Raw genomic sequence first — 110,933 nt, 5'->3', positions numbered from 1 at the left:
GCACCAGATCGCCGCCGGCCGGGCGATAGATGTCGCCGATGCGCGACATGCCGGTCATCGCCGCGATCACATCGGGATATTTTTGCGCCGCCACCGCCGCCAATATGGACGAGCCGAGCAGCACCGGTTCGGGCGAGGTCGAACCGGCGACGGTCAGGCCTGTGGTGTCGGCCAAAAGCTGACGTACCAGCGCGCTTTGCGCGGCACCGCCGCTGACGACGATGGTGTCGATGGCAATGCCTTTGTTGGCCATCGCCGCAAGGATCTGGCGCACGCCGTAGCCGATGCCCAGCAGGCCGGCGACATAGAGCGCGACCAGACTGTCGAGGGACGTGTCCATGCCAAGCCCGGCGATCAAGGCCTTGGACTCGGGATCGGCGAAGGGCGAGCGGTTGCCGAGGAATTCCGGCACGACATGCAGTCCATCGGCCAGGTGCGCTACGGCGGACAGGTCGGCGGACTGCTTCGCCGCCTGCTGACCAAGCCAAGCGGTCAGGCCGAGACCTTCCGCCTTGGCTTTTGCGGATGCCTCAGCCGTGGCCGGATGGAAAGCGACGAGGTGGTCGATTGCAGCACCCGCCGCCGATTGCCCGCCTTCATTGAGCCAAAGCCCCGGCACCATCGAGGAAAAATACGGGCCCCAGACGCCGGGCACGAAGGCCGGCTCGCTGGTGCTGGCCATGGTGCAGGCCGAAGTGCCGAACACATAGGCCATGCGCGACTGCAAGGTGCCGACCGAGCCCTGCCCGCCAACCGTGCCGACGCCGCCGGCATGGGCATCGATCAGGCCGGCCGCAACCGGCGTTCCCGGCAGCAGGCCGAGATCGGCCGCGGCGGCCTCAGTCAGGCCTTGGGCAAGTGCCGTGCCGCCTTCGACGATTTCGGTGCCGATGCGGGCAAAGCCTTCATCGGCGAGCGCGCCGAGGCCGATGGCACGGAAATAGGCATCGTCCCAGCGCCGCTCATGACCGAGATAGGTCCATTTGCAGGTCAGCGTGCAGATCGAGCGCGCCAGGCTGCCGGTTGAGCGCCAGGTCAGATAGTCCGTCAGGTCGAAGAAATGCTCGGCCGCATCGAAGGTGGCGGGCAGGTTCTCGCGCAGCCACAGCAGCTTCGGCGTTTCCATTTCCGGCGAGATGGTGCCGCCGACATAGTCGAGCACGGCGTGCTTGCCGGCATTGATGCGCTGCGCCTGGTCGAGCGCGCGGTGATCCATCCAGACGATGATGTTGCGCTGACTGTCGCCGGAACTGCCGACCTGCAACGGCGCGCCGTCCTTGCCGACCACGACCAGCGAACAGGTGGCGTCGAAGCCGATGCCAGCAATGTCGCGCCCAGCGAGCCCCGACTTGGTCACCGCCTCGCGCACGCTGGCGCAAACCGCACGCCAGATGTCCTCGCTCGACTGTTCGGCGATTTCGCCGGGCTCGATGAACAGAGCGATGTCGCGCTTCGCCGAGGCAAGCATGGTGCCCTTGCTGTCGAATACCCCCGCCCTGGCACTGCCAGTGCCGACATCGATGCCGAGGAAGTGGGACATGGGAACCTCAGAAGTTAGGCAGTAGGCGAGATGGTCAGCAGTGAACGGCCAGTTGCAAGAGCCTCTCCCCATTCCCTACTGCCTAATGCCTACTGCCTCACAAATCATTGCTCTGCGGCAGGATCACCAGATCCCGGATAGTGACATTTCTCGGCCTAGTCAGCATGAACAGCACGGCTTCGGCGACCTCGACCGGTTGAATCAGGCCGCCCTTGGCCAGTTCATCCTCAAGCTTGTCCTTCGGCCAGTCGCTGATCAGCGCTGTCACCACCGGCCCCGGCTGCACCGCGCCGAGGCGCAGGCCGTGCGGGGCGACCTGCCGGCGCACCGTGTGGACGAAGGCCTGCACGGCATGCTTGGAGGCGGTGTAGATCGGCTCCCAGACCACCGGCACCAGTCCGGCGATCGAGGACGTCACGATGATGTCGCCGGTCTTTCGTTCGACCATATGCGGAAGCACGGCGTGTATGGAACGGAACACCGCGTTGATGTTGAGGTTCAGCATGCGGTCCCACACATCGGGGTCGCCTTCGAGCACCGGGCCTCCGACATAGGCGCCGGCATTGGCGTGGAAGATATCGAGCTGGCCGGCCTTGTCCAGGATTTGCGGCATCATCGTCGCGACGCTGGCCGGCTCCATCAGATCGATCACCAGCGGGATCGCGTTGGGACCGAGTTCGGTGCAGACGCTTTTCAGCGCGTCGGCGGCGCGGTCGACGAGCACAACGCGAACGCCGGCGGCAATCAGCGCTCTCGCGCATTCCAGGCCTATGCCCGACGCGGCGCCGGTGATCGCCGCGACCTTTCCACTCAAATCCTGAGCCATTCTATCCTCGTATCGATTGCGGTTGCGTTCAGGCGCGGCCGTGGGAAACCCGCGAGCGGCGTGCCAGGGAGTCGACGATGACCGCAATTGCCAGAACGGCGCCGGTGATCATGTAGCGAAGCGACGATGACAGATCGAGCAAGGTCAGCCCGCTGGCGATCGACTGGATGACGATGATCCCGAGCAGCGCGGAATAGGCGCTGCCACGGCCGCCAAACAGGCTGGTGCCGCCTATGACCGCCGCCGCAATGGCGTTGAGGTTGACGTCGCCGGTGCCGGCCTGCTGGCTGGCAGAGGCCAGCCGCGCCGCCGACAGCACGCCGCCAAGGGCGGCGAACATCGAGCACATGACGAAGGCGCTGAGGTAGATCGAGCGCACCTTGATGCCGGCGCGGCGCGCCGCTTCGCGGTTGCCGCCGACGGCGGTCATCGAGCGGCCCCATTGGGTGCGGGTCAGCGCATAGTTCATCGCCACCACCAGGCCGACGAACAGGCCGAACATCCACGGTATGCCGCGCGCCTGGTTGAGATAACCGACGATCAGTTCGAGCAGGATGGTCAGGGCGGCGACGCGCACGATGAGGCCGCCGACAGACGGCGCCGACAAATTGACGGCCCGGCGGCGGCTGACGGTGCGCAGGCCGGCGATCAGCATGACAATGCCGGGCAATGCCGCCAGTGCATAGGACAGCCAGTCCGGCATGACCAGCAACTGACCGAAATTCACCAGGTTCGAGCCATAGGGCAGATTGATCGAGCCGGTGGAGCCCAGAATGTAAAGCTGCAGGCCGAGCACGGCGAGCAGGCCGGCGAGTGTCGAGACGAAGCTTGGCATGCCGAGCCGGTTGAACAGCAAGGCATAGAGCGCGCCGATGAAACCGCCGACGGCAACCGCGGCGAGAATGGCGAGCGCCACCGGCCAGCCCTGGTTGACCCACAGCGTGCCCACCATGGCCGAGGCAAAGCCGCTGATCGAGCCGACCGACAGGTCGACCTCGCCGACCATCAGCACGCAGACTATGCCGAGCGCGATGACGCCGACGGTCGAGCAGTCGAACAGGAGATTGACCAGATTGCTTGACGAAACGAACACCGGGTTGAGCGCGGTGAACACGCTCCAGATGATGACCAGGCCGACGATGACCGGCAACGAGCCGAGGTCGCCGGAGCGGACGCGGTCGAAGAAGGCGCTGGTGGCGCCACCAACGCCGGCCTGATGCTTGACGCGCACGTCGCTGCGGTCGAGCGCCGTCGACGAGGAGGTGTCCTGCTTGGGCTCCGCGCTCATGGCCGCTGCTCCTGGTTGTGCGCTTGTTCGGCGGCCTTGCGCCGTTCGGCGCGGCGCGACACTGCATTGTTGGCGGCGCCGGTGATGGCGCTGACCAGTTCCTGGTTCGAGGCGTCGGGTTCGAAGACGCCGTTGTTGCGGCCGAGCCTGAGCACCACGATGCGGTCGGCGACGGCGCGCACGTCCTCCATATTGTGACTGATCATCAGCACGCCGAGCCCACGCTCGCGCACCCGGTCGATGAGGTTCAGCACTTCCGCCGTCTGGGCGACGCCAAGAGCGGCGGTCGGCTCGTCGAGCAGGATGACCTTGGGGTCGAGCAGCAGCGAGCGGGCGATCGCCACGGTCTGGCGCTGGCCGCCGGACAGCGAGGCGACCGCCTCGCGGACGCTTGGAATACGCGCCGACAATTCGTTGAGCAGCGTCCAGGCGCGAATTTCCATCGCCACCTCGTCCAGCCGCAGCGGGTTGAGCTCCTTGCCTAGAAAGATGTTGGCGACGACGTCGAGGTTTTCGCACAGTGCGAGATCCTGGAAGACGGTGGCGATGCCGAGCGTCAGCGCGGCGCTCGGGTCGGGCATCGTCACTTGCCTGCCGCGGAAATTGATGGTGCCCGAGCTCGGCTGGTGGACGCCGGCCAGAATCTTGACCAGCGTCGACTTGCCGGCGCCATTGTCGCCGACCAGCGCCACCACCTCGCCGGCATGGACATCGAGATCGATATCGGTGAGCGCCGAAACGGCGCCGAAATTCTTCGAGATGCCGCGCAGGCTGAGCACCAGCTCGCCTGCCGAAACCGGTCCGTCAGAGATGTCAGACATGGTGGCAAACCTTTCCGGATGGGCGGTCAAGAGTGACTGCGAACTTCCGGCCGCCGCAAGGGCGGCCGGAAAGCAGGATCAGGATTCTAGGTCATCCTTTTATGCATGTCTTATCCCAAAACCGCTGCGCGATTTTGGGCGACCTGCATTGTCACTTTGTGATGCCGAGCTTCTTGCAGCCTTCGGCATAGCGGTCGACGCAGAGCTCTTCGGCGGTGTTGATCTTCTTGTCGATGATCTCGGCCTTGAGGTTTTCCTGCGTCACCACCGCCGGCGTGAACAGCTGCGATGGGGTGTCGTAAAGGGTCATTTCGGCCTTCGGCGTCTCGCCCGACAGAAGCTGGACGGCGACGTTGGCGGCAGCCGCCGCAACGATCTCGCTCGGCTTGGAGATGGTGTTGTACTGATCGCCGGCGATGATCAGCTGCAGTGCGGCGATCGTCGCGTCGTTGCCGGTCACCGGCGGCACCGGATCGACACCGGCGGCCTTGAAGGCGGCGATGGCGCCACCACCGGTGCCGTCATTGGCCGCAACGACTCCGACGATCTGCGTGGAGAAGCGGGTGATCTGGCCGCTTGCCCATTGCTGCGCCTTCGGCGGCGCCCATTCCGGCGTGTCGTATTCGGCAAGGATCTTGTAGCCGCTGTTGTCGAGGCTGGAATGGATGCCCTTCTTGATCAGCCCGGCGGCCGCGTCGGTCGGCGATCCGTTGATCTGCAGCAGGCCGCCGCTGGCGGGGTCGACCTTCAGCGCCTTGAGGTGTTCGACGAGCGAGTCGGCAATGGCCTTGCCGATGCCTTCATTGTTGAACGAGACGTAGAAGTCGGCAGGTGCAGTCGGGATCGGGCGATCATAGGCGATGACCTTGACGCCCTGGCTCTGCGCCAGCTTGACCAGCGAGGCGGCGGCAGTCGAGTCGACAGGGTCGAGCACGATCGCCTTGGCGCCTTGCGAGATCACCGAGTTGAACTGCTGCTGCTGGCGCGAGGCGTCGGCATCGGCGTTCTGGTAGATCACCTTGCAGCCGGGGCAGAGTTTTTTCATCTCGGCGACGAAGCCGGGATAGTCGTGCTGCTCGTAGCGCGTCGAGGCCTGGTCGGGCATCAAGAAGGCGACCGTGGCGTCGGTAACCGGGGCGGCAAAGGCAGCGGTGCCGCCAAGAAGAGAAAGAGTGAGCGCGATGGCTCCCGTCGATTTCCAGGCAAATCTGGTCATTTCGATAGCTCCGTTTCAAGGAATGGTTTCATGAAGCCCTGGACACCACATGGCGCCGGGCCTTGACTGCAGTCGGGCTGTTGCGAGGAACAACGGAGCACTTGATCCGTGCTGCGCATCCTCTTGATATCTCTGGATTTCGGGACAAGCGATCTCCAGCACGGGACGCCTCCAACGCACCCCGCGTTCTTACCTCAGTAAATGTCTAGGCTCCTCCCGGTCCTCCCTGTTAGGCGGCAATCTCCGCGCTGACGTTTTCCGCCAGCAGGGCCCTGAAGCGCGAAGGCGACATGCCTTTCTGGGTCAGGAACTGGCGGTTGAAATTCGAGATGTTGTTGTAGCCGGCGGCATAGCAGATCTCGGTGATCGGCATGTCGGCCTCGCTCATCAGCAGCTGGCAGGCAAGGTTGATGCGCAGCCGGTTGACATACTGCACCAGCGCCATGCCGGTGTGACGGCGGAAGCTGCGCGAAAACGCGCTCGGGCTGCGCCCGGCGATCGCCGCCAGATCGCTTTCGCTGAACGGCTCGGTCAGGTTGGCGTTGATATAGGCAAGCGCCTTGTTGACGCCGGCCGACATGAAGCCTGAGGGATCTGGCAGATAGCTGGCGCTGGTCAGCGTCCGCACATCGGCGGCGCGGCTCAGAATATCGATCAGCTCCATGAACAGCGCGATGCGGCGAACGCCTTGCGCTTCGACCAGTTCGGCCAGCACAGGTGCGGCGAGCTTGGCGGTAGCGGTGGAGAACAGCGCGCCGCGGCGGCTGAGCTCGAGAATGTTTTCACAACCGGCAAGTTCCGGCAACGCGGCGGTGGCGTCGGCAATGAACTCTTGCGAGAACTGCACGACGCGGCCGCGCAGCGGCACGCTGGCGCCTGCCGGCACGTCGCTGACCCAGTTGTGCGGCAGGTTCGGGCCGGTGAGCACGAGATTGCCGGGCTCGAACTCGCCGATGAAGTCACCGACGAAATAATGGCCCGTGGTGGCGACGACGTGATGGATTTCGTATTCGGGGTGGAAGTGCCAGCGCACCGTGTGGAAGGGGTAGCCGTGGGCCCAGGCCTTGAACGACTCGCCGCGTCTGATCTGGACGACTTCCAAGTCCGGATTCATGTCAGTTCCTCCCGGCGCCGGTCCGGTCATGCGACCAGTTGCAGTGCCATCTCCCGCAGGCCGCGTTTGCCGCTCTCTGCAGTGATCGAAGCTTAGGCGGCAATTCATGCAGCCGCCACCACGGTGTGTCCACCTCACTGATACTTTTTTGACGTTTTTGTGGTCAAGGCGATACGTTTGCGAGTACGCGGGAGAGATCAGGCCCCGCTTGCGAGACGGTAACGACGCAAACGTGTCGCCGGCGACGAGAGCTGGTCGTTCGATTTCGGCTCCGTCACAGTGATAGTATGCAAAGGGAGCGGATCGGCATGACAAGGACGTTCACCTACTCCGGCAGCCCTGCGCATATTGTCTTCGGCAATGGCGCGTCGTCCGAGGTGGGCACCTGGATCGAAAAGCTCGGCTGCAAGCGCGCGCTGGTGCTGTCGACGCCGCATCGGGCTGCCGACGGCGAGGCGCTTGCCAAGTCCCTCGGCGCGCTGGCGGCCGGCATCTTTTCGGGCGCCGCCATGCACACGCCGGTCGAGGTAACCCAAACGGCAATGGCCAAGGCAACCGAGGTCAAGGCTGACTGCGTTGTCGCGCTTGGCGGCGGCTCTACCACCGGTCTCGGCAAGGCGATCGCCTGGCGCACCGACCTGCCGCAGATCGTCATCCCGACCACCTATGCCGGCTCGGAGGTGACGCCGATCCTCGGTCAGACCGAGAACGGCGAAAAAACCACAATGCGTGACGCAAGGATCCTGCCGGAAGTGGTGATCTACGATCCAGAGCTGACCGTCGGCCTGCCGATAGCGATGAGCGTCGCGTCAGGACTCAACGCCATGGCGCACGCGGCCGAAGCGCTTTACGCGCAGGATCGCAATCCGATTTCCACCCTGATGGCGAAAGAAGGATTGCGCGCCATGAAGGCGGCGCTGCCGGTGTTGACCAAGGAGCCTGGAAATATCGATGCACGCGGCGATGCGCTTTACGGCGCCTGGCTGTGCGGTACGGTGCTCGGCGCCGTCGGCATGGCGCTGCATCACAAGATCTGTCACACGCTCGGCGGCTCTTTCGACATGCCGCATGCCGAGACGCATGCGGTGATGTTGCCGCACACGATCGGTTTCAACGCCGTCGCGGTGCCCGACTTGTTGAAGCCGGTCGCCGACTTGTTTGACGGCAGCGCCGGTAGCGGTCTCCACGATTTCGCCAAGGCGGTCGGCGCGCCCCTTACATTGAAAGAACTCGGCCTCAAGCAGGCCGATCTCGACCGCGCCGCCGAGATTGCGACCAGGAACCCATACTGGAATCCGCGGCCTTTCGACCGCGCCGCAATCCGCGCCCTGTTGCAGGACGCGTGGGAGGGAAGGCGTCCGCAAAACTGACGTCAACAAGCAAGGAACTTACCCGCCGCGAATTCATCAGGATACCGCCATGAGTGGCTCCGCCTGATCGGCGCAGGCCGCTCACGGTTTTGTGCGCGTGAAAAACTGCGCGGCTCGAAAAGCCCATTGACATCAGCCGTATTTTCGACGCAAACGTTATATTGTTACTGTTATACAGTTACACAGCCCGCCTCTCCGGCGACATACATTTCAGACTGCAAGGAGACCACGGATGCGTCGCATTCCCTTTCTCGCCGCGCTGCTCGTCGCGGTGCCGCTTTTGACCGGCACGGCTGCCCGCGCCGAAGACAAGCTGACCATCGTGGCGGCCGAGAATTTCTATGGCGACCTTGCCCGCCAGATCGGCGGCAGCAACGTCACCGTCACCAGCATCCTGGCCAATCCCGACGACGATCCGCATCTGTTCGAGACCAGCCCGTCGACGGCGCGCACCATCGCCGATGCCAAGATCGTCATCTATAACGGCGCCGATTACGATCCGTGGATGGACAAGCTGCTGTCGGCCTCGACAGCCAAGGATCGCACGACCATCGTCGCCGCCGACCTGATCGGCAAGAAGTCGGGCGACAACCCGCATCTGTGGTACGACCCGGCGACGCTGCCGGCCATCGCCAAGGCGCTGAGCGCCGACCTTGCCAAGCGCGATCCGGCCAATGCCGTGTATTATGAGGCGAACCTGAAGGCATTCCAGACCTCGCTCGAGGCCATTGACAAGGAAATCACCGACGTCAAGAACACCTATGCCGGCACCGAAGTGACGGCTACCGAGCCGGTCTTCGGCTACATGGCGGAAGCGCTCGGTCTCAAGATGCTGAACTACGATTTCCAGGTGGCCTTGATGAACGATGCGGAGCCGAGCGCCACGCAGGTGGCGGCGTTCGAAAACAGCCTGAAGGACGGCTCGGCCAAGATCCTGTTCTACAATTCGCAGGTGACCGACGAGGCAACGACAAGGCTGCTCGACATCGCCAAGCAGAACAAGGTCACGGTCATCGGCGTCACCGAGACGGAACCGGCGGGTCAGACGATCCAGACTTGGTTCGGCGGCCAGATCGACGCGGTCCAGAAGGCGCTCGCCGCCCGCACACAATGAATGTGACTGCGAATGAATGTGACTAAATGAACGCAATCGAATTCGACAAGGTCACGCTGACCTATGGGGGACGCCGGGTTTTATCCGACGTCTCCTTTTCTCTACCGCAAGGCGCCTTTGTCGGCCTGCTCGGCGCCAATGGCGCCGGCAAGACGACGATGCTGCGCGCCATTCTCGGCCTGATCAAACCGGCCGGCGGCGCCATTTCGGTGCTTGGCAAATCGCCGACGCGCGGCAACGCCGACATCGGCTATATGCCGCAGGCGCGGCGCGCGCTTGGCGATGTCGGCGTCAGCGGCCTCGACTTCGTGCTGAGTGCCGCCGGCGGGCATCGCTGGGGCTGGCCCGTCGCATCGGCTGCCGAGAAGGAGGCGGCGTGGAAGGCACTTGAAGAGGTGGGCGCCGGCAGCCTCGCGCGCCGTCCCTTGGGCGAGCTTTCCGGTGGCGAGCGCCAGCGCATCCTGATCGCGCAATCGTTGATCGGCAATCCGCAACTGCTTTTGCTCGACGAGCCGCTGATCAGCCTCGATGCGGGCCATCAGCGCGCGATCATCGACCTGGTGCACGACATCGGCGAGCGGCTCGGCATTGCCGTGCTGTTCTGCTCGCACGAGATCAACCCGCTGCTGCGCGCCGTCGACCGCGTGCTCTATCTCGGCAACCGCAAGGCGGCGATCGGTTCCGTCGACGAGGTCATCAGCGGTCCGGTGCTGTCGAAACTCTATGGCACGCATATCAATGTGGTGCGGGTTGCCGGCCGCATCTTCGTCATGGCCGACGATGTCGAACTGGAGAGCGGGGCGCATGTCCACGATCTTTGACTATGAATTCATGCGCAACGCCTTCTATGCCTGCACCATCGTCGGCATCGTTTCGGGCGCGGTCGGCTATTTCCTCGTGCTCCGGGGCCAGACCTTCGCCGGCCATGCGCTCTCCCATGTCGGCTTTCCCGGGGCCACCGGCGCCGGCCTGATCGGGCTGTCGCCGTTTCTCGGCCTCACCGTGTTCACCGTCGCCGCCGGCATCGGCATCGGCCTGCTCGGCGAACGCGCGCATCGCGACGTCGCCATCGGCATCGTTTTGACGCTGTCGCTCGGCTTGGGCTTGCTGTTTCTGCATTTCTACACCGCCTTCGCCTCGCAGGCGACCAACGTGCTGTTCGGCAATGTGCTGGGCATCAGCCTGCGCACCGTTATCGTGCTTGCGGTGCTGGCGGTGGCGATCCTTGTCGCGCTTTTGCTGATCGCGCGGCCGCTGCTGTTCGCCAGCCTGCAGCCGGAACTCGCCGAAGCGCGCGGCGTGCCGCTCACTCTTGTCTCGACCCTGTTCATGGTGCTGGTCGCCGTCGCCACGTCCGAGGCGGTGCAGATCGTCGGCGTGCTGCTCGTCTTCGCGCTGATGGTGGCGCCTGCAGCCACCGCGCTCAGGCTTACCAGCGGCGTCGGAGCCGGCGTGCTGACGTCCATCGCGCTTGCCGTGATCATCGCCTGGATCAGCCTGACGCTCGCCTTCCTGACCGACTGGCCGACGAGCTTCTGGATCACGGCGCTGGGCGCGGCGGCCTATGTCGTCAGCGGCATGGTCCGGCGCCCGTCGGTCCGAGAGACTCAGAGCGCCGACGCCGGCCCCTGAGGCTTGCCCTCCGGCGGGTCGATCGGGCCGGCTGGAGTGCAAAACTGACGTGAGGGAAATACACCCAAAAAAAGTCAGGTCTACAAATCGGCTCCTGAAACGTTTCAGCCGCGAAAGACAAATTCATCCAATCGCCTAGATCGCGACCTCTGTCGCGCCAAAGGGCCGCTCCGGAGCGGCCGGAACACCCGGAAAACCGCCATTTCAAGCGCATTTTGTAGCGGCGAATGGCGTCCGCGCGGCCGGTTGGAAGCTGGCCGGGAGGTGCAAAGGCGACCCCCCGCGGCCATCGCGGGCGGCGTTGACAGACCGCGGTGCTGCATGCGTATAGCAAGCCATGGGTCACGCCATGGCCGTGGCGGTTGAGACGGGGCTGGGGGGTTTCGTAACAACAGCATTGACGGCCCGGCGCCGGACGGGCGGCATGCACTCTCGAAGTGCGCCGCTCGCTCTTGGCTGACGCGCCGGCGACCCGGCAGCAGTCCTGGCCTGCGTTCTCTCGACCAGGCTCCGCAGAACGCCATCGTCTCAGCTTTTCGATCCGCATCGGTTCGAAGCGAACGAGGTGACGCCCTCTTAACCGATATTCGCTTCGCTACGTCCCCCTCCCCTGCTGGGCGAGGGGGACGCTGGCGATGAACCGCGCCGGCCGAGGTGTATCGGCACCGATCAGGCAAGCCTGACGACGTCGATCAAGCAAGCTTGACGACGAAGTGCTTGGTTACCGGCTCGATGATCTGCCAGGTGCCCTTGAAATCGGCTTCGACCACGAACGCATCGCCCGGACCGACCTCGACCGGCGTGCCGCCATCGGGCGTGATGATGATGCGGCCGGCGATCATGTGCACGAACTCATAGTCGGTGTAGGTGGCGTGATAAGTGCCGGGCGAGGCCCGCCAGGTGCCCGACAGCACCTTGCCGTCGGCGGTGGTGTGCTGCACGGCGGTCTGCATGGTCGGCCGGCCCGCCACAACGATCCAGCCCGGTAAGTCGCCGCCCTCGGCATGCTCGACAGCGCCGAATTTGAAAATGGTGGTGTTGGTCATGGGAGGCTCCGTTTGAATTGCATGGCTGCCGGTTGGATAGCCGATGCGTGTGACGGGAGCAACGCAAGGGCCGACCCCGGATGTCGGAGATTTGGCGAAGGAGGCGGGGAGCTAATCTCCCCCATCGAGGGGGAGATGTCGCCGAAGGCGACAGAGGGGTCGCCGCGCGTGGAGCGCCTGCCTTCACTTGCAGGATTGGGCCAGTCCGGTCGAACCGACCCCCTCTGGCCTGCCGGCCATCTCCCCCTCAAAGGGGGAGATCAGCGGCGTCGCCTCCTCCAATGTTGCACTGCGTTAGATTTGTTGCATTGCGATATCGACCCATAGGGCGGAGTCTTGGTCCGACTGTCAACGGTTGCAGCGCCGTGTCCCGTTGGGCGCAAAGCTGCCGCACGTATGATCCCGGCGCGATCGTTACTCGCCGAGGCGGGGTCATGCACCAGCACGAGGTGGCAAATCGTGTCAGCATCGTTCCGGCCCGATATCGAAGGACTGCGTGCCTTGGCGGTGGCAGGCGTGATCGCCTTTCATTTCGGCTTCACCGGCCTGCCCGGCGGCTTGACCGGCGTCGACATCTTCTTCGTCATCTCGGGCTATCTGATCACAAAACACCTGCTTGCCGAAATCACCGAGACCGGGCGGCTCAACCTGTGGCGCTTCTATGCCAGGCGCGCTCGGCGGCTGTTGCCGGCGTCGCTGTTCGTCATCCTCGCCACACTGGTGGCCGGCGCCTTCATCCTGTCGCCGGAGGAACAATCGCTCTATTCCAAAGGCGCCATGTTCGCCTCGGCCTACATGATCAATCTGTGGCTGATCCGCTGGTCGTTCGATTATCTCGCCGCCGATACGGCCAGCAACCCGTTTGTCCATTTCTGGTCGCTGTCGGTGGAGGAGCAGTTCTATGTCGCCTGGCCGGCGCTGCTTGTGCTGGCGGCATGGCTGCGCCCCGGCAAGCGCGGCGCGATCCTGGTGATCGGCATTGCCGGCCTCGTCTCGTTCGCCGTCTGCGCGTGGCTCACCACGGTCTCGCAGCCCTGGGCCTTCTATTTCTCGCCGCTACGCGCCTGGGAGTTCGCCGCCGGCGGGCTGGCCAGCATGGTGCCGCAGCAAGTCTGGCAAAACCGCCCGCGGCTCGCCACGCCGCTGGCGTGGCTCGGCCTAGCGCTGATTGCCGGCGCCTATCTTTCCTTCAGCGACGAAACGCCCTTCCCGGGTTTCCTCGCCCTGGTGCCGGTGGCCGGCACCGTGCTGTTGCTGCTGGCAGGAGCGGCGCACGCGCAGCAGGAGAGCGCTAAGAAAAGCCCGATCGAGGCACTGGCGCTGGCGCCGCTGCAATGGGTCGGCAAACTCTCCTACTCGATCTATCTCTGGCACTGGCCGGTGATCGTGTATGCCACGATGCTGACGCCGGAACTTTCGCCGCTGCAGCGGCTCGGCTGCTTGGCGCTGACGCTGGCGCTGTCGGGGTTCACCTATCATGTCATCGAGAACCCGATCCGTCGCAATGGCTGGCTGATGGCCAGTGCGGCGCGGGCGCTGGTGCCGGCCGTCCTCCTGACCGGCACCAGCGTCGCAGCCGCATATGCCAATGCCAGGCTGGCCGTCCACGATCTGGACCCTGAGCAGCGCAGCATTGCCGCCAGCGCCGCGCAGCCTTCCACGGCGCGCGCGGCCGGCTGTATTCTTTCCTTCGAGACGGTGACGCCGAAGGCCTGCGTGTTCGGCAACAAGGACGCCCCGCGCTCGATTGCGCTGTTCGGCGATTCGCATGCCGACCACTGGTCGACGCCGCTGATCGAGGCGGCGGCCAAGAACAACTATCGCCTCGTCACCTATCTCAAATCGTCCTGCCGTGCCTCGCGGGTGACGACCTGGAACTGGCGGCTGAAGCGCGACTACACCGAATGCGACCAGTGGCGGGAGCAATCGGTCAAGGACATTATCGCGTTGCACCCGCACATGGTGGTGATCTCGGAATTTTCGATCGGCAATGTGATGAAGGAATCGCCCGAGGAACTGAAGCACGCCGATGGGAACGAGGAGTGGAAGACCGGCCTGCGCTGGACGCTGGCGGCATTCAGCCGGGCCGGGATCAAGGTCGCGGTAATCCGGGACGTTCCCTACAATGGAAGCTATGCCGACAAATGCGTGGCGCGGGCGCTGTGGCGCGGGCAGGTGCCTGAAGTCTGCGACACGCCGAGGGACGCGGCGGCGAACGACGACATCGCCGCGGCCGAGCGCGACGTCGTGCGCAGCGTGCCCGGCGCCACCTATGTCGACCTGACCAGCCAGTTCTGCGACGCCCAAACCTGCCACGTGTTCATCAACGGCCAACTCGCCTTCCGCGACCGGCACCACCTGGCGACGCCATTTGCTGAATCACTGGAGCCGCTCTTGGAGAAGGCGGTGTTTTAGGGGGCGGCGAGGTAGGGGGACCTGACGGCTGACGCTCAGTTGATGCGAGCTATGCCACAAACACATCCTCTCGATGGTGAGCGAGGTAAGCCTGCTGCGGCGGGGTGAAGGTGCTAGTGCGCCAGACGGCGGGGGCTTCGGCAAAGCCGAAACTCTGCATCACCAATTGCTCGAATCCGAGCCGCCGCAAATCAGTCTTGTCGCTGGGATATGAGGACCTGCCCGCTATCTTCAAAACTGATGAAGCCACGGTCAAAGAGGTGGTCGGCATCAGGCGTGAGGAGCAGCCCGTTCATGCCGTCCAAGCGCTCCTGCGCGGAAGCGCATAGGCGCCAAGGCTTGATGTGGCTTGCAATCAGCAACGAGGGATTGGTGACCCCTGTGAGTCGGCACGAGCGCTCCATGGCTTCGACATTGGAACGAAATTTACCTTGGCCGCGACGAGCTTGAATGACGCTCGTCTTTACAGTGTCCTCGAGTTGGAGGTCGTCTCGGATACGGCGCTCAACGACGTCCTCTAAAATTTCATTGACGACTTCGAAAGTGAGACTGTTTGCGCCACCACGCCTCAAAGCTTCGCGGTCGAAAGCTGTACCCGCGACAATTGTGTGAAACACCTCTTGCGATACGCTCGCGAGATAGGCGTTTTGACGGCCTGATCCGGAGTTTGGGTCGATGGGCGAGTATCGGGCAGGCAGAAGCGGACCCAATTCGCCAATTATGTCCGACGGGCGCACCGTCGGCAGGAGCGGCGCCCAATACACCGGGAGAAGCCAACCTTCCTCGTTCCAATTGGCTCCAGTGTTCTTGAACTCCGGTGGTTTCGGTGCTGTGAATGCAAACTCCGCTACCCGACCAATATAGCGCACGGCTTGACCGAAAAAAGACAACACGAGGTCACCAGGTGTCGCCCGACGCATATTTTTGTAGAACTCGCTGCGTGCCCCATTCTTCTGAGTTTTGGGCGACCAGAGATATTGCCCGTCGATCTCTTGGCAGGCGGTCTGACTGTGATTTACCCACCAGAATTGCGACATCGTTTTTGATTTTAATAGTTGCCGTCGGCTGGGTAAGCTCTATTCGAGACCTGTCTCGCCTACAAGCATGGAGCCGACCTTATTGCCAGGTGCGACAGGCGGCGTAACTGCATCTTTCGGCGAGACGCCAAGAAGAGCGTAGGGCGACGATAGTCGCCGCCCCCACCCCGCTTGCAAATCGCCCCCCAAATGCCATCTACATCACAGGCGCACCGCCGGTGCGCGGCATCCACGGAGCATTCACTTGACGCAGCGAAGCGGCAGTGCGGACTTGCCGCTGCATGGCGGGCGGGTTCCGAAATGGCTGGGCGATCGTATGACGCGACTGGGCGCGGTGTTGTGCGAGGCGATCATCCATCACTATGGCCGCGACGAGCTGTTGCGGCGGCTGGCGCATCCGTTCTGGTTCCAGTCCTTCGGCGCCGTCATGGGCATGGACTGGCACTCCTCAGGCATCACCACCTCGGTCGTCGGCGCGCTGAAGCGCGGGCTGAACCCGATGTCGCGGGAGCTCGGCATCCATGTCTGCGGCGGGCGCGGCGCGCATTCGCGCAAGACGCCGCAGGAGCTGATGGCGATCGGCGAGCGCGTCGGCATCGATGGTGCGGCGCTTGCCACCGCCAGCCGCCTGGTCGCCAAGGTGGACAGTGCGGCCGTGCAGGACGGTTTCGACCTCTATCTGCACGGCTTCATCGTCACCGACGACAGCCGCTGGGTGGTGGTGCAGCAAGGCATGAACGGCGACAGCCGCCAGGCGCGGCGCTATCACTGGCTGTCGGAAGGGCTGACAAGCTTCGTCGACCAGCCGCATGCGGCGATCGAGGGCGAGCGGCAGGGCGAGATCGTCAACCTCACCGACCATCGCGCCGAGCCGTCGCGGACCGGACAGCTCGATTTGTTGAAGACCATGAGCCCGGAGCGGATCCTTGACGAGCTTGCCCTGCTGGAGCCGCCGCCGAAAGCGGAGCCTGCGAAGCCCCCGGCGCAGCCGATGCTGCCCAATCTGGTGCTGCCGGCACATCATGACGTGCGCGAGAGCGACATCGTCATGCACCGGCTGCACGGCAACATTTCCGCGGCAATAGAAAGCGGGCCGGCCGATTTTCCCGAACTGCTGCTGGTGCCCGGCGTCGGCGCGCGCACGGTGCGGGCGCTGGCCATGGTGGCGGAAGTGGTGCATGGCGCGCCCTGCCGCTTCTCCGATCCGGCGCGCTTTTCGCTTGCCCATGGCGGCAAGGACCGGCATCCCTTCCCGGTGCCGCTGAAAGTCTATGACGAGACGATCGCGGTGCTGAAATCGGCCGTCGGCAAGGCCAAGCTCGGCCGCGAGGAAGAGCTCGGCGCGCTGCAGCGCCTGGATGGCGAGGCGCGGCGGCTGGAGCGCTACGTCACCGGGCCGAGCCTTAAGGAGATCGTCGCCGGCGAGTTCGACCAGTCGCACCTGCTTGGCGGGCGCAGTGTGTTTGGGTGGGAGACGGCGGCGGAAAGCGACGACGGTTCAGACAGGGGCCGCCAGTAGCGGCCTGTCCATCATGCAGAGATAGTGCGCGGCCGATAGAAACACGTGCTCGGCTTGTTTTGATAATGCTTGCAAAGACCCATTTCTCAAGTGATGCTCTGCCAGGCGAGGCTCGGCATGAAGACATTCGCATGGACGTTGGTTTTCGTGCTGCTGGCGATTGGCGGCGCGATCGCCCAAACGACGCCTGAGCCTGCCATACTGGCATATACACCGCCGATGCACTTCGTCGTTGTGCGCAACAGCACGCCAGGATGCGAGCCGACATGCCCGGAATGGATTTCGGCGGAAGGTCACATCGTGGCCGGCACGCCAGCTTTGCTGAAGGCCTTGCTGAAAAAACTCGGCCCCCGCAAATTGCCTTTGGCGTTGAATTCCCCCGGCGGCGAGACCGATGCGGCGATGGCGCTTGGCCATATGATCCGCGCCAGCGGGCTCGACACGATGGTTGGCAAGACGGAGTTCTCCGAATGCGCGCCAGACACAAAAGCCTGCGGGCCGGGCGACCTCCGCTTCGGCGTCGCCAACCCCGTCGGCGCAGTCTGTTCGTCAGCTTGTACGATGGTTCTTGCGGGCGGCGTACGGCGCCTGGCAGACAGCCGCGCCTTTGTCGGCATTCACCGGATCATGCTGCCGACCGCCAAGAAAATCCACGGCAAGAAGACCATCGTCCTCGTTCCGATACCCAAATGGTATGAACGCAAGGTCGACAGCTATTTCACCGAGATGAAAGCAGGTTCGTGGATCGTATCGGCCATGCAAAAAATACCCGACGACAGCATACGATACCTCGTGACATACGAACTTTTGGACCTGAATCTGATAACCGAAACCGGTCACGGCGACACGCGCACCTCCATCGATATCTGCAAGACCACGCCGCCGGCGGGCAACTGCCGAACGGTCAGGCAATAGGAATAGCGGGCCACGTAGGTCGTCGAAGCGCCTGTTTCTCAACAGCAACCCTTCACTTTACGCGGCACCCTTCAACAGGTCTTCCGGCCGCCCCTCGACGAGCGCAGCAATATAGCTTTCCAGGCTGGTCGTGCCGCGCTCCGGGTTTTCCGGCTGCATCGGCTTGTCCAGCGTGGCCCCGGTCATGCGGGCATAGGACTCGGCCGCCGCTTTGGAGAAGCCTAGTTTTTCGTAGGTTTCTGTCCAGCGCTCCCGCGGCACCGTGACCACGCGCACGTTTTTGCGCAACGCCGCACTGAAGGCTGCGGCGACATCGGCGGCGGAGTAGCGCCGAGGACCCTCGATATAGTGCGTGCCGGTCTTGTCCGCCGGCTCCAGCAGACGTCTCGCCGCAGCCTCGCCGAGATCCTGCGGCGCCACCATCGGCAGCTCGAAATCCGCCGGGAAGAAGGAGGTGATGACGCCGTCGCGCCGCGCCGTCTCCAGGGCCTGATCCCAGTTGCTCATGTAATAGGCGGCGCGGTTGATGCTTGCCGGAATGGCCTGGGCCTTCAGCTTCTGCTCGAGGCCGTAAAGGACGGTGAGATCGCCGACACCCTCGCCGGCCTGCGCGCCATAGGTCGATTCCGCTACCACTTTTTCGAGGCCGGACCCCTCCAGTGCCGTCGCAATGGCGCCAACCGTCTTGCGCTCCTCGGCGTCGGTGTCGGTCGATGGATCGGCCGGCGGGTTGAGCAGAAACGCCCGCTTGCCGCGCCGCAAGACTTCACGCAGCGCCTCGACATCGAGCACATCGGCAACCGCGGCCTCCGCGCCCTGTTCAACCAACCATGCGGCCTTCGACTCGTCGCGCGTCACCACCGTGACATCCTCGCCCTGCCGCAACAGCGCCATTGCCGCCGCCGAGCCGACATGGCCGGTACCTCCAAGAATGACATGCATGGTCTCGTCCTTCCCTTGCTGATTCATGCCGGATTAATGGCTGGGGCGGCGAAGGGTTCAAAAATCGGGGGATGATGCTGACAGGGGCTGACGCCGGCTTTCCCCGCAATGCACAGCGCAGGGGTCGTTCGCATCTTGCAAAATTATGGAACGAGGTCGTGCCCAGCGAGTTATATTAGCGCAACCTTGAATAGGAGGCAGCTATGAGAAAGCTCCTGCTTGCTTCGGCTATCGCTATCACTGCGGCGGCGGCGATGATCGCCCCGGCGAATGCCGGCGGGCGCGTCGTGATCGGCATCGGCAACGGCAACTATGACGATGACTACAATGACAGCTATGGCGACTATTACGATCGCTACGCTCCTCGCCCCTACTACCAGTATGATGCCTACGATAACGGCTTCAGGTACCACAGGTATCACAGGCACCATCGCCATTGCCGCATAGAGTTGGTCAAGCATTGGCGCCATCATCACAGGATCGTCGAGGAAATTCGCGTTTGCGAACGGTGATCCGATAGGGTGAAACCGGTTCGGCCGGCATCTGCCGGCCGGCCACTTCCTGCGTGGCTGCCGGCCTTATCGCGGCTTCCGCATCAGTATCATCCCGTAATCCACGGCCAAAAGGTCGAGCCCGACCTTCAACAGCTTCACCACCACATCTCGTCCCTCGCCGGTGCGTTCGGCGAGCGCCTTCACCGACTGGCCTTCGAGACAGATCTGGCGGACCACTTCCGCCACTTCCCAGTGGGCCAGGGCGGCGACGGCGTGAGCATGAGCGCGGCCGGCGTTGAGCACGCGGTCGGGGATGCCGCCATTGATGCGGCCGCCGTCAATGCGCTCTTCCCACGGCATCGGCCGCAGCCCGTCACGCGAGGCGCGCTCGAAATCGTCGCGAAACCGCTGGCCGGCCTCACGCTGCTGGCGGGTCAGTGAGGTGATGCCGACCAGCGGATCGACATTGCGCACCCGCACGATGCCGCCGGTCGCGGTGTAGCCGTCATTGGAGACCTCGTAGACGCGCCGCGCCTCTTCGGTGCCGACGCTCAGCCGCTTGCGGCCGAAGCGATCGTCCTTCAGCGCGAAATCATGGCCGATCTCGCGGCGGATGCGCACCTGCTCGGCTTCGCCCGCAGGCAATTTCGGCGGTTTGGCTTTCTGCGCGGTTTTTTTGCTCATCGGGGGATCCTTGTGGGATTGGGTTGTTGAGCCGGAAGGTTGGCGTTCCTTCGCGCCCCCCTCTTCCCTGCCGGGCATCTCCCCCACGAGGGGGGAGATTGGCAGTGTCGGCGGCTGCGCCTCTGCAACGTTGGCAATTGGCGAAATCGGCGGCGATATCCGATCGCCCCCCTCGTGGGGGTTGAGGAGTGGTCCGCGAAGCGGACGGAAAGCCAATTGCTTGGCTTTCCGAGCGACGAACGTCCGGCAGGACAGAGGGGGGCGCTGTCCCGCCGGCTTTCGATCATTGGTGGGGTCGTCCGAAGGCGAGGAACGGAGCCCAGCCGCTCACACCACCTCCGCCACAGGCCGGTGGAAGCGCGCCTGGTGGTATTCGCAGTAGCTTTTCAGCGCCCTTGTGCGCAGGCCGCAGCACAGCATCTCCAATCCCGGCCGGCTGCCGGGAGGGTCTTTGTCGGGGTCTTCCTCCAGCGTCAGGTCGAGCGGCGCGCGGCAGCGGTCGAACAGGCAGTCGATGAAGCGCATGGCGGCGACATGCGGCTGACGCCCGAGCGAGGCAGGGAGCGGCGCCGGCACATTGAAGCGGTAGATTTCGCCGTCCACCACCAGCCGTCCTTCGCCCGGGATCGAGGGCGCCGGACGGGCTGGCAACAGAGGCCTGGCCGATGGCTGACGGGTCGGTTTGGCGGCCGGTTTGACCGGCGCGGCCTGCTTCGAAACTCCTACTTCCGTTACGGGCTTGCTTGGCTGCGCCGGCGGATTCCTCTTGGCGGTATTCTCGTTTGCCGCAGTCTTCCCCGTCGCATTCTTCCTCGGTCGGCCGCCGGACCTGCCGCCTCTGGGGTTGGCGAAGCCGATGGTCTTCAACGCGCTGTTGCGGTGGACGATGCCGATGATGGCATTGCGCGAGACCGGACTGCCGCGCAGCGCCGTGAAGCGCACGGCGATCCCTGTGGCCGACAGGCCATCCCTCAGCCAGACGGCGATCTCCTGCAATTCGGTGTCGGTATAGGCAGTCATGTCGGTATCCATTGATTGCGCGCGCAAAGGCCGAGCGCCGGCCCCGAGGGCCCACGGGAAAAAATCAGAGCGGATGGTCGGTGCGGTCAGCCGATACTGGCGGCCGGCAGCGAGCCGGCGAGATGCCGCAAGGCGGCTTCGGCGGCCGCTTTGGTGAGGGCGGAAACCGCCCTGCCCGTCAGCCGGTCGAACAGGATGACGGTGCCATCTTCCGTGCGGATGCAGGAAATACCCTGCCCGCCGGAGACAGCCCTTGGCGCACCGGCGGCGCCATGGGCTGAAGAGGTGGCCGGAGCCGGGAGAGGAGCGGCTCCGGCCGTTCCGGTCGATCGGGGGGACGACGGTTCGACCGGATCCGGGGCAAGAGCCCCGGTTTGCGTCCGGACCGGGGAGGAGGACAGCCCGGACGATGGGAGAAAGCTGACGATGTCTGCGGAAACGCTTGCGGTTTGTTCGATCATGCGCTAAGCGTACGATATGTACGAAACGTACGCAAGCGAAATCGTACATATTGGACGATAAATTTCAGGCAATTTGTACGATGCAGGAACCGAGGCACAGATTGCAGCAGGCACGGGCGGAGGCGGGTTATGCCTCGCCGAGCGACGCGGCGCGGGCATTGCGCGACATCAACAAGAACACGCTGATCAGTCACGAGAACGGTAACCGGCCGCTGTCGCGCAAAGCGGCGGAGAAATACGGCCGCTTGTTCGGCGTCGATCCCGGCTGGCTCTTGTTCAACGGCGACGGCGGCAGCCTTGCGGGGGGCCATTTCGGCTTTGACGAGTCGGGCCGGCAGATCCCGATGCCGTCGCTGGCCACCGTCGATGTGCCCATCGTCTCGTGGATCAGCGCCGGCGAACTCGGCAGCCAGGATACGGTGGTCAATCTCAGCGACTATCCGACCATCCCCACCACCGATCTGGAGCAGGGCCAATGGATTGCGCTGCGCGTCGACGGCCCGTCGATGAACAAGATCTCGCCACCGGATTCGATCATCTTCGTCAACCTCAGGGACAAGCGGCTGGTGACCAATGGCTGCTATGTCATTTCGGACGAAAGCGGCCAGGCCACCTACAAGCGCTATCGCCCCAACGAGAACCCGCCCTTCCAGCCGGCCTCCTACATGGACATCCCGCCGCCGGCGCTCGAAGGCGCCATCACCATCATCGGCCGGGTGAAGCGCTCGATGATCGATATGTGAGGGAGAAGGCGGTGAGGCGCAATCTCCCGCCTCGAGGGGGAGATGGCCGGCAGGCCAGAGGGGGTCGCCGCGCGTAAGGCGCTGACATCCTCTGTCCGCGATAGGAAGTCGCGTCAGGACGTACCGACCCCCTCTGTCGCCTTCGGCGACATCTCCCCCTCGAGGGGGGAGATTACGCGCCCAAAAACTCGTTCGTGAAATACCCCCCGAAATCCGGCTTCTCCTTCAGAACCTTGCCATCGCCATCGAGCAATATGCCGGCCCTGAAGAGGTAGGTTCCGATCGCCTCGATCTTGGCCCTGGCGATGGTGCCGATGACGCCGTCCTGGCTGCGCAAGAAGTGTCCGTCGACCAACATTTTCAGCGAAGCGTGGATCAGCGCCGGGTCGGTCAGCGCATCCCTGTTGGAAGCGATCAGCAGATCGCCGGCTTCCTGCGGGTGATCGCAGGCAAATTGGTAGCCGCGCCGCGTTGCCTCGACGAAGGCCGATACGGCCTTCGGGTTTGCCTGGAGATATGCATTGCTGGAGGCGATCAAGGTGGTGTGCTCGTCGGGCACGCCGTAGTCGGCGTAGCGGAAGCCGCGCTGCCTGACGCCTTTCAGCTCGGCAGCGACGCCTTCCCAGGTCGAGACCTCCAGCGTGAAGTCGACCGAGCCGTTGGCCAGCGCCTCATAGGCCGAGGTGCCTAATGTCACCGTCTCGAAAACGCCCTTGCCGCCATCGTGGCGGATGATGGTCGAGATCAGCGTGTTTTCCCAGGCGCTGCCGAAGCCGCCATAGGTCAGACCGTCGAGATTCCTGGGACTCTTGATCTCGCCGCGATCCGCGTTGAAGACCAACCGGCCGGTCTCCTGCTGGACCACGGCGTAGACCGCCTTGAGATCGGCGCCGGCAGCCCGCTGGGTGAACAGGCCGACGCCGGCAATGCCGAAATCGGCGATGCGGTTGGCGACCAGCGTGCCGCCGCCAGTATCGCCATAGGGCAGGATCTCAACATCGAGCCCGACCTCGTGGTAGAACCCTTTGTCGCGGGCAACGAACAGGCCGACATGGTTGGTGTTGACCGTCCAGTCGAGCGCGACGGTGATTTTTTGCGTAGCCGCATGAGCGCGAGAGGCAAGCGGCAGTCCGGCAGCCAGCGTCAGCAGCAAAGCCTGCCGGCGTGTGAATTCGGTCATGAAAAACTCCTTTGAGCGGTCTGCGGGAACGAGGGCCGGTCAGTCCCGGGATTGAGCAGCGTGTCGAGGATGTCGGCTTCGAGCGCGGCGGCCTGGCGCGCGGCATCGCTGCCGGTGGTGCGCGGGCGCGGCAGCGGCACGGCAATCTCGCCGATGATGCGGGCCGGCCGCGCCGACATCAGATAGATGCGATCGGAGAGGTAGACGGCTTCGCGCACGTCATGGGTGATCAGCAGCGCCGTCCAGCGTTGGCGCTGCCACATGCCTTCCAGCCAGCGCTGCATACCCGCGCGGGTCAGTGCATCCAGCGCGCCAAAGGGCTCGTCGAGCAGCAGCATGTCGCGCTGCTGCACCACGGTGCGCAAAAGGGCGGCGCGCTGGCGCATGCCGCCGGAAAGCTCGGCCGGCCAGGCGCGCTCGAAACCGGCAAGGCCGAACTCAGCGAACAACGGCGCGACGCGTTCGCGCGCCGCCTTGCGGCCAAGACCCTGCACTTCCAGCCCCAGCGTCACATTGTCGATGACGCGCCGCCACGGCATCAGCGCGTCGCGCTGCGGCATGAAGGCGAAGGGGCTGCCCTGCAATGGCGCGCCGTCGAAGCGCATGTCGCCCTCGCCTTTCAGCGCGCCGGTCAGCAACTGGAACAGCGTCGACTTGCCGGCGCCGGAAGGGCCGAGGATGGAGACGAACTCGCCGGCCGCGACATGAAGCGAAATGCCGGCGAGCACCTCAAGCGCGCCGAAGTTCTTCCTGATGTCCCGGAGTTCGAGCCGCGTCATTGACGGTTCTCTTCTGCAGCTTCAACCTTGCCGTCGCGGCTTTCGCTCCCTGCATTCTCCCAAGGCATGGCGAAGCGCTGGACGAGCACCGCAATGGCGAACAAGACAAGCGTGAGCGCGGCGCTGACGGCGACCGCGGCGAGCACCAGATCGGGCCGAAAGTTGTTCTTGGCATTGAGCATGTAGATGCCCAGCCCCTTCGCCGCCCCCGCATATTCGGCGAAGATCGCGCCGACGACGGCGTAGGTGATGGAGATGCGCAGCCCGGCGAAGAAATAGGGCAGCGCCGAAGGCAGGCGCGCCAGCCAGAAGATGCGCCAGCGCCCTGCCCCCATGGTGGCGAGCATCTGCGAAATCGCCTTGCTGGTCGCGGCAAAACCCTCGACCAGCGCCACCATCATCGGGAAGAAGGTAACGAGCGCCACAAGCAAGATTTTTGGCATCAGCCCGAAGCCGAACCACAGTACGATGAGCGGCGCAATCGCGACCAGCGGCAAGGTCTGGCTGACAATCAGCAGCGGAAACAGCGCGCGGCGCAGCGGGGCCAAGAAATCGACCACCGCCGAAAGCACGAAGGCAGCGACCAACGAGCAGGCGAAGCCGGCTGATGTGGCGCGGATGGTGGGCAGCGTGTTGTCGGCAAGGGCAGCGCGATGCTCCCAGGCCTGCTGCAGCACGCGCGACGGCGCCGGCAGCATGGTGGGCGCAGCGCCACCATAGCGGGCGTAGAGCTCCCACGCCGCGAGGAGCAGGGCGGAGGCGCAGGCGGCGGGGATGGTCTTGGCGATGGCTGCGGCTAATCTCCCCCCTCGAGGGGGAGATGTCGCCGAAGGCGACAGAGGGGGTCGTCTCGCATAGAGCGCCCACGCCTTGCCGATGCGAAAAGGACGTCGGCGCTCCACGCGCTGGGACCCCCTCTGGCCTGCCGGCCATCTCCTGCTCGAGGGGGGAGATTCGTGGGCATCGCGGTCTTCGCCAATCGCCAATGGCTCCCCTCCTCTCTGTGCTGAGGGGTCAGAGGCATCTCCTCCACGCAATGGGTCAGATAAACCAGCCACGGCAATATCCTCAAGGAACGACGCTTGAGCCGCGGCTCAGACGGCGCTCGGGCTGTTCGCCGAGATCGTGATGTCGAGGGTGACGTGGCCGGCGCCGGGGCCGAAGCGGCAGAAGGCCTCGTTGAGCGTGGCAAACACCGCACCGGCATCGCCACGCAATTTGGTGCAGAAGTTCTTTGAGCGCTCAAAGACGCCGGACTGTTTCAGGAAATCGATGCAGCCGTAGATCTCGTCCATATGGTCGCCCGTGCCCATAACGTAGAGCGAGAACTGCGCCGCCACCGGCTGGCCGGTCGACGGCGTGGCCTGGACAGCGCGGATCGCGGCGATCTTGCGCTCGTCCAGCGGAATGGCGGGGCCGCCGGTCTCGTCGGAGCGGCAGATCGGATCGTCGGGCTCGCCCGGACAGCCGCGCGAGACCGCCGCCGAAAGCACGCAGTGCTTGCCGCTTTTGGCCGCCGCGACGAACAGGTCGCGCATGGCGGGAAACAGCACCTCGGGCGGCCCGACCATAAGGGTCGAGATGTCATCGGTTTCGATCCGCAGCCGGTCGCGCCAGGGATCGAGCGCGCCGAGCGCGCCGAGGATGACGCCGACGAAATCGTCGGTCATGGGATAAAGGGAAATCTGTGCGCCTGAAAACATCGCCCGCCTCGCTCCGCTGGTATTATCCAGATCAGCTTTAGGGTCCGAAGGCTTGCCGCCCTCATCTCAGCCCCGACGATACGGAGCACCCCTGTGGATGGGCGGGTTAAAGCACCGTTCGCGGCATTGGGGAAGCCGTTTGTTGAGGCACTGCGGGAAAGTGTTTTGGGCCAGACGTGCCGGGCGCCCGGGCGTTAACAGACGACTCGTCAGTTCGTTGCGTTATAACGTATCCACGAACTTCTTATAACTGCGTTGAAATTCAAGCTGATAAACGTAATTATAAGAAAACGGCAGAGACTCCGCGCAGCCCTTACGGTTTCTGGATTTCCTTATCCGCGACCCCATCCGGACTGTGCTCCTGCATCGCTCGGGCTTGCCTGTGCTGGTCCCCTCGCCCCAGCGCTACGCCATCCACAAGCTGATCGTCGCCTCGCGACGCGGGCCGAGCGCTGGCGCCAAGCGGGAGAAGGATCTCCATCAAGCGCGCCTGCTGACCCAAGCGCTCGAAGCCACGCGTCGCCAGGACGACCTTGCCTTCGCCTTCATGGAAGCGTGGGAGAAGGGCGAAAACTGGCGCGAGACGATCCGGGGCGGCTTGAACCTGTTCGACGCCGCCACGAGGGAAAACAGTCACACCATCCTGGGGAAATCCCTCCGCGAAATTGGTGCGACTCCTGAAGGATTCACGATGCGGGATTAGCTGAAGCGACCGCTGCTATATTCATTTCCATCGTCCCAACCGTACGAAATTGGCTTGACGCTTATTCGTACATAAAGTACGATATCTCTTTTCGCAGAGAGGAATGTCCTTGAGCACAGCGAACCATGTTGCCTTCGCCGATCTCTCTCGGCCTTTGCTGTCACCCCCGTCGTTGCCGCCGCCTTTGTTGCCGCCGCCTTTATTGCCGCCCCCTTTGTTGCCCTTGTCATTCGATCAGTGCGAACGCCTCGCCGGGGCTTGGCGAATGGCCAGCCAAGACATCGCCGACGACATCCGCTTCATCCGCCAATATCTGAAAGTCGTTGCCGAGAAGGACGAGAGGCTGTCGACCGGCACCCTTGTTCACAGCCGCGCCTATGTCGAGGCCTGCGCCGGCTGGCTGCCACAGACTGTAACGCGCTATCTGCGCCACCTGCGCCAGATCACCGAATGCGAACTGACCATGACAGCTGCCGGCATTCGCTTTGCGCTGTCGAGTTATGCCTGGGAGGCATGAGGGCGCCTGTCGCCAAACACAAGGAATTGCGCTGCCCGTCGCAGGCGCAATTCGTCAGGTTGAGAGGCTCGGGCGCGCCTGAACGGCGGGCGCCAAGGATGGCCCCGGCCAGCGAATTCCGGCCTTGCTTTATTTCGACTGGCCTTATTTCTGGCCTTATTTCGATTTGGCTTTGCCGGACTTTGCGGCGGCAGGCTTCGCCGCCTTTGGCTTGGCGGCTGCCTTGGCGGGCTTGGCGTCAGCTTTCTTCGCCGCCTTTTTGGGCTTGGCGACCGCGCCATCGACTTCAGCCGTGGCCTGCTCCCAGTGTTCCTGATGCGCGCCTTCAGGCCGGCCGGCCTTTTCCCAGATCTCGTGCGCGCGCTGGCGAATGCGGTCCTGTTTGTCGTCCGTCACTTAAGCCTCCGTGGTTGGGTCCGGTCGGTTGGTCCAGATTCCACGAAAACATTAGCCGAAAATTCGACCGGCGTCTTGAGTGACGAGACATCTCAGCGCGGGTCGGAAATCACCGCAACGCCGAGCAGCGCCGCTTTCTTGACGATCAGCCCGGCGAGGTCGGCATCCGAACGATCGGTGCCGGTGCGCTCCCGCAGGAGCGCGATCGCTTCCTTCATCGATAACAGCGCCGTGTTGCGCTCGGCCAGCAACTTGTCGCAACACGCCGCAACATTGGCGGAGTTCGGGGTCTCGACATGCGGCAACATGGCAATTCTCCTTTCATCATGTTCGTCATTCGGCCCTGCCGCCCTTTTGGGAAGAACGACAGGGCCGTATCACCGATGAATGGTTAGGTTGTCGAGCGTTACTCGACCACCTCGACAATCCTGCGCGTGCTGGGGTCGACCAACACGGTATGGTTGTCGACGACGGCGTATCTGTACTGAACGTCGGGAACCTCCTGCAGCTCGACAGTGTCAGGCAAGGCAGTGCCGACATTCAATTCGACGCCGAGCAGATTGACCGAGGCAAGCGGATGTTTCTTTACGTATTGGTGCACGACCGTGCGCTGTTCCGGGGTGATGATCACCTGCTGCTGTGCCGGCTGCGTGACGATGACCTCGTCGGCGGCGGCAATGCCGATACCAGCGATCATGGCGAGCCCGGCGACGGCGGGAATAAGGATGGTTTTCATCTTCGTCTCCTGTCGTTGTTGGCGAGCTCCGCCGTGTTCCCGCATGAGGCGAAAACAGCGCAGATCGAGGTGGCGGGCTCCTGGAGGCAAACGCAGCCGGTACGGTCTTGTTCCGCAAGCGGAGACTAAATTGATCGGCTTCCGGTCATGCCAGCAGAACCCGCACCCGCAAGATTCGCATTGAAGCACAATCCCTCAGGAGACCTTCGACATGGACGATGCACGGCTCCAATTCCGGTGGCGATCGCGGCCGGCGCCGGCATTGATCCGGTGACCGCGTCGCGCCCGGCCAAGACCGGAACCGACCGCCTTCGTGCCACGCCGTGAAGTTTCAAGCAAAGGTCATTGCTTCGGCGGCTGCGCAGGCACCTCGCCAGGCTTGATCACCGGCGTCTTGCCCTGATCCGGCGGCGGCTGCGTCATACCCTGGTCACCACTGGGCGGCGGCTGCAGCACGCCGCCGCAGGGACCGAGCGTGCTGGACGATTCGCCACCGCCATTGGCGGCCGGCGGCTTCTGACCATCGTCCTGAGGCTGCGCCTGGCAAGGCGCGGCAGGGCCGTGCTGGTCGCTATTGTCCTGCGCGGCCGCCGGGTCGACCAGCGCCAAGAGCAGCACGCATGGGATGAGGGGGAAAGTCTTCATGGTCCAGCTCCTCTGGATTCATCACCTTGGCAAAGCAGACTAGTCCTTGGCAAAGCAGACTGGCGGCAATTGGTTCCACTGAAGCTGGAGTGGTTGCTGGAACCTGGCAGCCGGAAGTGAGTTCCACCTTCTCGACGCTAAGCCGCCCAGAGGAGGCAATCATGGAACGAAACAGAAAACCCAATGACGAGGTCGAGGCGCCACCGAGCAAAAACGATGCCCGCGACAGGATCGCCAATGATGAAGTGGAAGCGCCGACGCCGCGCCGGCAGGATTGGGATGCGCTGCGTGGCGCAACGGTCCTGCCCGACGGAGCAGATGAGGAAAGCCTGCCGGACACCACCGGTGTCGAGAAGGAAGGCGAACTGCCCGAGGAGGATGACGACAACCCCTACCAAGACAGTGACGATGCCTTGCCCGACGACGCCGAGGAAGCCGCCATTGGTCACGACCTGGCGAGGCGCGGCGGCCCGTTCGACGACGTGTAAGGCAGCGACCGCGGACTTTCGAGAGGTTTCCCGGGACGTCCACGCCGTCACCAGTTGGACCAAGTATGAGCTGAAGGCGATGCCGGAGCATCGCGATATTTCGAAGGATCCGGCTGGCCGGATCCTTCGTTTAAGGCGCCTTGGCGGTTTGGCTTAGCCCTTGTGGTCAAGGGCTGGACGGCGACAATCTCGGCACCTTCGACAGCCGAGAAGCAGCCGAGAAGCACGAACGCGAAGCCCAATATTTCAAGCGCCGTCGAGGCCGCTCGCCTGAAATCTTCAAAGTGCGCAAGAAATCCCCGCCGCGGGCGGTGCAGACACGCTCCGGCATCGCGGCGCTGCGAACCGGGCCATCGACCGCCGGCACTTGAGTGCCGACGGGCTCTGACCTTCAATTCGACCCGGGATCGCCGAGCGCCTCGGTGACGAAGGACGCCGCGATCAGGTCGTCGGCGTCGAGGCGTAGGGAGCCTTCGACACCTCCCATGATGGCTGCGACCTTCTGGAAGGTCTGCATCTCGTGTTCAGTAACGCTGGCGTCTCGCATCCTGGCTTTCAGATCGGCGATGCGTCGGCCCAGTGAGGCCGACGTTCCGATTTCTCTTTTCGACATGGTGGCCTGCTCCTCCCCCAACCCATGCTGTGGACGTACTCAAGTCTGCCTATATATAAGGCAGCGCGAATACAGTCGCCGCAACGCGCGATATCTGGGAAGGTTCCGGCGCCAAATAGTCACGAAATAATACGTGGTGGGACTCGGGTATGTTAAGCGCCGACGCGGCGATAGACACCGCAGCCAGCGGCTGCGGCCATCGGCCTGGCCAACCCGTGTCGCGGGTCGCGAATGCGGGTCGGACTTTGATCGCCGCGCGCGAACAGTCAGCGAGAGGCCGGAACCACGCCGGACACCGAGCGCGCCGTTTCGGGCGAAAACACCACGAAAGCAAAAACCAGAACGGCAGCGGCGATAATGAGCGAGCCGCCGGCGACGATCGGTTCAAGCGCCGGGTTTCCCTGCAGCATCACGTACAGCGCCGGCAGCATGATCACCAAGCCGAGAGTGTAGAGCCCGTAGTGGATCATGGCGACGCGACGCGCCGCCTTTTGCGGATTGAGCGCGTAGTAGCCGCCGAAGATGGCGCTCGTCACCCAACCGAGCAGATTGATATGCGCGTGCGCCGGAAAAGCGGCGTGGTCGCCCGAGATCGCCATCTGCAGGCCGGCCGCAATCCCCAACATCAGGAACAAGATGGCAGTTTTGAAAAAGAGTTCCGAAATCCTCGGCATGTCATTTCTCCCCCTATGCGGTCTGCGACCGCTTGCGTCCTGGAGAATACACCCACGCGCAGAAATTTTCCACGCCGCGCTTATGGGCCATGCCTGCACAGCTTTTTGCACGCTGTTCGACTTTTCTGGTTGCCGCAACCCGGCGCCGCCCCGCTACGGCGTCAGCAAGATGTCGGCGCCCGCTCGCTCGTCGAAAACCACCGCGCAGCCGCGCCCCAGCGCCACTGCCGACAGCGCGTTGGCCACCGTCTCGTCCGGCGATACGAAATCACCGGTCAGCACTCGCAACTCCTCCACCGCCCTGGCCATTGACACGCAGTGCCCGGCAACGCGATCGCTCGTGCAGGCGTCAATGACGCTGACGAGGTCGATCATCTCGAACTGGCCCATACCTGCCTCCACAAAAACAGCGTCCCGTCGCGGATATGAACGCCGAGGCGAGAGACAATGTTCCGCAGGTCCGATGCCCAGGCGGAGCACTCGACAGCCCGACCTGGAACGGGCCGGCCGGCGACAACCGCTTCGCTTGACAATAGGCCCTGTTTGTTCTCTATTTGTTCGGCAAAAACGCCTCTCACAACAGACGCGGCTAATGCTGCAACGCCGCAAAGGGAACGGTCGGGATGGAGCCCACCATCCTGCATGCGGATCTCGACGCCTTCTACGCCTCGGTCGAGCAGCTGCTCGACCCGGCGCTCAGGGGCAAGCCGATCGCCGTCGGCGGCGGCGTCGTGCTTGCCGCTTCCTACGAAGCCAGGGCTTTCGGCGTGCGCGGCGGCATGCCCGGACGACGCGCGCGCGAGCTTTGCCCCGGACTGATCTTCGTCGGCGGCCATTTCGCCGACTATCAGCGGCTGGGCCACGCCGCCATCAAGGTGCTCGACGATTTCACGCCGCTGGTCGAGCGGATTTCCATCGATGAAGCCTTTGCCGACGTCGCCGGCTGCACGCATCTGTTCGGGTCGCCGGCCGAGATCGCCGCCACGGTGCGTCGGCGCGTCCGGGCAGAGCTCGGCCTGCCGATCTCGATCGGCGTGGCGCGCACCAAGCATCTGGCCAAGATCGCCTCGCAGGTGGCCAAGCCCGACGGGCTGGTGGTGGTCGATCCGGACACCGAACTTGCCTTCCTGCATGATCTGCCGGTCGGGCTGATGTGGGGCGTCGGCCCGGCGACCAGAGCGCGGCTGGCCGAGATCGGCATCGAGACCATCGGCCAGTTGGCAAAGACGCATGGTGGGGCGCTGCGAAGGTTGCTCGGGCCCGCCGCCGGCGAAAAGCTGGCGTCGCTGGCATGGAACCGCGACCCGCGAAAGCTCGAAACCCACAGGCGGTCGCATTCCGCCGGCGCGCAGTCGGCGCTTGGCAGACGGCCGGCCGAGGCGCGTATCTTCGGACCCGTCCTGCTGCATCTGGCAGACGGGGTCGCCAGCCGGCTCAGGGCGAAATCACGGCCCGGGCGCACGGTGACGGTGCGCGTGCGTTTCGCCGATCTGCACGCGGTCACACGCTCGCTGACGCTCGAGCAACCGATTTCGGCAACCGCGATGCTGGCCGAAATCGCCGGGGAGCTGGTGCGCGGCGTGCTGGCCGCCAACCCTCGGGAGAAGACCATCTCGCTGCTGGCGATCTCGGTGTCGCAGCTGGAAGAAAGTGCCGAGCTGCAGTTGGAGCTGCCGCTCGGGCTTGCCGATGAAAAGCAGCGACCCGGCAGCAGGCAAGGCCTGGCGCGCTTTGGCGCCGACCGCGCCATCGACAAGATCCGCCAGCGCTTTGGCAGAGAGGCTGTCGGCTATGGCGCCGTGGCGCTGGAAGCCCGGCGCTCGGTTCCCGATGCCTTCCGCGAACTGGCGGAAAGGGAACTGTGAGTGCGGCGCGACGGCAAGGCCAATGTTTAGGCTGGGCCAGTCCGCGCTGCATTGCCGCTCTGTTTGAGCAGGCCGACCAACCAGGCCAGACCCGCCGCAGTTTCGGACATTTTTCGCACCGCAACCCGGCCACGCCATGCACGCCCAAGAACAACGCTTTATCGATGAAGGTGGACTTGCAGTTAGTGCATCGGGACCAAGAAAACCCGGGACGGGACGACGGCGCCGCGAAGGTTGACAGTGCCGATCCGTCTGGCATTATCGCGTAAGCTTGGAGGATTCACTATGAAGAAAACCTATTCGAAGCCTGTTCTGGTCAAAAAAGGCAAGCTTTCGCAGGTTACGGCGCTCGCCAATGGAGCGGGTTCCGGCCCGATCGAGTGAGGTCGTTGAGTCGGACTGTCGCCTGATCTGGCGGCCTCGCCTGACACTGGAGATGCGGCATGAAGAAGACCTATTCGAAGCCGGTGCTGGTCAAGAAGGGCAAGCTCTCGCAGGTTACAGCCGACAATGGTAACGGCTCCGGGCCGGTCGCAGTCTAGCAGCCGATTATCCGACGCCTCGTGCCGTCTGGCCGGGAACAGGGCTTTGGGTGCCCGACGTGGAGAGTGGAAAATGAAGAAAACCTATCTGAAACCGGTGCTGGTCAAAAAAGGCAAGCTCTCGCAGGTCACCGCGAACGGTGCTTCCAATCCGCGATAAACCCTTTCACCCCGATTAATCGCGACACGCTTCAGCGCACAACCATCAGATCGTCGAGCACGAGCTGCCAATAGTGGCTCGTGGAGAGGCGCACGCGCGTCACTGCCGCCAGCATCGGCGCATAGTGGACGGGCGCCAGTGCCGACAGGACGATCGTGTCGCTGGCGATCAGCCGGTCGCCAAGCCAGCTCTCGACCAGTGCGGTTTCGCCTTCGGACTTCAACCATGCCGCTGTCAGCATCACGGAATGGAACCCGAACGGTTTGTCGCTCGAGAATTCGGCCGGGTGTCCGCTGCTCGTATAGCAGACATGGTCTCCCGAGATATTGCCGTTGACGTAGCCTTCGCTGCCTTCGGTATGATCGCGCGCCAGTGCGTTCAGGTTGAACCAGGTCAACCCGGCATAACCGGACGGCACCTTGCGCAGGCCGCGCGTCGTGACATCGTCGAAACCGATGGCCTGCAAGGACGCGGCGCTGTCGACAGCCGCGTTCTCGGGCGACAGCAGGCCGAGCTCGGTCGGGTAGGCCGACAAGGCCAGTCGTCGTTCCATGCCATCGCCGGTGACTTCGATCGCGTCGGCGTCATCGGGCAGATCGAGACGGAAGCCAGCCCCAGCACTTAGCGGATGCACTGCCACCTCTTGCCCTTTCGCCATCACCGAGATGCTCGCCGAAGCACCGTCCGCTACGCGGCCGCTGAGCCGGCGTATCGCAAACAGGCCGACCGGCTGCAGCATTGCTTCCGAGGCCAGCCCGGTGGGCGAGCCCGGCAGCGGCCGGAGGTGCTGCGACTGGACCTCGTTGGCGCTGCTGGAGCGCCAGCCGGGCGGAACCGACACGGTGAAGCGGTAGCTGCCCGGCACATGGATGGGCGCGGCCCGACGTTTCGCCGACGCCAGGAAATTGGCAAAGCCGCCGCGATTGCTCCGCGCCGCGGCGACGAAGCGGCCGTGGCCATCATGCAGTCTGACCATGATGCCGGCCATCGGGCGGTCGCCGAGCCCGTAGCGGCCGTCGCGATCGGCATCGAAATAGACAAAGGACGAATGATTGAGCTTGCCGTGGTTGCCCGACCAGTCGCGGCGCACGGCGTAGTCGTTGGCCGGATCTTCACGAAGCCGGGCTCTGCGACGAGACCGCGCCAGCCGCCAGGCCAAAGCCGCAACGACAGCGGCGAGCCCGACAAGGAGTATTGCCTTGATCACGGACGGCTCAAGCAATGCTGTCGGCATCTGGATCTCCTGCGCATGCATCGATCATATATCGATGCTGCAGGCGCTTGAGCAACCGGACACGGGACCGGCGGACCACGGCATCGGCGTCACATACCCATTTCAGGCACCTATTCCGGCGACGGCACCGGCGGCCTGGTGGTCAGCGCGGCTCCGAAGGCGGCGACGACCACGGCGGCGATGCCCGCGCATTGCAACGGGCTCAGGATCTCGTGCAGGAACAGGAAGCCGGCCAGCGCGCCCAGCGCCGGCTCCAGACAAGTCAGCGTGCCGTAGAGCCTGGCCGGCATCCGGGTCAGCGCCACCATCTCCAGCCAGAACGGCAAGGCGCTGGAGAACAGCCCGACCAGCAGCGCGCTGACCAGGATCGCGGGTGCGATCAGGCCGGTACCCGCCTCGGCGAGGCCGAACGGCAGGGCGACGGCAGCGGCTATGACCAGCCCGTAAGCCGTGGTCTGGCTGCCGAGCTCGGCGCCCGCCTTTTGCGCAAAGACGATGTAGAGCGCCCAGCAGCAGCCGGCTGCCAGCGCCAGCATCACGCCGAGCGGGTCGAGTGCACTGCCGGAGTGGATGAAGGGCGACAACAGCAATATGCCGGAAACGGCCAGGACCACCCAGACGAAGTCGGTGGCGCGCCGCGACGACAGCGTCGCCACAAGCAGCGGGCCGGAGAATTCGAGCGCCACCGCGACGCCGAGCGGGATTCTGGCGAGCGCTGCGTAAAACAAAAGGTTCAGCGCCGCGAGGTTGACGCCGTAGGCGATGAGCCAGGGCAGCACGGCGCGCGACGGCCGCACCCGCCACGGCCTCAGCACCGCCGCCAGCATCAGCGCGCCCACGACCAGCCGCAGCGCCGTGGTGCCATTGGCGCCGATCAGCGGAAACAGGCCCTTGGCGAAGGTGGCACCGATCTGGATCGACACCATGGCGCCAAGCAACGCGCCGATCGGCAAGGCCTTCGCTTCAGCTGAGGCAATCGGCGTCGACGTCAATTCCAGTCCCTCCCCGCGCGACCAGCAGGCCGTAGCGCAGGCCGGAGATAGGGATAAAGGGCCTGGCTGTCGTGTGGCACGAGCGGGCTGTTGATAGGGCAAGGGTGGGAGGCGAACGCCGACGCCCTTCCTCTCCCCCGTCGATCGGGGGAGAGGTGTCGAGCAAAGCTCGACAGAGTGGGGTCGACCGTCCATCACATCCGCCCGATTGCCTGCTTGCCGGAGGCGGCGACCGTGGGTTTCATGAGCGCCTTCCCCCACTCCGTCGCCGCTTCGCGGCGCCACCTCTCCCCCCTCCGGAGGGAGAGGAAAATGCCAGCTCGCATAAGCTCGCGCCCTTCCTCTCCCCCGTCGATCGGGGGAGAGGTGTCGAGCGAAGCTCGACGAAGTGGGGGTCGACCGTTCATCCGCCTGATTGCCTGCCTGCAGGCGTTTCGCCTCGCTTCCGTCGCTCCTGTCTTGCGGCGACCGTGGGTTTCATGAGCGCCTTCCCCCACTCCGTCGCGGCTTCGCGGCGCCACCCCTCCCCCCTCCGGAGGGAGAGGAAAATGCCAGCTCGCATAAGCTTGCGCCCTTCCTCGGGGGAGAGGAAAAGAAGCTAGCTCGCCAGCCCATACACCAGGCTCACACGTCCATCCGACAGCGCCTCGGCCTTGCGCAGCTCCAGTCCGTGCCGGGCGTGCACCGTGCCGAACAGCGCCTTGCCGTCGCCGGCGAGCAGCGGGTAGACGATGAGCCGCATTTCATCCACTAGCCCCGCCCCGATCAGGCTGGCGGTGATGCTCGCGCCGCCCATGAGGTAGATGTTCTTGCCGGGCTCGCGCTTCAGCGCGGCGATGTCGTCGAGGCTGCGCAGGAAGCGCGTCGATGCCCAGGCGGCCGAAGTCATGGTGTTCGACAGCACATAGTGCGGTGTCTTGGCGGCAAAGCGCGCCCATTCGAGTTCGGCCGGGTCGACCAGCCTGCCGGTCATTGGCAATGGCTGGTCCGGCTCGTTCTGTTGGATCGCGCTCCAGTAGCGCTCATAGCCGGCATACATGACGCCGCCGAGCAGGCAGGCGTCGATCCCGGGCATCAGGCCGTATTCCTCCGACCAGTTGTCGACCCAGTCGGCGAAGCCTTCGGGGCCTTCCATCTTGCCGTCGATGGAGATCTTCATTCCGGTGATCAATTTACGCATGACTTCCTCCTTCGGGCTTGCGGGATGCAAGCACGTTGCCTGGTTTCACTTCCGATGACGCGCCGCGGTGTCTGGCGAAGGCGCGTGTTTCGCCGGCCCTTGCGCCGGCATCCGGCGCAAGGGATCGATGGTGCCCGGTTGGACCGGGCGATGCGTTAGGTCAGGTCAGGCCGGCAGGCGCCGGTCGTATTCCGCCACGATACGGCTAAAGCTGTCCCAGAACGGTTCGGGCTTCTCGGCCGCCACGCGGGCAACCAGGAGGTCGAGATGCACGTGCCAGCCGGCGGCATGCATCATCAGGCTCGAGCGGTCCGGCAGGCGGCGGTGGACCAGGGTGAGCAGGACGTCGTCGCCGCGCTGCGCCAATTCGAAGGTGACATTGCCGCTGCCGTTCCAGGTGATGGTGAGCTTGCGCGGCGGATCGCACTCGACGATCTGGTTGTGCATCCGCTGCTCGCCGCCACTGAAGCTGGCCGGCCTGTCGCCGGGCGGGTCGGTCAGTTCGTCATTGCGCCAGACCAGCTCGAAGGAAGAGCCTTCCTCCATCTCCATGTCGCCGGCCGCCAGCCATTTGCGGCGCAGATCGCTCTGCGTCAGATATTCCCAGACGCGCTCCCTGGTTCCGGGCAAAAGCCGTTCGACCCTCAACGTGGCCGGCTGGATCAGCTGGGCGTAGCCGTCGAAGCTGTTCATCTGGTTCATCGGTCGTCTCCCTTGGAAGGTGTTGGCCTGGGTGATTCCGGCTTCGATGGTTCTGGATTTGCCGGTGCCGGCGTTGACGGCGTTGTCGACGTTTTGCGCCCCGCCTCCTCGCGCAAAAGCTGTTCGAGGACATCGAGGCGGCTGTTCCAGAAACGCGCGTATTGGCCGAGCCACTGATAGGCGGTGGCCAGCGGGCGGGCCTCGAGGCGGCAGACATGGGTGCGCCCGCGCACTTCGCGCCGGATCAGCCCGGCATGCTCCAGCGCCTTGATGTGCTTGGAGGCGGCGGCCAGCGACATGGCAAAGGGTTGAGCCAACTCGCTCACCGTACGCTCGCCGCCGGCGAGGTGGTTAAGCATGTTCCGGCGCGTGGCGTCGCCGAGGGCGTGAAAAACCTGGTCCATCTGGGGCGCCTCTAATTCAACCATGTAGTTGAATATAGAGGCGAGATTTTAGATAGTCAACTAGTTGGTTGAATGTTTTTTGGGGAGAGGCGCTGGCCCCCTACCTCCCCCTTGTGGGGAGGTCGGACCGTAGGTCCGGGCGGGGGTACTAGCGCTGACCGTGGGGGATGTGGATTTCCTCTTCCCTCACGAAAGTCTGGGAGAGGAACCCAAGATGGCGGAGGTCCGCGCAGACCCCCACCCCGATCCGCTTTGCGGATCGACCCTCCCCACAAGGGGGAGGGTAAAGTGCCCTCACCCCGCCATCGCCAGCGGCACCGCGCTCTTGTTGGGGATCTGGATGTCGATCTCCAGCGTCGACATGGTCTCGCCGCGGTCCATCGAAACTTGCAGATAATCCTGGTCGATCTGCACATGCTTGGCGATCACCGCCATGATCTCCTCGCGCAGGATGGAGACGAGATCGGGCTGGCTGCGGTTGCGGCGCTCATAGGCGAGAAGCACTTGCAGCCGTTCGCGCGCCACCGGCGCGCTGGTGCGCCGCTTGAAGATGTCGAGCAGGTTCATGCCGCCCTCCTTCCCAAAAGACGATCGAGGAAGCCCTTGCGTTCGAAGGGCACGATGACCGGCAGCTGTTCGCCCTCGAGGCGCTTGGCCGCGTCGATGTAAGCCTTGGCAGCGGCGTTCAGCGGCTCCGACAGCGTCACCGGCGAACCGAGGTTGGAGGCGCGCAGCACATCCTGGCTCTCGGGGATAATGCCGAGCAGCGGCACCGACAGGATCTCCAGCACATCGTCGATCGACAGCATTTCGCCCCGCGCGGCGCGTCCCGCATCATAGCGCGTGACCAGCACATGCTTGGCGATCTGCTCGCCCTCCTCGGCCCGCAAGGTGCGGGAATCGAGCAGGCCGATGATGCGGTCGGAATCGCGCACCGACGACACTTCCGGATTGGTGACGATGACCGCCTCGTCGGCAAAGCGCATGGCGAGCTGCGCGCCGCGCTCGATGCCGGCCGGGCTGTCGCAGAAGACGTAGTCGAACACCGAGCGCAGCTTGCCGATGACCTCGGCGACGCCCTCCTCGGTCAGCGCATCCTTGTCGCGCGTCTGCGAGGCCGGCAGCAGGAACAGCGTCTCGACCCGCTTGTCGCGGATCAGCGCCTGCGACAGCTTTGCCGAGCCCTGGATGACGTTGACGAGGTCGAACACCACGCGGCGTTCGGCGCCCATGATCAAATCGAGGTTGCGCAGGCCGACATCGAAATCCACCAGCGCCACCTTCTTGCCGGTCTTGGCGACCGCCGCCCCCAGAGCCGCGGTAGAGGTCGTCTTGCCGACGCCCCCCTTGCCCGAGGTGACCACCACTACCTTGCCCATCAATAAAGCCTCCGTTGTTGTTCGTTATGTCGTTGTCGGGCGAGACGCATTAGCTGAAAGGGGCGATGCGCAGCATGCCGTTTTCGAGAAATGCCTGCACAGGCTTGCCCCGGACTGACGGGTCCATCTCCTCGGCCGTGCAATACCAGCCATCGACCGAGAGAAGTTCGGCTTCGTTCCTGCGGCAGAAGACACGCGCCGCCGTGTTCCCTTGAGCGCCTGCCGAAGCGCGGCCGCGCAGCGTGCCATAGACGTGGATGGAACCAGTGGCGACGATCTCGGAGCCGGACGCGACGGAGCCCAGCACGATGACATCGCCATGCGGATGGAAGATCAGCTGCCCTGAACGGATCGGCGAGCGGATCATCAGCGTGCCAGCGTCGGGTGCGGCAATTTTGGCGTCTTTCGGCTGTGCCTTGGCATCGCTCGCCGGTTTCAAATCGCCCGCCTTCAAATCGCCGGCCTCTGCCTTGATGTCACCGGCCGCCTTCATGTCGCTTACCGCAGTGTCCTCCTCCGCCCTGCCCGCCTTGCGGCTCGGCTGCAGCAGCCCGTCGGTGGTCGCCTCCTTGGCGCCGACCAGCACCGGCGGCAGATGCGTGCCAAGCTCGGCGCCACCATCGAGTTCCATGGCATAGATGCGGATTCCGCGCTGGCCGAGCAGATCGACCAGCGCTTCGATGGCCACGACATCGGGCTTGAGCACGTTCAGGTCGAGCACCACCGGGCGCCCCGCAAAATATCCCGGCGAATTGCCGACCCAGCGATCGAGGCTCTCCAGCCAAACGTCCAAAGGCGCCTCGGGCGTCAGCGTGAAAGCCACGAAGGAGCGGGCGCGAAAGCGAATGGATTTGGCCTCGAGGGGAGCGGCAAAGGTCACGGCGGGCGATTCCTTACTGAGAGGTAAACGCTAGCGGTGGTATGGTTAATGAAAGGTTAATGGACTGAATAACCGCATGGCAGATCGCAAGAAATTTGAAGATCGGGGTAGACGCCGGTTGCGGACGCCAATTGGCCACACAGACCGCGACATTCACGAACCTAAGCGCGATTGCTAAGGAACAACGCTGGCGTTGCAAGGGCTTTCTAAAGTATCACCACTGGGTGAAATCTGGGGCTTGGCGAGATGAAGTTCTTTCGTGTGGCGTTGGCGGCAATCACCGCCGCGGCAATCTACCTGCCGTCCGCGGCAAGCGGCGGCGAGATCGCTTGCGCAACCACCTACGCCGGCCGGCGAATCACCCTCGTTGTCCCCAACGCTGCCGGCGGCGGCTATGATACCTATGCCCGTGCATTTGCGCCGGCCCTTGCCAGCACGACCGAGCTCAATGTCAGGGTCGTCAATATGCCTGCGGCAGGCGGATTTGCGGCGCTAAAGCGTGTAACCAATGCCCCGTCCGACGAACTGGTCCTTATGATTGAAAGCGTCTCAGACATAATTTCGCAAGGTGACATTCCGGCTGGCGTCGACAACTGGATGAATCGGCTAAATCCGATAGGACTGATTCACATCGATCCCGAAGCGTGGATTGTTCGGAACGATGTCGATTTGCAAAGCGCCAAACATCTGGTCGCGTCGGTTTCATCGCTTGAAGCCGGCATCCTGCCGATAGTGCTCACCGCGCACCTCCTCGATATCAAGGTCGACGTGGTCTCGGGCTATGAAGGCAGCGGCGCACTCATGTCCGCGCTCCTGCGTGGCGAAGGCGATATGACATCCAATTCATTGACGACAGGCTTGCGCTCGACCGCCGCAGGCGAAGCCAAAGTCGGTCTGGTTCTCACGGAGGGACCTGACCCGAACGCGCCAGGCGTGGCTTTCCTGGCGGGTGAAGGAGGGTTGGTGTGGCAGCGCAGCCAAGGCCTTTCCAAGGAGAAGCAGGAAGAACGATTGCGGTTGGCCATCGCCGTCGCGAAAGCTTCGGCGACAGCGCGGGGATTTTTTGCCCCTGCCGACATGGAGCAGAAATCGCTAGGTTGTCTTCGTGACGCCGTCTCCGCCGCGGTCAAGAGCGATGGGTTCAAGGTGGCGCTTGAAGCTCAGAAACGTCCAATCGAGCCGCGCGACGCTGACCAGACCGTCATCGTGATCAACGATATGCTCAGTGCCTTCCATGAGGCGGAAGCGTATCTGAAAAAACACCCGGAACTCGAGCGGGATGCGCGAGCAACGCGCTGATGACCGGATATTGGGCTGCCCTCGGCACTGGACTGGGCAATGTATTCTCCTGGCCGAACATACTGATCCCGGTGCTTGGCACCTTGGTTGCCATGGCTACGTCCTTTCTTCCAGGGATTGGCGGCGCCAGCCTTGCAACCCTTCTGCTGGTCGCAACCGTGCATTGGGATCCGGTATCGGTGTTGTTGCTGTTTGGCGCCCTGACCGGCGGCGCGACCTTCATGGGATCTATAACGGCTATCCTCTTCAACATACCGGGCAACGCGCCAAGCGCGGCAACCCTGCTCGACGGCCATCCGATGTCCAGGGCCGGCCTGCCTCGCACCGCGATAGCCGCCGCGGCAACGGCCTCGGCCGTCGGATCGGTTTTTGGCGTCCTCGTCCTCATAGCGCTCATGCCGATCATTCGGCCGTTCATCCTGCAATTCGGACCGTTTGAATACGTGCTGCTCGGCGTGTGGGGCCTGTCGACGATCATTGCGGTTCCAAGCGCGTCCCGTCTGAAAGCGCTGGCGATGGCGCTGCTGGGGCTTTTGGTCGGTCTTGTCGGAACTGATCCGACCTATGGCCAACCACGCTGGACGTTTGGGAGCATCGCTCTCTTCGACGGCGTCGACATGGTCGCGCTGCTGCTTGGCTTTTTCACCGTTTCTGAAATCATCTCGTGGCGAAAAAGATTGCAGCTTGAAAAAGCGGCTGGCCTGGAAAACCCGAACGACTCGATCTGGACCGGTATGCTTGCTGTCTTTCGTCATTGGGGACTAACAATGCGATCGTCGGCCATCGGCGTGTTGGTCGGCATCATTCCAGGTGTTGGAGGAACGGTCGCCAGCTTCGTTGCCTACGGGCAGGCGATCCAGACAACCCCCAGGGACCAGCGCTCAAGGTTCGGATCTGGTGACATCAGGGGCATCATTGCGCCGGAAGCGGCCGTCGATTCGAAGGACGGAGGCTCGCTTCTGCCGACCGTTGCCTTCGGCCTTCCCGGCAGCGAGGGCGGCTTGATCCTGCTGACAGTCCTGACGGTACACGGCATCGTTCCGGGCATACCGATGCTGACGACCGGCTTGCCCCTGACGTTCACGTTGATTACCGCGCTGCTGCTGTCGAACCTGCTGACGTCCGCAGTGGGATTGGCGTTGACACCATATTTTGCGCGCCTGACTGCTCTCAGGATCGACCGCATCGCGCTCCCGATCATTGTCGTCAGCTTCGTGACGATCGTGCAGCTAAACGGGCTGCTGATCGATCTGTACGTAGCCGTCGCTTTCGGGCTGGCCGGCTACATGCTGAAGCGCCTCGCCTGGCCGCAAATTCCTTTTGTCATATCATTCGTCCTGGGCGGCTTCATCGAGCGAAACCTGGCGCTCAGTGTGGAGTTGGCCCGTGTCGGCAGGCTGAACCCTCTACAACGGCCGGCGTCGTTGACGATCATGGTCATAATCGCGCTTTCCCTCGCATGGATCGTGCGCGGTGGTGTTTTGCCGCCGCGACGTGTCAAGCCAAAGCGTGCCGATGCCGCAGTCGCATGGCTGTTGACCGGTGGATGCGCTGTGATGGCAGCGATATCGCTCCAAGGGCAGCCAGGCTATTCGATCTTCGCGCAGGCCGTGGCCTGGTGTTGTCTGTTTGCGATGCTCGCGGTCGCCCTTGTGCAAACGATCTCGCTTGTTGGCCACGAGAAACAGGGAGGCGGACGGACCCATACGATCCCGGAAAGCCATCGTGTGCCGTTGATGATGATGCTCCTGTTGCCGGCCGCTGTCTGGCTGGCGGGCCTCCCGGCGGCGCTATCCCTGTTTACCCTGATATGGATTGCAGCCGGTCAGAAGCTGACCTTGAAGTCGGCGGCACTGGCATCTTGCACCTCGGTTGCGGTCGCAGTGGCGACCTGGTTTTATCTAGATCGGATAGCGGCTATCGACCTTCCCGCTTCTGCGATGTCGCACTTGTTCTAGTGGTCGGGCTACATCCTGACGGCGACGATTTCGTATCTTGGAATTGTCTGGACGCTGTCGGCAGCGGCAAGCGGGGAAACGCTTTTCCCGGTATGATGCTGCTCCGAGCCGACAATCGTCAGGTTGGATTGCTTCAGCATATCCGCAAGGTCTGAATATGTAGTGCGATCTTCATGCAGCGGTTCACCCCAGAGCGCTTCGACGGCCGTCTTCAGCTCCGCCACGGCAGCGGCAGGAAAATGCGCCGCGACGGCGGCCTTCTCGATGGTCGAAAGCCTTCGGCCGATTTCAGCGATGCCGCGAGGCCCCCTCGGCTGGTCTTTTTCCGATAGCAACCTCTGGGAGAGAAGCAGGCGTCCGCCAGGCTTGAGACTACGCGCCCAACTGTCGACCACCTGCTGGCGTGCGCTGCGGTCGAAGAAATTAAGAACGCTATGCGCGACAACTGCCTGCACCGGCGCACAGTCGCAACCGCGAATGTCGGCGCGGTGGGTCTCGAGCGCAAAACCGGCGGAGCGGGCAAACAGCCTGTTCTGTTCGACCGTCGTTTCACAGCGATCGATCAGCACAAATTCGGGCTCGATGCCGACCGGCCTCGTTTGGCCCAGAACCATTGCCGCCAGGCCGGTGTCGGCCGCGCCCGACAGGAGAATGCGACAGCGGCCCTCCTGGGCCACGGCAGCCAATTCACGTCCAAAGAACCCCCCGCCGGCCGGCTTGGCACCTTTCGATTCCAGCAGGCGGATCATGCTCCACGTGCGATGGTAGGGCATACACCCATGGCTCGGGTCACACAGCACCTCAGCCCAATCAAACGAAAAACGGGCAAGTTGCGTGAGTGGTTCGTCGGTGTAAATCGAGAGCCGTTGTCCTGCCGGTGGGCTTTCTCGCGGGCCGTTCATTGCGATTGCATCTTCCTTCGCCGGGCCATTCTTGTTCTCCAAAGCCATCTCACCGGCCATATCCAGCGGCCCGACTGAATGAATTGGTAAGATCCGGCTGAAGGCAGGAAGTCGATTCTCCCGGTGCCGGAACTGTCGATTGCCTCGAATGCAACTTTCAACGCCGCGATAATGTGGCCACGTCGTTCCTCACGGGCGGCTGCGCCACCTTTGAACTTCGGAAAAGTCGGATTGGGGTTGACCTCGAATATCACCAATGCGCCGTCTCGCAACGTGTAGTCCACGCGGCCGAACTGGATATGGCCCGTATTGCAGGCGCGAAGCAGGTCCTCAGCGTGCGGATTGTCCTTTACGAAGGCGAGTTCCTCGCGCACGAAATCCGGGTCGGTGCTGCTTGCCGATGACTTAACGTTCCAGTCGACGGACCTAAGTATGTGCTGGGACACAATCGCGTCCCCAATGCGGAATGCGCCATACTTTCGATAGTAGCCGTTCGAATCGCGATCGGCTTCAAAGGAGACGGCGATGCGCCGCTTCATCGGCTTGGCGTTGCCCTGGAGAACGGCGATCGCCTCTTCAAGTTGGCGTGGGTTTTCCAGAAGCTTGGTTTCCGGCCCCCAGAAGCCATCTTCCATCCGGATAAAAACAGGGTAACGGGTTGGTCGCTCATCCTGCTCCAGACGCGATACTTCGACCGGGTTGATTCCTCTAATACGAAGCCGGCGGAGCAGGGCGAACCGCTCCAGGACAGTCGCGGGATGGTTTAGAATTCGAGCATCAGGGTCGGCGCGCTTTGCGGCTTCGGCAATATCCGCCGCCGCCATCATTTCCATGCCATTCAGATACTCAAAATCAGTAAAAACCAAGGTACCCGCGGGAAAGTTCAGTCGGCGGAAGACTGACTGATAGGTTTCCATGCGCAAAAGCGGCAACAAGTGCCCTGCCGACGAAATCAGCCGCCGCATCGGCGTCTGATTCAACTCGTGCACCAACACTGTGATCATCGTTGCTCGCCACCCCGTCTCGACGTCGTATAGAGAAAGTGGCGAGAGTGTCTACAGGCACGCTGGTGCCGCGAAGTGGTTGGCACTTCGTATCGCAGCATCTGGGCTGCTTCGCCGGCATCGGCACCGTCCGCTTACGGATGTTGCTATGGCCAGCACGGATCAATTTAGGCGCAAAGCTGTCAGAGAATGACGGCCTCTGTCGCGACTGCCAAAGTGATAAGTGTCAACAAGACCACTCTGAAAGATCGTCCTGGGCCTCTGATCAGGACGTCGCCCGCCTCTTCCCCTCAATCCCCCGCGCAGCCTGCTCAACCACCGCCCGGTCCGTGCCCAGCCTGTCGATCAGCTCCTGCGCCTCGTCGCCCGATATGCCGGTGCGCACGGCGAGTTCCTCGACGGTCAGGACGTCGGTGCTGGCGATCTCGCGCGGCAGGGCGTCGTCGGCCGTCAGCGGCAGGGCTGCTTCGCGGTCGATTTCGGCCTCGGCCCGGTGCCAGTGGTGCTCGGGGTCGCCAGTGCCTTCGCGCTCCCAGATCTGGTAGGCGCGCTGCTGTATCTTATGATGCCTGTCGTCGTTCATAGTGGTTCCTCCCCTGGGCTTTGAGGACGATCCGAACGATCCCAGAAATCGCGCGGTCGCAATCGTTCGCGGCGCCCTTCGCGCTGGCTACTCGCATTGCCGTCTCGGCCCGCCGGAATATGGCTGGTAGCTGTTGTCTTCCGGACGGTAGGAGCGATAGCGGCTGAAGCAGGAGGCGACATGGTCCGGTTCGCCGCCGGCAGCCGCGTAGGCGCCCGCGCCCTCGACATAGCTTGCCTCTCGCGGCGCGACGCGGTCGGCGGCGAGATAGGGCGATACGCAGGTGCGCTGCTGTCCGCTATAGGACATGTAGCTGTTGTCGTCGGGATCGTAGGAGCGGTATCGGCTGGCGCACCAGGCGAGATGCGGCGGCGGCAGTTCGGCCGGCGCGATGGCGCCGGTGACTGTGGGATCGGGCTGCTGCCTGGCCGGGTCCTGGGCTGGCTCCCTGGCGGCGATGTCGGCAGGCGCGGACTGCTCGGGCGGCACACGTTCGAAGTCCTGCGCCGTGTTGTCCACCGGCCGCGCTTTCCGGGTCCACAGTTCCGCCACGCTGACGGTGGGCCTTGCTTCCCGCACAGGCTTGGCGGCAAGCAGCCAGGCTGCGAAAACCAGCCCGCTGCCGAACACCGCAAGGGTCAGCACGAAGCCGCCGACCAGTCCCAAAATCGCTTTCACTCGACACTCCTTGTGTCCCTGCCAATAAAATGCGGGACATCACGGCTTGTTCCAGAAAAGCAGGCGCGAGGGACCTAAGTCTGACCGACCCACAACCGGCAGCTCGCCGAGAACCGGGTGCGGCGCGATTTTTTTCGACGGTGAAAATCAAGGGAGCGGTCGAGCCATTGGGCAAGATCACGTCCCGGCTATTCCGCCGCCTCGGCATAATCCACGGGCACATAGTTGAGGATCGGCCCAAGCCAGCGCTCGGCATCGGCCAGCGGCATGGCTTTACGCCGCGCATAGTCCTCGACCTGGTCGCGTTCGACCTTGGCGACACCGAAATAATAGCTTTCGGGATGGGCGAGATAGATGCCGGAGACCGATGAACCCGGCCACATCGCATAGCTTTCGGTGAGGCTCACGCCGGCACTGCGCTCACCATCCAGCAGTTGGAACAAGGTCGCCTTCTCGGTATGGTCGGGCTGCGCGGGATAGCCGGGCGCGGGGCGGATGCCGCGATAGGGCTCGCCGATCAGTTCATCCGGCGCCAGCGTCTCGTCGGCGGCGTAACCCCAGAATTCCTTGCGCACCTTCTCGTGCATGCGCTCGGCGAAAGCTTCGGCGAAACGGTCGGCCAGCGCCTTGACCATGATCGAGGAATAATCGTCATTGGCGCGCTCGAAGCGCTCTGATATCGCCACCTCCTCGATCCCCGCGGTGACGATGAAGCCGCCGATATAGTCCGGCTTGCCGCTGTCGGCCGGCGCGACGAAATCCGACAGCGCGACATTGGCCTTGCCGTCGCGCCTGGTCAGTTGCTGGCGCAGCGTGAAGAAGGTGGCCAGATCCCGCGAACGCGCCTCATCCGTGAACAGCCTGATGTCGTCGCCGACGGTGTTCGCCGGCCAGAAGCCGATGACGCCGCGCGGCGCGAACCATTTTTCCGCGATGATCTTTTTCAGCATCGCCTGCGCATCCTCGAAAAGCTGGCGTGCCGCCGGTCCCTGCTTCTCGTCGTCGAGGATCTTGGGGTAACGCCCCTTCAGTTCCCAGGTCTGGAAGAACGGCGTCCAGTCGATGTAACGCGAGAGCTCGGTCAGGTCCCAGTTTTCGAACACTTTCACGCCCGTGAACGAGGGCTTCGGCGGCTGGTAGGCGGACCAGTCGACCTTGTGCGCATTGGCCCTGGCTTTGGCCAGCGGCAGCCGCTGCTTGTCGGCCTCGGAGCGGGCATGCGCGTCGGCGACCTTCTTGTACTCGGCCCGCACTGTGTCGACGTAGCCGCCCTTGGTCTCGTTCGACAGCAAGGACGAGACGACGCCGACCGCCCGGCTCGCGTCATTGACATAGACCGTCTGTCCCTTGGAATAGCGCGGGTGGATCTTCACCGCCGTGTGCACACGGCTGGTGGTCGCGCCGCCGATCAGCAGCGGAATGTCAAACCCTTCGCGCTCCATCTCGGCGGCCATGTGCACCATCTCGTCCAGCGACGGGGTGATCAGGCCGGACAGGCCGATGATGTCGACATTTTGCTCGCGAGCCGTCTGCAGGATCTTCGCCGCCGGCACCATGACGCCGAGATCGATGATCTCGTAATTGTTGCAGGCCAGAACGACGCCGACGATGTTCTTGCCGATGTCGTGGACATCGCCCTTTACAGTCGCCATCAGGATTTTGCCGGCCGTCTGGCGCTCGCCATTGTCGATGCCATTGGCGGCGTTGGCCAGTTTTTCGGCCTCCATGTGCGGCAGCAATCCGGCCACCGCCTGCTTCATCACACGCGCCGACTTCACCACTTGCGGAAGGAACATCTTTCCCGCGCCGAACAGATCGCCGACGACATTCATGCCGGCCATCAGCGGGCCTTCGATGACATGCAGCGGGCGCTCGGATGCGAGGCGCGCCTCTTCGGTGTCGGCGTCGATGAATTCAGTGATGCCGTTGACCAGCGCATGCGAAATCCGCTGCTCGACCGTCCACTCACGCCAGGCGAGATCGCGCTCCCTGGCTTCCTTGCCGGCGGTGCCCTTGAAACGCTCGGCGATCTCCAGCATGCGTTCGGTGGCGGTTCCGGCGGCCCTGGGCGCGCGGTTGAGCACGACGTCCTCGCAAGCCTCGCGCAGTCCCGGTTCGATCGTGTCGTAGACGGCAAGCTGGCCGGCATTGACGATGCCCATATCCATGCCGCGCTGGATGGCATGGTAGAGGAACACCGCGTGCATCGCCTCGCGCACCGGCTCGTTGCCGCGGAACGAGAAGGACAGGTTCGAGACGCCGCCCGAGATATGCACATGCGGCAGCGTGGCGGTGATCTCGCCGGCGGCCTCGATGAAGTCGACGCCGTAATTGTCGTGCTCCTCGATGCCGGTGGCGACCGCGAAGACGTTGGGGTCGAAGACGATGTCTTCGGGCGGGAAACCGGCCTGTTCGGTGAGCAGCTTGTAGGCGCGGGTGCAGATCTCGATTTTGCGCGCCTTGGTGTCGGCCTGGCCGGCCTCGTCGAAGGCCATGACGACCACCGCCGCGCCGTAGGCGCGCACCAGCTTCGCGTGATGCAGAAAGGCTTCCTCGCCTTCCTTCATCGAGATGGAGTTGACCAGTGGCTTGCCCTGCACGCATTTCAGCCCGGCCTCGATGATCTCCCATTTCGAGGAGTCCACCATCACCGGGACCCGCGCGATGTCAGGCTCGGCGGCGATCAGGTTTAGATACTCGACCATCGCCTTCTTCGAATCGATCAGGCCTTCATCCATGTTGATGTCGATGATCTGTGCGCCATTGGCGACCTGGTCGCGCGCCACGTCGAGCGCCGGAACATAGTCGCCCGCCGTGATCAGCTTTCGGAACTTGGCCGAGCCGGTGACGTTGGTGCGCTCGCCGACATTGACGAAGGGAATCTCATCGGTCAGCGTGAACGGCTCCAGCCCGGACAGGCGCATCTTGCGCTCGATCTCGGGAATCGCGCGCGGCGGATATTTTTTCACGGCCTCGGCAATGGCGCGGATGTGGTCCGGCGTCGAGCCGCAGCAGCCGCCGACGACATTGACCAGCCCTTCCCGCGCAAAATCCTCGATCTGCGCGGCCATGAAGTCCGGGCTCTCGTCGTACCTGCCGAATTCATTGGGCAGGCCGGCATTCGGATAGGCGCAGACAAAGGTGTCGGCGGCACCCGATATTTCAGCCAGATGCGCGCGCATGGCGTTGGCGCCGAGCGCGCAGTTGAGGCCGATGGTGAAGGGGCTCGCATGGCGCACCGAATGCCAGAACGCCGTCGGCGTCTGGCCCGACAGCGTGCGGCCGGAGAGATCGGTGATGGTGCCGGAAATCATCACCGGCAGGTGCACGCCCTTTTCGATGAATATCTCGTTGCAGGCGAAGATCGCCGCCTTGGCGTTCAGCGTGTCGAAGATGGTCTCGATGAGAATGATGTCGGCGCCGCCGTCGATCAGGCCGCGCAGCTGCTCGCCATAGGCCAGGCGCAGATCGTCGAAGGTGACGGCGCGGTAGCCTGGATTGTTGACGTCGGGCGACATCGAGGCGGTGCGGTTGGTCGGCCCGAGCGCGCCGGCGACGAAGCGCCGCTTGCCGTCCTCCTGCTGTGCCCTCGCCGCTGCCCGACGCACCAGCCGCGCGCCGCCGCGGTTCAGCGCGTAGACGGCATCCTCCATGCCGTAATCCGCCTGGGCGATCGAGGTCGAGGAGAAGGTGTTGGTCTCGAGGATATCGGCGCCAGCGATGGCGTATTGATAATGGATCTCCTCGATCGCCTTCGGCTGCGTCAGGATCAAGAGGTCGTTGTTGCCCTGCTGGTGGCAGGCGCAGCCGGCAAAAGCCTCGCCGCGGAAATGCTCCTCGTCGAAACCGAGACCCTGGATCTGCGTGCCCATGGCGCCGTCGAGGATGAGGATGCGGTCGCGTGCCGCCGCGGTGAGCGCCGCAAGCACTTCCGAACCGTCGGGCTTGGCCGCGACGGGGCCGAACATTGCGTCCAGCGATGCAGAATTCTGCGACATTTTTTATCCTTGAGGCGACAACCATCACATAAGGATATCTTTATGTCAACATACGGAATGCAGGCGAACGCGTAGTGGCGAGAGTTTGGTGCGATGGTCATCCCGATCGACAATGTGACGGCGGCGGTCATCGTCGCCGCTGCGCCCTGCCTACACCACGACGTCCCGATACAGCCTCACCTCGCCGTCCTGGCCGCGGATGCGCCAGTCCTGCCCGTCCCGGCCCTCGACATGGCATGGCCCGAGCGGCACCTTGCCACCGCCTTCCGGCAGGTCCAGCACATAGACGGGATTGCAGATGCCCGACAGGCGGGCGCGCAACGCACCGGCCAGCGCCTGTCCCTGCGCAATCGTGGTGCGCCTGTGCGCCATGCCGCGCGCGAGGTCGCCATGGTGCAGGTAATAGGGTTTGACGCCGAGCCGGTACATCAGTTCGCGGCAGAGTTCCTCCAGCACCTCGACCGTGTCGTTGACGCCCTTGAGCAGGACACTCTGGTTGAGCAGCACGAAGCCTGCCTGGCGCATGACGCGGCAGGCCAATTCGGTGGCCGGCGTGATCTCCCGCGCATGGTTGAAATGGGTGACGATTGTGACCATCAGCCGGCCCTGCAAGGCGCCAACCAGCCCCGGCGTGATGCGCGCGGGCAGCACGACAGGCACGCGTGTGTGGATACGCAGCAGCCTCACATGCGCGATCGTCTCGATACGGGCGCGGATTTCGGCCAGCGCCTTGTCCGGCAGCGAAAGCGGATCGCCGCCGGTCAGGATCACTTCGCGGATTTCGGTATGGCCTTCGATATAGGCAAAAGCCTCTTCGAGCGCTTCTCGCGTATAGCCGCGGCCGATCGAGGTCAGGGATTCCTTGCGGAAGCAGAAACGGCAATAGACCGCGCATTGGTAGGTCGCAAACAACAGCACCCGGTCGGCGTGGCGGTGCGTCAGTCGCGGCACCGGACTGAAGGCATGGTCGGCGATCGGATCGTCGAGCTCGCCTTCCGTTTCCGTCAGCTCATCCGGCGATGGAATGACCTGGGCGCGGATCGGATCGGCGGGATCGTTCCAGTCGATCAGGTCGAGATAGGTTTTGGGGGCACGCACCTTGTGGCGTACGGCCGCCTCCTGCGCCGCCGCGCGCTCGGCGGGTGACAGCGGCAGGGAGGCGAGATCGCGGACGTGGCGCACGCCCGCGCGGATGTCGTTTTGCCAGGCGGTGTCGGCATCGCGTCCTTCGTCGGCTGTGGCCGCGTCATCGAAAGTTGAGTCTGGGGTCATTGGGGCCTCGGGGCAATTCTGGCGGTGCTATCGGCCGGATGGATGGTTCGGTCAACAGCAGTGGCTCGGCGCGGATTGTCGCTGCGCTGCGGTCCTTCGCATCCCCCGACTATCGCCGTAATCGACCAGCGCAGCAATTTCAGGCAATCTGACCGATAAGGCGCTCCAAGGGGAGATGGGCGCCGCTTAGGGAGGACCGCGATGAGCAAAATGCCGCGCTATGAGGATGCCGCTCAGCGCTTTCGCATCGAAGATGAGATCGCCCGGTTGTATGGCAACCCTGGAACCGGCATCAATGCCTATGTCGAATGCTGCGGCCGCTACACCGGAGAAGACCGGCTGGCGCTGCGCGCGATCTCGGCCGGCGGCGAGCTTCGCGAATTCAGCTTCGACGATCTCGCCGACATGTCCGGGCGCGCCGCCAATGTGCTCAAGGCCGCCGGCGTCGGTGCCGGCGATGTCGTCGCCGGCATGCTGCCGCGCGTCCCCGAACTGGTGGCGCTGATCCTCGGGACGTGGCGCATCGGCGCGGTCTACCAGCCGCTGTTCACCGCCTTCGGTCCGAAAGCCATCGAGCACCGCCTCGGCTATAGCGGCGCCAGGATCGTGGTGACCAACCCGGCCAATCGCGGCAAGCTCGACGAGGTCGAGACATCAGCGCAAATCGCCACCATTCTTGGCAATGGCGGTGAGCTACCTGCAGGCGACATCGATTTCCGCGCCGCGCTTGCCGCCGCCTCGCCCGAGTGCCAGCCGGTGATGCGCAAGGGCGACGACTTGTTCATGATGATGTCGACGTCGGGAACGACCGGCCTGCCCAAGGGCGTGCCGGTGCCGCTTCGCGCCCTGCTCGCCTTCGGCGCCTATATGCGCGACGCGATCGGCTTGCTGCCCGACGACATCTTCTGGAACATCGCGGACCCCGGCTGGGCCTACGGCCTCTATTACGCCATCACCGGCCCGTTGCAGCTCGGCATCGCCACGACCTTCCATGAAGGCGCCTTCAACGCCAAGAGCACTTACGACATCATCGAGCGGCTCGGCGTCACCAGCCTTGCCGGCTCGCCGACCGCCTATCGCCTGCTGATGGCGGAAGGCGCGGAAGCTGCGGCCCGTGTCAAAGGCAGACTGCGCGTGGTGAGCAGCGCCGGCGAGCCGCTCAACCCGGAAGTCATCCGCTGGTTCGACGCAAATCTCGCCGCGCCCATTCACGACCATTACGGCCAGACCGAGAACGGCATGATGGTCAACAACCATCATGGGCTCTCGCACGTCGTGCGCGTGGGCTCGGCCGGCTTGGCAATGCCCGGATATCGCATGGTGGTATTGGACAAGGCCGGCAACGAGCTCGGCCCCAACCAGCCCGGCATCCTCGCCGTCGACATCGCGAAGTCGCCGCTGCGCTGGTTCGACGGCTATCACCAAGCCGAGACGCCAGCGATCACGGGCGGCTACTACCGCACCGGCGACACGGTGGAGTACGAGCCGGACGGTTCGGTCTCCTTCATCGGCCGCGCCGACGATGTCATCACTTCGGCCGGCTATCGCATCGGCCCGTTCGACGTCGAAAGCGCGCTGATCGAGCATCCGGCGGTCAACGAGGCGGCTGTCGTCGGCGTGCCCGATCCGCAGCGCACCGAGATCGTCAAGGCCTTCGTCGTTCTGGCGCCGGCTTACAAGGGCAATTCGGAGCTCGCCGAAGAGCTGGCCCAGCACGTCAAGAAACGGCTGTCGGCGCACGCCTACCCGCGCGAGGTCGAGTTCATCACGGAACTGCCGAAGACCCCAAGCGGCAAGATCCAGCGCTTCCTGCTGAGGAAGGCGGAGGTGGAGAAGCGCAAGGCGTGATTAGGCGCCAATCTCCCCCCTCGAGGGGGAGATGTCGCCGAAGGCGACAGAGGGGGTCGTTGCGCGTGAAGCGCTAACGTCGTCTCGCGCTGCAAAAGGAGTCAGCGCTTCACGCGCGGCGACCCCCTCTGGCCTGCCGGCCATCTCCCCCTCATGTGGGGAGATCTGCAGCTCCAACGGCGTCTTTTTTCAGCCCAATGTTGTCATGTATCCTTGGAATCGAACGTAGAGCAGGGTTTATATCATGCGGTGGGTCTGGACGTTTCTGTTTGCACTGGTGAGCAGCGTGGCTTTCGCGGCCTCGCCGGAGGACGACTATGTGGCCGCGCGTGACAAGGCGATTGCTGATATCGCAGCGCTGAACAGTGCGAACGCGGCAATCGAGACCATCGACGCTGAGAACGAGAAGGCGCTGGCCGACCTCCAGCAGCGTCTTGCCGGCATCATCGGTCCGCTGGCGGTCAAGGACTTTCCGCCAACCGGCACAATCAATATCGAAAGCCTCAGCGACTCCGATATCGGCTATGGCATGCTCGATGGGCTGCGATACACCAAGGGCGACGACGGCCCCAGCCTAGTGGCAACGACGCGAGGGCTGCTGGAGCGCTGGCTCCAGTCCAGAACCGCCGAGACCGACGAAAGTTTCAAACTGCCCGCCGGCATCGATGAGGCGCTTAAGCTGGATGCCTTCTATACCCAGGCGATCAACAGCGACGCCGCCTTCGAGGGAACGCTCGACTTTCCATTGAAGAAACCCGAAGGCGCCGACATCGCCTTCGCACGGCTCGGCGGCTGGACGCAGGACGTCGGGCCGATCTATGAGCAGGAAGTCATCGTTACGCTCGTCAAAGGCAACAGCGTGAGAATTATCGCAGCGCCGGCAGCCCCTGCCGTTCCGAAGATCGCCGCCTGCGACGCCGTGTGGGCTGCTGCGGACGCCGCCGCGCAGAAATTCCAGGAGGCCTACCAGGCATCGGACCTGAAGGACGAAAAAGCGTTCGAGTCCTCCAACGCCGCCTGGGACAAGGGCGACAGCGACTACCGGGCCTGCATGGCGCAGCGCCTGCCGGCTGACCCGGCTTTCCCGGCGCTGCTCGCCCAGGCGCAGGCGCTGGCCGATCAAATGGCTGGGAAGTAAGCCTCCCGCAAGGGCCCGCGCGGCAAGATCAGCCGGCTTGTTGCAATCTGAGGCGAATATGACTTCGCCGCTGGGTTGCAGAACGCTGCAACCTGGCGTCCTACTTTCGGACACTCATTCAGATTTCGGCTGGACCCTGGCAGCCAAAAGCTTACCGTTTGTTCTCGGATTCGTCTCGAAGCTCAAACTTAAGCTTTAGCTACTATGGTCGACCGAAGGACTACTGTCCTGGAAAGGTCTTCGGATCGAGTTGGCAGGTGCAATGCTCAATTCCGGCCGGTTGAAACGGGCCGTTTTTTCTTCCGCCAACTTGCCGGCGGCGATTGCCTTTGTCGTGCTTCTCGTCTGCGCCCTGGTTGCCGACCAGAGGAACAGAGAGGTCTCCGATCAGCTGGCGCGCGCCGACGTCCTGGCCAAGGTCAACATCATACGCGCCAAGCTCGAAGGCAACATAGGCGGCAATCTCCAGCTGGTTCAGGGTCTCGTTTCGACAATCGTTACCGAGCCTTATATGGGCCAGCAAAGATTTGCGGCACTCGCCCGTAATCTGTTCGAGCAAAAATCGCAGTTGCGCGATATTGCCGGCGCCCCCGACCTCGTCATCGCGCTGATGTATCCGCTGGAAGGCAATGAAAAAGCCATCGGGCTGGACTACCGCAAGAGCGATACGCAACGCATGGCCGCGCTTCGCGCCCGTGACCAGCGCGCGCTGGTGCTCGCCGGGCCGGTCAAACTGGCGCAAGGCGGACGTGGCTTCATCGGCCGTATCCCGGTCTTCGTGCCGACGGCGGGTGGCGGCGACCGTTTCTGGGGTATCGTCTCGGCCGTGATCGATGTCGATCGGCTCTACGCTGCCAGCGGACTGACCGACCCTGATCTGGATATCGATGTGGCGCTTATCGGCAAGGATGCGCTCGGCGGCGGCGGGGAACTGTTCTTCGGCGGCGATAATGTCGTGTCCGGCAATCCGGTGATGGCAGAGGTGCAATTGCCTTCAGGCTCCTGGCAAATTTCAGCCATACCGAAGGGCGGCTGGCCGACCGCTCCGAAAAATGAGTGGCTGTTGCGTCTGCTCATGGCGCTTGCCGGCGCGCTGGTGGTGCTGCCGATCCTCGTGGCAGGACGTCTTTTCGGTGAGCGGCAGAAAAGTGACGCCGAGTTGAGGCGCCTGTCCCGGCGGCTGGAGCTGGCGTTGGAAGCCTCTGCTATAGGCGTGTGGGAGCACGATACCGTCAGCAACGAACTCGTATGGGACGACCGCATCAACGAAATCTATGGCAAACCCGGCGGCGGCAAGACCCGTAGCTATGACGACTGGGCGCTGGCGATCCATCCCCAAGACTTCGAACGGGCTAAAGCAGATTTCGATTCGGCTGTTGCAACACAAGGCCCCTACTCTTCGCAGTATCGGCTCCTGCGGCCGGACGGCACCATTCGCCATGTGCGCACCCGCGCCAGTTTCTTCCGGGACATCGACGGCACGCCAAAAATGATCGGCGCCGAATGGGATGTGACAGGCGACGTGCTGCTCAACGAGAATCTCGTGCGTGAACGTCGCCTTTCAGAATCGAAAAATGCCGAACTGAACCTGGCCAAAGCCCGCATCGAGCATGTCGCGATGCATGATTCGCTGACCGGTCTGCCCAACCGTCGGTATCTGGACGAGATGCTTGCCGAAAACCGCGAAGCCGACGGCCGTGCGGCGTTGCTGCATCTCGACCTTGACCGGTTCAAGCAGATCAACGACACGCTCGGCCATGCAGCGGGCGATGCATTGCTGGTGCATGCTTCGAAAGTCATCAAGGCCAGCGTCGGCAGTGCCGATTTCGTTGCGCGCATCGGCGGCGACGAGTTTGTCGTGCTGAGCCATGGACGCGACGACAAGGAACTCGCCGCGCTGGCCGACCACATTATCGATGCGATGCGCCAGCCGGTCGACTATCTGGGTCACCAGTGCCGGTTCGGCGTCAGCATCGGCATTGCGGCCAATAGCGGCGTCGATGCAAGGCAGTTGCTTGTCAATGCCGATCTGGCGCTGTACCGGGCGAAAGGCCGCGGCCGCAACCGCTACGAGTTTTTCAACGAAGAGCTGCAGAGCGAGATCGTGCGGACCAAGCAGACCGCCGACGAGATTCTGGGCGGGCTCGAGCGGAACGAATTCATCGTCTACTATCAGCCGCAGTTCGACGCCAAGACGCTGGAGATCGTCGGCGTCGAGGCGCTGTCGCGTTGGGATCACCCGCAACGCGGCATGCTGACCCCCGACGCCTACATCAAGGTGGCTGAAGAACTCAATGTCGTGGCGCTTATCGACCGCACCGTCCTGGAGCAGGCGCTCGATAATTTCGAGCGTTGGTCGCGCAGCCACCTCAACATCCCGCGCGTCTCGGTCAACGTTTCCGCACGGCGCCTGGAAGACAGGGACCTGATCAAGGGTTTGCGCAAGCTTCCCATCAAGGAAGGGACCGTGTCGTTCGAACTGGTGGAGTCGATTTTCCTCGACGAAAACGACGAGCTGGTCAGCTGGAACATCGAACACATCAAGGGGCTCGGCATCGACGTCGAGATCGACGATTTCGGCACCGGGCATGCCTCGATCGTCTCGCTGTTGAAGTTGCGGCCCCGTCGCCTCAAGATCGACCGCCAACTGGTTACCCCCATCACCAGCTCAACCGCACAGCGGCAGCTTGTGTCGTCCATCATCGACATCGGCAAGTCGCTCGGGATCGAAGTGATCGCCGAGGGCGTCGAGACGATGGAGCACGCGCGCATCCTGAAAGAGCTTGGCTGCGACATCCTGCAAGGCTTCCTGTTCGGCTACCCGATGGATGCCAAAGTCTTCAAGGCCTTCGCGCAGTCGCGCAAATGGCTGGCGGCGAGCTGACAAATCCTGGCTTTGCTGGACGCAAATGCGGACGCAGGACCTGCGTCAGATCCGCAGCCCCGGCGCCTCGTGCCCGGTCCTCTCCACATATTCGGTATAGCCGCCGCCATAGGTGTGGATGCCTTCTGGCGTCAGTTCCAGCACGCGGTTGGAGAGTGCGGCCAGGAAATGGCGGTCGTGCGAGACGAACAGCATGGTGCCTTCGTATTGCGACAGCGCCGTGATCAGCATCTCCTTTGTGGCGATGTCCAAATGGTTGGTCGGCTCGTCCAGCACCAGCAGGTTGGGCGGGTCGAACAGCATCAGCGCCATTATCAGGCGCGCCTTTTCGCCGCCCGACAGCACCCGGCATTTCTTCTCGATCTCGTCGCCGGAAAAGCCGAAGCAGCCGGCGAGTGCCCTGAGCGGCGCCTGGCCGGCTTGTGGAAACGCGTCCTCCAGCGTCTGGAACACGGTGCGTTCGCCCTCCAGCACCTCCATGGCGTGCTGGGCGAAATAGCCCATTTTCACACTCGGCCCCCGAGCAACTGTGCCGGCATCCGGGTCAGACGCGCCGGCCACCAGCTTCAGCAGCGTCGACTTGCCGGCGCCGTTGACGCCCATGATGCACCAGCGCTCGCGGCGGCGGACCTGGAAGTCCAGCCCCTCATAGATCGAGCGGCTGCCATAGCCCTTGTGGACGTTCTTCAGCGTCACGACATCTTCGCCGCAGCGCGGCGCCGGCTGAAAATCGAAATTCACGATCTGACGGCGCTTGGGCGGCTCGACACGATCGATCTTGTCGAGCTTCTTCACCCGGCTCTGCACCTGGGCGGCGTGTGACGCCCGCGCCTTGAAGCGCTCGATAAAAGCGATCTCCTTGGCCAGCATGGCCTGCTGGCGCTCGAACTGCGCCTGCTGCTGCTTGTCGGCGATCGCCCGCTGCTGCTGGTAGAATTCGTAATTGCCGGAATAGGCGGTGAGCGAACCGGCGTCGATCTCGACCACCTTGTTGACGATGCGGTTCATGAACTCGCGGTCGTGCGAGGTCATCAGCAGCGCGCCCTCATAACCTTTCAGGAACTGCTCCAGCCAGATCAGGCTTTCGAGATCGAGATGGTTGGACGGTTCGTCGAGCAGCATGACATCGGGCCGCATCAACAGGATGCGGGCCAGCGCCACGCGCATCTTCCAGCCGCCGGACAGTTTGCCGACATCGCCATCCATCATCTCCTGGGAAAAGCCGAGGCCGTCGAGCACTTCGCGGGCGCGGCCATCGAGCGCATAGCCGTCGAGCTCCTCGAAACGATGCTGCGCCTCGCCGTACTTCTCGATGATCTCATCCATCCGGTCGGCCTGCTCGGGATCGGCCATGGCCGCCTCGAGTTCGGCCATTTCGGCCGCCACGTCGCTGACCGGCCCGGCGCCGTTCATCACTTCGGCCACAGCACTGTGGCCGGCCATGTCGCCGACATCCTGGCTGAAATAGCCGATGGTGACGCCGCGATCGACCTGCACCTGGCCCTCGTCGGGCTGCTCCTGGCCGGTGATCATGCGAAACAAAGTCGTCTTGCCGGCGCCGTTCGGACCGACAAGGCCGATCTTCTCGCCCTTCTGTAGCGAGGCCGAGGCCTCGATGAAGACAAGCTGGCGGCCGTTCTGCTTGCTGATGCTTTCAAGACGGATCATGAGGCGGTCCGGGGGAGTTGGTGCAAAGTTGAGGGATTTGCCCGGGGCCATACGCGAATGAGCGCAAGGAGGAAAGAGGCAGAAGTGCCACAGATGGTGGCGAGGACCCGTCATTGCGCCCGAAACAAAAATCCAGCGATTGTCGAAAACCGCCCTCGCGGAACGACATTGGCACGGCGGCCTGCATGGCCCCCAAACAGCGACACCAACAGGCAGGAATATGACGATGGCCAAGATGCTCGTGATCTACAAAACCCCGGCTGATCCGGAGGCGTTCGACCGGCACTATTTCGAGGTTCATGTGCCGCTGGCCAAGAAGCTTCCCGGCCTGCGGCGCTACGACATCAGCAGGCGGCCCATCATCAAGCGCTCGGCGGGCGAGATTCCGTATCTGGTCGGGACACTCTATTTCGACAGCCTCGCCGATATGCAGAGCGCATTTGCCACCGAAATCGGCATTGCCTGCGCCGCTGACCGGCGTATACTCGCCCCAGGAGACGATGACTTGACGATGCTGCTGTTCGACGTCGACGAAGTGTGAATCTTAGCCGATCTCGGAGTGGAACGAAGGAGCCGCACCGAAGCGGACGACGTTACTTCGCGTCGTGGAAGATGATCCCCACCGTATGCCGCCGTCCCGAGCGCAGGCGGCTGACGCCGTGCCGGAGATTGACGCGGTAGTGCCCTTTCGTACCTTGCACCGGGCGATTGTGGACAGCAAAGATCACTGCATCGCCCCGGGTCAGCGGCACCACTTCGGCACGGCTTTGCATGCGCGGGCGCTGCTCGGTCAGCACGAATTCGCCGCCGGCGAAATCCTCGCCTGGCTGCGACAACAGGATTGCGACCTGCAGCGGAAAAGCGAGGTCGCCATAGAGGTCCTGATGGAGGCAGTTAAAGTCGCCGGGGCCATATTGCAGGAGAAGCGGCGTCGGCCGCGTTTGGCCGCTTTCGTGGCAAAGCTGGAGGAAGGCGGCGTGGTCATCGGGATAGCGCTGTGCCACGCCCATGCGTTCGTTCCAGTCGTTGGCGACGCCGGCCAGCCTCGGATAGAGCGCGGTGCGCAGGCCACCGACCAGATCCGGCAGCGGATAGCGGAAATAGCGGTACTCGCCCTTGCCGAAGCCATGGCGGGCCATCACCACATGGCTGCGGAAATGGTCCTCATGCGGATAGAGACCGGCGATCTCGGTGCACTCCTCGGGTGAAAGCAGCGCCGGCATGACGGTGCTGCCGTGGCTGTTCAGTTCGCCGACCAGAGCACTCCAGTCCTGCGCTGCGATGCGCGCTTCGGCCGAATGGGCTGCGCGTTTGGTGCTTATCGAATGGATGGTCATGGATGCCTCCTTTGCTTGCGGTCAAAGTGGGGCGAACGAGGCGCCTGGGCCACCCGATTCCTGCGATGAACATTGTCATCTGCTGCCGGCAGCGATTAACTGTGTACATGCATCTTTCGATCGAACCGCTAAATGGCGTCAAAGGGCTTCCTCTCGGATCGTCTAAGGCGACTGTCAGATCCTTCTTTTCAGGAGAGCTCAAGGTCTTCCGGCGGAGCCCAACCAGCGTTCCGGCCGACTATTGGCCGGACCTTGGAGTATTCGCCTATTACAAGGCCGATGGCGCACTCGAAGCGCTAGAATTCACCTCGCCTGCGATCTTGGAACTGGGTGGCGCGTCGCTGTTTCCGATTTCCATGGAGGTTGCGCTGAGGTTCTTGAGACAAACCGACCCCAATGTGAAGGTCGAGATCGATAGCGCGATTTCGAATGCTCTCGGCATCAGCATCTGGACAGCCATAGGAAAAGAAGCGGACTCCCAGGTGGAAACACTTTTGCTGTTTGGAGCCGGCTACTACGGCTGATCCTTCCGGGCGATATCCACTGCAGATCGACTGCGTATCGATCGCATCAGACCGGATCGGCACCCTTGCGGCGATACGCCTCCAACTCAGGGTCCAGATCGACCCTCACCGCGTTTGTGAACAGGCAGGTCGCCACCATGATGCCGGCGAAGGCGACGAGGTTGACCAGCAGTGTGTCGTCGTAGCTAGCCTTGAGTGCCGCCCAGATGTCGTCGGGAACGGCGTTGGTATCGGCAGCGACTGCCTTGCCGAATTCGATCAGCAAAGCTTCTTCAGCGCTGGGCTCGATCGCCTCGGGATCAAGACCGCTGTCGATCAGCGCGCGGCGGAAGAAGGTAAGCGGTATCTCGGCGCGGCATCTCTCGGAGATCGCCAGCGACAACAGCCAGACAGCGCGGTCGTCGAGTGCGGGCTTGAGCAGATCGCGCAGGGTGAACCATTCGGCATAGATGCGGTGGGCCGCCGGTGAATGCAGCAGGATGCGCTTCATGTTGGTCATGCGTCCGCGCAGGCCAAGCTCCCTGTCGTGCTCGGCGCGGATGTCTTGCGATGCCGAGGCGTAGTCGATCGGCGGGATCATGGCCATGGGACGGTCCTTGGTTGGTGGCAGCGAGGCATTCTGCGAAGCCCTCACCCAAGCGTCGTATGCAATTGCGGCGCGGCGCGCAGCGTGTTGGACACCGTGCAGATCGCTTCGGCGTCCTCGACGATCCGCTGCTTGGTCGCAGCGTCGAGATCGCCTGAGATGTCGAGCCTGATGTTGAGCCTTTCGACGCGCGACGGCTCGTCCTTGGCCTTCTCGCCGCTGACCTCGGCGCGCACCTCGCCAAGCGCGGCGGCAACCCCGAGGCGGGAGGCGGCGATGCGCGCACTCAGCACCATGCAGGCGGCGAGCGAGGCGTAGAGCAGGTCGAGCGGATTGAAGCCCGGCGCGCTGACGCCGGTGACGACATCGACTGCACCGCCGGTCGGAGTGGTGATGGAAGGCAAGCCGCCGGGCTGCAGCGTCGCCGTCGCGCCGGTGACGCGGGTTCTGACCTTCAACTCAGCCATCGCAAATCCTTCTGGCCGGCAGTCCGGCAAAGGGGTAAGGATCGCCCGTGGCGTGTCCTGTCCCGCTATATGGTATGTCCTGGGCCGATACCGCAACCTCCGCAGAAGCGGCACCCTGTCAGCAATCTTCACCACGCCCGTTCCCTCTCCGCCCTGCCCTGCGGTAGGCTCGCGCGATCCGCAACAGGATCGCGAGAGCCATGATCGTCCAGGCCTGCATCAATGGCGCGCGCGCCGCCGATTTTCACCCCACGCTGCCGCTCGACGCCGAAGCCATGGCGCGCGATGGCGCGGCCTCTGTTGCCGCGGGCGCGGCCGAGCTGCATGTCCATGCCCGCGGAGCGGACCGCCGCGAAAGCCTTTCGCCGGCGGCGATGGACCCGACGATCGCAGCACTTCGCCGCGCATGCCCCGGTACGCTGATCGGCGTCTCCACCGGCGCCTGGATCGAGAATGACGATACAAGCACGCTGGTCGCCATCGCCGCCTGGCGCGAACTGCCGGACTATGCCTCGGTCAATCTCAGCGAGGCGGCAGCACCCATCGTCACGGAAAGCCTGCGTCAGCGCGGCATCGGCATCGAAGCCGGTCTGGCTTCAGTCGCCGACGCCGAGCGTCTCGTCAGCCTCGACCATGGCGGGCGCGTGCTGCGCGTCCTGATCGAGATTTCCGAGCAGACGCTAGACGAGGCTTTTGCGGTCGCCGACGGCATCGAACAGGTCCTGGAGCGCGCCGGCATTCGCCGTGCCATCCTGCTGCATGGCGAGAACGCGACGGTGTGGCCGTTCGTGCGCCGTGCGGCGGATCGCAACTGGTCGACGCGCGTCGGGCTGGAGGATGGGAAGCATCTGCCGGATGGCACGGTTGCGGCCGGCAATGCCGCGCTGACGGCGGCAGCGGTGGCGATCTTCCAGGCCGGGCGATAGCGCATACAAGCAGCGCGCCAAGGCATCGCCGAGACGATGGCGATCGCAAGGCCCGGGCCGCGAAAGTCGGTGGAAGCTATTCAAATTTTATGTATTAATTAAACCGGCAGTTAATAGTCGCATCAACGGTCTCATCTATGTTAATATTCTCCCGCATCGGGGACTTTTTTAATGAACGTCATTCCGGATAATGATCACGCTGCGCCGCGTCGGATTCAACAATATACATCGATACAGACCCTGCGGGGGCTAGCAGCCCTTATGGTTGTTATCTATCATCTTCCGGCCGCACTAGGCGTGCTCGATTTGCCTATTCCCATTCTAAACAGCGGCGTCGACCTGTTTTTCGTCATCAGCGGTTTTGTCATGGTTCTCTCGACGGAGAACAGACATCGCGACCACCGTGCTTTTTTGATGCAGCGGTTCACGCGCGTCGTTCCGTTCTATTGGGTCATGACCTTCCTCATGGTCGCCGCACTTTGGCTGTTTGCCGGTCGTGGAGTGTCCTTTGAGCAGATTGCCAATAGCCTGTTTTTCGTGCCCTATCTCGATACGGCCACAGGCTATGTCCAGCCAGTGCTTGGCGTGGGTTGGACGCTCAATCTGGAAATCCTGTTTTACATTCTGTTCGCGGCGACTATGGGTTTTGGTGCGCTGACGCAAATGGCCACGATTGGCGTTGTCTTTGCAATCGCCGTAGCCGCACGCATTATCTTCAAACCCGCCGCCGACACTGTGCTGTTTTTCTATACCACGCCAATCCTGTTTGAGTTCCTTGCCGGCATGGCTGTCGGCCGTCTGGTCGGCAGACTGCTGCGTTTGCCCGCTTTCCTGGGTGCCTCGGCTGTCGGGTTCGCTATTGTGTCCACACTGGTGATGGTACTTGGCTTCAACTTGCCGCGAACCCTTGCTCAAGGTATCCCGGCGCTGATCCTTGTCGCGGGTTGCATCAGCCTGGAGAGCTACTTCCGACTTTTTGCTCCTCGCGTGCTGGCAAGGCTGGGAGATGCTTCCTACTCTCTCTATCTGACCCATCCTATCGTGCTGCTCGCGATCGCTCCTGTCGTTGCAACCGCCAATGTGTCACCATGGCTTGCAGGCATAGCTATTGTCACCGCCTGCATCGCCGTGTCCCTGGCGAGTTATAGTTTTATTGAAAGGCCGCTTTTGGCCATGTCGCGAATGAGCCTCTCCGCTTATCAGGTGAAGGCGTGAGTTGCGGCTACGCCGCAACTTGGTCGGCCTGTTATGCGGGTGCGTTGCTCACTACGACCTCGCGTCGCGTTCAAGCGACCACGGCGGCGGCAAGATCGTCTTCGCACTCCGTCGCCTAGTGCTGTCGCGCACATCCTCGACTGCCCCAAAATGCGCAGCGGTTTTGGGACGACATGCATCCTGTCTTGCCCGAACGCACACGGAAGGGACACAGAGGGATGACATAGCTCTTGCTGCTGTTAAAAATTCCCCATAAGGTATTTTTCATATCCGAAAGAAAATCCGATCGTTTCTTTCCCTTTATGAAAGCCTTGCCTTTTGCGTGAGCATCTCGATCAAACCGATCGACGGCTGGTAAAGCTGTTGTCGCAGGATGCCCAGCCCGGCATCAACCGGCTCGCCGAGACGATGGCGATCTCGGTGCCGACGGTGCGCTCAAGGTTGCGCAATCTGCTCGACCGCAACCTCTTGAAGATCGTCGGGCTGCTCAATCTGACCGAACGCCCCGAGCTGATCTCGGCCATTGTCGGCATCAATGCGCAGGGACGTGGCCGCGCCCGGGAATTGGCGCAGCGCATTGCCGAACTGCCTTTCGTCAACTCGGCCTCGGTGGTTACCGGGCGCTTCGACATCATCGTCGACGTGACCGTCGCCGGCGATGTCGCCGACCTCTACCGCATCACCAGCGAGCTGATCCCCGGCGCCGGCATTCCCGGCGAAGTCGTGCGCAGCGAAACCTTCGTCGTCATGGCTTCATGCAACAAATGGGTCAGCCTTCCCGAAGGCTGCTGGTCGGAAGAAACACCGTCGCGCAAGGAGCCGGCATGAGAATAGCTGTTCTCGGCGGCCTCGGCCTGCAGGGACGGGCGGCCATCGCCGATCTCGTCGCCAGCGCCGGTGTCGAGGAAGTCGTCTGCGTCGATACGTCGGCCGACGGCCCTGCCCGGCTTGCCGGGCTGACCGACCTTTCCCGCGTGCGTTTCGTCGTGCCCGAGGGCCCCATCGGCCCGGCACTTGCCACCGTGCTGGCGGATGTCGACGCCGCCATCGATCTGTTGCCACAGCCATTGATGCGCGAGGCGGTGCAGGCCGCGATCGCAACGCGCACGCCGCTGGTCACCACCAATTACGGCAACGCGATTGCCGATCTGGCGGCGGAGGCTGAACAGGCCGGCGTTTCGATCATGACCGAATGCGGGCTCGATCCCGGCATCGACCTCGTGCTCTACGCGCGCGCCGCAAAGCAGTTCTCTAGGATCTCCTCGATCGATTCCTATTGCGGCGGCATCCCCGAACCGAAGGCGATGGCGAAGCCGCTCTGCTACAAGGTGAGCTGGAATTTCGACATGGTTCTGGTCAGCCAGAACCGCGACAGCGTGATGATCGAGCATGGCAAGCGCGTCGAAGTGCCGGCCGGGCGGCAGCACGACAATGCCTTCATCCACGAGATCGAGGTCGCGGGCCTCGGCCGGCTGGAAGCTTTCCCCAATGGCGACGCGCTGCACTATGTCGAGATGCTGGCGGCCGCCAAGGGATTGCAACGCTCGGGCCGCTATACACTGCGCTGGCCGGGATGGTCGGCGTTCTGGGCGCCGCTGAAGGAACTCGGCTTCCTCTCCGAAGACAAGGTGCCCGGCACCGGCGCCAGCCCCCGCGAATTTCTCGGCCGGCTGCTCGGCCCGCAATTGCAGTATGGCGCTGACGAGAAGGACCTTTGCGTGATGCGCAATGTCTTTTCCGGTCTCGAGGGCGGTCGCGCCAAAACGGTGACATCGGACCTGATCATCGAACGCGACCTGGCATCCGGCCTGTTCGGCATGAGCCTCGGCGTCGGCTATCCCGCCAGCATCGTGGCGCAGATGCTGGCGCGGCGCGAGATCGCCACACCTGGCCTGCTCAACCCGCTGCTGCATGTGCCGGACGAACCCTTCTTTGACGAGCTGGCGAGGCGTGGCATCAAGGTGACCGAAACGGTGGCCTGGGACTGACGATTTTCGAACGGTGGCTGCCGCCGGCAAACGGTGCCGCCGCTCAAAAAACACCCAAAAGGGTGGAATAACAAAGTGGAACAACAACGATAACAGGAGGAATGCCAAATGAAGATTGCCAAGCTTTTCATCGCCGGACTTGCGCTTGCGGGCCTGACCGCTGCTGCCAGTGCCGGAACGCTCGACGAGATCACCAAGCGCGGCGAACTGCGCGTCGCGGTACAGACGCAAGGACCTCCCTTCTCGCTGGTCGGCGCGGCCGGCGAGCGCACCGGCAGTTCGGTCGAACTCGCCGAACTGATGGCCAAGGAAATGGGTGTCAAGATCACCTTCCTCGACTATGATTGGGACGGGCTGATCCCGGCGCTGCTTTCGGGCAAGGCCGACCTGCTCGTCGCCGACATGACGCCGACGCTGGCGCGCGGCATGAAGGTCGCCTTCACCACACCTTACATGTATACGGGCAGCACCGTCTTCACCAAGGCCGACAGCAAGTTCAAGACAACCGAGGACTGCAAGGCCAAGGGCACCAAGATCGCCGTGCTGTTGGGCGCCACCGGCGAAAAGGAAGCCAAGAACGCCTTCCCGGATGCCGACATCAAGAGCTACAAGGGCGGCGGCCCGCTGCTGCTCGACGCGGTCAACAACGGCCAGGCCGATTGCGGCGTCAACGACGTCTCGGCGGTCAAGGGTCAGTCGACAGCCTATCCCGCCGGCACCTTCACCATCATGCCGGACCTGTTGTCGAAGGAGCCGCTTGCCTTCGCCACCCGCTACGACGAGCCGGACCTGTTGATCTGGATGAACCTGTTCCTCAACCAGGTCAGCATCGACGGCCGCCTGCAGAAGAACCTCGACTACTGGGTCAATTCCGACGCCTGGAAGAAGGATCACTAAGCAGAGGTAAGCAGGGAGTAGTGAGTAGGAAGTAGTGAATGGTGAATGGTGAATGGCCATTCCGGACGCCCTTCACTGCTCACCACTCACTACTCACTACTGCCCATTCACCATTCACAATTCACCGCCATGCTCGAAAATTTCAGCTTCCGCACCATCGTCGAATATCTGCCGCTGTTCGGGCAGGGTCTGATCACGACCGTGTGGCTGTCGGCGCTGTCTTTTGCGGGCGCGCTGGCCGTCGGCATCGTGCTCGCCGCCATGAACCTGCAGCGCGGCCAGCTGTTTCGCGTGCTGGCCAAGGGCTATATCGATGCCGTGCGCGCCACGCCGTTGCTGGCGCAGCTCTACTTCCTCTATTTCGGCCTGCCGCGTCTCGGCTTCGTCCTGCCCGAGCTCGTCGTCGGCATCATCGCTTTGTCGCTGAACAGCGGCGCCTATGTCGCGGAAATCATCCGCGCCGGCATCCTGTCGATCCCGCGCGGCCAGGTCGAGGCCGGGGTTGCCTCGGGAATGACCTATGTCCAGCGCATGCGCCTGGTCATCCTGCCGCAAGCCTTCAAGGTGACGATCCCGCCGCTGCTCGGCCAGGCGATCGTGCTGGTCAAGGATTCCGCGCTTTTGTCGCTGATCTCGGTTTCCGAACTGACGCGCGCCGGCCAGTTGCTGGCGTCCGACCGCTTCATGCCGGCGGAAGGCTTTCTCACCATCGCCGCTTTCTATCTGCTGCTCTATTACTGCCTCAAAGGGCTGGCGGGGCTGTCCAGTCGGTGGCTCGGTCTGCAGCCGGCAAGGAGCAGCACATGATCTGGCAACAGCTGCAAAGCCTGGCCGGCAGCTACCCCCTCGCCTTGCGCGGCCTTGGCATGACCGTGATGCTGTCGGCGATCAGCCTGGTGCTGGGCACGCTGCTTGGCTTCGGCCTCGGCATATTGCGCACCGGCGGCAACCGGCTGATCTCGAGCGTGATCGGCGCCTGGGTCGACCTGATCCGCGGCACGCCGTTTCTGGTGCAGATCTTTCTGATCTTCTTCATCCTGCCGGAATTCGGCATCGAGCTCGATGCCTTCACGGCCGGCATCATCGCGCTCACCAACCTCGCCGCGTGCTTCATCTGCGAGATCGTCGCCGCCGGCATCCGCTCGGTGCCGACCGGCCAGGTTGAGGCAGCTCTGGCGTCTGGCCTGTCGCGCTGGCAACGCATGCGCCAGGTGGTGCTGCCGCAGGCGATGCGCATCGTGCTGCCGCCGCTGGTCGGGCAATATGTACTGTTGATCAAGGATTCCTCCGTCGTCTCGGCGATCGGGCTGACCGACCTCACCCGCGTCGGCTGGCTTGTGGTGCAGCGTGTGCCCAACGGCCTGCTGGTCTTCTTCCTGGTCGGCGTCGGCTATTTCGTCGTCTGCTATCCGCTGATCATGCTCGCCCGCCGGCTGGAGCGCCGCATGGGCGCGGCGCATGGCGAGGTGCAGCTGTGACATCGAACCCAAAGGGCTGACCGCCATGACCAATCCAAGCCCGACCAAGACAAACCTGACCAAAACGGGCATGATCGACTTTCGCGGCGTCAACAAATGGTTCGGCTCGCTCAATGTGCTGAAGGACATCACGCTCAGCGTCGAGCCGCGCGAAGTGGTCGTCGTCTGCGGCCCAAGTGGTTCGGGCAAGTCGACGCTGATCCGCTGCATCAACGGCCTGGAAGCGATCAAGGATGGCGACCTCGTCGTCGACGGCCAGCGCCTCGGCGACCCCGCCATCAACATGACGCAGCTGCGCACCGAGATCGGCTTCGTCTTCCAGTCGTTCAACCTCTACCCGCACAAGACGGCGCTGGAAAACGTCACGCTGGCGCCGATCCATGTGCGCAAGATCCCCCGCGCCGAGGCCGAGCAGGCCGGGCGCGACTTGCTGGCCAAGGTCGGCCTCGCCGACAAGGTCAACGCCTACCCGTCACAGCTGTCCGGCGGCCAGCAGCAGCGTGTGGCCATCGCGCGCTGCCTCGGCATGCGCCCCAAGATCATGCTGTTTGACGAACCGACCTCGGCGCTCGATCCCGAGATGATTTCCGAAGTGCTCGACGTCATGGTCGCGGTGGCCGAGGAAGGCATGACCATGATGGTGGTAACGCACGAAATGGGCTTTGCCCGCAAGGTGGCGCAGCGCGTGGTGTTCATGGACGCCGGCGCCATCGTCGAAAGCGGCACGCCGGAAGCGTTTTTCTCCGACCCGAAGACCGACCGCAGCCGGGCTTTTCTAAGCAAGATTCTAAGGCATTAGAGCTTAGCCAAAGCCGGTCGTCCGAAAGGCCGCGGGGCAGGAACTGTCGACGCACAGCGCCAAACAACGAGCCGCCGGTAGAGTGGATCGGCTACGTTTAGGTCTCCGGCTACGCCTCTGGGACCTTCCACGTGCCGTCCAGAACCTTCGCGCGTGGTCGATAGAGCCGTACCATCCAGTTCCAGCCGGGCCACCATCGGCTGTACGGTCAAGCCACCGGCGCCGCGCCGCGCCGCTCGAGCGCTGTCCTGCGGATGATTTCCGCAATTTCCGGGCTGCTGCTGCACAGCATCTGGAAATCCGCCGCGTGCAGCGACAGCAGTGAGACAGAAGTTGCGGCAGTGACGGTCGCCATACGCGGTTCGCCGCTGATCAGCGCCATCTCGCCGAAGAAGGCGCCAGGGCCAAGCTCCACCGGGTTCGGCGTCGCGACGCTGACGCGGCCCTCCACGACGAAGAACATCCGATCGCCGGTCTCGCCGCTGCGGCAGATCACGGCGCCCGCCGGCACCGTGCGGGGTCTTAACGCGCGCACGATCTCGACCAGCGTGGCCGGGCCAAGCTTCTGAAACAACGGAACGCCGGCAATCAATTGCCAATTGCGGACGAAATCCTCGCGACGGACTTCTTGATAAAAGCCGGAGGCAAGAATGCCGGCCCAGAGCCCGAAGATGCCGATGCCACACATCATGACAGCCCCGGCAAGGACGCGGCCGGCGAAGCTTTGCGGAATGTCGTCGCCATAGCCGGTAGTGGACAGCGTGACCACCGCCCACCACATTGTCTCGGGGATGCTGCCGAACTTTTCCGGTTGGACGTCGCGCTCGATGACATAGGCCGCGAGTGCGACACCGAACAGAACCAGGCCGAAGACCGTGGTGACGCCGACCAGGTTGCGCGCTTCGTTGGCCAGAACCCTGCCAAGCAGCGGGAAGAACGTCGAGTCGCGCAGCGGCTTCAGCAGCCAGACAGCACAGTAGAGGCTGCGGTCGGGCGTGCCGTCGAGCAGGAATGCGGCGAGTGGAACCAAAACCGCGAGCACATCGATTGCGATTGCCGGCGTCCTGTCCCGAAGGTCTCCCGCCCAGCGCTTGAGCAGGGTCTCGGCCATCTGCAGAAGATAGGCGGCCCAAATGACAGCGAGCACGGCAGCCAGAGCCAGTCTGCTTCGTCCGGACATGTTCGGCATCGTGAGCGCAGCCACCGCCAGAAGCCCAGGCGCAGCCAGCACCGCGTTTAGCGGTGCGTAGATTCTCAGGAAAGGCAGTACCGACATTCTATCCCACCAGCGGCCACTGTGCTCCAGAATAGAGGCCTTCCGGGCAAGCGCAAAGGGTGCTTTCCGATCGCAAGATCAGGTCACGCCAACGCCTGTCGGGCGCCGCTATCGGCGCTCCAGGGTCGCACCGCAGGCGACGGATCAGCTCGGGAGCCGCCACATTCGCACACGACCCGCACCACGCAATTCCGTTTCCTCGAGTGGGTCGCAAGCAAATTTCGGTCCAAGCAGTTGGCAAGTTGCATCGGAAATACGAATTTCATCGGGCTCCGCGGACGTTTGAATACGTGAGGCGAGATTAACGGTCTCACCCCACAGGTCATAGGCGAACCGCCTCTTGCCTATGACGCCGGCGACGATCGGTCCTGAGTGAATTCCAATTCTCAGCCTTATCGGTTCTCCTGCGAAGCGTTCCCGCTTGACCGCTTTGCGCAGCTCAATCGCATAGCGCGTGAGGGCCCTTGCATGATCGGATCGCGCCGTGGGCAGGCCGGCGACCACCATCACACAATCGCCAATTGTTTTGATCTTTTCGCAGCCGTATCGCTCAGAGAGCCGATCCGCCGCCTTGAAGAAGTAGTTTAAAATAGCGAGCGTCGTCACCGCTCCGACGCTGCGCGCTCGTTCCGTAAAACCGACGATGTCGGCAAAAAGCACACTCACCTCTGCGTGGTTGTCGGCAATTTTCTTTTGCGCTTTCAATCGCTCCGCGATCGAGGCCGGGAGAATGTTGAGGAGCAGGTTTTCGGCGCGCTGATATTCACGCGCCAATCCCTCCTGGCTCTTCCTCAACGCCTCGTTCGTCGATTGCAATTTTTCGTTGAGTTGACGCTCCCTCTCTTGCAGGAGCGTCATTTCATAGGCCTTCTGTTGAAGCCGCTGCCTGTTGTCCCGTTCGGCAGTGGCGTCCAGAAAAAGCAGCCACACGCACGCATTGTCAGCAAAAAAATGAAGGTCGGCGACACGCCCGCCGGGCAGTTCGATCATGTCCATGCGAAACGGAAGCTCCGGGCAAGGCAGCAAACCTTCCATGAATTCAAGCTGCTCCGCAACAGGCTTGCCGATGCGAAGTGATGACAGCCCGTAATGTTCAACATTACCGCCCTTGGCAGCTATGCAAAGCTCAGGGTCGATTTTCAGATAAGCGACAGCGTGCCCGTCGAAGAAGAAATTGAAAAACCAATTTCTGACTTCTTTTGGCAATTCATGCATGGTCTATTTGGTGACCATCAAGGCAAGTTGACGAAAGGCGTCATCGACCTGCTCGCCCGAAAGCGCACTTGTTAGATAGATTTGCCATCCACGTTGCCTCAACTCGTTGATCTCACCATCCGATATCGCCCACCGATCGGCCAGATCGGACTTGTTGAACAGCAATACGAACGGCATGGCGCCGAATTCGGCCTCGACCCGTTCGCGCAGCGTGAGTGCCACGGCAAGAGTAGCGGCGCGGGTTCCATCGACGACAAGCACGAGCCCGGTTGCACCGCGAACATAGCTGACGCGGAATGAGCCGATATCGTCTTCGCCGGCCAAATCCCACAAAATCAGATCCACGGTTTTGTCCGGGAGCGCGACGCTCTTCTTGTCGATTTTCACTCCAACGGTGGTCAAGTAGGTTTCTGAGAAGATGCTCTGCACAAACCTGCGGACCAGACTCGTCTTTCCGACAGCGAAACCGCCCAGCATGCAGATCTTTTTTTGCAACATGTTGGGCTCCGCTAGTCCAGGTTTACGGTAATCGAAACCCGGCGATTGGTGGAGCTACCGGTTAGACTGTTTTCAGGTACAGCCGGCTCAAAAGTGCCCGCGCCCCGAACCAGCAGCAATTCGGGAGCGACGCCCCGCTTGTTGAGAAGCGCACGAACTGTCTCGGCGCGGGCGGCGCTGATCGACGCGTTGGCCGTCTCACGGCCCGTGGTGTCCGAATGCCCGGTCAACATGAACCGCGCCGTTACGCCGGAATTGCGGGCACTCTGGGCGAATTCCTTTATTTGATCCGCCAACCTGTCGAGAACCGGCGTCTGCTCCGGTCCCGGCACAACCTTGCCGGAAGAGAAGAAAATATCGGTCGTCTGGATGGCCTGCCTCAAATGATTAAGTTCTGCAAGGTTCAGCTCACGCAGTTGCGAGACATCCAGAACCACTCCGTCTGCCGAAAGTTGTTCAGCGGCGGCCCGCGCGCGGTTGATCCAGCCGGCAGGAGCCTCACCCACGGCCACGATGCGACCCTGGATGATCGAGAGCTGAACGGTTTTCGGCGGGGACAGCGCCGCGGTCAGCCGCTTCACCACAAACTTCGGATCAAGGCTCTGATAGAATTGCCACTGTGCATGAACGCGGGCAGGATCAACGTCCGTTCCGGAGAGCAGGGCTTGCGGGTCGGCGGCAAGCGGGTCTCTCAAGCCGGAAATGTAGAAATGTCCGCCCCTCGCGCTTTGTTGGGCGACGATGATTCCCGATTGGGCCTCAAGTCGCGACACATAATACTGCCAGTGCTCCGCCGCGCGTGCTTCGGGGCTCACGTCACGAACCTTGGAGATGTCGAATTCGGGTCCGCCTGCTGAAAGCTGCCGGGCCGCCGCGCGCGCGCGATCGATCCAGGTGTCGGGAGCCTCACCCTCGGCAACGATGCGATCATCGACGATCGAAAGTCGTACTGTATCCGGCGGATACAGTGACGCCGTCAGCCGCTTCAGCACGAACTCCGGCTCAAGGCTCTGATAGAACTGCCACTGCGCATGAACCCGGGCGGGATCGACCTCTGTTCCCGACAACAGCGACTGCGGATCGGCGCCAAGCGGGTCTCGCAGGCCGGCAATATAGAATTGGCCGTCGCTTATCTTTTGGTCTGCAACGATGATGCCCGGCTGGGTCTCCAGTCGCGACACATAGGCGTGCCAGCGCTCCGCCTCGCGCACTTGGGGACTTACGTCACGAACCCCCGAGATATCGAAGACCGGCCCGCCTGCCGAAAGCTGCTGGGCCGCCGCGCGCGCCCGGCTGATCCAGGTGTCGGGAGCCTCACCCTCGGCGACGATGCGGCCATCGACAATCGAAAGTCGCACTGAATCCGGCGGAGCCAGCGACGCCGTCAGCCGCTTCAGCACGAACTCCGGCTCAAGGCTCTGATAAAATTGCCATTGCGAATGAACCCCGGCCGGATCGACTCCCGTGCCTGACAACAGCGACTGCGGGTCGACGGCAAGCGGGTCCCTCAGGCCGGCAATATAGAACTGGCCATCGCGTACCTGCTGTTCGGCAACGATGATGCCCGGCTGGGCCTCCACTCGCGACACGTAAGCCTGCCAGCGCGACACGTAAGCCTGCCAGCGCTGCGCTGACTGCCAGGAAAGAAAGTACCAACCGCCTGCCAGACTCAAAAGCAGCAGGGCAACGGCCGCCACCAGCCACGGAAATCCGTCGTTTGATTCCTCCTGCTTCAGCTCGACGCAGGTCTGCAACTGCGCCTCTACGGAGGCCAGCTGCGAACCGTCGCCGTCGAACTGCTCTAAAGCCTCTGAGGATTGCTCATGGATGCGAAGCAACACATCGCGAACGATTTCATGCAATTCCTCCGGCGGATTTCCCCGGATCACCGAAACCAGTGTCGCAAACGGTCCAACTTCCGACCAGAGACGAAGCTCGCCGAAACGGATTGTGTCCAGGCCGCTCTGCTCTTTCTCGTTAAATGAGTCTTTTACAAAATCCTGAATCGCACTGAGCATCGAAGAAATGAGCTGAGGATCTTCGCTCGTCGCATTGTCGGCAGTTACATGCGCTATCAAAAGGCCGGAATTCCGATGAATGAGAAAGGCATGTTCCACACGGTAGACAAGGGAATGCTTCAGAACAACTGCCGAGAAGCTTGCCCCTGTTCTCCAGGCTTCAAGTCTCCACTTGAGCCCGTGCCAGGTGAATATGTGCCTTAGAGTTTCATTCAGCGACTGAAAGGTCTGGTCGATCTTTTCGCCGATCGACTTGCGAATTGCCGGCAGAAACACCGGGTACAATATGTCCGTCAGCGTGCGCGGGCTCTTCTGGATCGACCTTTGCACAGCCCGTTCGACAGCTGGCGCAAGCGCCTCGCCGAGTTGCGCGTAAGGCGCTCGTCCGGCAGCACTGGGAAGAACGTCGCCCACGGCCGCCGCAAGCTGCTCGGGTTCGTCGAGCAGATGCGTGACGCGTGAAAGCTCGGAGATTTCGCGGCTGACCAGCAACTGCCGCAGCGTTTCCATGCGCGGATCGGCGGTTGGAACCGCCTCGAACTGCGCACGGTAGTCCGGATCAACGTTCCGGGCAATTTCGATCAAAAGACGAGCCAGAGCCTCGCGATCAATCTCTGTATCGTTCGAGGCTGTTCTTTGCGGAAGGTTGAATGGGTCGACGGTGGACGTCAAGGTCCCATCAACTCACTTTCCAGCTGCGGTCCGAGTTGCTTTTGCTCCCGACGGGATCCTGATTGAGACACTTTGCAACCTCGACAAACAGGCCAGCCAAAAGATTTCGGTCGGTCTTGACGTTGCTGAGGTCGGCAAACATCTTCTCGATCAGCATCTGAACGCCTTCATTCTTCTGCTTGATTTCCTCACGCAGCAAATGATCGTTTCGATTTATCCGGTCCGAAACGTCGCGCTCGAGCGCGCTCAACTGATCCGACAACGTGCGCACCTGCTTTTCAAGAGCCTGGTTTTGCTCGCGAAGATTCCGGTCGATCTCCTTGTCGGCATCGGCTCGTGAATCTTTTTCGCTCCGCAATTGCCCTGCAAGCGAATCGATCTGCTTCTTTGCATTCGACTCGTACATTTCGAGATTGCGCTTGGCCTCGGACTCGACATCCTTGAAGCGCTGCAACACCCGTTCTTCAAGCTTGGAAAAACGGCGGTCATAGTCCTGCATCTGGTTGCCGAACAGCAGGTCACGGATCTTGTCGACACCGACGGCGTCGCCGGCGGTTCCGTTTTCGCGGGCCTGAACTCCCATGAAGTTCAGCCCGTTTCCTTCTGTGTTACCTATCAGATTTACGTCCGCCTTCTTTTCTGAAGAAGCGGAATTCGAAGATTCCTTAGCCATCCATATACCCCCATTGAACACATGCCGTCAGGTAAGCATGTCAGCAATCGGGCCGCAAGCCGGATTCGTCTTGACTTATGCCTATTCATGGGGCAGCCGAGCGCGGTGGCTAACGGCTCGGCAATGGCAATCAGGGGGCGATGCCCTCTCAAAGGCGCGGAGCGTGCGGACGGTTCCGGGTATCCAAAAAGCGGCCTTCAGTCGAACGTCGCCAGCGGCTCGGCGTTGATCTCGACCCACTCACAGCGACGGCTTTCGTGGTAAAAAGACTGGAAGGGCGGCGGGAACGACGGGTCGGCGAAGGCGCCGACGGGAATGGCGATCACACCGGGCTGCGTGTCGATGCGATAGTGGACGGCGGCGCCGCACTCCGGGCAGAAATTGTAGATGACGCGGCCGCCCTCGTCGCCGGTGCGCGTGAACTGCTTCGCCCGCCCCTCGATCGATACATCAGCTTGCGCAAACCGGACATTGTAGCTGAAGGCGCTGCCGGTGCGGCGCTTGCAGTCGAGGCAATGGCAGACCGAGATGCGCACCGGCTCGCCCGAACAGACGGCTGAAAGCTGGCCGCAGAGACATTGCGCGCGGCGCGTGACCATTGTTTCTTCCTCCCCTTCACATCACTGCGTATCGGCGCTGGCCCTCAGTTCCGTCCGCTTCTGTTCCGAAACCATGGCCAGATCCAGCACCTTCTGCAGTTCGGCGGCATGGTGGAATGAAGGCTCGGCCTGCACGCCGCTGCGAACCGCATCGACGAAGCGCTGGTAATTGGTCGGCACCGTGCCGGCGTCGAGCACGTGCCATTTGGCGTTCTCGATATCCTCGCCGACACACGCCTTCAGTTCCGAACCCTCGAGATTGTGCACGACTTCGATGCCGCCCTTGTCGCCATAGATGCGCAGGCGCAATTCGTTGATGTGGCCGGTCGCCCAGCGGCTGGCGTGAACGACGCCAAAGGCGCCGTTGGAGAAATCCAGCGTCATGGCGAAGCTGTCATTGGCGTCGAGGTCGTATTCGCCGATACGGTTGCCTGGCGCCTTGTCGAAGGTGCGCAGCCGGCAAAACACGTGGTCGACGTCGAGTGCGGCGCCATAGCTGGCGAAATCGAGGATGTGGATGCCGACATCGCCGAGCACGCCGTTGGAGCCGTGGTCGCGCGACAGCCGCCACAGCCATTTCGGGTCGGTGCGCCAGTCGCCCCAGAATTTCGACACCAGCCAGCTCTGCAGATAGGAGGATTCGACGTGGCGGACGGTGCCGATCTCGCCGGCCAGCACCATCTGTCGCGCCTTCTGCAAGGCAGCGACATTGCGATAGGTGAGGTTGACCATGTTGACGATGCCGGCTGCCTCAGCCGCGTTGGCCATCTCGCTTGCCTTGCCGAAGTCTTCGGCCAGCGGCTTTTCGCACAGCACCGGCTTGCCGGCCGCGATCAACGCCATGGTGGTCGGGTGGTGAATGCGGTCCGGCGTGACGTTGGCGACCGCATCGAATTCGCCCCACGCCAGCGCGTCTTCCAGCGATGTGAATCGCTTCGGTATCTTGAACCCGTCGGCGAATTCGCCCACGCGCTTTTCATCGACGTCGACAGCACCGACGATCTCGACGCCGTCGATGCCGCCGAAACGGCGGGCATGCTCCTGCGCCATCCAGCCTGTACCCAGTATCAAAAGCCGCATTCTCTGCACTCCGAGCGAATTGGTTCGATTCAATCATATGGCGCAGATACGGTCTAGGAAACCCATGCGGAAAGCCGCTACGCCTTTTTTCCTGGACTTTGCTTTAGCGGTAGCCGGCCTCGCCCGAAACGTGCAGCTTGCCGCCGCGCTCGACGATCGGCTCCAGCGCCTTTTCGACCGGCACGTTCGGCGCCTCAAGGATCGCCGACTTGGTGCCCTGCGGATTGTGCGTCCACTTAACCGCATTGCGCAGCACCTTGTGCACATTGGCGTCGTGATAGGTCGGATAGGTCTCGTGGCCCGGGCGGAAGTAGAAGACATTGCCGGCGCCGCGGCGATAGGTCAGCCCAGAACGGAACACCTCGCCGCCCTGGAACCAGGAGATGAAGACGGTCTCCAGCGGTTCGGGCACGGCGAACTGCTCGCCATACATTTCTTCATTCTCGAGCTCGAAATATTCGCCGACGCCTTCGGCGATCGGATGGCTGGGACTGGTCGCCCAGAGCCGCTCGCGCTCACCCGCCTCGCGCCATTTCAGCGTGCAGGGCGTGCCCATCAGCCGCTTGAAGATTTTCGAGAAATGGCCGGAATGGAGAACGATCAGCCCCATGCCTTCAAAGACCCGGCGGGCGACGCGCTCGACGATCTCGTCGGCGACGGCGCCATGGTCCTTGTGGCCCCACCAGACCAGCACGTCGGTCTCGGCCAAGCGCGCCTCGGGCAGGCCATGCTCGGGCTGTTCGAGCGTGGCGGTCGAGGCGGAGATCGCCTCGTCGGCATTCAGCGCCTTGGCTATGGTCGTGTGCATGCCCTCGGGATAGAGGGCTGCGACCACCTCATTGGTCCGCTCATGGATGTTCTCGCCCCAAACGACAGCGCGTATTGTCATGATGTCCTCGTGGTGAAGCCGACCCGCAGGGGTCAGTCATAATCTGCCTGGGGGTCAAAAGGGAATAGGCAGTGGGGAATAGGCAATAGGGGCAGAAAAACAAGGAACAGGCGATGGACGCTCCTAGGCCCTACTCCCTACTCCCTACTCCCTACTCCCTACTCCCTACTCCCTACTCCCTACTCCCTACTCCCTACTCCCTACTCCCTACTGCCTACTGCCTTACGCTCCCCGGCCTTCCTGAGCGACCCGCGTCAGCGGCTTGGTCAGGCGCGGCACGACGACGAGGCGCTTGATCTTGCCCTTCTTGTAGGCAGCAAGGAAGCGGGCGTAGTCCTTGAAGACGACGCAGCCATTGGACTCCGCACGGCCGCCGCGCAGCATGTAGGTGTGGGCGAGCAGGCCGTCGCGACCGTACTTGTTGCCGCCGCTGACGGGAGTGAGACGGAGCGCCTCGACGCCATGGAAGCGGGATTCTCGAAGACGCAGATCATAGGTGTTGGGCGGCGTCGGGCCGACATTCTTCTTGTGCACGAAGCGCGGCTGGTCGACCATCGAACCCAGCCCCGAATGGGCCTCCAGCCGCGAGCCGTCCGGCATATAGACGGTCTTGGCCGAAATATCGTACACGGCGACGCCGCCGCCCATTCCGGGCGTGGCGAACAGATCCTTGAAGGCGCGACCGACACCGCCCGCCGGGACGTCCGGCTTGGCATAGGCCAGCATCTCGCCGGCCTCTGTCTTCGACCGTTTGCCAGGCTTGATCCGGCTTGATTGGATGCTCTGGCTTTCTGGCACGCCAGGCAGTGCGGCAACCTCCGAAGTACTGCGTGGCGAGCGCGGCGACGAATTGCCCGGCGACTGGGGTGCGGGGCTCTCGGCCGTCCTGTCGGTCTGTGGCTTGGCTGCCCTGGGTTTGCTGGCTTGCCGAGCCTCGGCAGGCTGAGCGGTTTCGGCGCGTGGACGCCAACCCGGCAACGCAATGTTGTCGGGCAGATCGTCCTGCGGCGGCAGCGAAGCGACCTGAACCTCGGCCTGCCCAGGATCCTGCGCACCGGCGATTGCTGCAACGGCCGCCGGCGGGGCCAGCATGTCAGCGTCTTCCGGCAAGCTGTTGGCCAGCGCCAGCGCCAGGCGCGACGAGCGTTCGATCTCAGCCACTTCCGGCCCAAAGCGTTCCGAGGCCGGGCCATGCTGATCGGGCAGCCGGACTTCGGCGAAACGGGCAGCGACCGGAAGGCTGGCAAGCATGAAGGGCGCATTCGAGGCCTTGGCGAAGGCGGCAGCCAGCTTTTGCGGCGACAGCCCTGCCTTGGCCACCACGCCGTCGAAGCGCATGCCGCGCGAAGTGGCGAGAGCGACGCTGGTGTTTGGCGCAATGTTTGAGGCGACACTGCTCGGGGCCACAGCGTGCGCGGCCGGCTTCAGCCGCGCCATCTTGCCGTCATGCGCGAAGTTCGCGGCGGCATGCGCGCAGCCGGCGTCGCATTGGCTGAGCAGCGAGGCCTGTGATTTTTGCGCCGAAAGCCGAGGCGCCCACGAATTGGCGAGGCTGCGGCGCGAATCGGCAAGTGCTGCGTTCGGCAGAAGCAGACTGTGCGGAAGGCTGTTGGAGGCTGCGGTGAGCGAGGTACCGAGCGAATAGAGGCCGGCCATGGTTGCCACCGACCACAGCGCCAAGGCCGCGCCGACAACCGGCACCACCACCCAGCGCTGGCCGGATCTCTTCGAAGTCAAACCCCGTTCAGGAGTATCGCCCCGGTCTTTCAAACGCAAAAACGCCATACAACCACTCTCAATCGGCATGCAGGCTTGCGACCCTCGCATCCGTGACATCCACAGTTCGCTGGTGCCCCCTGCACCTTTCGCGTCTGTTGCCGATTGAATCAAAAGATGGACAAAGTTGGTTAACCAATCCCTCCATCAGCCACCGATTATGCGGCGCCTGATACGAAAAAAAGAGCACTCCATGGTCTGCGCCACGGTAGAATGCTCTCCCTCACCCCCGCCTTGCTGCCCGTTTTTGCGATCCAAGTCAAGGAAACGCTGCGTCAGCTTGCTGCAAGCCTGTGCTGATTGCCCGCTGATCGGCCTTCTCAATCAGTTGACCTTCCGGTGGCTGGAAGGTCTATCCGCTCAGAGACGGAGACTTCCGGCGACGGAAATTTACCGATGAGAACCGGCATCACGACCGAAGAATCCGACTGCAGGTCGAACCCCTGCTGCGGCTGGCTGATCACAGATGGATGGGGCAAGGACATGGCGCCGTGAGATGGACTGTGAAAGCGGCGCTGCTGTGGCTGGTCTGTGCCCTTACGATGGCCGCCTCCGTCGGCGGCGGACCGATGGTCGCGGCCCGCCAGGCGTCGATGAAGGAGATGGCGGCGGCTGCGAAAACCATTGCCGGCATGTTCGACCGCAGGCAACCCTATGACGCCGCAGCCTTCAAGGCGGCAGCGGACACGCTGCGCGCTCGCACCGGCCCTGCCCTGATTGCCGAATTTCCGAGCGGCTCGCTTGGACCGCCTTCGCAGGCCAGGCTGGAGATCGATCAGTCACGGGCGGAATTCGAGGCGCTGGCAAATCATATCGGGGCGCTGGCGCGCGCGCTGGCCGCCAAGGCCCAAAGCGCGCCGGCCGTCATCACTGATGACATGCGCATGGGCACCGGCCCGGCAATGGGCGGCGGCAGCCTGCTCGGCAAGCGGCCGAGCACCGTGGAAGTCGATCCTACCAAAGTGCCGGCGGAGCATCTCCTGCACCTGATCCTGCAGGATTGCTCGAGCTGTCATTCGAAGTTCCGGCGGAAGCTACAGTGAAATAGACTTACCCGCCGGAGCGATACCCTTTGCTGGCCTGCGCCCCAGCCGCTTGCATACAAGTAAATTCGCTCGTGCTAATATATCGAAGTCATGCATATCCATGCATGACGAGCATCGGGAGGATGCAATGAAAACCATGAATCGCAGGTCTGCAATTGCCCTCGGTCTGACGACCGCCGCGGTAGCGCCTTTGTTCACCTTGGCGGCATCGGCAAAAATCAAGAAATACGGCCCGAAAGAGGGCAAGGAGATTGCGCCCGGTGTCAGGGTGGTGGAGGTCGGCACCGGCAATGCAGACATTCCCGCCTACAAGAGCATCGCAATTATCGACGTTGTGTTTCAGCCCGGAGCACATGCTCCTCAAACCGTGATGGACAACGACATGGTGTGCACCATTACCTCAGGTGCATTCACGATCAAGAAAGCGGACAAGGAATTCAAGCTCAAGACGGGTGATATGTACACCTGCTCCAAGGGCAAGACCGATGAAGCGACGAATACAAGCAAGGAGGTCGGCGTGCATCGCATCGCCGTATTGATACCCGCATAGCAGATGGAACTCCGGCCGGACCACGCCGTCGCGAGTCCGGCCGGCCAGACGAGGCGATCTCGTTCCGTCGTCAGCGCGGCCATCTCACGCCAGCCACTCCCTGATCGCCGGGCGGGCGGGAACGGCGCGCATGTGGTCTTCGCGCTATGGCTTTGTTTGGGCATGATCTTTTGGGGAAGCTGGCTTGGTTTCAAAATCAACGGCTAGGTCGAATGGCTGATCAATCAGCGCATCCACGTGGCCAATACGGAGATCGAAACCGCACGAGTTTTGCCGGCCACCAGGCGGTGTTCGAGGCGATCGAGCGCCGCGACCCGGAAGCGGCCGGCCAAGCGATGCGGGCGCATCTGGAAAACGCCCGGAGCAAGTTCAATTCAGGTTCGGGCAGATTGGACTGGCCGGCAGACGCGGCAGCGCTCTGGCGCAAAGCAAAAAGCCCGCCGTTCAAAGCCGGCGGGCTCCCTTCAATCATACAGCGCGATCCGGTCGCCGATAACCAGGACGACCGAATTTCGGCCTTCAGCGGCTGGTTGCGCTCAGGGGGCGGGCTTCGACGGGTTTGAAGCGACCAGCGATCCGAGTTTGCCGGCTTTGGCCAGACTCGGCTTTTCGTAAGTTTTCTTCACAGAATCCCTCCTCTAATGGCATCAATTTCCTCTGCCAGGCCTGTTTTGTCAAATCTGGCAGCAGTCCGTCACAGGTCCCGGCGGCAATTCGTGCCGTTACGCCGGCTCGCGCTTCAGCGCCTGCGCCATGCAGTGAATGCCGCCGCCGGTCTTGGAAATCTCGCTCATGTCGACGGCAGCAACCTCGAAGCCGCGCGCTTTGAGTTGGCCGATCAGCGACTGGCTCGACGTCGGCGCGATCACCCTGTCCTTGCCGAGCGACATGAAGTTGCAGCCGAGCGCCATCGTGTCCTGGAAGGGCACGTCGATGATCTCGTGGCCCTTGCCCTTCAGCCAGTCGACGATGCCGGGCTCGGTGCAGGCGAGGCACACCGCGGTGAGCTTCTCGGCGACCGGCACCACCATCAGGTCGATATGGACGTAATATTCGTCGATGAAGGCGAGGCGCGTTTCCCAGCCTTCCTTTTCGAACCAGTCCTGCACCTGGCGGGCGCCCTCTTCCTGCGTGCGGGCGCCGCCGCAGCCGATCAGCACCACGCCCTCCTCGATGACGTTGAAGTCGCCGCCTTCGAAGGTGCCAGCCGTGACCATGTCGTAGATGGGTATGCCGAGCTTTTCATAGGTGCGGATGGCGGCATAGTTCTCGCCGCGCCGCCACCAATTGGCCATGGCGGTGATGAAGGCGCCGTAGGGCGTCATGACGCTGGAGTCTCTGGAATAGACCTGCATCGGCAGTTCCGGCGTCGGCTCGTGCCAGTGGATGTTGACGCCGAAATGCTCATAGGCGGCGACGAGGTCCTTGTGCTGCGCCTGGGCGATCTGAACGTTGCAGGGCGCTTCGCGCAAATGCTTGCGCGAGAGCGAGCTGGTCGAGAGGTGGCGCAGGAAGTTTGGCGAGCCGAGCAACACGTCTGTCAGCACGTCGGTCTCGTTGGCAAAGCCCCATGATGTCAGCGGCTTGGTGCCGCCGGCGGGATTGCGGCGCTGCAGCGAGAACGGTTCGGCGATGATGCGATCATGGACGGTCATAAGGTTCTCCTCGATTTGACTATGCAGCTTGATTGGATTGGCTGCTCGGAATCCACCAATCGCGTCCGCGCGCGGTGGTGACATATTCCGGCCAGCGGAAATTGATCGGCGGGTCATAGTCGCAAAGCGGCGCGATCCAGTTGGAGCCACCAATGCCGCCGCCGGTGCGGGTGACGAATTCGTCCATGGCTGCATCACGCGCGGACTTGTCCTCGAGCAGGCGGAGGGCTGCAAGCGCAACCGTCTTGGCGGCGCAAATGACCATCGGGTCAATGGTGGCCGAGATACCGCCCAGCGCGTTCATCGCCCAGGATGGATAGGCATGGCCATTCGCCGAGCGCAGCGCCGGGCGAGCGACATAGAAGCGTGCGGTCGGCGTGTGCCACGACATGTCGGTGTAGTCGTCGGAGGTCGAGTTGATCTGCGACGGAGGCAAATCGCGGCGCAGGATTGCCTCGGCCTCTTGCGGCGCAACCAGCCGCTCCATCTCGTCGATGAAAGGGTTGTCGGTCGCGGTGCCGCCGGCATTGACCTGGACCTCGCGACCGATCGCTTTCGCCGCCTCGTCCCAGCTCGGAGCGCCAACGGTGGACAGCGCCTCATAGGCAATCCCCGCCATGGCGTGATTGGCGAGGCCCGGCCTCGACTTCGACACCCAATGGCGCTCATAGCGACAACCGCTGATCGCCGCGGCCGCGGCCGCATTACGGTCGAGCACCGCGGTGACCTGCTCTGCCATGGCAATGGTCGGCACGCGGATCATGTACTGGATCTCGGCCAGCCCCGCCGGCAGATTGTCGGCGGTCGCCTGCCCGGCGGTGAGGATCGCCTCGCTGATCGACCAGCCGCCCTGGTGAGGCAGCATGGAATCGCGCAGCGCCTTGGAGGTCATGTACATCGTCATCAGTGCGTCGTTGGCGCCGGGCGCCCGCACCGCCGAATGCGCCTGCGGGATCGGCGCGCCATCGCTTGCGCGAACCCAGTTTTCGGGTTCGTCGCAGACAAAACGGTAGATCATCGCATAGGCGGCGCCGCAATGCGTGTCCCAGCGCGCCGTGTTGCAGAGCGGCAGCATATAGAAGGGGTGGAAGGAGATCATGCCGGCAAGGCCGTCATAGTAGCCCTTGGCCGCATGGATCGGCTTCGAGCCCCTGACCTTCTCGGCCGGCTCGCCGGTGAAGCGCAACGTCCCCTCGATGCCGTGGCGTTGCATTGCAGCCTTGGTGGCGAGAAGTCCGCCGAGGCCGGCAATGCCAAGCCCGGAATGCGGATCGGTGTGGCCGCCGGCCTCGCTGCCGAGGCCCGGCCGCGATCGCTTCACCGTTGCCGCGTCCTGGCAGTTGCCAGGCACGGCGTCGTATTCGCCGTACATGCCGATGGTCGGCCCCGGGCCATTCGTCCAGTGGGCGCAAAAGGCGGTCGGCATGCCGGCCGACCCTTCCTCGAAGGAAAAGCCCTCATGCTTCAGCCGCGCGACATACCAGGCCGCCGACTGGTATTCGCGCCAGGCTGTTTCGCCGAAATCGAAAATGGTGCGCGTCCACGCCGACAGCGACGGCTGGATGCTATCGAGACAGGCAAGCGCGGTGGCTTGCGCCGAGGTCGTCACCGGTTTCTCCATGCGGCCCAAGAAAGCAGTGAAGCGGCATTGCAAAAAGTGATATGTTTTTCCGGTTCATGCAAATTCGGTTCACCTGAGGCCTCTTGCGAATACCTTCCACACAGGCGCTGCGCGCCCTCGACAGTTTTGCCCGTCACGGCAGTGTCTGGCGCGCAGCCGATGAACTGCATTTGACCCGCAGCGCCGTCAGCCATCAGTTGCGGCTGCTCGAACGCGACCTCGGCTTCGACCTGCTGGAGCGCATCGGCAAGGGCGTGGCGCTGACACCGCGCGGCCAGCGCTATGCCGCCGATGTGAGAAAGGCGCTGACGGTGCTCGGCGATGCGGTGACGCGCCAGGCCGGCACGGGCGTCGGCGGTTCGTTCGCCGTTTCCTGCACGCCGGGCTTCGCCTCTCTGTTCCTGTGCACGCACATCGGCGAGTTCCGGCAGATGTATCCGGACGTGGCGCTGTCGATCCTGACGCCCAGACGGCTGGACGATGTCAGCAATCCGGACGCCGATGCCTTCATTGCCTTCGGCGTCGGCAACTGGCCGAACCGCTCGGTGGAGTTGCTGTGCGAAATCTCGTTCACGCCACTTTGCAGCCCGACACTGCTCAACAAGGTCGGCGGCTTTTCAAAACCGGCCGACGTGCTGCGCGCCAATCTCCTGCATCTCGGCGACACCGAGGACTGGGCGCGCTGGCTGGCGCTGTCCAAGGTGGAAAACCCCGACACCGAAGGCGGCATCTTCTTCTCGGACATGAACCTCGTTTTTTCCGCGGCGATCGCCGGCCAGGGCATCGCCATGGGCGACGAGCTGACCAGCCGCCGGGCGCTGAGCGAAGGCCGTCTGGTGCGCCCCTTCGACATCGCGATCCCCTCGCCGCGCTCGTATTTCCTGGTGTCGGAACATGCCAAGGCCAGCCACCCGGTGCTGGAAGCATTCAATGGGTGGTTGAGTTCGAAGCTGTCGGAGAACCGGATCAGCCCGTACTAGCCTCCCATCCGTGAATCAAATTTGCCGATCAGGCGAAAACTATTCGGTTGCGGTGAGCCGGCGCACTGCCCTACGCTCAAGCCACGATCAAGGAAGAGGCAGGATGCAGCAACCCGGCCGGGCCGCAGAGATCAAGGCAATCGGGATCGGCAAGAGCTTCGGCTCGTTCCAGGCGCTGGACGACCTGACGCTCAATATCGGCCGCGGCGAGTTTTTGACGCTGCTCGGTCCCTCCGGCTCGGGCAAGACCACATTCCTGATGATCCTCGCCGGCTTCGTGCAACCGACCGCCGGCAAGCTTTTCAGCGACGGCATCGACATCACCGAGCGGCCGGCCGAACAGCGTGCCGCCGGCATGGTCTTCCAGGGCTATGCGCTGTTCCCGCACATGTCGGTCGAGGCCAACATCGCCTTCCCGCTCAAGGTACGCAAGAAATCGGCTGGCGAGATCAAGCGCCGCGTTGCCGAGATGATCGAGCGCGTCGGCCTCAAGGGCCATGAGACGAAACTGCCGGCGCAGCTTTCCGGCGGCCAGCAGCAGCGCGTGGCGTTGGCCCGCGCTTTGGTGTTCGAACCCGGCGTGCTGCTCCTCGACGAGCCGTTCTCAGCGCTCGACAAGAGCCTGCGCGGCCAGATGCAGGCCGAGATGAAGCGGCTGCATCAGGAGACCGGCACCACCTTCGTCTTCGTTACCCACGACCAGAGCGAGGCGCTGGCGCTGTCGTCGCGCGTCGCCATCTTCAACCATGGCAAATTGCTGCAGGTCGGTGCACCGGACGAGGTGTATGACCGGCCGGCCAATCGTTTCGTCGCTGAGTTCCTGGGCGAGATCAACATGCTGCCGCTCAAGGGCGTGAAGCGCGCCGACAATGGCGCGACCGCGCTCTGCGAAGACCGCGCGATCACGCTGCGCGGCAATGCCGAGGCGGTGAACGGCAACGCCATATTGGCGATCCGGCCCGAACATATGTCGATCGCGCGCGAAGCCGCCACCGGCGAGAATGGCATCGCCGCCACCGCCATCGGCTCGACCTATCTGGGTGCGGCGACCAAGCTCGACCTGACGACGCGCCAGGGCGCCAAGGTGACGGTGTCGGTGCCGAACGAGGTCGCGGCCGCGGCGCTGAGCAAAGGCAATTCCGTCTGGCTGACCTGGCCGGCGGAAAAAGGTTTCCTCCTTCCGGACGGAGGATGACGACCAAAGCGGGCTTCCAGCAATGAATCTGGGATTCGCGCCAACTACCGGAATTATCAACAACAAAAAGGGGAACTGACATGACAAACGAAACCAAAAAACAAGCCATGGACGGCTTGTCCGCTAGGGCAGCGCGCGGCGAGATTTCGCGCCGGCAATTCACGCAGCTCGCCGCACTTGTGCTGGCCGGCACGCCGATGCTCTTGCGCTCGACCGGAGCCTTCGCCGCGGCCAAGGAGCTGGTGCTGGTGAACTGGGGCGGCGATGCCCTCACCGCTTATGACGCCGCCTATGGCCAGGCCTTCACTAAGGAGACCGGCATCGCCGTCAAGATGGACGGTTCGGGCCCGACCGAAGGCGCGATTGCCGCACAGTTCAAGAGCGGCGCGCCGACCTGGGATCTCGTCGATGTCGACCCGTTCTCGGCCATCACGCTCGGCGCCCAGGGTGCGCTCGAGCCGATCGACTACGCCGTCGTCGACAAGAAGAAGATGCGAGAAGGCTTCGGCTGGGAATACGCGGCCTCGACCTATTTCTTCTCCTACGTCATCGCCTATGACTCGGAGAAATACGGCAAGGACGCGCCGACCGGCATGGCCGACTTCTTCGACGTGAAGAAGTTTCCGGGCAAGCGCTCGCTCTACAAATGGGGCGTGTCGAGCTGGGAAGCAGCGCTGCTTGCAGACGGCATCGCGCCGGCCTCGCTCTACCCGCTCGACCTGAAGCGAGCGCATGACAAGATCGCCGCTTTCAAGGAAAACGTCGTGGCTTACTGGGGCGGCGGCGCCGAGAGCCAGAGCGTGCTGCTCAACGGCGAAGCCTCGATGGCGATCGTGTGGTCGACCCGCGCCTCGCTGATCGAGCAGGACTCGGGCGGCAAGATCAAGTTCATCTGGGATCAGGGCCTGATTTCGCCCGGCGCGCTGGCCGTGCTCAAGGGCAACCCCGGCGGCAAGGACGCAGCGATGAAGTTCATCGCCAGCGCCCAGGATCCGCAAAAGCAACTGGTGATGTTCGACAAGCTCGGACAGGGTCCGGCCAATCCGGCCGCCGATGCGCTGATCCCCGCCGACAAGAAGCGCATCAACCCGGTCGATCCCGAAAACATGAAGAAGCAGATCGCGCTCGACATGGACTGGTACGCCAAGAATTACGGGGCAGCACTCGACGAATACACCAAGATCATCTCGGCCTGACCAGGCCGGGCACGAGCTTCGATGAGAGGCACCCTCTCCGACAGGATGGGCGCGGCGGTGCTGATGGCGCCGCTGCTTCTGTTCCTTGTGCTGGCCTACGCCTGGCCGTTCCTCGGCGTCGTCAAGTGGAGCGTCACCTTGCCGACACCGGGGCTCGGCCAGTATGGCGCGCTCGCCACCGATGCCCTGGTGCAGTCTGTGTTCATCCGCACGCTGCGCATCGCGCTGATCGTCACCGTGGTTTCCGTGGCGGCGGCATACGCCATCACCATGGTGTGGGTGCGCGGCAGCCCGGCACAGCGCATAATCGCTGAATTCTGCATTCTCGTCCCCTTCTGGATCTCGGTGCTGACCCGCGCCTTCGGCTGGGTGGCGCTTTTGTCCAACCGCGGCCTGATCAACACCTGGCTACAATCGATCGGCTTCATCTCCGAGCCGCTGGCGCTGGTGCGCAACGAGTTCGGCGTCATCGTCGGCATGACGCATTTCCTCATTCCCTTCGCGGTGTTCCCGCTGGCCTCCGCCATGCGCAGCCTCGACGAGCGCGTGCTGCTCGCGGCGCGCGGGCTCGGCTCCAGCCGTATGCGCACCTTCTGGACCGTGTTCGTGCCGATGACGCGCTCCGGCATCATCGGTTCGGCGATGATCGTGTTCGTCTTCTCGCTCGGCTTCTTCGTCACGCCGGCGATCCTCGGCGGCGGCCGCAGCGTGATGATCGCCGAGCTGATCTATCTGCGCATCTTCCAGAGTCCCGATTGGGGACTGGGCGCGGCGATCAGCGTCGTGCTGGTGCTGTTCGTCGGCGCGCTCATGGCGCTGCTGTTCCGCTATGTCAGACCGAAGCAACTGATCTGATGCCGACCTATCGCCCCGGTCCCGTCTCGCTGATCCTCGCCGTGCTGGTGGCACTGTTCCTGCTGCTGCCGCTGCTGGCGGTCATCCCGGTGTCGCTGACGCCAAGCCGCATGCTGGCTATGCCGACGGGCGAACTGTCGCTGCGCCACTACCGCGCGCTGATCGAGGATCCGCGCTGGCTCGACGCCATCCTGCTGTCGGTCCGCATCGGCATCGTCAGCAGCGTCATCTCGACCGTGCTGGCGCTGTGCTTCAGCCTTGGCGTCTGGATGTTCCAGCCGCGCTTCACGGCCACCCTTGTCGGCTTCGTGCTGTTGCCGATGGTGGTGCCGCCGGTGGTCTCGGCGATCACGCTCTACTTCCTGCTGACGTCGATCTCGGGCATGAGCTCGTTCTTCGGCTACGACACCTGGCTCGGCGTCGCCATGGCGCATTCGGTGATGACGGTGCCTTTCGCCACGGTGCTGATCCTGGTCTCGCTCAGCCAGCTCGACCGCCGCATCGACCTTGCCGCGCGCGGCCTTGGCGCCGGCGTGTGGGAACGCGCCACGCGCATCATCATGCCCAACATCAAGTTCGGCATCGTCACCGCCGCGCTGCTGTCCTTCGTGCTGTCCTGGGAAGAGATCGGCGTCACCCTGTTCATCACCTCGGTCAACGCCATCACGCTGCCGCGGCTGATGTGGATGGGCCTGCGCGACAACATCGACCCGGCGATCGCCGCGCTCTCGGTGATCCTGATCATCATCACTGTGCTGGTGCTGGCGGTGAGGACTGTGGTGGTGAAGATGCGCGGCGGGCACTGAGCCAAGGTGGCCAACAACAATCGGCGATAGCCAAGCCGCTGTGTGAAGGGCGTTACGGACGGTGAGCGCCGGGTACATTACGCGGCGTCATGGGAAACCTGCCGCTGGTGACATTTGCCTTCGTGTCGGTGCTCGGAATGGCGGTTCCGGGACCGGACGTCGTGCTCGCCATCACCAACGGCTCCCGCTACGGTTTTCGACGCGCGTTTCTCGGCATGGCCGGCGTCGTACTGTCTGATTTCGTTCTTATCAGCATCGTCGCGCTGGGCTTCGGCGCTCTTCTGCTGGCTTCGGAATTCTATCTCTCGGCTCTCAGGATGTTCGGCGCGGGCTATCTGCTTTTCGTCGCCATCGGTACCCTGCGCGCCGCATCCCGACCTTCGTTCAACCCTAACCTTCCCGAAACACGCCATTCAGCCAAGGCACTCATTGGGCGCTGCTTCCTGGTGGCGGTCACAAATCCGGCGGCCTGGCTGCTTTTCCCCGCGATCCTGCCGCATTTTGTCCGCGTGGATGAGCCGATCGCGATCCAGTATGGCATCCTGGCCATTATCGCCGCGCTTGCCGATGTGTTTGTGCTGACGTTTTACGCAGCCCTTGGCGCGCGGGCCGCAAGGCTTCTGGCTGGGCCAAACGCCGTGTGGATCGACCGGTTGTACGGTATCGCCCTGCTTGGTCTTTCGAGCACTTTGATCCTGCAATCCCTCGGGCATCTGAGATAGTCGACACAGGACTACACAGGGCCGGATTTAGCAATCGGCCCGTAGTCAGCTTGCGAAGAATCTCGACAGCCTTGCAGCCGTGTCTTCGGGGTGCTCTTCCGGGAAGAAATGCCCACCCTTGACCGAGCCGCCTCCGACGTTATCAGCCCATTGCCGCCAGATCGCCAACGGGCCGCCCTCCTCCGCATACCAGTTCTCCAACCCGCCCTCGCCGCTCCAGAGCGCAAGCAGCGGGCATCTGATGCGACAGCCATCAGCCTGGTCCTGCGCGTCGTGCTCGCGGTCGATGCCTGCGGCGGCGCGATATTCCTCGCAGATGGCGTGGGCATGGGCGGGATCACGCAGCGCCTCGATATAGGCGGCCCTGACCTCAGCGGGAAAAGCATCTGGAGCCGAGCCCCAGCCAGCGATCGCATTGTCGACAACTGCGTCGGGTGCTGCGGACAACAGGCGCTCAGGCAGCGGTTCCGGCTGGGCGAGCAGGCTCCACGGCCAGAAGGCCAGCGCCAACCTGGCATCGGCCCGATCCCAGGCGGAGGCCGTGGGGACGATGTCGAGAACGGCGACTTTCGACACGGTTTCGGGATGGTCGAGCGCCAGCCGGTAGGCGACGCGACCGCCACGGTCGTGGCCGGCAACCATGAAACGGTCGAAACCGAGAACGTCCATAACCTGCACCATGTCGCGCGCCATCGCTCGTTTGGAATAGGCGGCATGATTGGCTCCGGAAGCCGGACAGCCGCTTTGTCCGTAGCCTCTCAGATCGGCGGCAACCACGCTGAAGTGCGGCGCCAATGCCACGGCGATGTCCCGCCACATAACATGCGTTTCGGGAAAGCCATGCAGGAGCAGCAGCGGCGGCCCTGAGCCACCGGCCCTGACGAAGATCGATGTCTCCTCCATTTGAACGGTCCTGGCGTCAAAGCCCGCAAACATCAGCTGCCGCCAACCATTCCGTGGCTGGAACGGATTCGCAGCACCTGGACACCCTTCGGCAATTCGATCAGGAACTCCTTGTCGCGGTCGAGATGGTGGATGCTTTGCGGATCGCCGCCGGTAAAGGCGGCCATCGCCTCGACGCTCTCCCAATAGGAGATGGTGATGAATTCCGAATGCGTCGGCGTGTCCTCGCGAAAAGTCTGCACGCCCAGCGCTTTCTCGATCAGCGGCTTGATACCGACCTCGTAGTTGTAGCGCTCATAGGCGTCGGCCTTGTCGGGCAAGGTCCTGCCGCGCCAGATGCGCGCAATGGTCGGGGTTGTCGGTGCCATCAGCAACAAACGCCTGAACGCGAGCCGCGTTCCGAACATCTCGACTGGTGGCAGCCGGATCGCGGTCCGAACCTGCGAGCAGAGGCCGGCCAAGTTGACTAGCTGTCGCGGTCAATGCACAAGGAGCCATGGTCTGAGGGCGGGACGGTGACGCATCGGTCTGCAAAACCGACGTAGTGGGTTCAATTCCCACTCAGGCCTCCACACTATCTCTTTGAAGTTGTTGGCGATCCCGACAGGATTCGAACCTGTGACCATCGGCTTAGAAGGCCGGTGCTCTATCCAGCTGAGCTACGGGACCGCTGGCCGGCATTTGATATCTTGGCCGGCTGGTGTCTATGTGCCAGGCGCTGACCGCCGGTCAATGCGTCCAGGGTATCCTGCGGTCATAGCGGAAATTTTCCGCATAGGAAATCTGCCGGCGCTTGGTCTCTTTCGGCTCCTCGACACGGAAGGCCAGCCCCTGCTTTTCGGCATAGGCCACCGCTTCTTCCCTGGTGTCGAAGGTCAGCCTGATCTGGCTCAGCATGTCGCCCGATGTGGTGTAGCCCATCAGCGGGTCGATCTTCTTGCGTTGGGCGGGATCGAATTCCAGCACCCAATGGCCGGTCTTGGCCTTGCCGGACTGCATCGCGGTTTTGGCTGGGCTGAAAATTCGCGCGGACATGGGCACCTCGTAGCTGCGTTGGCGGTAGCGCCGCCTTATTTCAGTCAATACTGTGCAACACTGCCGACGGCAAGGCCGAAGCGGCCTGCAACCAGGCCGCTTCGGCAGCGGCATCGGCCCGATACACTGGCGTAGCATCAAAAGTCATGGTCATGATGGCGACACAAAGAGGCATGGACGCAGGGATTTTGCACGCCGAGGCCGACAGCCAAGCGATTTTCGACGGCGCGATCGTGATCGGCGCCGGGGCAGCCGGCTTGACCGCAGCCCATGCGCTGCTCAAGACCGGCGTGCCTGTGATGGTGTTGGAAAAGGAAGCCCGGCTGGCCGAGCCATGGCACGGGCGGCACGAGCGACTGCATCTCAACACGCATCGCGACCTTTCGGCGCTGCCGGGCGTTTCCTTTCCTGCCGGCACCCCTGCCTTTCCGCACCGAAACACCATCATCGGCCATTTGAACGAATTCCACGCCATGCACCGGCTGCCGGTCGAGTTCGGCATCGCGGTCGAGGAGATTGGCTTCGAGGGCGACCACTGGCTTGTGCGGACCAGTGCCGGGCCGCGGCTGGCGCGCCATGTCGTCATCGCCACCGGGCGCGACCGGCAGCCCTTCATCCCGGCCTGGAAAGGCATGAAGGCCTTTGCCGGACGCATCATCCATTCGGCCGCATTCGGTAACGCCAAGGCCTATGCGGGCAAGAAAGTGCTGGTCGTCGGCGCCGGCAATTCCGGCTTCGACGTGCTCAATCACCTGGTGGCAGCCGACGCGGGACAGATCTGGCTGTCGGCGCGCAACGGTCCGGCACTGCTGCCCAAGCGCCTCGGCCAGATCGCCGTCCACCGATTTTCGCCGATCCTGGCGCGGCTGCCGTTCAAGCTCGCCGATGCGGTGATGGCGGCGACGCAGCGATGGGCCTTCGGCGACCTCACGGCCTACGGCCTGCCGCCGACGCCTTCGGGCGGCGCAAGCCGGCTGGCGTCGGATTATACCGCCATCGCCACCGATGACGGCGCCGTCGATGCCATCAAGGACCGCAGGATCATCGTGCTGCCAACCGTGCGGGAATTTACCGGCGACACGGTCGTTTTCGACGATGGCGCGACGATCCAGCCCGATATCGTCATCGCCGCGACCGGCTACCGCACCGGGCTCGAGGCCATGCTGGGCAAGCTCGGCGTGCTCGACCAAAAGGGCGTGCCGCTGTTCAACGGCGCCGACAGCGACCCGAAACTGCCGGGCCTGTGGTTCACCGGCATGCGGCCAAGCATCCGTGGCTGCTTCGCCAATGCTCGCATCCAGGCCAAGGCGATCGCAGCCAGGATTGCGCGGGAGCGCATACCGCCAAGCCCCGTTTGATGTTTTAGGGGTTGCGCGACAGGGTCCGGAACCGTATACGCCGCAGGGCCTCGGAGTGTAGCGCAGCCTGGTAGCGCATCTGGTTTGGGACCAGAGGGTCGGGAGTTCGAATCTCTCCACTCCGACCATTTTTTCCCACAAAGCCAGTCCTTGCCCAAGGTATCACTCCCAAGGTCGCCAATGGCTGCCTCGCCGGTAGCGCATGGCGGCACGCATTGCCCAAGCAGCAGCCGCTCGCCGATCGGACCCTACATTGGAACACCAGTTCGCTCCGAGAGTTGTGTATGTTCAACCCAAGGAGCAAACAATGAAAACCCTTCTCATCGCCTCGATGATCGCGTTCGCCGGAACGGCGGCTTTGATCGCACCGGCGCAAGCCGCCAGTCTGACTATCCAGTCCGATGACGACGATCAATATTCGTCCGACGATGGCGATATACAGATTCTTCGCCATCACCAGCGCCACAAAGACTATAGCGACGACTATGGCGACGACTACAGCGACAACCAGGACGGCCAATGGCGGCGCCACCATCGCCATCACCGCTGCCATATCGAACTGGTCAGGCACTGGCGCCATCACCACAGGGTCGTCGAAGAGGTCAGGGTCTGCGGCTGATCCGATCGCTTTAGACCTGCTACGGCCGAGTTTGGCGACCGGAGCACCAATCTGACCTAAAGCGCGTCTCATTTGAACGGACTCACGCGACGCGCTTGAGGTCTTGTTTGATGCATGTTTGATGCATGCGGTTCTCTCAAAACCGGGGCCACTTGAGCGACATGCATCAGGCGCCCGTGTCATCGAACAGCATCCCTTCGGCGGGTTTGGCTGAAAATCGACGCAGGGATAATCCCCTCGCTTCCACCTCTATCGCCGGTCTAAAAGCGCGTCGCGCTGAAACGTATCCAGGCGACGCGCTTTGATTTTTGTTTTGATGCATGTCGTTCTCTCAAAACCGGGACCACTTTTGAGCGACATGCATTAGACTCCGGGCAAGGGGAGATTCTGGATGCTTGGTCTCGAGGCATGGCTTTCGCTGATTGGCCCTGCCTACTTCGCTTACATCCGCATCACGGTTCCGTTCGTCGTCGTCTGGGCCATTATCTGTGCAGCCCTGTGGATCTGGAACAACCGGCCGAGCAAGAGGCAAGGCCGTCCCCGGTCGTGGCCCGCCAGCGTGCTGTTCTTTGTCGTCGTCGTCGCGTGCTACGTGGCAGCGCATACGGTGGTCTATCTGCTGGTCCGGTATCTGGCGGCGTTGTGGCTATAGGGCACCCTCCCGGACACTCCGGTGACTGCTCTACGAAGGTAAGCTCGCCGGGCGAGAACCCCAATCATCACTCCCGGCGAGCCTACAACCCGATCAGGAACGCGACCAGGACCGGGGTCAGCCGGCAAGTTCCCAGGTGCAAGACGGATGCCAGATAATGTTTCCCGAAATGGGACAGCGGCCCTCATGCGGCGGTGGGCACGGAGAGATCGAGTGTATTCATTCGAACACGCTGTCGTCGCTGTAGAGGAAATCCTGCGGAAACGCATGTTCGCAGCTCGCGCTCTGGTCGGGCTGCCGTACCTGATTACGGCTGCCAAGGATCGATGACAGGCACGCCGGCCGCATGGAATGGCGCCGTGTCACGCGAGGCGAGATGAAAGCCGTTTGCGGAGGCGATTGCCGCGATGTAGCCGTCGGGCACAGGAAACCCCTTGCCGGCTGCCCTCGCCTTCACTGCAAGTCGGGCATAGTGCCGGGCCGCCTCGGTATCGAAAGGCAGGATGCGCCGCTCAAACACGGCGCACACACCGGCGAAGGTTTCAGCGAGCGCAGCCTTGCGACGACCCGCCGGCATGGCCTCGATGCCGAACAGCACTTCGGCGAGCGTCACACTGGAGAGGTAAAGCGTTTCCTCGGCCTGGTTATCAAGCCAGGCCAACACAGCTTGATGCGGTTCGGGCTTCATGGCCTCCGAAACGACATTGGTATCGAGGAGGATCATTCGAACCCCAGCGGTTCGGCCGGCGCCTTGTCGCGAGCCTGCTCCAGAACCTCCACGTCTTCATTGGTCAGCCCGGCGCGTCGGGCAATGTCTGCCAGAACGGAGCCGAGTTTCACACGGCCGTCCGGCCGCACCGCGTTTTCCAGAATGTCGCGTATCTCGGCCTCGGTGCTGCGACCGTGCAAGGCCGCCCGTACACGCAGAGCTCGGTGGGTCGCTTCCGGAAGATTTCGGACGGTCACTGCAGGCATTGATATCGCTCCGATGTCATTGATTGAAAGTATCATATTGTTTCAGGTGATGTCACCATGCATGTTTTGAAAACGTCGCACGGGCGGGATCGACAATCGCCGTCCAGGGAATTGCAGCAGGATCTAAACCTCGAACTCGCCCTGCCCTTCGTCCATTGCGCTGACGGTTTCGGCGGCGAGCGCCCTGGTGATCGGCGTCTTGCGCTCGAGCGCGGTGCGGTCGAGGCGCTCGACCACGCGCATGGCGGTGGCCAGCGAGCGCTCGATGCGGCGCACCAGATATTGCACGACATGCGGCTCGACCTCGACCTGGCGGTCGGCGAAGAGTTTGGTGATGACACCGGCCAGAAGCAAATCGTCCGGCTCATGGATCTCGACGGTTGCCGCCGCCTTCAGCCGCGAGGCAAGATCGGGCAACGTCACCCTCCAGGCGGCGGGGAAGCGCCGCGCCGTCAACAGCAAGGTGGCCCCGGCGCCGCGCACTTCATTGATGAGATGGAACAGGCCCGCCTCGTCGATGGCTGTCTTGTCGACATCGTCGATCAGCGCGGGCCTGCCGCCAAGCCCGGTGATGGCATTGCCGATGCGCTGGGCATCGACCGCCACAGCGTTGGCCCGCGCCTGCCAGATCGAGCCCAGATGTGTCTTCCCGGAACCGGCCGGGCCGGCGAGCACGATCACCGGCGACGGCCAGTCCGGCCAGCGGTCGACAAGGGCTGCCGCCTCGCGGTTGGTGGCCGACACCACCAACTCGTCGCGCGAATAGCCGGTGCCATGCCCAAGGTCTAGCGGCAGCTGGCGCGGCGGTTCGGTCTTTTGATCCGCCACGTTCAGCCGCGCGGCGAGCGGTGGCCGCCGCCGCGATCGGCAGGCAGCGGCGGGACTGGCTCGGTGGAGTGTCCCTTGTAGAGCGGCGATTCGAGATAGCGGGCAATGGCGAAGCGCACCAGCACGGCAACCGCCGCCGAAGCAGGAACGGCGATCAAAAGGCCGACGAAGCCGAACAGGGCGCCGAAAGCGAACAGCGCAAACATCAGCCAGACCGGGTGCAGGCCGACGCTTTTTCCGACCAATCTGGGCTGCAGGATGTTGCCTTCGATGAACTGGCCGATGAAGAACACCACGGCGACAGCAACGATCATGGTCCAGTCCGGCCAGAACTGGACGAAGGCGACGCCGACGGCCAGGACCAGTCCGGTCAGCGAGCCGACATAAGGGATAAACGAGATCAGCCCGGCGAAGAGGCCGATGAGGATGGCGAAATTCAGCCCGGTCAGCGTCAGGCCGGTGGCATACATGCCGCCGAGCACCAGGCACAGCGTGCCCTGGCCGCGCACGAAGCCGGCGGTCGCGGTGTTGATGTCCCTGGAGATCGCCCTGACCGTCCCGACATAATCACGCGGCACCCAGCTGTCGACGACCGCCACCATGCGATCCCAGTCGAGCAGCATGTAGAAAGCGACAACCGGAGTGACCACGAACAGGCTGACCACCGACACCAGAGCAACGCCGGAACTCCAGATCGAGGTGAAGACGGTGCTCAGCAGGCCGAAACCGGAAGTGAGCAGCGAATTCAGCCCGTCGCGCAGGCCATTGGCATTGACGCCGAATTTCTGCTCCAGCCATTTCGGATCGAAGCTGGTGATCAGCGACTGCAGCCGGGTCAGATATTCCGGCAGCTTGCTGGCGAAATCGGCCATCTGCGTGGCCAGTACCGGAACCAGGATGACGAAGGCCAGCACCAAAAGGACGATGAAGGCAATCAGGATGACCACCGTCGCCATCAGCCGGGAGAGGCCGAGGCGTTGCAGCCGGTCGGCGACCGGGTCGAGAAAATAGGCCAGCACCATGCCGGCAACGAACGGCAACAGGATGCTGGAAAAAATGTAGAGGAACAGCGCCAGGAAGATTGCCGTGCCCAGCCAGAAGAAAATCTGGCGGCGAAACGCCAGGGACGCAGCCGCGTCTGCTAACGCGGCAGTCGCGGCATTCTTGTCAACTACCCGGGGTGGAGCCTTCGCCATAGCCGCTCATATGCCTCAGCCAAGCCACGAGATAGGCCGCGGCCGAAGCCACGGTCAAGACCCCGGACAGCAATATGAGCGCAGGCCTGAGCGGGTCGAGGCGGAGGCCAAGGGCAAGTTCGCCCAGCACACGGCGCCAGCACGATCTGGGCGGCGGTGTTGGCCTTCGACACATAGAGCGGCTTCATCTCGACCGGATGCGCCATGACCGGGGACAAAAGCACGGCGCAGATGATCAGCGCACGCGTGACACCATGGTCACCACCAGCCACAGCGGCAATTGCCCGATGAAGCCCATGACCACGAACACCGAGACCAGAAGCACCTTGTCGGCCATCGGATCGAGATAGGCGCCGAGTTCGAATGCTGGTTGAAGCGGCGGGCGATGAAGCCGTCGACGCCATCGGAAATTCCGGCAACGAGAAATCCGGCAAAGGCCCAGTCCCAGCGCATGTTCAGCATCGCCAGCACCAGCACGAAGCGCAGGATGGTGATGAGGTTGGGAATGGTCAAAGGCATGTCCCGCCATGCTTGTTCTGCAGATCGATGGTGGAGATGGATTGTGGCTGCAAGGGCCAGCGGTGAAGGGGCGACTGTCCACGTATTTATCTTGGGCAAAAGCCCGGTATCCTGTCGTCATCCTTGCCCCCCGAAACCATTCATGCGAAGAGCCGCCGAGGGAAACAGGGATGCGCCGACGATGAGCAAGGGCGACCGGGCCAAGCGCAAGAACGGGCTCACCTATGCCGAGGCGGGCGTCGACATCGATGCCGGCAACCTCATGGTCGAGAAGATCAAGCCGCTGGTGCGCGCGACGCGCCGGCCGGGCGCCGATGGCGAGATCGGCGGTTTTGGCGGCCTGTTCGACCTCAAGGCGGCGGGTTTCACGGATCCGGTGCTGGTTGCCGCCAATGACGGCGTCGGCACCAAGCTGAAGATCGCCATCGATGCCGGCAAGCACGACACGATCGGCATCGACCTCGTCGCCATGTGCGTCAACGACATCGTCGTGCAGGGCGCCGAGCCACTGTTCTTCCTCGACTATTTCGCCACCGGCAAGCTCGACCCCGACCAGGGGGCGGCAATCGTCGGCGGCATAGCAATCGGCTGCCGACAGGCCGGCTGCGCGCTGATCGGCGGCGAGACGGCCGAAATGCCCGGCATGTATCACGACAAGGATTACGACCTGGCCGGTTTCGCCGTCGGTGCTGCCGAACGCGGCCAGTTGCTGCCGACCGACGATATCGTCGAAGGCGACGTGCTGCTTGGCCTGGCTTCCTCGGGCCTGCATTCGAATGGCTTTTCGCTGGTGCGCCGCATCGTTGGCGTCAGCGGTCTTGCCTGGGGCGATCCGGCGCCGTTCAACGATGAGGCGACGCTGGCAGAGGCGCTGCTCGAGCCGACCCGCATCTATGTGAAGTCGGTCCTCAAAGCGATCCGTGGCACGCACGGCATCAAGGCGCTGGCCCACATCACCGGCGGCGGTTTCCCCGAAAACATCCCGCGCGTCCTGCCAAAGGACTTTTCCGCAGAGCTCGATCTCAATGCCATCGATGTGCCGCAGGTGTTTTCCTGGCTGGCGAAGACTGGCGGCGTGGCGCCGGAGGAGATGATGCGCACCTTCAACTGCGGTATCGGCATGATCCTCGTCGTCGCCTCCGGCCAGGCCGCACAGGTCGCAGCCGTGCTGCAGGAGGCCGGCGAGACGGTGACGCCGATCGGCCGCATCGTGCCGCGCCGCGACGCCGGCGTTATCTATCGGGGCTCGATCGGCCTATGAGCAGGAAACGCACGGTTGTTTTGATCTCGGGACGCGGCTCGAACATGACGGCGCTAATCGCGGCGGCGAGCGACCCGGCCTATCCCGCCGAGATCGTTGGCGTCATTTCCGACCGGGCCAACGCCGCCGGCCTCGGCATCGCGGCCGCGCGCGGTATCCCGACCAAGGTCATCGTGCGCGCCGACCATGCCAGCAAGGAAGCCCATGATGCGGCGATCGACGCCGCGCTGATTGCGTTCAATGCCGAGATCGTGGCGCTGGCCGGCTATCTGCGCATTCTCTCCCGCGGCCTGGTCGAGAAGTGGCAAGGGCGCATGCTCAACATCCACCCTGCCCTGCTGCCGGCCTTCAAAGGGCTCGATACGCATGCGCGCGCCCTGCGCGCCGGCATTCGCATTCATGGCTGCACGGTGCATTTCGTCACATCAGAGATGGATGACGGCCCGATCATCGCGCAGGCAGCGGTGCCGGTGATGGTCGGCGACAACGAAGACACGCTGGCCGCCAGAGTGCTGAAGGCCGAGCACCGGCTTTATGCGCTGGCACTCGGGCTGGTCGCCGACGGCAAGGCGCACATGGAAGGCGGCCGCACCGTGCTGGCGCATTTCGCCGACGATGCCGAAAACGGAACTTCCGTGGTGATGGCGCCCGACCCGCTGCGCGAAGAACGCGATCTCGAACATCTGGCGCGGATCACGCCGTAGGCCGACATGGCGACACCGAGACAATTGCTCCTGCTGCGCCACGCCAAGTCGAGCTGGGACGACCCGGCGGTTGCTGATTTCGACCGGCCGCTCGGGCCGCGCGGGCTGAAGACGGCGCCGCTGATGGGGCGCGAACTGGCCCGGCGCAGTTGGCTGCCTGACCTGGCGCTGGTGTCGCCGGCGCTGCGTACGCGCGAGACATGGCGGCTGGTCTCGGCGGAACTGTCGGCGAGCGTAACGGTGGAGTTCGCCGAGGCGCTTTTCGAAGCCACGGCTGGCGACATTCTGGCCGAGCTGCAGCAGGCAGTCGCATCGGCTAGCTGTCTCCTGGTGCTCGGCCATAATCCCGGCCTGGAGGACTTTGCCCGCCGGCTCGCCGGTCCGCGATCGGGTGTGGCTGCTCTCAGGAAACTTGAAGAGAAATTCCCGACCGGCGCCCTTGCCCGCTTTGTCATCGACGGCGACTGGGCGGATCTCGGCTTCGGCGCGGCCCGGTTGACGCATTGCATCAAGCCGAAGGATCTAAGCTAGACCAAGCTGCCTAACGGGCTAGCCGCAGGTGACAGCCGCAAACCGTGTTTTGAAAAGACCACGGTCAAACAAGGAGATAGGACCAATTGCTGGCGGATTGATTCAAGATCTTTGCGGCCCCGAGTCGATTGCATAAAAACAAGAGCGGTGGGCCGGGCCCACCGCTCTTTGTGGTCGTAGATTTCTCAGAAAATCAACGACCCCAGATGCCCTGGCCGGATTCCGGCTGGTTCGAGTCGCCCTTGATCGTGAAATCGCCGAGGCTGGCCGGCTTGCGGATCGAGGCGGTATAATTGTGATCGATGTTGCCGGCGGGCGCTGTTACAGCAGGCTGGTTGACGCTGTCGGAGCCGTAGTGGTCGCTGCCTGCGAAAGCGGTGCCGGTGGCAAGGAGGATGGCAGCAGCGGTAAGTGCGATCTTGGTCATTTCAGGTAATCCAGATTTTTCAGTTCTGTCCGTCAAGTGGCGTGCCTTGGGAGGAATTCGCGTCGCTCGGACCACCCCGAAATGGGTGTGCGTTGCTGCCATTGCCAATCACAAAAATGTGCGAACCGAACCGTTCGGTTCGGTCTAGGAAGGCGCGAAATGGCGTAGTTGTTGCTATATTCTATTCTCTATACGGCTCCGACCTCGCAACGCCCCTCGTTGCGTTACGCTTGCATCTCAAAAGGTCGTGAAGCCCAGTACGTCGCGCATGTCGTATTCGCGGGGCGGCCGGACGGCGACCCAGCGTGCTGCCGCAATGGCGCCGCGCGCGAACATCGAGCGGTCGGCGGCCGAATGGGAAAGCGTGAGCGTCTCGCCCTCGGCCAGCAAGCTCACGCTGTGCTCGCCGACGATGCTGCCGCCGCGCAGCACGGCAAAGCCGATCTCGCCGGCAGGGCGTGGACCTGTAACGCCGTCGCGGATGCGTTTCGCCACATCGTCCAGCCTGACGCCATGTCCGCGAGCGGCCGCCTCGCCCAGCATCAGCGCCGTGCCCGACGGTGCGTCGACCTTCATGCGGTGATGCGCTTCCAGGATTTCGATGTCGGTGTCGGGACCAAGTGCTCGCGCCGCCTGCTCGACCAGCCCGGTCAGCATGCTGAGCCCGAGCGAGTAGCTGCCGGAGCGAACGATGGCGACGGACTTCGAAGCAGTAGCGATGGCGGCGAGATCGGCCGGCTCGAAGCCGGTCGAGCCGATGACCAGCGCCGGGCCGCCGCGGGCCGCGCAAGCTTGTGCAAGATCGACGGAGGCCGCAGGCGTGGTGAAATCGATGACGACATCCGCAAGCGCCAGTGCTTCGTCGCGCTCGACCAGCCCCTCACCGATGCTGCCCGGCCTGTGAAAGCGGGCGACGAGCGCCAGCCTGGGATCGGTCTCGACGGCCAGCGCCATCTCCCTGCCCATGCGGCCGAGCGCACCGGCTATGGCTATTTTCAATGGATGCGGCATGGCGGCTTTCACTGGAAATGCGAGTCGCAACAATGATCTACCATGCCGCCCTGCCAGATTGATTCAGCCGGCGCCATGCGTCTTGAGCATCATGCCGGCGATCTCCTTGACCAGCTTGGCGGCAACCAGCGCGGTGAGATTGGAGACGTCCTGGCTTGCATTGTATTCGACGACATCGGCGCCGACGATGGGCTGGTCGATCCGCTGGATCAGGTTGATCACTTGCCGGGTTGTAAGACCACCGGGTTCGCGGTGCGACACGCCGGGCGCACAAGCCGGGTCGAGGCCGTCGAGATCGACCGAGAGATAGACCGGCGTCTTGAGATCGAGCTGCAGATCCTCGCTGAAATGCCGCGCCTCGATCATTTCGACGCCGAAGCGCTTGAGCTGGTCACGAAGCTCATCATTGAGGGTGCGCGAGCCGATCTGGATCAGCCGGTCGGCCAGCCCCTCCTCCAGGATGTGCGCGAAGGACGAGGTGTGGGACCGCCTGTTGCCCTGATAGGCATCGTAGATGTCGGGATGGGCGTCGATCTGGACGATCGTTAGCCTGGCATGGCGGCGGCGCACGGCACGCAGCACCGGCCAGGCGATGGCATGATCGCCACCGAGGCTGATCAACGGGTGGCCGGCATCCAGCGCGCGGCCGACCTCGGCCTCGATCCGCTCCCATGGACCGCCGGCGCCTGAAAAGTCGATGTCGCCGTGGTCGACGAAACTGTCCGCCACATCGAAGCCGGTTTCGCTCCACGAGCTGTGCGCGTCGCTTTTGAGTTCCCGCCGGATCAGGGCCGGCGCTGCGGCCGCGCCTTTGAGATAGGACGAGTTCTCGTCATGCGGTATTCCCAGAAGCGAAACCCTGGTCATCGGCGTGCGATCTCCGGCAACAGGCAATCTCCCTAAACCCGGCAGCTGGCTGGCGATAGCAGTGCCGCTTGGGCCAGTTGCGAAGGCGATCAGGCGTCATTTCCCGATCGCGCCGCCCAGTCTTTGCCTGACGATCGCGATATGGAAATCCGTGCCATGCAACAGCCCGTCATCGTTGAAGTCGTAGCTGGAATTGTGCAGCGGCGGCGAGGTCTCGCCATTGCCGAGAAAGACGAAGCAGCCCGGTACGTGATCGAGGAAGCGGGCGAAATCCTCCGAGGCGGTCATCGGCTCCGCCGCGATGCTGGCGGCGCCATAGGCCAGCACGCGCCTTGCGGCGACAAAGGCCGCGTCCACCAGGTCGGCATCGTTCTGCAGCGGCACGAATTCCCTGCTATAGGTCACGTCGGCGGCGACATTGTAGGCAGCGGCGGTGCCTGCCGCGATGACCCGCATCTGGCGCTCGATCTCGGCGCTGACCTCGGGACGAAAACTGCGGGCGTCACCGAGGATGCGGGCGAGGCCGGGCAATGCGTTGCGGGTGCCGTCGGTGATCAGCTCGGTCACCGAAACCACCGAAATGTCGGCGGGACTCAGCCGGCGCGAGACGATGGTCTGCAGATTGGTGACCAGCGCGCAGGCGGCGACCAAGGTCTCGTTCCCGGAATGTGGCCGCGCCGCATGGCCGCCGATGCCCTTGAGCACGATCTCGAAATTGTCCTCCGCCGACATGAACGGGCCGGCACGGGTCTCGAAATGCCCGACGGGCAGGCCAGGCATGTTGTGCAGGCCAAAAATCTCGTCGAAGGGAAAGCGCTGCAGCAGCCCGTCGTCCAGCATCGCCAGCGCGCCCCTGCCCCATTCCTCGGCGGGCTGGAAGATGAAGCGCACGGTGCCGTCGAAACCGCCCTCGGCGGCCAGCAGCTTTGCCGCGCCGAGCAGCATGGTGGTGTGGCCGTCATGGCCGCAGGCATGCATGATGCCGGGGTTCTGCGAGCGATGGGCGGTCGCGGACTGCTCGGTGATGCGCAGCGCATCCATGTCGGCCCTGAGCGCAATCGCCCGGTTGCCGCTGCCGCGCTTCAATGTGCCGACGATGCCGGTGCCGCCGACCCCCTCTGCAACATCGTCCAGCCCGAATTCGCGCAGCTTCGCGGCGACAAAGGCAGCGGTGCGCTTTTCCTCAAAGCCGAACTCGGGGTGCGCGTGCAAATCGCGCCGCCAGCCGGTCATTTCCTGCTTCAGCACATCACGATCGAGCTCAGCCATTTTCTCCCCGACCTATTTTGCAAGCTCACTGGCGACATCAAGCAGGATGTTGGCGCCGGCGACAAGCTCGGCATCTTCAGTGTGTTCGCGCGGATTGTGGCTGATGCCACCGGCGCTCGGCACGAAGATCATTGCCGCCGGCGCGAGGCGGGCCATCATCTGCGCGTCATGGCCGGCGCCCGATGTCATGCGCCTGACGCCGAGACCGCGGTTCTTCGCGGCCGCCTCGATCAGTTCGACGATGCCGATGTCGAATAGCACCGGTTCGAAGCGGGCGAGCCGCTCGACCGAGATCGATACGTTCTCCGAAACCTCAAGCTCCTCGAGATAGGCAGCAAGGGCCGCCTCATGCGCCTGCAGGCGCTGTTCGTCGGGATCGCGCAGGTCGATGGTGAAGACGGCGCGCGCGGGAATGACGTTGATGGCGTTGGGTTCGAAGCGCATCGTGCCGACCGTGGCCACGGTTGGCCCATTTGAAGCCCTGGCCCGATCGTGCAGGAAGGTGATGATGCGGGCGGCGGCGTGGCCGGCGTCGCTGCGCATCGACATCGGCGTGGTGCCGGCATGGTTGGCGGCGCCGTCGATGGTGATGCGCTGCCAGGAAATGCCTTGCAAATTCTCGACCGCGCCGATCGGCACGCCTTCGCGCTCCAGCACCGGCCCCTGCTCGATATGAAGTTCGAGATAGGCATGCGGCTTGAGGAAGCCGGGTTCGCGGTCGCCGGCATAGCCGATGCGGGCGAGCTCCTGGCCGAGCACGCTGCCATCCGTGCCGATGGCGGCCAGCACGGCCTCCGCGCTGACGCCACCGGCATGGCATAGCGAGCCCATCATGTCAGGCGTGTAGCGCACACCTTCCTCATTGGTGAAAGCGGCGACCGCGACCGGGCGTGACGGCGAAAAGCCCGAAGCCTGCAGCGTCTCGATCACCTCCAGCCCGGCCAGCACGCCGTAGCAGCCATCATAGATGCCGGCATCGATGACGGTGTCGATATGCGAACCGATGAGCAGTGGCGCCTGCCCGGCATTGTCGGGGCATTGCCAGATGCCGAAAATATTGCCGACCCGGTCGATGGCGACTTCCAGCCTGGCCTGCCTGAGCCAGCCGACAAAGAGGTCACGGCCCTGTTTGTCTGTGTCGGATGCGGCGAGCCGGATCAGCCTATCCTCACTGTCACGGCCAACGGCGCCGAGTTCCCGGATGCGGCCAAGCAGACGCTGTGCATCGATCCCGATCATGGCTATGCCTCGGCCTTCAGCTTGCCGGCCAGCACATCGGCGGGGCTCTGCCCGACCAGCTCGGTATAGCGATGCGGGTCTGTGGCGCCTTCGGTGTTGATCAGCAGCACGCGGGATTTGTCGTCGAGCCCGAGCGCGGCCTTGTGGTCGGCCACCGCCCGGATCAGCCCGGCCAGACCGACGCCGCCGCTTTCGCCCGAGACGATCGCCGGATCGCCGGCACGCGGCCGGGCAAGAAGCCGCATCACTGCAACGGCCTCGTCCTCGTCCACCGTCATGAAGGCGTCGGCAACCCGGGCCAGCACGCGCCAGGCAACTTGCGAGGCCTCGTAGCATTCGAGCATCGCCATCACCGTCGGCTGATCGTGTGCGACCTTGACCACGTGGCCCGCCCGGGCGGCTGCGACAACGCAGGCGGCGCGGGCCGGCTCGACGACGATGAAGGTCGGCCTGGCGTCACCGAGCACGATGGCGAGATGGCCGGCCAGGGCGGCGGCAATACCGCCGACACCGGCCTGCACGAAGACATGGGTCGGCGGCTGCGGCAACTGGCCCAACGCTTCGCGCACGATCGCCGTATAGCCCTGCATGACCAGACCGGGGATGCGCTCGTAGCCCGGCCAGGAGGTGTCGGACACCACGGTCCAGCCTTGCTCCGCTGAAACCTCGGCGGCCTGCCTGACCGAGTCGTCATAATTGCCGTCGACGCGGATCATCTCGGCGCCATAGCGGGCTATTGCTGCATTGCGCGCCTCGCTGACGCCGGCGTGAACGAAGATTGCCGCTTTCGCGCCAACCAACTGTGCACCTTGCGCGACCGAGCGGCCATGATTGCCGTCGGTGGCGCAGGCAACCGTCATGCCGGCAGCGACCGCCCGGACGTCGAACCGGTTGAGATCGGCTACGTCAACGGGCCGACCAAGCGATCGGCTCGCCTCCTCCAGCACCAGTCGAAAAACGGCATAGGCGCCGCCGAGCGCCTTGAAGCTGCCGAGACCGAGGCGAAAGCCTTCATCCTTGATGAGGACGGCGCCGAGGCCGAGTTCGCAGGCCAGCACCGGCAATGCATGCAACGGAGTTGCGAGGTGATTGTCGCGATGGGCAAGAAAGCGCTCGACCGTATCGGCACCGGCATTTCCCAGCGTTTCGGCATCGACCGGATCGAGCGGCCGGCGGTGCAAGGCATTGCTGTTGAGCAGGAACACGGGTGGCCTCCTTTGGTGTGACGAAATCATATTGCAGCTGAGGCGCAAATAGCGCTGTTATTGGCGCTTCGAAATGCAAGTTTGTTTCGCCGGGATAGCGCTTTGCCTCGATCGCCTTCGCTCGACAGTTTCGACCTCGCCATTCTTGCCATCCTGCAGCTAGATAACACCACGCCGCAGCGGCTGATCGGCGAAGCCGTCAACCTGTCGGCGCCGGCGGTGCAGCGGCGCATCAAGCGCATGGAACAGTCCGGCGTCATTGCGGGCAATGTCGCCGTGGTCGACCCGGCGGCGGTCGGCCATCCCATCACCATCTTCGTCGAAGTGGAACTGGAGAGCGAACGCTCGGACCTGATCGACGCGGCCAAGCGGCAATTCTCGGCAGAGCCCGAAGTGCAGCAATGCTACTACGTCACCGGCGAGGCCGACTTCATCCTAGTCATCACCGCGGCCGACATGGGGGCCTATGAGGCCCTGACGCGCAGACTGTTCTTCGACAGCAAGAATGTCCGAAAATTCCGCACCTTCGTTGCCATGGACCGTGTCAAGGTGGGGCTGACGGTGCCTCTGCCGGGATAGCCAGTCACTTTTACGCAATTCCGGACGGAAAACCGCTCACACTTTTCCTGGAATTGCTTCAGCCAGCCGGCCGCAGCCAGACCTTGTTGTCGTGGAAGGCCGCACCGCCATAGGGCGCTGGTGCGTCGGCGCCGGTGAGCACATTGATGCCTTCGCCACGCTCATGGGCGCTGTTTGGCCAGATGCCCTCGGCGATCACCACGCCGCGCTTGAGGCCTTCGAACAGCTTTGCGTGCAGCACCACCTCGCCGCGCCGGTTGCCGAGCTCGATACGGTCGCCGTCGCCCAAGCCAAGCGCGGCAGCGTCGTCCGGATGCAACAACAATTCCGGCCGGCCTTCCTTGGCCTTCGACACCGGCGTTTCCGAGAAGGTCGAATTGAGGAAGTTGCGCGCCGGTGATGTCGTCAGCCGGAACGGATGCTCCGCATCCGCGACCTCGATCAGGTCGACATGGTCGGGGAATTCGGGGAGTTCCGCCACCGGCCCGAACAGGCCCATGCTTTTCGGCGGCCGGTTGGGCGCCGCCTGCCCGCTCCAGTTGGCGCGGAAGTGAAATTTCTTGTCGGCATGGCCGAAACCATCGATAAAATGCGCCGCCTCGAAATCCGGCTGCAGGTCGACCCATTTGTCTTCCTTGAGGCTGGCGAAGGAGCCCAGCCCGCGCTTGCCGAGGATGATGTCGATATGCTGCTGCTCGGTCAGGCCAAAGCCCGGCCGGTCGGCGACGCCGAGACGCTGCGCCAATTGCTCGATGACGAAATGGTTGGTGCGCGGCCCTTCCGGCGGTTCGATCAGCTTGGGACCGAGCGTGATGTGCTGGTTGCCACCGCCCTTGTAGACGTCGTCATGCTCGAGAAACATCGTTGCCGGCAAAACGACATCGGCAAGCTTTGCCGTGTCGGTCATGAACTGTTCGTGCACGCAGGTGAACAGGTCATCACGCAGAAAACCATGTTTCACCAGCCGCTGCTCGGGTGCGACATTCACCGGGTTGGTGTTCTGGATCAGCATCGCCGTCACCGGCGGGCCACCGTAAAGCGCGTCCGCTGCGCCGGTCAGCACCGGACCGATGCGCGACTGGTCGAGATGGCGAATATTGGGATCGCGCATCGCGGTGCCTTCCAGCACATCCTGGTTGAGCTTGAAGATGCCGGAATTGGAATGGAAGGCACCGCCACCCTCATATTGCCAGGCGCCGGTGACGGCGGCGATGCAGGACGCCGCGTGCATGTTGACCGAACCATTGCGCTGACGCCCAAAGCCATAGCCGAGGCGGAAATAGGTTTTCCTCGTCGTGCCGACGAGGCGGGCGAAAGCCTCGATCTCGGTGACGGCAAGACCGGTGATGGCGGAAGCCCATTCCGGCGTGCGCGTCTCCAGATGCGCTTCCAGCCCCTTCGGATCGTCGGTGTATCTTTCGAGATAGGCGCGGTCGGCCATGCCTTCCCTGAACAGCACATGCATGACCGCGCAGGCCAGCGCGCCATCGGTGCCGGGCTTCAGCACAAGGCCTATATCGGCCTGCTTCATCGTCGCGTTCTCGTAGACATCGATGACGACGATCCTGGCGCCACGCTCCTTCCGCGCCTTGATGGCGTGGGTCATGACATTGACCTGCGTGACCACGGCATTGGTGCCCCAGATCACCACGCAGTCGGACTTCGCCATCTCGCGCGGATCGGGACCGCGCAAGGCGCCCGCTCCCATCATCCAGCCGGTCCAGGCCAGATTGGTGCAGATCGAGCCGAAGAACCCGGAGTATTTTTTCGCATGGCGCAGCCGGTCGATGCCGTCGCGCTGCACCAGCCCCATCGTGCCGGCATAGAAATAAGGCCAGACGGTCTCGGAGCCGTATTTTTCCTCGGCCGCGATGAAGTTCTCGGCGACGACGTCGAGTGCCGCTTCCCAGCTGGATTCCTTCCAGACGCCGTCGCCCTTGGCGCCGGCGCGCATCAGCGGCTTCAGCAGTCGGTCCGGATGATGGACACGATCGGCATAGCGCGCGACCTTGGCGCAGACGACGCCAGCCGTATACGTATTGGACTTGGCGCCATGGACACGGCCGATGCGGTTGCCATCGAGCAGCTCGACCTCGAGCGCGCAGGTCGAAGGGCAATCATGCGGACAGGCGGAGTGGCCGATTCTGAGCTTGGCGTGCTGGTTCATGCGGCGTTTTTAGCGGGTTTCGCAGGCGGCGTGTAGGGCCAGATCTTACCCTCCCCTTGATGGGGAGGGTCGGCGCGCAGCGCCGGGGTGGGGTGCGGCGCAGACCCCCGCCCCGCTCGGCTTTGCGGATCGACCCTCCCCACAAGGGGGAGGGTAAATCACTCCGCCGTGCCTTCCTCGTACTCGGCCGACATGGTCAGCCACTTTTCCTCGTGACCGGCAAGCTGCTGTGCCAGTTGCGAGCGCTCCTTGGCCAGCCGGGTCGCCGTCGATGGATCCTTCTCGTATACCGCCGGATTGGCGAGTTCATCCTCGATCAGGTCGATGCGCTTGCGGATGCGGTCCATCAGCGCTTCGGTGGCGCGGATTTCCTTGGCCAGCGGCTCGAAGGCGGCGCGGCGCGCCGCGGCATCGCGGCGGCGATCGGCCTTGGATGCCTTCTCGGCCTCGCGCTTGCCGCGTCGATCGCCGGACACGCCGGTGACGAGCGTCTTGTAGTCCTCAAGGTCGCCGTCATACGGGTTGACCGCACCATCCTTGACCAGCCACAGCCGGTCGGCGGTCGCTTCCAGCAGATGGCGGTCATGCGAGATCAGGATGACGGCGCCGGGAAACTCGTTCAGCGCATGGATCAAGGACTCGCGGCTGTCGATGTCGAGATGGTTGGTGGGTTCGTCGAGGATGAAGAGGTTCGGGCCTTCGAAGGCCGACAGGCCCATGAGCAGGCGCGCCTTCTCGCCGCCCGACAGATCCTTGGCGGCGGTGTTCATCTTCTCGGTGGTGAGGCCGAACTGGGCGACGCGGCCGCGCACCTTGGATTCCGGCGCTTCCGGCATCAGCCGGCGGAC

At 63.3% G+C, this 110,933-nt stretch carries 114 protein-coding genes, 3 tRNA genes, 1 pseudogene and 1 riboswitch (2 of these 119 cut by a window edge); of the genes and pseudogenes, 49 read left to right on the top strand and 69 right to left on the bottom strand.

The window, feature by feature from the left end; all coding sequences use genetic code 11:
- The 6 genes from NLY36_RS27685 to NLY36_RS27660 all read right to left on the bottom strand — a co-directional run.
- Positions 1 to 1,540: the 5' portion of an FGGY-family carbohydrate kinase gene (locus NLY36_RS27685; RefSeq protein WP_023735451.1), read on the bottom strand. 68 nt of this gene lie to the left of the window's left edge; 1,540 of the gene's 1,608 nt are visible here — the first part of the coding sequence; it begins with the start codon at positions 1,538 to 1,540; the stop codon falls past the left edge of the window.
- A gap of 97 nt (positions 1,541 to 1,637) precedes the next feature.
- Entirely contained in the window at positions 1,638 to 2,366 is a 729-nt protein-coding gene (locus NLY36_RS27680; RefSeq protein ID WP_023735452.1) for an SDR family oxidoreductase, read from the bottom strand.
- Between the two features lie 28 nt (positions 2,367 to 2,394).
- Positions 2,395 to 3,654, bottom strand: coding sequence for a sugar ABC transporter permease (locus NLY36_RS27675; protein ID WP_023735453.1), 1,260 nt, complete (start codon positions 3,652 to 3,654; stop codon positions 2,395 to 2,397).
- Entirely contained in the window at positions 3,651 to 4,475 is an 825-nt protein-coding gene (locus NLY36_RS27670; RefSeq protein ID WP_023693835.1) for an ATP-binding cassette domain-containing protein, read from the bottom strand. The genes NLY36_RS27675 and NLY36_RS27670 overlap by 4 nt, the downstream gene beginning before the upstream one ends.
- A 151-nt stretch (positions 4,476 to 4,626) precedes the next feature.
- Positions 4,627 to 5,691, bottom strand: coding sequence for an ABC transporter substrate-binding protein (locus NLY36_RS27665; RefSeq protein WP_023672498.1), 1,065 nt, complete (start codon positions 5,689 to 5,691; stop codon positions 4,627 to 4,629).
- A 229-nt stretch (positions 5,692 to 5,920) separates the two neighbouring features.
- A complete protein-coding gene (locus NLY36_RS27660) occupies positions 5,921 to 6,805 on the bottom strand; it encodes an AraC family transcriptional regulator (RefSeq protein WP_023702911.1) in 885 nt (294 codons plus the stop codon).
- 308 nt (positions 6,806 to 7,113) lie between these two features.
- Here NLY36_RS27660 and NLY36_RS27655 point away from each other — a divergent pair, with 308 nt between their 5' ends.
- The 4 genes from NLY36_RS27655 (at position 7,114) to NLY36_RS27640 (ending at position 10,921) form a co-directional block, all read left to right on the top strand.
- Complete coding sequence (locus NLY36_RS27655) at positions 7,114 to 8,175, top strand: maleylacetate reductase (protein ID WP_023705150.1); 1,062 nt, start codon at positions 7,114 to 7,116, stop codon at positions 8,173 to 8,175.
- Between the two features lie 232 nt (positions 8,176 to 8,407).
- On the top strand, positions 8,408 to 9,289 hold the full coding sequence (locus NLY36_RS27650) for a metal ABC transporter solute-binding protein, Zn/Mn family (RefSeq protein WP_023708690.1): 882 nt from the start codon (positions 8,408 to 8,410) through the stop codon (positions 9,287 to 9,289).
- Positions 9,290 to 9,315: 26 nt separating this feature from the next.
- Positions 9,316 to 10,110, top strand: a complete 795-nt coding sequence (locus NLY36_RS27645) for a metal ABC transporter ATP-binding protein (RefSeq protein WP_023735454.1) — start codon at positions 9,316 to 9,318, stop codon at positions 10,108 to 10,110.
- Positions 10,094 to 10,921, top strand: a complete 828-nt coding sequence (locus NLY36_RS27640) for a metal ABC transporter permease (RefSeq protein ID WP_023685454.1) — start codon at positions 10,094 to 10,096, stop codon at positions 10,919 to 10,921. Before NLY36_RS27645 ends, NLY36_RS27640 begins: the two co-directional genes overlap by 17 nt.
- A gap of 692 nt (positions 10,922 to 11,613) precedes the next feature.
- Here NLY36_RS27640 and NLY36_RS27635 read toward each other — a convergent pair.
- A complete protein-coding gene (locus tag NLY36_RS27635) occupies positions 11,614 to 11,967 on the bottom strand; it encodes a cupin domain-containing protein (RefSeq protein WP_023672492.1) in 354 nt (117 codons plus the stop codon).
- Between the two features lie 459 nt (positions 11,968 to 12,426).
- Between NLY36_RS27635 and NLY36_RS27630 the strand changes: the two genes are divergently transcribed.
- Positions 12,427 to 14,382, top strand: a complete 1,956-nt coding sequence (locus tag NLY36_RS27630; RefSeq protein ID WP_023735455.1) for an acyltransferase family protein — start codon at positions 12,427 to 12,429, stop codon at positions 14,380 to 14,382.
- Positions 14,383 to 14,573: 191 nt separating this feature from the next.
- Here NLY36_RS27630 and NLY36_RS27625 read toward each other — a convergent pair whose 3' ends face one another.
- A complete protein-coding gene (locus NLY36_RS27625) occupies positions 14,574 to 15,419 on the bottom strand; it encodes an HNH endonuclease (protein ID WP_031249101.1) in 846 nt (281 codons plus the stop codon).
- 244 nt (positions 15,420 to 15,663) lie between these two features.
- On the opposite strand from NLY36_RS27625, the gene NLY36_RS27620 reads away from it, so the two are divergent.
- Together NLY36_RS27620 and NLY36_RS27615 are read left to right on the top strand one after the other, a co-directional pair.
- A complete protein-coding gene (locus tag NLY36_RS27620) occupies positions 15,664 to 16,938 on the top strand; it encodes a DUF763 domain-containing protein (protein ID WP_023735456.1) in 1,275 nt (424 codons plus the stop codon).
- A gap of 147 nt (positions 16,939 to 17,085) precedes the next feature.
- Complete coding sequence (locus NLY36_RS27615; protein ID WP_156933462.1) at positions 17,086 to 17,853, top strand: COG3904 family protein; 768 nt, start codon at positions 17,086 to 17,088, stop codon at positions 17,851 to 17,853.
- A 57-nt stretch (positions 17,854 to 17,910) separates the two neighbouring features.
- Here NLY36_RS27615 and NLY36_RS27610 read toward each other — a convergent pair whose 3' ends face one another.
- Complete coding sequence (locus NLY36_RS27610) at positions 17,911 to 18,795, bottom strand: NmrA family NAD(P)-binding protein (RefSeq protein ID WP_023689003.1); 885 nt, start codon at positions 18,793 to 18,795, stop codon at positions 17,911 to 17,913.
- Between the two features lie 203 nt (positions 18,796 to 18,998).
- On the opposite strand from NLY36_RS27610, the gene NLY36_RS27605 reads away from it, so the two are divergent.
- On the top strand, positions 18,999 to 19,307 hold the full coding sequence (locus NLY36_RS27605; protein ID WP_023735458.1) for a hypothetical protein: 309 nt from the start codon (positions 18,999 to 19,001) through the stop codon (positions 19,305 to 19,307).
- Positions 19,308 to 19,373: 66 nt separating this feature from the next.
- Here the strand turns inward: NLY36_RS27605 and NLY36_RS27600 are convergent, their stop codons facing one another.
- From NLY36_RS27600 to NLY36_RS27590, 3 genes are all read right to left on the bottom strand, one after another.
- The gene (locus tag NLY36_RS27600; protein WP_023735459.1) at positions 19,374 to 19,973 is read right to left on the bottom strand and encodes a DUF6456 domain-containing protein; all 600 of its coding nucleotides are present in this window, start codon (positions 19,971 to 19,973) and stop codon (positions 19,374 to 19,376) included.
- A gap of 327 nt (positions 19,974 to 20,300) precedes the next feature.
- Positions 20,301 to 20,993, bottom strand: coding sequence for a GcrA cell cycle regulator (locus tag NLY36_RS27595; protein WP_023735460.1), 693 nt, complete (start codon positions 20,991 to 20,993; stop codon positions 20,301 to 20,303).
- Between the two features lie 86 nt (positions 20,994 to 21,079).
- Complete coding sequence (locus tag NLY36_RS27590) at positions 21,080 to 21,454, bottom strand: hypothetical protein (RefSeq protein WP_023693857.1); 375 nt, start codon at positions 21,452 to 21,454, stop codon at positions 21,080 to 21,082.
- 80 nt (positions 21,455 to 21,534) lie between these two features.
- Here NLY36_RS27590 and NLY36_RS27585 point away from each other — a divergent pair, with 80 nt between their 5' ends.
- Positions 21,535 to 22,197 (top strand): LexA family transcriptional regulator, encoded by a 663-nt coding sequence (locus NLY36_RS27585; protein WP_023727016.1) that lies wholly within the window; start codon positions 21,535 to 21,537, stop codon positions 22,195 to 22,197.
- A 172-nt stretch (positions 22,198 to 22,369) separates the two neighbouring features.
- On the opposite strand, the gene NLY36_RS27580 is transcribed toward NLY36_RS27585, so the two are convergent.
- The 4 genes from NLY36_RS27580 to NLY36_RS27565 all read right to left on the bottom strand — a co-directional run bounded on the left by NLY36_RS27580 (position 22,370) and on the right by NLY36_RS27565 (position 25,859).
- Positions 22,370 to 23,377, bottom strand: a complete 1,008-nt coding sequence (locus tag NLY36_RS27580; protein WP_023735461.1) for an ABC transporter substrate-binding protein — start codon at positions 23,375 to 23,377, stop codon at positions 22,370 to 22,372.
- Positions 23,374 to 24,156, bottom strand: coding sequence for an ABC transporter ATP-binding protein (locus NLY36_RS27575; RefSeq protein WP_023689010.1), 783 nt, complete (start codon positions 24,154 to 24,156; stop codon positions 23,374 to 23,376). The genes NLY36_RS27580 and NLY36_RS27575 overlap by 4 nt, the downstream gene beginning before the upstream one ends.
- Positions 24,153 to 24,995: an ABC transporter permease gene (locus tag NLY36_RS27570; protein WP_023735462.1), complete on the bottom strand. Its 843-nt coding sequence runs from the start codon at positions 24,993 to 24,995 to the stop codon at positions 24,153 to 24,155. Before NLY36_RS27570 ends, NLY36_RS27575 begins: the two co-directional genes overlap by 4 nt.
- A gap of 255 nt (positions 24,996 to 25,250) precedes the next feature.
- A complete protein-coding gene (locus tag NLY36_RS27565) occupies positions 25,251 to 25,859 on the bottom strand; it encodes a YkoF family thiamine/hydroxymethylpyrimidine-binding protein (RefSeq protein ID WP_023670364.1) in 609 nt (202 codons plus the stop codon).
- Positions 25,850 to 25,962, bottom strand: a riboswitch (TPP riboswitch). Its footprint overlaps the gene before it by 10 nt.
- A 252-nt stretch (positions 25,963 to 26,214) precedes the next feature.
- Between NLY36_RS27565 and NLY36_RS27560 the strand changes: the two genes are divergently transcribed.
- Positions 26,215 to 26,562, top strand: coding sequence for a GSU2403 family nucleotidyltransferase fold protein (locus tag NLY36_RS27560; RefSeq protein WP_023735463.1), 348 nt, complete (start codon positions 26,215 to 26,217; stop codon positions 26,560 to 26,562).
- 265 nt (positions 26,563 to 26,827) lie between these two features.
- Positions 26,828 to 27,079 (top strand): hypothetical protein, encoded by a 252-nt coding sequence (locus NLY36_RS27555; protein ID WP_023735464.1) that lies wholly within the window; start codon positions 26,828 to 26,830, stop codon positions 27,077 to 27,079.
- Between the two features lie 156 nt (positions 27,080 to 27,235).
- Here the strand turns inward: NLY36_RS27555 and NLY36_RS27550 are convergent, their stop codons facing one another.
- The 4 genes from NLY36_RS27550 to NLY36_RS27535 all read right to left on the bottom strand — a co-directional run bounded on the left by NLY36_RS27550 (position 27,236) and on the right by NLY36_RS27535 (position 28,856).
- Complete coding sequence (locus NLY36_RS27550; RefSeq protein ID WP_023684825.1) at positions 27,236 to 27,475, bottom strand: DUF2934 domain-containing protein; 240 nt, start codon at positions 27,473 to 27,475, stop codon at positions 27,236 to 27,238.
- A 92-nt stretch (positions 27,476 to 27,567) separates the two neighbouring features.
- The gene (locus NLY36_RS27545) at positions 27,568 to 27,783 is read right to left on the bottom strand and encodes a hypothetical protein (RefSeq protein ID WP_023670360.1); all 216 of its coding nucleotides are present in this window, start codon (positions 27,781 to 27,783) and stop codon (positions 27,568 to 27,570) included.
- 98 nt (positions 27,784 to 27,881) lie between these two features.
- Complete coding sequence (locus NLY36_RS27540) at positions 27,882 to 28,211, bottom strand: DUF1236 domain-containing protein (RefSeq protein ID WP_023670359.1); 330 nt, start codon at positions 28,209 to 28,211, stop codon at positions 27,882 to 27,884.
- Between the two features lie 342 nt (positions 28,212 to 28,553).
- A complete protein-coding gene (locus tag NLY36_RS27535) occupies positions 28,554 to 28,856 on the bottom strand; it encodes a hypothetical protein (RefSeq protein WP_023689013.1) in 303 nt (100 codons plus the stop codon).
- A gap of 161 nt (positions 28,857 to 29,017) precedes the next feature.
- Here NLY36_RS27535 and NLY36_RS27530 point away from each other — a divergent pair, with 161 nt between their 5' ends.
- Entirely contained in the window at positions 29,018 to 29,344 is a 327-nt protein-coding gene (locus NLY36_RS27530) for a hypothetical protein (RefSeq protein ID WP_023730341.1), read from the top strand.
- A 140-nt stretch (positions 29,345 to 29,484) separates the two neighbouring features.
- Positions 29,485 to 29,715: a hypothetical protein gene (locus NLY36_RS27525; RefSeq protein ID WP_023702926.1), complete on the top strand. Its 231-nt coding sequence runs from the start codon at positions 29,485 to 29,487 to the stop codon at positions 29,713 to 29,715.
- Positions 29,716 to 29,735: 20 nt separating this feature from the next.
- Here the strand turns inward: NLY36_RS27525 and NLY36_RS27520 are convergent, their stop codons facing one another.
- From NLY36_RS27520 to NLY36_RS27510, 3 genes are all read right to left on the bottom strand, one after another.
- Positions 29,736 to 29,957: a hypothetical protein gene (locus tag NLY36_RS27520; RefSeq protein ID WP_023693867.1), complete on the bottom strand. Its 222-nt coding sequence runs from the start codon at positions 29,955 to 29,957 to the stop codon at positions 29,736 to 29,738.
- A gap of 266 nt (positions 29,958 to 30,223) precedes the next feature.
- The gene (locus NLY36_RS27515; RefSeq protein ID WP_023695509.1) at positions 30,224 to 30,631 is read right to left on the bottom strand and encodes a heme-copper oxidase family protein; all 408 of its coding nucleotides are present in this window, start codon (positions 30,629 to 30,631) and stop codon (positions 30,224 to 30,226) included.
- Positions 30,632 to 30,784: 153 nt separating this feature from the next.
- Entirely contained in the window at positions 30,785 to 31,021 is a 237-nt protein-coding gene (locus NLY36_RS27510) for a hypothetical protein (RefSeq protein ID WP_023670353.1), read from the bottom strand.
- Between the two features lie 233 nt (positions 31,022 to 31,254).
- On the opposite strand from NLY36_RS27510, the gene dinB reads away from it, so the two are divergent.
- The 3 genes from dinB (at position 31,255) to NLY36_RS27495 (ending at position 33,038) form a co-directional block, all read left to right on the top strand.
- Complete coding sequence (gene dinB, locus NLY36_RS27505) at positions 31,255 to 32,496, top strand: DNA polymerase IV (RefSeq protein ID WP_023735466.1); 1,242 nt, start codon at positions 31,255 to 31,257, stop codon at positions 32,494 to 32,496.
- A 285-nt stretch (positions 32,497 to 32,781) separates the two neighbouring features.
- A complete protein-coding gene (locus tag NLY36_RS27500; protein WP_023670351.1) occupies positions 32,782 to 32,880 on the top strand; it encodes a hypothetical protein in 99 nt (32 codons plus the stop codon).
- 59 nt (positions 32,881 to 32,939) lie between these two features.
- Positions 32,940 to 33,038 (top strand): hypothetical protein, encoded by a 99-nt coding sequence (locus tag NLY36_RS27495; RefSeq protein ID WP_023684816.1) that lies wholly within the window; start codon positions 32,940 to 32,942, stop codon positions 33,036 to 33,038.
- A gap of 191 nt (positions 33,039 to 33,229) precedes the next feature.
- On the opposite strand, the gene NLY36_RS27490 is transcribed toward NLY36_RS27495, so the two are convergent.
- From NLY36_RS27490 to minC, 8 genes are all read right to left on the bottom strand, one after another.
- On the bottom strand, positions 33,230 to 34,432 hold the full coding sequence (locus tag NLY36_RS27490; protein ID WP_031249103.1) for a hypothetical protein: 1,203 nt from the start codon (positions 34,430 to 34,432) through the stop codon (positions 33,230 to 33,232).
- A gap of 110 nt (positions 34,433 to 34,542) precedes the next feature.
- Positions 34,543 to 35,424, bottom strand: coding sequence for an EamA family transporter (locus tag NLY36_RS27485; RefSeq protein WP_023735468.1), 882 nt, complete (start codon positions 35,422 to 35,424; stop codon positions 34,543 to 34,545).
- A gap of 598 nt (positions 35,425 to 36,022) precedes the next feature.
- Entirely contained in the window at positions 36,023 to 36,604 is a 582-nt protein-coding gene (locus NLY36_RS27480) for a dihydrofolate reductase family protein (protein WP_023735469.1), read from the bottom strand.
- A gap of 165 nt (positions 36,605 to 36,769) precedes the next feature.
- Positions 36,770 to 37,306 (bottom strand): SRPBCC family protein, encoded by a 537-nt coding sequence (locus NLY36_RS27475; RefSeq protein WP_023695516.1) that lies wholly within the window; start codon positions 37,304 to 37,306, stop codon positions 36,770 to 36,772.
- Entirely contained in the window at positions 37,303 to 37,734 is a 432-nt protein-coding gene (locus tag NLY36_RS27470) for an ArsR/SmtB family transcription factor (protein WP_023693878.1), read from the bottom strand. Before NLY36_RS27470 ends, NLY36_RS27475 begins: the two co-directional genes overlap by 4 nt.
- Before the next feature lie 270 nt (positions 37,735 to 38,004).
- Entirely contained in the window at positions 38,005 to 38,277 is a 273-nt protein-coding gene (minE, locus tag NLY36_RS27465) for a cell division topological specificity factor MinE (protein WP_023684809.1), read from the bottom strand.
- Complete coding sequence (gene minD / locus NLY36_RS27460; protein WP_023670342.1) at positions 38,274 to 39,089, bottom strand: septum site-determining protein MinD; 816 nt, start codon at positions 39,087 to 39,089, stop codon at positions 38,274 to 38,276. Before minD ends, minE begins: the two co-directional genes overlap by 4 nt.
- A 49-nt stretch (positions 39,090 to 39,138) precedes the next feature.
- Entirely contained in the window at positions 39,139 to 39,969 is an 831-nt protein-coding gene (gene minC, locus NLY36_RS27455) for a septum site-determining protein MinC (protein WP_023695517.1), read from the bottom strand.
- 246 nt (positions 39,970 to 40,215) lie between these two features.
- Here minC and NLY36_RS27450 point away from each other — a divergent pair, with 246 nt between their 5' ends.
- Together NLY36_RS27450 and NLY36_RS27445 are read left to right on the top strand one after the other, a co-directional pair.
- Positions 40,216 to 41,268 (top strand): Bug family tripartite tricarboxylate transporter substrate binding protein, encoded by a 1,053-nt coding sequence (locus tag NLY36_RS27450; RefSeq protein WP_023695518.1) that lies wholly within the window; start codon positions 40,216 to 40,218, stop codon positions 41,266 to 41,268.
- A complete protein-coding gene (locus tag NLY36_RS27445) occupies positions 41,268 to 43,226 on the top strand; it encodes a tripartite tricarboxylate transporter permease (RefSeq protein ID WP_023695519.1) in 1,959 nt (652 codons plus the stop codon). The genes NLY36_RS27450 and NLY36_RS27445 overlap by 1 nt, the downstream gene beginning before the upstream one ends.
- 8 nt (positions 43,227 to 43,234) lie before the next feature.
- Here the strand turns inward: NLY36_RS27445 and NLY36_RS27440 are convergent, their stop codons facing one another.
- From NLY36_RS27440 to NLY36_RS27415, 6 genes are all read right to left on the bottom strand, one after another.
- Positions 43,235 to 44,176 carry a class I SAM-dependent methyltransferase gene (locus NLY36_RS27440; RefSeq protein WP_196814857.1) on the bottom strand — a complete coding sequence of 314 codons (942 nt, stop codon included), beginning with the start codon at positions 44,174 to 44,176 and terminating at the stop codon, positions 43,235 to 43,237.
- Complete coding sequence (locus NLY36_RS27435) at positions 44,125 to 45,132, bottom strand: hypothetical protein (protein WP_023695521.1); 1,008 nt, start codon at positions 45,130 to 45,132, stop codon at positions 44,125 to 44,127. Before NLY36_RS27435 ends, NLY36_RS27440 begins: the two co-directional genes overlap by 52 nt.
- A 265-nt stretch (positions 45,133 to 45,397) precedes the next feature.
- Entirely contained in the window at positions 45,398 to 45,715 is a 318-nt protein-coding gene (locus tag NLY36_RS27430) for a DUF2934 domain-containing protein (RefSeq protein ID WP_023695522.1), read from the bottom strand.
- A gap of 87 nt (positions 45,716 to 45,802) precedes the next feature.
- Positions 45,803 to 46,393, bottom strand: a complete 591-nt coding sequence (locus NLY36_RS27425) for a BA14K family protein (protein WP_023695523.1) — start codon at positions 46,391 to 46,393, stop codon at positions 45,803 to 45,805.
- A gap of 188 nt (positions 46,394 to 46,581) precedes the next feature.
- Entirely contained in the window at positions 46,582 to 50,391 is a 3,810-nt protein-coding gene (metH, locus tag NLY36_RS27420; protein ID WP_023695524.1) for a methionine synthase, read from the bottom strand.
- A gap of 150 nt (positions 50,392 to 50,541) precedes the next feature.
- Positions 50,542 to 51,663: a KamA family radical SAM protein gene (locus NLY36_RS27415; RefSeq protein ID WP_031208658.1), complete on the bottom strand. Its 1,122-nt coding sequence runs from the start codon at positions 51,661 to 51,663 to the stop codon at positions 50,542 to 50,544.
- A gap of 201 nt (positions 51,664 to 51,864) precedes the next feature.
- Between NLY36_RS27415 and NLY36_RS27410 the strand changes: the two genes are divergently transcribed.
- The 3 genes from NLY36_RS27410 to NLY36_RS27400 all read left to right on the top strand — a co-directional run bounded on the left by NLY36_RS27410 (position 51,865) and on the right by NLY36_RS27400 (position 57,533).
- Positions 51,865 to 53,511, top strand: coding sequence for an acyl-CoA synthetase (locus NLY36_RS27410; RefSeq protein WP_023735470.1), 1,647 nt, complete (start codon positions 51,865 to 51,867; stop codon positions 53,509 to 53,511).
- 244 nt (positions 53,512 to 53,755) lie between these two features.
- Complete coding sequence (locus NLY36_RS27405; RefSeq protein WP_023693888.1) at positions 53,756 to 54,649, top strand: hypothetical protein; 894 nt, start codon at positions 53,756 to 53,758, stop codon at positions 54,647 to 54,649.
- A gap of 262 nt (positions 54,650 to 54,911) precedes the next feature.
- Positions 54,912 to 57,533, top strand: a complete 2,622-nt coding sequence (locus NLY36_RS27400) for a bifunctional diguanylate cyclase/phosphodiesterase (protein WP_081730963.1) — start codon at positions 54,912 to 54,914, stop codon at positions 57,531 to 57,533.
- 45 nt (positions 57,534 to 57,578) lie between these two features.
- On the opposite strand, the gene NLY36_RS27395 is transcribed toward NLY36_RS27400, so the two are convergent.
- Positions 57,579 to 59,201, bottom strand: a complete 1,623-nt coding sequence (locus NLY36_RS27395; protein WP_023735472.1) for an ABC-F family ATP-binding cassette domain-containing protein — start codon at positions 59,199 to 59,201, stop codon at positions 57,579 to 57,581.
- Between the two features lie 226 nt (positions 59,202 to 59,427).
- Between NLY36_RS27395 and NLY36_RS27390 the strand changes: the two genes are divergently transcribed.
- The gene (locus NLY36_RS27390; protein ID WP_023670330.1) at positions 59,428 to 59,742 is read left to right on the top strand and encodes an EthD family reductase; all 315 of its coding nucleotides are present in this window, start codon (positions 59,428 to 59,430) and stop codon (positions 59,740 to 59,742) included.
- A 52-nt stretch (positions 59,743 to 59,794) separates the two neighbouring features.
- Here NLY36_RS27390 and NLY36_RS27385 read toward each other — a convergent pair whose 3' ends face one another.
- Positions 59,795 to 60,538, bottom strand: coding sequence for a 2OG-Fe(II) oxygenase (locus NLY36_RS27385; protein WP_023735473.1), 744 nt, complete (start codon positions 60,536 to 60,538; stop codon positions 59,795 to 59,797).
- Between the two features lie 65 nt (positions 60,539 to 60,603).
- Here NLY36_RS27385 and NLY36_RS27380 point away from each other — a divergent pair, with 65 nt between their 5' ends.
- Complete coding sequence (locus tag NLY36_RS27380) at positions 60,604 to 61,062, top strand: hypothetical protein (RefSeq protein ID WP_050586866.1); 459 nt, start codon at positions 60,604 to 60,606, stop codon at positions 61,060 to 61,062.
- Positions 61,063 to 61,108: 46 nt separating this feature from the next.
- Here NLY36_RS27380 and NLY36_RS27375 read toward each other — a convergent pair whose 3' ends face one another.
- Positions 61,109 to 61,648, bottom strand: a complete 540-nt coding sequence (locus NLY36_RS27375) for a carboxymuconolactone decarboxylase family protein (protein ID WP_023735474.1) — start codon at positions 61,646 to 61,648, stop codon at positions 61,109 to 61,111.
- 44 nt (positions 61,649 to 61,692) lie between these two features.
- Positions 61,693 to 62,115, bottom strand: coding sequence for an OsmC family protein (locus NLY36_RS27370; protein ID WP_023670326.1), 423 nt, complete (start codon positions 62,113 to 62,115; stop codon positions 61,693 to 61,695).
- 200 nt (positions 62,116 to 62,315) lie between these two features.
- On the opposite strand from NLY36_RS27370, the gene NLY36_RS27365 reads away from it, so the two are divergent.
- From NLY36_RS27365 to NLY36_RS27330, 8 genes are all read left to right on the top strand, one after another.
- Positions 62,316 to 63,041, top strand: a complete 726-nt coding sequence (locus tag NLY36_RS27365; RefSeq protein WP_023695531.1) for a 3-keto-5-aminohexanoate cleavage protein — start codon at positions 62,316 to 62,318, stop codon at positions 63,039 to 63,041.
- Between the two features lie 171 nt (positions 63,042 to 63,212).
- On the top strand, positions 63,213 to 64,256 hold the full coding sequence (locus tag NLY36_RS27360; protein WP_084026172.1) for an acyltransferase family protein: 1,044 nt from the start codon (positions 63,213 to 63,215) through the stop codon (positions 64,254 to 64,256).
- A gap of 318 nt (positions 64,257 to 64,574) precedes the next feature.
- Positions 64,575 to 65,084 carry an Lrp/AsnC family transcriptional regulator gene (locus NLY36_RS27355; protein WP_023670324.1) on the top strand — a complete coding sequence of 170 codons (510 nt, stop codon included), beginning with the start codon at positions 64,575 to 64,577 and terminating at the stop codon, positions 65,082 to 65,084.
- Positions 65,081 to 66,244: a saccharopine dehydrogenase family protein gene (locus NLY36_RS27350; protein ID WP_023695533.1), complete on the top strand. Its 1,164-nt coding sequence runs from the start codon at positions 65,081 to 65,083 to the stop codon at positions 66,242 to 66,244. The genes NLY36_RS27355 and NLY36_RS27350 overlap by 4 nt, the downstream gene beginning before the upstream one ends.
- 108 nt (positions 66,245 to 66,352) lie before the next feature.
- Positions 66,353 to 67,141, top strand: coding sequence for an ABC transporter substrate-binding protein (locus tag NLY36_RS27345; RefSeq protein WP_023684789.1), 789 nt, complete (start codon positions 66,353 to 66,355; stop codon positions 67,139 to 67,141).
- Between the two features lie 129 nt (positions 67,142 to 67,270).
- Positions 67,271 to 67,948, top strand: a complete 678-nt coding sequence (locus NLY36_RS27340) for an amino acid ABC transporter permease (protein WP_023695534.1) — start codon at positions 67,271 to 67,273, stop codon at positions 67,946 to 67,948.
- The gene (locus NLY36_RS27335; protein WP_023684787.1) at positions 67,945 to 68,619 is read left to right on the top strand and encodes an amino acid ABC transporter permease; all 675 of its coding nucleotides are present in this window, start codon (positions 67,945 to 67,947) and stop codon (positions 68,617 to 68,619) included. Before NLY36_RS27340 ends, NLY36_RS27335 begins: the two co-directional genes overlap by 4 nt.
- A gap of 70 nt (positions 68,620 to 68,689) precedes the next feature.
- Positions 68,690 to 69,418: an amino acid ABC transporter ATP-binding protein gene (locus tag NLY36_RS27330; protein ID WP_023695535.1), complete on the top strand. Its 729-nt coding sequence runs from the start codon at positions 68,690 to 68,692 to the stop codon at positions 69,416 to 69,418.
- A 208-nt stretch (positions 69,419 to 69,626) separates the two neighbouring features.
- Here NLY36_RS27330 and NLY36_RS27325 read toward each other — a convergent pair whose 3' ends face one another.
- From NLY36_RS27325 to NLY36_RS27285, 9 genes are all read right to left on the bottom strand, one after another.
- On the bottom strand, positions 69,627 to 70,694 hold the full coding sequence (locus NLY36_RS27325) for a cyclic nucleotide-gated potassium channel (protein ID WP_023693904.1): 1,068 nt from the start codon (positions 70,692 to 70,694) through the stop codon (positions 69,627 to 69,629).
- Positions 70,695 to 70,838: 144 nt separating this feature from the next.
- Positions 70,839 to 71,909 carry an adenylate/guanylate cyclase domain-containing protein gene (locus NLY36_RS27320; RefSeq protein ID WP_023695536.1) on the bottom strand — a complete coding sequence of 357 codons (1,071 nt, stop codon included), beginning with the start codon at positions 71,907 to 71,909 and terminating at the stop codon, positions 70,839 to 70,841.
- Between the two features lie 3 nt (positions 71,910 to 71,912).
- Positions 71,913 to 72,407: a Rab family GTPase gene (locus NLY36_RS27315; protein WP_023670316.1), complete on the bottom strand. Its 495-nt coding sequence runs from the start codon at positions 72,405 to 72,407 to the stop codon at positions 71,913 to 71,915.
- A gap of 11 nt (positions 72,408 to 72,418) precedes the next feature.
- Complete coding sequence (locus NLY36_RS27310) at positions 72,419 to 75,097, bottom strand: OmpA family protein (protein ID WP_031214979.1); 2,679 nt, start codon at positions 75,095 to 75,097, stop codon at positions 72,419 to 72,421.
- A gap of 7 nt (positions 75,098 to 75,104) precedes the next feature.
- Positions 75,105 to 75,770, bottom strand: coding sequence for a hypothetical protein (locus NLY36_RS27305; protein ID WP_023670314.1), 666 nt, complete (start codon positions 75,768 to 75,770; stop codon positions 75,105 to 75,107).
- Positions 75,771 to 75,967: 197 nt separating this feature from the next.
- Positions 75,968 to 76,369 carry a GFA family protein gene (locus NLY36_RS27300; protein WP_023670313.1) on the bottom strand — a complete coding sequence of 134 codons (402 nt, stop codon included), beginning with the start codon at positions 76,367 to 76,369 and terminating at the stop codon, positions 75,968 to 75,970.
- 21 nt (positions 76,370 to 76,390) lie between these two features.
- Positions 76,391 to 77,449, bottom strand: coding sequence for a Gfo/Idh/MocA family protein (locus NLY36_RS27295; RefSeq protein ID WP_023695537.1), 1,059 nt, complete (start codon positions 77,447 to 77,449; stop codon positions 76,391 to 76,393).
- A gap of 103 nt (positions 77,450 to 77,552) precedes the next feature.
- Positions 77,553 to 78,338, bottom strand: coding sequence for a ThuA domain-containing protein (locus NLY36_RS27290; RefSeq protein WP_023695538.1), 786 nt, complete (start codon positions 78,336 to 78,338; stop codon positions 77,553 to 77,555).
- A 222-nt stretch (positions 78,339 to 78,560) separates the two neighbouring features.
- The gene (locus NLY36_RS27285) at positions 78,561 to 80,123 is read right to left on the bottom strand and encodes a DUF2778 domain-containing protein (protein WP_084026173.1); all 1,563 of its coding nucleotides are present in this window, start codon (positions 80,121 to 80,123) and stop codon (positions 78,561 to 78,563) included.
- Between the two features lie 482 nt (positions 80,124 to 80,605).
- Between NLY36_RS27285 and NLY36_RS27280 the strand changes: the two genes are divergently transcribed.
- The 3 genes from NLY36_RS27280 to NLY36_RS27270 all read left to right on the top strand — a co-directional run bounded on the left by NLY36_RS27280 (position 80,606) and on the right by NLY36_RS27270 (position 82,273).
- Positions 80,606 to 81,157, top strand: a complete 552-nt coding sequence (locus NLY36_RS27280; RefSeq protein WP_031201257.1) for a cytochrome c — start codon at positions 80,606 to 80,608, stop codon at positions 81,155 to 81,157.
- Between the two features lie 130 nt (positions 81,158 to 81,287).
- Positions 81,288 to 81,710 carry a hypothetical protein gene (locus tag NLY36_RS27275; RefSeq protein WP_023684778.1) on the top strand — a complete coding sequence of 141 codons (423 nt, stop codon included), beginning with the start codon at positions 81,288 to 81,290 and terminating at the stop codon, positions 81,708 to 81,710.
- A 146-nt stretch (positions 81,711 to 81,856) separates the two neighbouring features.
- Positions 81,857 to 82,273: an FCD domain-containing protein gene (locus NLY36_RS27270; RefSeq protein WP_081731252.1), complete on the top strand. Its 417-nt coding sequence runs from the start codon at positions 81,857 to 81,859 to the stop codon at positions 82,271 to 82,273.
- Between the two features lie 159 nt (positions 82,274 to 82,432).
- Here NLY36_RS27270 and NLY36_RS27265 read toward each other — a convergent pair whose 3' ends face one another.
- The gene (locus tag NLY36_RS27265) at positions 82,433 to 83,365 is read right to left on the bottom strand and encodes a dimethylarginine dimethylaminohydrolase family protein (RefSeq protein WP_023695542.1); all 933 of its coding nucleotides are present in this window, start codon (positions 83,363 to 83,365) and stop codon (positions 82,433 to 82,435) included.
- A 19-nt stretch (positions 83,366 to 83,384) separates the two neighbouring features.
- Complete coding sequence (locus NLY36_RS27260; protein ID WP_031249104.1) at positions 83,385 to 84,986, bottom strand: zinc-binding metallopeptidase family protein; 1,602 nt, start codon at positions 84,984 to 84,986, stop codon at positions 83,385 to 83,387.
- Positions 84,987 to 85,069: 83 nt separating this feature from the next.
- Between NLY36_RS27260 and NLY36_RS27255 the strand changes: the two genes are divergently transcribed.
- From NLY36_RS27255 to NLY36_RS27230, 6 genes are all read left to right on the top strand, one after another.
- A complete protein-coding gene (locus NLY36_RS27255) occupies positions 85,070 to 85,966 on the top strand; it encodes a LysR substrate-binding domain-containing protein (RefSeq protein WP_023670304.1) in 897 nt (298 codons plus the stop codon).
- 103 nt (positions 85,967 to 86,069) lie between these two features.
- The gene (locus tag NLY36_RS27250) at positions 86,070 to 87,161 is read left to right on the top strand and encodes an ABC transporter ATP-binding protein (RefSeq protein WP_023670303.1); all 1,092 of its coding nucleotides are present in this window, start codon (positions 86,070 to 86,072) and stop codon (positions 87,159 to 87,161) included.
- 80 nt (positions 87,162 to 87,241) lie between these two features.
- Positions 87,242 to 88,357, top strand: a complete 1,116-nt coding sequence (locus NLY36_RS27245) for an ABC transporter substrate-binding protein (protein ID WP_023670302.1) — start codon at positions 87,242 to 87,244, stop codon at positions 88,355 to 88,357.
- A gap of 21 nt (positions 88,358 to 88,378) precedes the next feature.
- Complete coding sequence (locus NLY36_RS27240) at positions 88,379 to 89,212, top strand: ABC transporter permease (protein WP_023670301.1); 834 nt, start codon at positions 88,379 to 88,381, stop codon at positions 89,210 to 89,212.
- Entirely contained in the window at positions 89,212 to 90,018 is an 807-nt protein-coding gene (locus NLY36_RS27235) for an ABC transporter permease (protein WP_023695543.1), read from the top strand. Before NLY36_RS27240 ends, NLY36_RS27235 begins: the two co-directional genes overlap by 1 nt.
- Before the next feature lie 161 nt (positions 90,019 to 90,179).
- The gene (locus NLY36_RS27230; RefSeq protein ID WP_245260208.1) at positions 90,180 to 90,740 is read left to right on the top strand and encodes a LysE family translocator; all 561 of its coding nucleotides are present in this window, start codon (positions 90,180 to 90,182) and stop codon (positions 90,738 to 90,740) included.
- A gap of 45 nt (positions 90,741 to 90,785) precedes the next feature.
- Here NLY36_RS27230 and NLY36_RS27225 read toward each other — a convergent pair whose 3' ends face one another.
- Positions 90,786 to 91,676, bottom strand: coding sequence for an alpha/beta fold hydrolase (locus tag NLY36_RS27225; RefSeq protein WP_023684769.1), 891 nt, complete (start codon positions 91,674 to 91,676; stop codon positions 90,786 to 90,788).
- Entirely contained in the window at positions 91,676 to 92,011 is a 336-nt protein-coding gene (locus NLY36_RS27220; protein ID WP_031198108.1) for an antibiotic biosynthesis monooxygenase family protein, read from the bottom strand. Before NLY36_RS27220 ends, NLY36_RS27225 begins: the two co-directional genes overlap by 1 nt.
- 130 nt (positions 92,012 to 92,141) lie before the next feature.
- Between NLY36_RS27220 and NLY36_RS27215 the strand changes: the two genes are divergently transcribed.
- Positions 92,142 to 92,215, top strand: a tRNA-Cys gene (locus tag NLY36_RS27215).
- Positions 92,216 to 92,235: 20 nt separating this feature from the next.
- Here the strand turns inward: NLY36_RS27215 and NLY36_RS27210 are convergent.
- Together NLY36_RS27210 and NLY36_RS27205 are read right to left on the bottom strand one after the other, a co-directional pair.
- A tRNA-Arg gene (locus tag NLY36_RS27210) sits at positions 92,236 to 92,312 on the bottom strand.
- Between the two features lie 60 nt (positions 92,313 to 92,372).
- A complete protein-coding gene (locus NLY36_RS27205; protein WP_023670294.1) occupies positions 92,373 to 92,678 on the bottom strand; it encodes an ETC complex I subunit in 306 nt (101 codons plus the stop codon).
- 173 nt (positions 92,679 to 92,851) lie between these two features.
- Between NLY36_RS27205 and NLY36_RS27200 the strand changes: the two genes are divergently transcribed.
- The 4 genes from NLY36_RS27200 to NLY36_RS27185 all read left to right on the top strand — a co-directional run bounded on the left by NLY36_RS27200 (position 92,852) and on the right by NLY36_RS27185 (position 95,307).
- Complete coding sequence (locus NLY36_RS27200; RefSeq protein ID WP_023695547.1) at positions 92,852 to 94,036, top strand: flavin-containing monooxygenase; 1,185 nt, start codon at positions 92,852 to 92,854, stop codon at positions 94,034 to 94,036.
- Between the two features lie 51 nt (positions 94,037 to 94,087).
- Positions 94,088 to 94,164: transfer RNA gene (locus NLY36_RS27195), tRNA-Pro, on the top strand.
- 179 nt (positions 94,165 to 94,343) lie between these two features.
- Positions 94,344 to 94,655, top strand: a complete 312-nt coding sequence (locus NLY36_RS27190) for a hypothetical protein (RefSeq protein ID WP_023689055.1) — start codon at positions 94,344 to 94,346, stop codon at positions 94,653 to 94,655.
- A 391-nt stretch (positions 94,656 to 95,046) separates the two neighbouring features.
- Positions 95,047 to 95,307: a hypothetical protein gene (locus NLY36_RS27185; protein ID WP_023689056.1), complete on the top strand. Its 261-nt coding sequence runs from the start codon at positions 95,047 to 95,049 to the stop codon at positions 95,305 to 95,307.
- Between the two features lie 307 nt (positions 95,308 to 95,614).
- On the opposite strand, the gene NLY36_RS27180 is transcribed toward NLY36_RS27185, so the two are convergent.
- The 5 genes and pseudogenes from NLY36_RS27180 to NLY36_RS27160 all read right to left on the bottom strand — a co-directional run bounded on the left by NLY36_RS27180 (position 95,615) and on the right by NLY36_RS27160 (position 98,819).
- On the bottom strand, positions 95,615 to 96,031 hold the full coding sequence (locus NLY36_RS27180; protein WP_023695548.1) for a type II toxin-antitoxin system VapC family toxin: 417 nt from the start codon (positions 96,029 to 96,031) through the stop codon (positions 95,615 to 95,617).
- Entirely contained in the window at positions 96,028 to 96,282 is a 255-nt protein-coding gene (locus NLY36_RS27175; protein ID WP_023670289.1) for a FitA-like ribbon-helix-helix domain-containing protein, read from the bottom strand. Before NLY36_RS27175 ends, NLY36_RS27180 begins: the two co-directional genes overlap by 4 nt.
- A gap of 123 nt (positions 96,283 to 96,405) precedes the next feature.
- A complete protein-coding gene (gene hdaA, locus NLY36_RS27170) occupies positions 96,406 to 97,110 on the bottom strand; it encodes a DnaA regulatory inactivator HdaA (RefSeq protein ID WP_023689058.1) in 705 nt (234 codons plus the stop codon).
- Positions 97,111 to 97,112: 2 nt separating this feature from the next.
- Complete coding sequence (locus tag NLY36_RS27165; RefSeq protein ID WP_023695549.1) at positions 97,113 to 98,306, bottom strand: AI-2E family transporter; 1,194 nt, start codon at positions 98,304 to 98,306, stop codon at positions 97,113 to 97,115.
- Positions 98,278 to 98,819 (bottom strand): annotated as a pseudogene (locus tag NLY36_RS27160) (CDP-alcohol phosphatidyltransferase family protein). Before NLY36_RS27160 ends, NLY36_RS27165 begins: the two are co-directional and overlap by 29 nt.
- Positions 98,820 to 99,006: 187 nt before the next feature.
- Here NLY36_RS27160 and purM point away from each other — a divergent pair.
- Genes purM through NLY36_RS27145 form a run of 3 tightly spaced genes read left to right on the top strand, consistent with a single transcriptional unit; the run spans position 99,007 to position 101,321 of the window.
- The gene (purM, locus tag NLY36_RS27155; protein WP_023689059.1) at positions 99,007 to 100,086 is read left to right on the top strand and encodes a phosphoribosylformylglycinamidine cyclo-ligase; all 1,080 of its coding nucleotides are present in this window, start codon (positions 99,007 to 99,009) and stop codon (positions 100,084 to 100,086) included.
- On the top strand, positions 100,083 to 100,790 hold the full coding sequence (gene purN / locus NLY36_RS27150) for a phosphoribosylglycinamide formyltransferase (protein WP_023689060.1): 708 nt from the start codon (positions 100,083 to 100,085) through the stop codon (positions 100,788 to 100,790). Before purM ends, purN begins: the two co-directional genes overlap by 4 nt.
- A 6-nt stretch (positions 100,791 to 100,796) precedes the next feature.
- Positions 100,797 to 101,321: a SixA phosphatase family protein gene (locus tag NLY36_RS27145; RefSeq protein WP_023695552.1), complete on the top strand. Its 525-nt coding sequence runs from the start codon at positions 100,797 to 100,799 to the stop codon at positions 101,319 to 101,321.
- A gap of 193 nt (positions 101,322 to 101,514) precedes the next feature.
- Here NLY36_RS27145 and NLY36_RS27140 read toward each other — a convergent pair whose 3' ends face one another.
- From NLY36_RS27140 to NLY36_RS27115, 6 genes are all read right to left on the bottom strand, one after another.
- Positions 101,515 to 101,748 carry a DUF680 domain-containing protein gene (locus NLY36_RS27140; RefSeq protein ID WP_023689062.1) on the bottom strand — a complete coding sequence of 78 codons (234 nt, stop codon included), beginning with the start codon at positions 101,746 to 101,748 and terminating at the stop codon, positions 101,515 to 101,517.
- Between the two features lie 237 nt (positions 101,749 to 101,985).
- Positions 101,986 to 102,759, bottom strand: a complete 774-nt coding sequence (gene dapB, locus NLY36_RS27135; RefSeq protein ID WP_023695553.1) for a 4-hydroxy-tetrahydrodipicolinate reductase — start codon at positions 102,757 to 102,759, stop codon at positions 101,986 to 101,988.
- Positions 102,760 to 102,822: 63 nt separating this feature from the next.
- Complete coding sequence (gene speB / locus NLY36_RS27130; protein ID WP_023695554.1) at positions 102,823 to 103,626, bottom strand: agmatinase; 804 nt, start codon at positions 103,624 to 103,626, stop codon at positions 102,823 to 102,825.
- Between the two features lie 96 nt (positions 103,627 to 103,722).
- Positions 103,723 to 104,895 (bottom strand): amidohydrolase, encoded by a 1,173-nt coding sequence (locus NLY36_RS27125; protein WP_023695555.1) that lies wholly within the window; start codon positions 104,893 to 104,895, stop codon positions 103,723 to 103,725.
- 12 nt (positions 104,896 to 104,907) lie between these two features.
- Positions 104,908 to 106,134 (bottom strand): Zn-dependent hydrolase, encoded by a 1,227-nt coding sequence (locus tag NLY36_RS27120; protein ID WP_031201259.1) that lies wholly within the window; start codon positions 106,132 to 106,134, stop codon positions 104,908 to 104,910.
- 2 nt (positions 106,135 to 106,136) lie between these two features.
- Entirely contained in the window at positions 106,137 to 107,339 is a 1,203-nt protein-coding gene (locus NLY36_RS27115) for a diaminopropionate ammonia-lyase (RefSeq protein WP_023695557.1), read from the bottom strand.
- Between the two features lie 102 nt (positions 107,340 to 107,441).
- Here NLY36_RS27115 and NLY36_RS27110 point away from each other — a divergent pair, with 102 nt between their 5' ends.
- Entirely contained in the window at positions 107,442 to 107,918 is a 477-nt protein-coding gene (locus NLY36_RS27110) for an Lrp/AsnC family transcriptional regulator (protein ID WP_023695558.1), read from the top strand.
- 58 nt (positions 107,919 to 107,976) lie between these two features.
- Here NLY36_RS27110 and NLY36_RS27105 read toward each other — a convergent pair whose 3' ends face one another.
- Together NLY36_RS27105 and NLY36_RS27100 are read right to left on the bottom strand one after the other, a co-directional pair.
- Positions 107,977 to 110,085 (bottom strand): molybdopterin-containing oxidoreductase family protein, encoded by a 2,109-nt coding sequence (locus tag NLY36_RS27105; RefSeq protein WP_023735477.1) that lies wholly within the window; start codon positions 110,083 to 110,085, stop codon positions 107,977 to 107,979.
- A 158-nt stretch (positions 110,086 to 110,243) separates the two neighbouring features.
- Positions 110,244 to 110,933, bottom strand: partial view of an ABC-F family ATP-binding cassette domain-containing protein gene (locus NLY36_RS27100; protein WP_023695560.1) — the 3' end only. 1,188 nt of this gene lie beyond the right edge of the window; 690 of the gene's 1,878 nt are visible here — the last part of the coding sequence; its start codon lies beyond the right edge, outside the window; its stop codon occupies positions 110,244 to 110,246.

Source organism: Mesorhizobium sp. C399B, from assembly GCF_030323185.1.
Classification (GTDB): domain Bacteria; phylum Pseudomonadota; class Alphaproteobacteria; order Rhizobiales; family Rhizobiaceae; genus Mesorhizobium.
Note: the sequence above shows the minus strand (reverse complement) of the source record. Positions and strands in the feature narration are given on the sequence as shown.

Excerpts from the sequence above, each read along its gene's own strand:
- NLY36_RS27680 (WP_023735452.1), bottom strand. The coding sequence starts at position 2,366 with ATGGCTCAGGATTTGAGTGGAAAGGTCGCGGCGATCACCGGCGCCGCG.
- NLY36_RS27675 (WP_023735453.1), bottom strand. The coding sequence starts at position 3,654 with ATGAGCGCGGAGCCCAAGCAGGACACCTCCTCGTCGACGGCGCTCGAC.
- NLY36_RS27670 (WP_023693835.1), bottom strand. The coding sequence starts at position 4,475 with ATGTCTGACATCTCTGACGGACCGGTTTCGGCAGGCGAGCTGGTGCTC.
- NLY36_RS27665 (WP_023672498.1), bottom strand. The coding sequence starts at position 5,691 with ATGACCAGATTTGCCTGGAAATCGACGGGAGCCATCGCGCTCACTCTT.
- NLY36_RS27660 (WP_023702911.1), bottom strand. The coding sequence starts at position 6,805 with ATGAATCCGGACTTGGAAGTCGTCCAGATCAGACGCGGCGAGTCGTTC.
- NLY36_RS27655 (WP_023705150.1), top strand. The coding sequence starts at position 7,114 with ATGACAAGGACGTTCACCTACTCCGGCAGCCCTGCGCATATTGTCTTC.
- NLY36_RS27650 (WP_023708690.1), top strand. The coding sequence starts at position 8,408 with ATGCGTCGCATTCCCTTTCTCGCCGCGCTGCTCGTCGCGGTGCCGCTT.
- NLY36_RS27645 (WP_023735454.1), top strand. The coding sequence starts at position 9,316 with ATGAACGCAATCGAATTCGACAAGGTCACGCTGACCTATGGGGGACGC.
- NLY36_RS27640 (WP_023685454.1), top strand. The coding sequence starts at position 10,094 with ATGTCCACGATCTTTGACTATGAATTCATGCGCAACGCCTTCTATGCC.
- NLY36_RS27635 (WP_023672492.1), bottom strand. The coding sequence starts at position 11,967 with ATGACCAACACCACCATTTTCAAATTCGGCGCTGTCGAGCATGCCGAG.
- NLY36_RS27625 (WP_031249101.1), bottom strand. The coding sequence starts at position 15,419 with ATGTCGCAATTCTGGTGGGTAAATCACAGTCAGACCGCCTGCCAAGAG.
- NLY36_RS27610 (WP_023689003.1), bottom strand. The coding sequence starts at position 18,795 with ATGCATGTCATTCTTGGAGGTACCGGCCATGTCGGCTCGGCGGCGGCA.
- NLY36_RS27605 (WP_023735458.1), top strand. The coding sequence starts at position 18,999 with ATGAGAAAGCTCCTGCTTGCTTCGGCTATCGCTATCACTGCGGCGGCG.
- NLY36_RS27600 (WP_023735459.1), bottom strand. The coding sequence starts at position 19,973 with ATGAGCAAAAAAACCGCGCAGAAAGCCAAACCGCCGAAATTGCCTGCG.
- NLY36_RS27595 (WP_023735460.1), bottom strand. The coding sequence starts at position 20,993 with ATGACTGCCTATACCGACACCGAATTGCAGGAGATCGCCGTCTGGCTG.
- NLY36_RS27590 (WP_023693857.1), bottom strand. The coding sequence starts at position 21,454 with ATGATCGAACAAACCGCAAGCGTTTCCGCAGACATCGTCAGCTTTCTC.
- NLY36_RS27585 (WP_023727016.1), top strand. The coding sequence starts at position 21,535 with ATGCAGGAACCGAGGCACAGATTGCAGCAGGCACGGGCGGAGGCGGGT.
- NLY36_RS27580 (WP_023735461.1), bottom strand. The coding sequence starts at position 23,377 with ATGACCGAATTCACACGCCGGCAGGCTTTGCTGCTGACGCTGGCTGCC.
- NLY36_RS27575 (WP_023689010.1), bottom strand. The coding sequence starts at position 24,156 with ATGACGCGGCTCGAACTCCGGGACATCAGGAAGAACTTCGGCGCGCTT.
- NLY36_RS27565 (WP_023670364.1), bottom strand. The coding sequence starts at position 25,859 with ATGTTTTCAGGCGCACAGATTTCCCTTTATCCCATGACCGACGATTTC.
- NLY36_RS27555 (WP_023735464.1), top strand. The coding sequence starts at position 26,828 with ATGGCCAGCCAAGACATCGCCGACGACATCCGCTTCATCCGCCAATAT.
- NLY36_RS27545 (WP_023670360.1), bottom strand. The coding sequence starts at position 27,783 with ATGTTGCCGCATGTCGAGACCCCGAACTCCGCCAATGTTGCGGCGTGT.
- NLY36_RS27540 (WP_023670359.1), bottom strand. The coding sequence starts at position 28,211 with ATGAAAACCATCCTTATTCCCGCCGTCGCCGGGCTCGCCATGATCGCT.
- NLY36_RS27535 (WP_023689013.1), bottom strand. The coding sequence starts at position 28,856 with ATGAAGACTTTCCCCCTCATCCCATGCGTGCTGCTCTTGGCGCTGGTC.
- NLY36_RS27530 (WP_023730341.1), top strand. The coding sequence starts at position 29,018 with ATGGAACGAAACAGAAAACCCAATGACGAGGTCGAGGCGCCACCGAGC.
- NLY36_RS27520 (WP_023693867.1), bottom strand. The coding sequence starts at position 29,957 with ATGTCGAAAAGAGAAATCGGAACGTCGGCCTCACTGGGCCGACGCATC.
- NLY36_RS27515 (WP_023695509.1), bottom strand. The coding sequence starts at position 30,631 with ATGCCGAGGATTTCGGAACTCTTTTTCAAAACTGCCATCTTGTTCCTG.
- NLY36_RS27510 (WP_023670353.1), bottom strand. The coding sequence starts at position 31,021 with ATGGGCCAGTTCGAGATGATCGACCTCGTCAGCGTCATTGACGCCTGC.
- dinB (WP_023735466.1), top strand. The coding sequence starts at position 31,255 with ATGGAGCCCACCATCCTGCATGCGGATCTCGACGCCTTCTACGCCTCG.
- NLY36_RS27500 (WP_023670351.1), top strand. The coding sequence starts at position 32,782 with ATGAAGAAAACCTATTCGAAGCCTGTTCTGGTCAAAAAAGGCAAGCTT.
- NLY36_RS27495 (WP_023684816.1), top strand. The coding sequence starts at position 32,940 with ATGAAGAAGACCTATTCGAAGCCGGTGCTGGTCAAGAAGGGCAAGCTC.
- NLY36_RS27490 (WP_031249103.1), bottom strand. The coding sequence starts at position 34,432 with ATGCCGACAGCATTGCTTGAGCCGTCCGTGATCAAGGCAATACTCCTT.
- NLY36_RS27480 (WP_023735469.1), bottom strand. The coding sequence starts at position 36,604 with ATGCGTAAATTGATCACCGGAATGAAGATCTCCATCGACGGCAAGATG.
- NLY36_RS27475 (WP_023695516.1), bottom strand. The coding sequence starts at position 37,306 with ATGAACCAGATGAACAGCTTCGACGGCTACGCCCAGCTGATCCAGCCG.
- NLY36_RS27470 (WP_023693878.1), bottom strand. The coding sequence starts at position 37,734 with ATGGTTGAATTAGAGGCGCCCCAGATGGACCAGGTTTTTCACGCCCTC.
- minE (WP_023684809.1), bottom strand. The coding sequence starts at position 38,277 with ATGAACCTGCTCGACATCTTCAAGCGGCGCACCAGCGCGCCGGTGGCG.
- minD (WP_023670342.1), bottom strand. The coding sequence starts at position 39,089 with ATGGGCAAGGTAGTGGTGGTCACCTCGGGCAAGGGGGGCGTCGGCAAG.
- NLY36_RS27450 (WP_023695518.1), top strand. The coding sequence starts at position 40,216 with ATGAAGTTCTTTCGTGTGGCGTTGGCGGCAATCACCGCCGCGGCAATC.
- NLY36_RS27445 (WP_023695519.1), top strand. The coding sequence starts at position 41,268 with ATGACCGGATATTGGGCTGCCCTCGGCACTGGACTGGGCAATGTATTC.
- NLY36_RS27440 (WP_196814857.1), bottom strand. The coding sequence starts at position 44,176 with ATGGCTTTGGAGAACAAGAATGGCCCGGCGAAGGAAGATGCAATCGCA.
- NLY36_RS27435 (WP_023695521.1), bottom strand. The coding sequence starts at position 45,132 with ATGATCACAGTGTTGGTGCACGAGTTGAATCAGACGCCGATGCGGCGG.
- NLY36_RS27430 (WP_023695522.1), bottom strand. The coding sequence starts at position 45,715 with ATGAACGACGACAGGCATCATAAGATACAGCAGCGCGCCTACCAGATC.
- metH (WP_023695524.1), bottom strand. The coding sequence starts at position 50,391 with ATGTCGCAGAATTCTGCATCGCTGGACGCAATGTTCGGCCCCGTCGCG.
- NLY36_RS27415 (WP_031208658.1), bottom strand. The coding sequence starts at position 51,663 with ATGACCCCAGACTCAACTTTCGATGACGCGGCCACAGCCGACGAAGGA.
- NLY36_RS27410 (WP_023735470.1), top strand. The coding sequence starts at position 51,865 with ATGAGCAAAATGCCGCGCTATGAGGATGCCGCTCAGCGCTTTCGCATC.
- NLY36_RS27405 (WP_023693888.1), top strand. The coding sequence starts at position 53,756 with ATGCGGTGGGTCTGGACGTTTCTGTTTGCACTGGTGAGCAGCGTGGCT.
- NLY36_RS27400 (WP_081730963.1), top strand. The coding sequence starts at position 54,912 with ATGCTCAATTCCGGCCGGTTGAAACGGGCCGTTTTTTCTTCCGCCAAC.
- NLY36_RS27395 (WP_023735472.1), bottom strand. The coding sequence starts at position 59,201 with ATGATCCGTCTTGAAAGCATCAGCAAGCAGAACGGCCGCCAGCTTGTC.
- NLY36_RS27390 (WP_023670330.1), top strand. The coding sequence starts at position 59,428 with ATGGCCAAGATGCTCGTGATCTACAAAACCCCGGCTGATCCGGAGGCG.
- NLY36_RS27385 (WP_023735473.1), bottom strand. The coding sequence starts at position 60,538 with ATGACCATCCATTCGATAAGCACCAAACGCGCAGCCCATTCGGCCGAA.
- NLY36_RS27380 (WP_050586866.1), top strand. The coding sequence starts at position 60,604 with ATGAACATTGTCATCTGCTGCCGGCAGCGATTAACTGTGTACATGCAT.
- NLY36_RS27375 (WP_023735474.1), bottom strand. The coding sequence starts at position 61,648 with ATGGCCATGATCCCGCCGATCGACTACGCCTCGGCATCGCAAGACATC.
- NLY36_RS27370 (WP_023670326.1), bottom strand. The coding sequence starts at position 62,115 with ATGGCTGAGTTGAAGGTCAGAACCCGCGTCACCGGCGCGACGGCGACG.
- NLY36_RS27365 (WP_023695531.1), top strand. The coding sequence starts at position 62,316 with ATGATCGTCCAGGCCTGCATCAATGGCGCGCGCGCCGCCGATTTTCAC.
- NLY36_RS27360 (WP_084026172.1), top strand. The coding sequence starts at position 63,213 with ATGAACGTCATTCCGGATAATGATCACGCTGCGCCGCGTCGGATTCAA.
- NLY36_RS27350 (WP_023695533.1), top strand. The coding sequence starts at position 65,081 with ATGAGAATAGCTGTTCTCGGCGGCCTCGGCCTGCAGGGACGGGCGGCC.
- NLY36_RS27345 (WP_023684789.1), top strand. The coding sequence starts at position 66,353 with ATGAAGATTGCCAAGCTTTTCATCGCCGGACTTGCGCTTGCGGGCCTG.
- NLY36_RS27340 (WP_023695534.1), top strand. The coding sequence starts at position 67,271 with ATGCTCGAAAATTTCAGCTTCCGCACCATCGTCGAATATCTGCCGCTG.
- NLY36_RS27335 (WP_023684787.1), top strand. The coding sequence starts at position 67,945 with ATGATCTGGCAACAGCTGCAAAGCCTGGCCGGCAGCTACCCCCTCGCC.
- NLY36_RS27330 (WP_023695535.1), top strand. The coding sequence starts at position 68,690 with ATGATCGACTTTCGCGGCGTCAACAAATGGTTCGGCTCGCTCAATGTG.
- NLY36_RS27325 (WP_023693904.1), bottom strand. The coding sequence starts at position 70,694 with ATGTCGGTACTGCCTTTCCTGAGAATCTACGCACCGCTAAACGCGGTG.
- NLY36_RS27320 (WP_023695536.1), bottom strand. The coding sequence starts at position 71,909 with ATGCATGAATTGCCAAAAGAAGTCAGAAATTGGTTTTTCAATTTCTTC.
- NLY36_RS27315 (WP_023670316.1), bottom strand. The coding sequence starts at position 72,407 with ATGTTGCAAAAAAAGATCTGCATGCTGGGCGGTTTCGCTGTCGGAAAG.
- NLY36_RS27305 (WP_023670314.1), bottom strand. The coding sequence starts at position 75,770 with ATGGCTAAGGAATCTTCGAATTCCGCTTCTTCAGAAAAGAAGGCGGAC.
- NLY36_RS27300 (WP_023670313.1), bottom strand. The coding sequence starts at position 76,369 with ATGGTCACGCGCCGCGCGCAATGTCTCTGCGGCCAGCTTTCAGCCGTC.
- NLY36_RS27295 (WP_023695537.1), bottom strand. The coding sequence starts at position 77,449 with ATGCGGCTTTTGATACTGGGTACAGGCTGGATGGCGCAGGAGCATGCC.
- NLY36_RS27290 (WP_023695538.1), bottom strand. The coding sequence starts at position 78,338 with ATGACAATACGCGCTGTCGTTTGGGGCGAGAACATCCATGAGCGGACC.
- NLY36_RS27285 (WP_084026173.1), bottom strand. The coding sequence starts at position 80,123 with ATGGCGTTTTTGCGTTTGAAAGACCGGGGCGATACTCCTGAACGGGGT.
- NLY36_RS27275 (WP_023684778.1), top strand. The coding sequence starts at position 81,288 with ATGAAAACCATGAATCGCAGGTCTGCAATTGCCCTCGGTCTGACGACC.
- NLY36_RS27270 (WP_081731252.1), top strand. The coding sequence starts at position 81,857 with ATGGCTTTGTTTGGGCATGATCTTTTGGGGAAGCTGGCTTGGTTTCAA.
- NLY36_RS27265 (WP_023695542.1), bottom strand. The coding sequence starts at position 83,365 with ATGACCGTCCATGATCGCATCATCGCCGAACCGTTCTCGCTGCAGCGC.
- NLY36_RS27260 (WP_031249104.1), bottom strand. The coding sequence starts at position 84,986 with ATGGAGAAACCGGTGACGACCTCGGCGCAAGCCACCGCGCTTGCCTGT.
- NLY36_RS27250 (WP_023670303.1), top strand. The coding sequence starts at position 86,070 with ATGCAGCAACCCGGCCGGGCCGCAGAGATCAAGGCAATCGGGATCGGC.
- NLY36_RS27245 (WP_023670302.1), top strand. The coding sequence starts at position 87,242 with ATGACAAACGAAACCAAAAAACAAGCCATGGACGGCTTGTCCGCTAGG.
- NLY36_RS27240 (WP_023670301.1), top strand. The coding sequence starts at position 88,379 with ATGAGAGGCACCCTCTCCGACAGGATGGGCGCGGCGGTGCTGATGGCG.
- NLY36_RS27235 (WP_023695543.1), top strand. The coding sequence starts at position 89,212 with ATGCCGACCTATCGCCCCGGTCCCGTCTCGCTGATCCTCGCCGTGCTG.
- NLY36_RS27225 (WP_023684769.1), bottom strand. The coding sequence starts at position 91,676 with ATGTTTGCGGGCTTTGACGCCAGGACCGTTCAAATGGAGGAGACATCG.
- NLY36_RS27220 (WP_031198108.1), bottom strand. The coding sequence starts at position 92,011 with ATGGCACCGACAACCCCGACCATTGCGCGCATCTGGCGCGGCAGGACC.
- NLY36_RS27205 (WP_023670294.1), bottom strand. The coding sequence starts at position 92,678 with ATGTCCGCGCGAATTTTCAGCCCAGCCAAAACCGCGATGCAGTCCGGC.
- NLY36_RS27200 (WP_023695547.1), top strand. The coding sequence starts at position 92,852 with ATGGACGCAGGGATTTTGCACGCCGAGGCCGACAGCCAAGCGATTTTC.
- NLY36_RS27190 (WP_023689055.1), top strand. The coding sequence starts at position 94,344 with ATGAAAACCCTTCTCATCGCCTCGATGATCGCGTTCGCCGGAACGGCG.
- NLY36_RS27185 (WP_023689056.1), top strand. The coding sequence starts at position 95,047 with ATGCTTGGTCTCGAGGCATGGCTTTCGCTGATTGGCCCTGCCTACTTC.
- NLY36_RS27180 (WP_023695548.1), bottom strand. The coding sequence starts at position 96,031 with ATGATCCTCCTCGATACCAATGTCGTTTCGGAGGCCATGAAGCCCGAA.
- NLY36_RS27175 (WP_023670289.1), bottom strand. The coding sequence starts at position 96,282 with ATGCCTGCAGTGACCGTCCGAAATCTTCCGGAAGCGACCCACCGAGCT.
- NLY36_RS27165 (WP_023695549.1), bottom strand. The coding sequence starts at position 98,306 with ATGGCGAAGGCTCCACCCCGGGTAGTTGACAAGAATGCCGCGACTGCC.
- purM (WP_023689059.1), top strand. The coding sequence starts at position 99,007 with ATGAGCAAGGGCGACCGGGCCAAGCGCAAGAACGGGCTCACCTATGCC.
- purN (WP_023689060.1), top strand. The coding sequence starts at position 100,083 with ATGAGCAGGAAACGCACGGTTGTTTTGATCTCGGGACGCGGCTCGAAC.
- NLY36_RS27145 (WP_023695552.1), top strand. The coding sequence starts at position 100,797 with ATGGCGACACCGAGACAATTGCTCCTGCTGCGCCACGCCAAGTCGAGC.
- NLY36_RS27140 (WP_023689062.1), bottom strand. The coding sequence starts at position 101,748 with ATGACCAAGATCGCACTTACCGCTGCTGCCATCCTCCTTGCCACCGGC.
- dapB (WP_023695553.1), bottom strand. The coding sequence starts at position 102,759 with ATGCCGCATCCATTGAAAATAGCCATAGCCGGTGCGCTCGGCCGCATG.
- speB (WP_023695554.1), bottom strand. The coding sequence starts at position 103,626 with ATGACCAGGGTTTCGCTTCTGGGAATACCGCATGACGAGAACTCGTCC.
- NLY36_RS27125 (WP_023695555.1), bottom strand. The coding sequence starts at position 104,895 with ATGGCTGAGCTCGATCGTGATGTGCTGAAGCAGGAAATGACCGGCTGG.
- NLY36_RS27120 (WP_031201259.1), bottom strand. The coding sequence starts at position 106,134 with ATGATCGGGATCGATGCACAGCGTCTGCTTGGCCGCATCCGGGAACTC.
- NLY36_RS27105 (WP_023735477.1), bottom strand. The coding sequence starts at position 110,085 with ATGAACCAGCACGCCAAGCTCAGAATCGGCCACTCCGCCTGTCCGCAT.